This is a genomic window from Lacrimispora brassicae, from assembly GCF_054772055.1.
This window is the reverse complement of sequence record NZ_BRYH01000027.1, coordinates 1-113,553: the sequence shown is the minus strand read 5'-3', so window position 1 is coordinate 113,553 and position 113,553 is coordinate 1. Positions and strand designations below refer to the sequence as shown.

The following is a 113,553-nucleotide window of genomic DNA, read 5'->3' as shown; positions in this document are numbered from 1 at the left end:
AAGCCTTTAAATCTAATTTCAGGTATGTTGTTACTCATCCTTTGTTCCTCCTACGCAAAAATCAGCTTTGTGGCTTCAATTAATTCTCTTGTTTCATCCGTTATGGCAAGTTTATCAAGCAAGCCTAAAAACTCAGTTTCCTTTTGTTTTATTTGTAAATTTAAATCAACCATTTCGTTGCTGAGCTCAATAATATCAATCTGCGGTTCTTCCTCAAAAGTATCCACATAGCGTGGAATATTGAGATTAAATTCATTGCGTTCAATCTCATCATACTCCGCCAAATGCGCATATTTGGGTATGCTTTCACGCTTTTTATAAGCATCTACAATTTTTCGTATATCTTCGTTACGTAAGCTATTTTGATTCTTTTGTTTCTCAAAATCCTTTGAAGCATCTATAAACAGAACATCTCGTGTGCCTCGGTTTTTCTTCAAGATAAGTACAGTAGTAGGAATACTTGTACCATAAAAAATATTGGCAGGAAGCCCTATAACTGCATCAATAGCACCCATTTCGAGTAACGTCTTTCTAATCACGCCTTCTGATGCACCTCTGAATAATACACCATGGGGCAGAACGATTCCCATTGTTCCGTTCTCATTTAAATGATAAAATCCATGAAGCAAAAAGGAAAAATCGGCTTTGGACTTGGGTGCCAGTTTTCCGTATCGCTCAAAGCGAGGATCACTTAAAAATTTGTCATCCGCACTCCAATTTGCCGAATACGGAGGATTCATAACAACGGCATTAAAAAGGTATGGCTCGTCAGATGGCCAATCCTCATCAAGCGTGTCAGCGTTTCTAAGCTGCATCTGTGACTGCTCCACATTGTGCAAAATCAAGTTCATTCGCGCCAAATTATAAGTAGTTGTATTCAATTCCTGCCCGTGATAATGTACCTTCCACGGATTTTTTACAAACTGACGTATATTGAGCATGAGGGAACCCGAGCCCATTGCCGGGTCATAAATATGAAACGGTGTAACTTCTTCCTGCCCTATTGAAACAATTTCGGAGATAATCTTACTTACTGATTGCGGCGTGTAAAATTCTCCTGCCTTTTTTCCTGCTCCTGCAGCAAACTGGCCAATCAAATACTCATAAGCATCTCCTATGACATCTCCATCGTGACCAAAAAGAGAGATTTCATCAAGTACCTTAATTACTTCAGTGATGGTTACATTCCGTTGTTGAGCGTTCGCTCCCAGTTTTGTGGAGGTTAAGTCGATATCATCAAATAATCCCGTAAAATGATCGCCCTGCCGCCCGAGTTCTATAAATGCATTTTGGAGGTCGGAAATTTGAAGTTCATATTCGTCAGCCTTCTTTCGGAGTGTATAGAAAAGATAATCGGGAGCAATAAAATAACCCAACTTTTTAGAAATTATATCTTTGACATCCACTGCATCTTCTTTATACCAGTCCAAAAGTCCGGCGAGCTGGTCTTGTCTGCTCGGATACTCAGAGACCTTGCCATGTTCTTCTTCATAAACAGCGCGCAATTCTTGATCCGATAAATATTTATAGAAAATCAGCCCTAGCAAATAATTTTTATATTCACTGGCATCCATTTTTCCGCGCAATATATCGGCACTTGCCCATAGTTGGTTGTTAAGTTCACTCATAATTGGGGTTCCTCCACTTTCTTAAATTCAACGGCCAAATTCGAAAGTTCTTCTCTTAGGGGAAGTAGTTTATCTTCAATAGTTGCTTTCCAATAAGCCTCTATCGTTCGGCGGCGCTCTCTAAACTTTTTGTGAAACAGCGGTTCAAATTCTTCTCGTGTTATGGAAGATTTGTCAATAATCACATTGATATACGGAACCTCAGCCTTATCGTTACGGTATTCATGAAAACTAACCAACAAGTCATCCTCTGAAACCTTAAGAACAATGGCGGTTTCCGCAATAATCTTACGAATCAGTTTCTTGAAATAAAGCGCAACTTTGTCTACAATCTCCGTTTCGTTCGAAAGTGAGTTCATTATTTGGTCATACGCTTCTTTAACAATTTTGGGTTTATTTTGGATTATCTCATCAAACCTCTGTTTATTATCCTCTTTCTGTATATCTCTGAGAAGTTGAGCTATGTAATAACTGTCAATTTTTTCTTCAAAAGATGCTCGTTGTTCTGAGGAAAATTCTATTTCAAACAATTCTTTGATTTCCTCATCACCCACATTTTGCTCAGCTAGTGTTTCTTTAACTTCAGCCTTCAGATTTTCAATATTTCCTACTTCGTCCGTAATTGTTTGAGTGATATTACATAGCTTATCAAACTCATCCTCATATTCTTCATAGCTTTTTATGGCTTCTTCAAGCTTGCTCAAAGTTTGAAAAGTTTTAATGGCGCTGAGTTGCTTTTTGATATTTTGTGGGTCTTTAGTCAATTCTTTATGAGCTTCCACAAAATTTTTGTAAGCGACCTTGAAGCTTTGTTTAACCTCCGCATACTGCTTGGGCACAAGATTTTCCCAGTCCCTGTCCTCGTTTGAAAATAATTTTATCGCATCTCTGACATTCGCCGCCATTGTTTTTGGTTTGCGAAATGTAACGATCATTCCGATATTTTTGCCAGGATATGTCCGATTTGTGCGTGAAAATGCTTGCAGTAATTTTTGATAACGCAATTCTCTATCCACATAAAGTGTTTGAATAGTAGGTGCGTCAAATCCTGTCAAGAGTCTGTCCACAACAATTACAAAATCCAGCCACTGTCCATCTTTCTGATATTGAGCTTCTTTTCTTGCAAGGCGTTTATTAATATTTTGATTAAATAAATCTATATCTGTATAATTCGTACCAAACATTGCATTGTACTGTTCCATTATTTCAATTATTTCATTGTTTGAATCAATCATTCCTTCTTGGTTTTCAGCAACCGAATAGGTAATTGCCACACGCGGGAAATCAGGATCATTCAGTCGTCTGCGCTCATCCAGAGGATTACCCATGATAAGTGCTCCTGTTTTTTTAAGTACAAGCAGTTTATGGTATATCCGTTTAGCCTGAGCTATGGAATGAGTTGTAAGAATAGCACTCATCGTTGGGATTCCATCTATGACCCTGAATTTTTCCAAAATAGACTGATGACGGAATATTTTTTTTAGCATGGCTTCGATATAGATATCATTCTCATAGTCTGAGGTCTCTAAAAGCGCCTCTTTATCTATAGCGTCGGTGGTAGCGGCTAGTTTTGTCTGTGGATTTTCGTCCGGATATTTTTTGCTGAGTTTACTTAGATACAACCGGGTTTCTTCCTCCTCACTCATAAGTGAATGATACTCTACCTGAAAATCCAACACAGATTTATCGTCCATTGCGTTTTTAGTAGTATAGGCATGAAGAAGTTCACCATATTGATCGAATGTAGTGCGAGCATAAGTGCCATTTTCTTGTTTTTTATTCTCCTCAAAAATCGGGGTACCAGTGAGGCCCATCCAGCTGGATTTTGGAAAAAACTTCTTGATTGCTTTCATTTCCTTATCAGAAACCGCGCGATGACACTCATCTACAATAAACACAATGTGCTCACCCTTAAGTTTTTCAAACTTGTTTATCTCTGCTTCCGCACAATCACGTATTGCGTGACTCAACTTCTGGATTGTTGTAACAATAATGGTATTGCTGTTCTTTTTACTCAAAAAATTATCCACCAGTTCACGGCGATTATTGATACCTACAATAAGCGTGTTATCTTTGGCATCTCCCGTGGAAAGCCCAGTATTGTATTCAGAAGCAAATTTCGAAAACTCATCTTTGGTCTGGCTGTCTAAATCTCTACGGTCAACAATCATCACCGTCCGAGAAACAGAAACTGCTGATTGAGCAAGCAACTTGGTAGCAACAAAACTGGTTATGGTTTTTCCTGAACCGGTGGCATGCCAGACAAAACCACCTTTATGACTATAGGCCTGTTGCATAATTTTCTTTATTGCATGTATCTGATATGGACGCAGCACCATCATAAACTTTTGACTCTTTTTATCATCTACTAAAATAGTAAATCGGCTAATAAGCTCATGAGCCATCGGTATGCTGAGGACCTTACGCGTAAAGTCGTATAAATCCTCTACTGGAGTATTATCCTGCTCCCGCCAGTTAAATAAGAATTTTTTGGCAGAGTCAAATTTGTTGTTTGTACTTGGACGGGCAAAGTATCTTGTGGAAACTTTATTACTGATTATAAAAATCTGCACGGTAGCAAACAAGCCATTAAAAAAACCTGACTGCGCATAACGTTCAATCTGTTTGAACGCCTGCCAGTATCCGTCTTTGGCAACCTCATTTTTTAATTCTATATGTATTATGGGCAATCCGTTTATAAGTAGTGTAACATCTCCACGCGTTGTTCTGCCTTCCGTTACCGGCACAATTTGGCTTACGACCTCATAACTGGATATACCTCCGGCAATATCCTTATTACTAAAAAGCGTAAGCGTAATCTTGCCTTTGGAAATATCTTCTCGTTCAATAGGGATTTGAGCAATACCATTTTCCCCTCTTAACCATACTGCAGCTAAAAAGGGTGTTTGAGTCAATCGCATAAACTCATTTTTTATTTGCTCAAACTCGGTGTCAGTAAGCAACATACCTTCTAATGCCGCAAGATTAATCCTGTTGATATGTCCGCGCAGATTATTCCAAAGAGCAGCTTCCGTTTTTATATCACCACGATACGTCCACTGATTTTCTCTCATAGTTAAAATGTCAATGAATGTCTTTTCTATTTGATTCTCCGGTGTCATGTTTTCCCCTCCAACATATGGTGTAGAGCTACCCTGTCATTTGTCATTATCCAATATGGCCTTTGTATTTAATTGCACTAGTTCAAGCCATTATTCAAGATTTTTGTACACACCATATTCATTGAATATCTTCTTAAGTTTATTCCTTCACTACTCAACGTATCCTAACCTTAAATTTGTCATATACAATTGCATTTTGGCTTTATAAACCATTTCACTTACACTGAAAACTGTTGTCCTAGGTCTTCATCTTGCTCGGATTCCTGTCTCTCAAATTTCATGATCTGCTCCATGCTATAATCCAGGATCTTTGTCTTTCGTTCTGAAATCATCACCATATAAAATTCCTTTTGCACTGGAAGAAGAGTTGGTGTTTCCTCAATAAGTCCCCTAATTTGATCTATATCTATCCGTGCAGAAATTCTTTTCAATGCCTCTGTACAATCCGCATTTTTCAGAGAAGATATGAAATCAAAGTAGGATATTTTCTTTCCGTTTTCCTCTATAGATGAAGCTGGAAAAGTATAGACACGCTTGTTAATCTCATCTTCACTACTCAGAACAGCTTCCATATCATTGGCAGCCAACTGTGGATAGAGGCAGGAGCCACAGTCATAAACAGGAGCAATTTCTACCACCTTAGACTGCTCATTAACAAGAATACCCCAATTTCCATTATGCCTGTCGAAATTGCCAAGCAGTGCATCCGCAATAAACATACCCCAAAAGAAATCCCGAAGCTGATCCGGGGGCAGAAGTGTCTGTTCGTCAATTGCCTGGGGAATAGAAGACAGCTCTTTTCCATATCCGTTTTGTTCGCTGTTGATACAGGTATTTTTTAAGTGAGCAAACTCAAGAAGCCTTTTACCGCCTTCGGTGAAATCCTTGCAAGCTACCACTATCTTTTCTTTTCCTCGCGAATCGGTATAGGTTCCCAACAAGGTTTCCTGTGTTTTAAACCCAAGAGAAGCAAAGATGTGGCAAGCGATATATTCGCTAATGCATCCATTGGTATAGCTCATTGCTTTATTGCGGCTGGGCACCGGAGGAAATTTTAGCATATAACTACTGTCTTCATAGAGTATATTAATTTTGTTCCCGTTTGCCCCGCCGTAGGCTCTGAATTTATTCACTTCACAGGATGTAAAATCAATCATGTATTCCATCCTCCTTTCCAACTAGTCCAAGATATTTTTCACGCAGATAGCCAGCCTGTTCCTCGGTAATTAAGCCAGACCAAAGGTCGGCGTTAATGGCTCCATATAATTCATCTGACAGACAATCAAGATGCAGAACCTGCTCTTTTTCACCTTGCAAATAATCCTTGATCGCCTTTTGAATGCTGCTGGATAATCCAGTTTCTAAATATTTTTTATTATTGGGCTTACCATCCGGTGCGATTTCTGTAGGTTCAGATTCCAGTTCCAGCAGTCCCTCAATGGAAAGACCAAGGGCCTTGGATAACTTGGAAAGCGTTCCTGCTCCGCATCGATCGAGATGTGTTTTTCCCGAATATATGTCTGCGAGAGTCGCCCATGGAATCCCGCTGATTTTTGATAAACGATATCGGGACATATTCATGTCCTGCATAAGCTGTTGTATTGTCATTTTCATCACCTGTTTCCATTATATCGGTGTTCCGATATGATGTCAAGGTACGATAGAACAGCACTGCCAACAATAAAACCCTCAGCTCACTGTCTGAGGATTTTATTGTTGGCAGCACTTTACATACTGGCAGGAACCGCTGGTTCTTCAGCTCCTGCCGTCATTTAATCATCACACAGGACATCCTGCCGTATAACGATGCCCGATTGAAATTGAATTTCTATTTTGCACTCGCTGATAACCCGGATTGTTTGAATCAGTCTGCGGACAAGGTCATCATTAAACTCCCGTTTTAAGTAGTTGATTTTTTTGTGTAGCTACTCATCTCCTGTAAAAGATGTTCATAGGATTCTGCCATGTGTCGTTCTTGAAGCACCTTTGCTTTTTCTTCCTTAGCTCCTTGATTTCATTTGCGATGATGCGGTATTGCGCATCAAATGTATCATCTGCACACTCGGCTTTAGCGCTGTCCTCAATGAGTTTCATCAATTCCTGCTGAAGCCGTTTGATTTGCTCATCATACTCTGTAGGCTCTGCCTGTGCTGAGTAGCTTCCGATGATTCAGATTACATTTTTCTCGGAATGCCTGCACAATTCTCCTTGATCCTCTACCACGTTATTAATTGCGGTCATAATGGATTCATGAAGGCTGTCTTCTTTCAGGGTGGGGAATTTTTGCACCTCTTGGAACCGTGCTTGAGGCGGTTGTCACAGCGCCACACAGCTTTTTTATACCGTACTTGGACCATCCTGTCTGCGGTATGGCTGACCGCATTCTGTGCATACCATGATATCGGATAGCACATATTTGGCACTATACTTTCCCTTGACAGGTGGGACATCCACTTTTTTAGTGGCAAGTAAATCCACGTCTGTGTGCCTTTCCTCCTGTACCCAGTGGTACAACTCCTTTGGGATAATCACTTCATGGTTATCCTCTATTAGAATTTAAAATTAAGATTGTACATTTCTTCCCATAACCTACCGGATGTATGGTAAAAGAAAAACTTGACTTATGTACGAAATCGGATATAATATATTATGTACGAAATCGTACATAAGGCAAGGAGAGGTGAATTATGGACCAGTCAAAATTAAAACAAAATAATTATCTGCTGAGATGTTTATCTGGTGAAGTCAATGCTCTATATCATGAAGCTGCTGTTCGAATGAACATTTCTGACAGTGTACAAAATATTTTGTATGTGCTTTACAATAGTGGTGAGCGGTGCTTACAGAGTGATATTTACAAACAGTCTGGTATCAGTAGGCAGACAATCAATTCTGCAATTCGAAAATTAGAAAATGATGAGATTGTATATCTTGAACAGGGAATAGGGAGAAATACCATTGTATGCCTAACCGAAAAAGGAAAAACATTTGCTGCTGAAAAGTCTCAATTTTTATTTGATATCGAAAACAAAATATTTGATGAGTGGACGGCAAATGAGCAACAGGAATATTTGCGGCTAACAGAAAAATTTCGTGACTCCTTAAAGCGACAATTAGAAACGCTACTGTAGTCACTATCCAACTCTAAGGGAGTACAATTTATGAATCGAGAAAACAAAAGGAAACAATACGAAAAAGGTTACTATAAAACTCATGCTTGCGACGATAGTTTTACTTGTAAACTATGCGGACGACCAGTTATAGCAAATGGCGCAGGCAGTGACCACCGCGTAGATGATGAACCCGGTGATCGTTCATCAGACTGCGGTGGCATTATGGAGCCTGTAGGTGTTTGGGTACGAAAAAATGGAGAATGGGCAATTATCCATCGTTGCAGACAATGCGGATGTTTCCACTCAAATGGCGTTGCAGCAGATGATAACCCAATGAAACTTATGTCTATTGCAATGAAACCATTGACCCAGCCCCCTTTTCCACTGGAACGTATTGAGGAAATGACAGCCCTTATGGGAGGTGATGGGTGCATAGAAAAAAATACTAGACTAAAAGCATAGGAGAATTTATGAAAAAAGAATTTATAAAGTATGTAGTGCCCTCTATGATTGCATATCTGTTTAGCGGAATATATGTTAGCATTGATGGTCTTTTTATCGGTCAATCGGTAGGAGATATTGGCCTTGCCAGTATCAACATGGCATGGCCTCTCACCGCAATTATTTTAGCAATTGGAACTGGTATCGGCATGGGTGGAGCAATAAACCTTTCAAATTATATGGGAGCTACCGAAAAAGAAAAAGCTGATAAAGCACTTGGTAATACAATTACGCTGTTGCTAATTTTTTCGGCAATTCTTACTATCTTTCTTCCACTTTGCGCAAAGCCTATTCTTAAGGTTTTGGGAGCAAATGGGCAGATATTAGAGCTTGCATATGACTATGTTCGGATATTAGGTCTAGGTAGCATTTTACAAGTGCTTGGTGTAGGTATTATGCCTCTATTACGCAATCAAAACAAATCATGGTTGGCAATGGTTTTTATGCTAATGAACTTTGTATTTGATACAGTCCTAAGTGGTGTCTTTGTCATTGTCTTGGGGTACGGTGTTGTCGGTGCGGCATTAGCTACACTGGTCGGTCAAAGTATTGCTTTGATTCCTACACTTTTTATTTTATTTCGAAAAGAGAATCGAGTACCTACAGCAAGCTATTTCTTGGATTCCAAAATTGTACAGAGTATCATCAAAGTAGGTATATCACCATTTGCGCTATATTTACTTGTTCCGCTTACCATAGTTTTAATGAACTGGCAGGCTTTATCTTATGGTGGTACAAGTGCGGTTGCGGCATATGCAGTTATTTCCTATGTACTATCTGTCGGACAACTTCTACTGCAAGGCGTTGGTGATGGCAGTCAGCCACTAATCAGCTTCCATTATGGTGCAAATAATAATATAGCAGTTAAACAAGTAAAAAGATGGACATACTTTACCTCTATTGCTACAGGCGCTGTCATAACGCTAGGTATTATTGCATTCAACAATACTATTCCAGTGTTATTTGGCGTTTCTAAAGAAACAACGGAAATTTTACTCTATGCACTTCCCGTATGTGCCATTTCACTTTTGTTCAATGCGTTTTCAAGGTCAACATCAGCTTACTTTTACGCTATAAAGGAAGTTAGGAACGCCTCGTTCATGGTATATGGTGAAGCATTGATTGTTCTCCCGATATGTGTATTGCTTTTACCGAAGCTGTTAGGCGTAACGGGGGTATGGGTTGCTGTAACAGCATTACAGATTATTCTTTTTTTCATAGCATTGATTCTTTTGAAACGTGTATCAATCAAAACAAGTCCTAATTAAACACATAATAAAATTGGGGGGTTATTATGTTTTATTACGCTTATCTACAAATAAAAAAGTGGGAGTTGAGGGGGATTTCTGCGGTATGCGTAGCTTTTGGGACAAGCACATACGGTATTGTATTAAAAATTGATTACCATATTTGTCTCTAAGATAATACAATGCATAATCTGCTGTATTGTCATTATTATCACCTGCCTCTCCCGATCTACCTATCCAGATAGATTATTTGAACCATGCTTATTGTTTTTTTGCCTTCTTATCAGATTCTACTACAAAGGAATTAACCTTTTACCTCATAAATATAAGCTGTTCAACATAATAGTTTGAAGTTAATTTCTTTTTTTATTATACACTTTTTACATTTCTATAAACCCGTTCCTGCTTGCAGCAGACCATATTGGTACTGCCAACAATAAAATCCTCAGCCCACTGTCTGAGGATTTTATTCTTACCAGCACTTTATATACCGGCAGGAACCGCTGGTCTTTCGGCTCCTGCCGTCATTTAATCATCACATAGGACATCCTGTCGGATAACGATGCCCGATTGAAATTGAATTTCTATTTTGCTCTCACTAATAACCCGGATTGCTTGAAGCAGTCTGCGGACAAGGTCATCGTCGAATTCTCGTTTTAAGTAGCTGATTTTTTTCGTGTAGCCGCTCATCTCCTGCAGACGCTGTTCATAGGATTCTGCCAGATGTCGTTCTTGAAGCACCTTTGCTTTTTTCTTCCTTAGCTCCTTGATTTCATCTGCGATAATGCGGTATTCTTTATCGAATGTATCATCTGCACACTCGGTTTTGGCGCTTTCCTCGATAAGTTTCATCATTCCCTGTTGAAGCTGTTCGATATGCTCATCGTATTCCGTAGGCTCTGCCTGTGCTGAGTAACTTCCGATGATGCGGATTACATTTTCTCGGAATGCCTGCACAAATTCTCCCTGATCCTCTACCACGTTATTAATTGCGGTCATAATGGCTTCATGAAGGCTGTCTTCTTTCAGGGTGGGGGAATGCTTGCACCTCTTGGAACCGTGCTTGAGGCGGTTGTCACAGCGCCACACAGCTTTTTTCATGCCGTACTTAGACCATACCTGCCTGCGGTAGGGTTGACCACATTCTGCGCATACCATGATGTCGGACAGCACGTATTTTGCGCTGTACTTTCCCTTGATGGGAGGTGCATCCACTTTTTTAGATGCAGGTCGGTAGATTGCACCTCTACGTGCCTTTTCCTCCTGTACTCGGTGGTACAACTCCTTTGGGATAATCGCTTCATGATTATCTTCTATGTAGTACTGCGGTACGATACTTTTATTTATCACCTTTTTCTTCGTCAGAAAATCCACTGTATAGGTTTTCTGCATCAGGGCATCACCCATATATTTTTCGTTGCTAAGCATTTTGTCAATGACCGTTGCCTGCCATACAGTCTTTCCGGTAACTGTGAGAATACCATCGGCTTCCAGTATCCTTTTAATTTTATAACTACTGTTTCCCTCTAAAAAAAGGCGAAAAATCCTGCGCACCAGATCTGCTTCCTCTGGTATGATGACAAGATTTCCGTCTTTATTCTTCGTGTAGCCTAAAAACTTGCTATGGTTGACAATCACCTTACCGCTTTCAAATTTTCGAACGATTCCCCAATGGCAGTTCTCGCTGATATTCCGGCTTTCCTCCTGTGCCTGGCTACTTAAGATGGTAACCAGAAGTTCACCGCTGCCCTCCAGCGTATTGATGCCCTCTTTCTCAAAGAAGACCGCGATGTTTTTTTCCTTTAGCTTTCGAATGTTCATCAGTGAATCTACGGTGTTTCGGGCGAAGCGGCTAATGGATTTGGTGATGACCATATCGATTTTACCTGCCATGCAGTCCTCAATCATTGCTTGGAAGTTACTTCTGTTTTTCGTTGAGGTTGCGCTTTTTCCGTCATCCGCATAAATTCCTGCCAGCTTCCAGCTAGGATTATTCTCGATTTTTTCTGTGTAGTAGTTTACCTGTGCTTCGTAGCTGGTTTCCTGCTGTTCCTGCAGGGTGCTGACGCGGCAGTAAGCCGCAACCCGCAGGGCTTTCATTTGTGGACGAATAGTTCTGTCGTATCCTCGTGTTGCAGGGATAATCGAGATGTTCTTCTTTACTGCTTGCATCTATGTTTTCCTCCTACTCGCTAATTTTCTTCGATGTTCTTATCAAGAAGCAGACCGTTAAGCAGTTCAAACCGGAGTCTGCCATCCGGGTTTACTGTGATTTTACGGATTACCTGCTGAAAAAGTCTTTCATCAAAATCCATCTGTTTTTCTTTACCTAAAATAGCGGCCTTTATCTGGTCTGTCCGGTAAGCGCTGTCATCGATAACCGACACCCGATATTGTGCGGCAGCTCTTGTAAAAGCAAGCTCTTTTATTTCGTTTACCTTATACTGACCAGCATTGAGAGTCTCCTTTATTTGTCGGGTCAGCTTTTCTCCGACAGGGCAGGGAGCAGGTGTTTTTATCGGGTGCCTTTGTTCCAGCATAGCTGGTGTCGCTATGATTTGGTTGATGACATCCATAAAAGCATTTTTGATTTGTTCATCATTCAGAAAGATGTTTTGGCAGGATACCCGATTGGACTTGATATAATGCTTGCACTTCCATTTCACATTCTCACTGGGTTGATTGCAGTGTTCCACATATCTCCGGTAAGGCTGTCCGCAGATACCGCAGTACAGTGTTCCGCTGAATTGTGTTTGGTTCCGGAAGCTGTTTGGTTGTACGTGTCTGCCAAGGCTTTTTACTGTTTCCTGTCTACGGCTTTGTACCTGCTCGAAAAGTTCGCTTTTGATTAGCGGCGGATAAAACTCATCTCCAGTGTATTTTCTATTTTCCAATATTTTTCCTACCGAACCGTGGTTCCAAGAGGGCTTGTGACTGGCATTTAAGATTCCTTGTTTCGTTAAGTCCTTTGCAATCTGATAGGTAGAGGTTCCGCCCAAATATGCCTGAAAAACAGCTTTCACTATTTGAGCGGCTTCCGGTACGATATCAGCCTTACCATCTACGATCCGGTATCCAAGAGGCATATGTCGCTGCATCTGCTTACAGCTCCTTTCCGTAGGTTTCTTCAAGCTCCAGTCCGTTCTTCAGTTTGAAGACTAACCGCTGTCCGGGGTAAGCTGTCACCGTTTCAATCATCATTCGGAAGAGCTCCTCGTCATAATCGTCTAGTATGGCAGGGCGGTTTCTGAAAACAGACATCAGATACTCTGTCTGGCTGATTTGCTCATCAAATAATTTTTGCTCCTTGAGAAGCTGCTGTCGGCGGTATGCCTTTTCCAGCTCCGTGTCTATAAGACTTCGTTTCTCTATAAAAACAACAGAGCCAATGTCGCCGCCCGTAAGGACTTTTTGCAACATATGGCTCTGCTGTTTTAATTCCCGTATTTTATTCTCCAGCTCCAGCAATTCCTGTACCTGCTCTGGATCGTCCGGCACCGCTTTTAATATCGCCAGAAGGGGATAAAGGATATCTTCATAGTTACTGGCCAGCTTGTTCCACAGGGTTATGAATGTTTGCTGGATGCAATCTTCCCGAATTGATTTCTGACTGCATTTCGAGATATCCTCAATATGCTGATGACAGCACCATTGTACTTTTTCGTAAGGCTTTCCGATGTATATCTTCTGCCTCCTAAATATGGAGCCGCATTCTCCGCAGATAATCCGACTGCTGAATGCGTATCGATTCTGGTAGACCTCGACATTCTCCACACATTGCTTCTGTCTGCGGTATGCGTATAGCTCTCGAACCGCCTGTTCTTCTTCTCTGCTGATAATGGGTTCATGGTTATCCGTAATCATAACCTGCGGCATCTCACCGCGATTATGCTTCTTGGTAAAGGGTACTCCCTCAGTCGTGTAGGTTTTTTGGAAGAGCAGGTCACCTGCATACACTGGGTTCTGCAATATCTCCTTGACCACACCGTCCTGCCAGCCCTTCGATCCTCGTATAGTAGGAATCCCCGCTTTCCGCAGTTCCCTCGCTATGGCGTAGGAGCCTTTTCCACCAAGGTACTGATCAAAAATCCCACGGACAATTTTGGCTTCTTCCGGCTGGATGATAAGCTCTCCATTCTCATCGTTTATATACCCATAAGCAGGGGAGCTGATGATAAAGGTTCCATTCTGAAAACGATATTGAACGGACCATCTGGAATTGGTCGAGATACTCTCGGCTTCACCCTGTGCTATGGAGCTTAGGATTGTCAGCAGCTGTTCGCTTTTCTCAGACAGGGTGCTAATCCTCTCCTTTTCGAAGTAGATCTCGATGCCTAAACGCTTCAGCTCCCGAATCGCCTTGATACTGTCTACGGTATTTCTGGCGAAGCGGGTGACCGACTTCGTAAGGATCAGGTCGATTTTGCCTAATCTGCAGTCCTGCATCATCTGTCTGAATTGATCCCGTCCTCTGGTTTTCGTACCGCTTCGCGCCTGATCAGCATAAATACCGACACATACCCAGCTGTCCTTTTCCTTAATGAGCCGCTCATAATATTCCACCTGAGACTCAAAGGAGCTGATTTGCTCTGCCGATCCGGTACTGACTCGGCAATAGGCGCATACTCGTTTCACAAGTGGCTTTTCCATGTTTGAAACGGTGCTAACAGACTCAATTTTTATTACCTTTTTTACTGTCTTCTTTTCCATATGCTTCTCCTTTCTCAGAAGATGCTTCTCCTGTTAGCAACACACATTACCACACCTTTTCATAGATAGCTAGTGTTTTTACGCATATACTTCAGCCAACTCCGGAGAAAATGTTTCCCGGTTTAGTGCATCAATTTTTTCATATTCCTCTGGCAGTAAAAAGCCACTACTCACCATAATATCCAGCAATTTTACCGATAACTTATATTGCATTTCTCTTGCTTCCTTTTTGTTTTCCATGACATTTCCTCCTGTTCCTACATATCTGCTCCCTACCTAAAGCATCCGCAGCTCAGCAGCCGTTACTCTCTGATCCTCTTCATATAGAAGTCTTTGAAATTCTTTCTCGCTGGCAACTACCATGGGAGCCGGTGAGCCTTCTCCTTTCTGCAGTGAACACAGCTCCTTTTGTACCTTCTGCAGCAGTTTCTGATTGGGACAATGTCTGATACTGCTTCCAAGGGTACTTAAAATAAGACGGTCTGACAGACTGGTCAGAAGCAGCTGATTCGTACTTTTCTGATGCTCCATAATAAAACTCGCAATATTTTCCGGGGTGTTTTCAAAATAATAGGTTTTGTTTGAACCATTGCTATTGCAGACACAGCCCACCACCAAATCCTTTTCCAGCAAATCGTTTAAAGAATGATTACTCATACAGTTCCTCCTTTTCTTTTTCTTAATTGATGATTTATCTCACAAGGATGCGGCAGAAAAATGGAAATCCGATTCTGCCGCATAGTTTCTAAGATAAAAAATACGCTGTTCACACAGGCTTATAATATATGATCCACTTCAAGTGAAGAAAAGAGGGGATATGCACTCTACATTTCCATTGAAGGCGATTCACACGTATTGCCTTGTTCAGAGTCGGCGGTTTGCGCATTACCCTGCTGCTTCGAAGCTTCCTGTGTCATCTCTTCCTGCTGCCCAGGCTGACAGGCTTCCAGCATTTCCACCACCTTTTCGGGAATATGCTCAAAATCCACATGATGATCCCGCTGGATATATACGGTGTACCAGTAATCGTAGGGAACATAAGTGTCAGCCAGATATTTGGTATCTGCAGGCTTCATTTCATCAAATCCCTGATCAATGATACCCTTTGGCGTTAGAAAAAAGGTACCGCAATGCTCCCCGGAGGATTGCAGGTCAAGCGTCACGATTCCAAGTCCCATATGCCCTGTGTTACGTCCCACTATAACAGCCGGTACATCGACAAACTCATAACCGCCGTAATCCAGATCATCTGTTCCGTAAACTTCTATAAATAAATCGTGCATTTTCTTCAGGGCTTCCTTGGCATACATGTTGTCCCGGGTATTGCAGGAGCGATCCAGCTCCTTAAAATCCAACGTGGGCAGCAGTGCATTCAGCCGTTCTATATAGACTGCCTGTAAATCCGGGTTTTCCATTCTCTAATACACCTCCAATTAGTTTAAAAGGGTTTATAAGACTACAATTCCATTTCCATTGACTCGCTTTGACTGTGGTACTCGTATGTACCGGATTTCTCATTATACTGGTAGCCCATCTCCGACAAATCCATGCCGTGTACCTCCGCTGCCAGCTCAAGAGCCTCCTTTGATCCACCGCGGGGAATATCGCTGAATATTTCCTCTCCGTTTTGGAACTCTTTTTTTCCTGTGTTATGTCCAAAGTCCTCGTCCGCCCACAGATACTCGAAGGTAAGATCAGGATACTGATTGGCAAGCCTACTGATGACAGGCTCTGCACGGCTCCATGCTGTTTGAAACTCGATGTGCGCACCATCAAACTCCCTCGGAGTTGCCAGCTTATCGTAGCCATAGCTATTCCATTTGGTTCCCCAATTGGCAACTGACCACTGATACCATGAGGGGTAACCATAGTTTTTTATATTGTTGCAGCACTGCTTTCCCAGCTTCAGCAGCTGGGGATCGTCTTTGGTCAGTGCTTCATATTTTTTCACTAACGCAGCGACACGGTTTTCATGGTCAGCATCCGGTTTTACCACATTTGCCATTGCAAGCGCAGTACTTTCAGCAGAAAAGTCCTGATAAAGCTTCATCCCACGCTCTGCCCGGCTGCCATATTCCATATCCAAAGAGGGTGGCATAGGAAGCATTTTATTAAAGTCAATACTGCCAAGGCCAATTTCATCATTTTGAACGGCTTCAAACATAGCCTTCATCTGCGCAGGATCACCGGATACCCGCAAAATATTGGTTACATGATTTGGCATTAGCTCATCCCTCCCATCGTCATTCCGCCCATCTGCTGACCCTGCTGTTCCAGCTCATCCTGCGTCTGGATTTTCCAGCTTTTTTCACTGCTCCAAAGGCTGACACAAATCTCACCATCAGGAATTTTAATGTAGCGCTGTTCAAAGCCTTCCCCAAAGCCATCGGATGCCTGCCCACTGATGGTGTCCTTCAGCATCTCAAGCTCGTTGTCAGTCAGCTCACCTTGAATACGGCATTCTGCCACACCCATGAGACTGCCATTTACCTTCTCCACAGTAAACACATAGGATTGTACCTTCTGGTTCAGGGTGTCATTTTTCCATAGTACTGCATGAGCCCCCGCTCCGATTCGTCTGGCCTTCGTTCACGAAGAATAGCAGAAAAGATGCTGTCCTCGTACTCCAGAACCTCACGGTCGCCAAGCTCTATGGGTTCATCGTCCAAGCTTCCGTATTCATCACGCTCATAAAGATTAACTGCCAATGGCATATAAAGCTTGAGTGTATGAAATGGCTGAGGAATAACCGTAAAACTGTCTTCCCCAGGAATTAGCGCCAGGGTACGGCCGTTGTCCCATTTCATGTGTATCCCACAAGCATCGTCAACAAGATCAACCGTGCCCTCCGTACCGGGCGGAACCGGCGCAAAGGGATCGTTCATGCTTTCAAGCCGGATTCGTGTTCCTGGCGGGTATTTCTCCTTCATAAATTTTAAAAGTGACGGATTATAGTTCATAGCTTTATTCCTCCCATCCCCATGCCCTGATCGGGCATGTCATTCTTAGTCATATTCAGCTGCTGTACCCGCAGATCAAAAACAGTCAAGTAATATGTGACGGGTTTGTCCCGAGAATGGAACGCGGCCGAAAGCCTTGGAAATATGGGTTTTGTCATAAGAACACCTCACATAATATTTTTCAATGGCTTGTCTAAAGTCATCTTTCCTTAAATAATTAAAGATACCTTGCTGAATATAGCAAAGTATCTTTAATGAAAGAGGTTACAGAAAATGGATCAGACCAGCCAACTTGAATTGTTAGTTGAAAATGTATTAGCGGTACTCCGGGAACGGGGCAACTCAGAGAACACAGTAATTCGACACGAAAGAGCATACTCACGCTTGATCCAGTATGCTCACAGTAAAGGGCAAACGGTTTATACAGATGCGCTAATTAAAGAATTTTTACATGAGCAAGAGAAGATTTTGTCCACTAAAGGGCCTCGCTTCATGGAGCAGTACGAGATAGCCTTCCATAAGCTGTCGGATGTGGCCTACGGACAGAAAATGCGATTACGGCATTTGCTGACGGTTCCTCTAAAGGCAACACAATTCGACTGGATGCTACCCTTGTTTGAAGAAAAAATCCGCAGGCGGCTCAAGAACCCAGCGGATATCAAAACAAGAGTACAAAATCTCTCCCTGTTCTTTGCATATTTGGAATCGCAAAATATAGTCACCTTAACGGAAGTCAATATAGACCATATTGCATCTGCCTTTGCAAATGCCGAGGATAAACCTCACTTCAGAAGTACAATGCGAGAATTTCTGACCTATGCAGCAGATATGAGATGGATTCCGGTGGATTTAAGCAGCTTTGTGCCAAAGGTTCGCCGACACAAAACGGTTCCAACTGTTTACAGCAAGCCTGAAATCGAGAAGTTTTTGGCCGTAGTTGACCGAACAACAAGGAGCGGAAGACGAAGATATGCCGCATTATTGCTCTGTGCCAGATTAGGGTTACGAAATTCGGATGTGTGTTCATTGGAATTCTCAAGTATTGACCACGCAAAGCAGGTTATTTCAATTGTTCAAAGCAAAACAGGCATTCCTTTAACGCTCCCGCTTTTACCAGATGTGCAGGCTGCTTTAAATGAGTATATCGAAGTGCGTCCCGAGAGCGACCTTCCTCAAATTTTTCTGCGTCATAGGGCACCGCACTTGCCGCTGCGGAACACGACTTTAGACTACGAACTCCGGACACTGCTGAAAGATGCAAACATCAATACGGATGGCAAGAAACGAGGCACACATTCTCTACGATCCAGTTTTGCCAGTGCTCTTCTAAATGAAGGTGTCAGCTACCCTGTCATACAAAAAGCGTTGGGGCACAGTAGTCCGAATGCAACCAAGTACTATACGAAAATAGATTTTACTCAGTTAAGGGATTGTGCGCTTGAAGTCCCACGGCCATCCGGCAACTTCGCAACACTTCTGGGCAAGGGGGTGCGGTCTTGAGAAAGCCTCCTGTTTATACATACGAAAGCATCTTCGCTTCAGAAATTAATAGCTTCCTGAAATACAGAATTGACGGAGGCGGAAAGGGGGTGCAAGAGCCGTATGTTCTCAAAACGCTTGACGATGTTTTGCTCGGCATGGGGTTGAATCAGAAAATTATTGAAGCACAAAGTGTTGACACTTGGATTGCATCCATAAAAGGACAAGAAAGAACAAAGAAAAATTATGTGTCTATTTATCGTATGTTTGCTGAATATCTACATGGATTTGGCTACCCTGCATATGTTCCTCCTTCTCAAAGGGGCAGAAGCCTGTATGTGCCCCATATATTCACCCAGGATGAACTGCGACGTATTTTTGAAGCCAGCGACAACATTGTCAGCCGGAGCCCGCTTACTGACGCACCGCTGTGGTTCCCGGTAATGGTGCGCATGCTATATGGGTGCGGCTTGCGCGTTGGAGAGGCAGTCTCACTGCAAAATAGAGATATCGACTGGGAAGAAAATGTTCTTCTCATTAGAGCCGCAAAGGGAAATAAGGACCGGCTTGTTCCAATGAGTCGATCCCTGGGTTCTGTTTGCCGAGATTATTATACGGTCGCACACACTGACCCAAAACCTGACGATTATTTCTTTCGCAGCCGCAATGGAAACCCGTTTCCAACACTCAGGCCGTATATGTGGATGCGGTATGTACTCGAACAAGCGGGAATTGACCGGCACCAAGGAGTTGCAATCACTCGCGGAGTCTGTGTCCATTGCCTTCGACACACATTTGCTGTTCATACCCTTCAACTGCAGAACGAGAAAAATATAGATCGGTTCTATTCAATACCGATTCTTTCAACCTACATGGGACACACAAATATTTATGGGACCGAGCAATACCTACAGCTTACGCCGGAATACCATGCGGCTCTGCTGAAGCAGTCTGAAGCATATGCGGGAAGTGTGTTTCCGGAGGTGCTGCCATGAAAACGACTGCATTTTCTCAACATCTCGGTACTTACATTGAAGAATATCTGCCCAAAGTGCGAAATTATAGTTCCAATACAATTGCATCTTACCAGGACGCATTCAGACTACTGCTTGAATTCATGGCTGAGCAACGCCATATAAAGCCGTACTTGTTGGACTACAAGCATTTTTCGGACAAAGTGATCCTTGCTTATCTCGCATGGCTCGAAATCGAACGGCATTGCGGTCCTGCTACCTGCAACCAAAGGCTTTCCGCTATTTCGTCCTTTTTCAAATATGCTTCACAGCGCAGCATCCCTGCGCTAAAGATTTGTGCGGCAATTGCGAGCATCCCACCAAAGAAAGCGCCGCACAGCGTGTTCTCATATTTTTCAGTGGAAGAATTGGCGCTTCTGCTTCAAATGCCAAATCCGTTGAAGCCATTGGAACGCAGAGATTTGGTCTTGCTAAGCCTGCTTTATGACAGTGGCGCTCGAGCTCAAGAATTATGCGGAATACGACTTGGAGACATTCGTTTTTCCAAACCCACCAATGTCCTCTTACATGGAAAAGGCGGTAAAAATCGAATTGTCCCGTTGATGGAGAGGCCGGCAAAGCTGCTTCGGCAATATATTTCTGAGAAAGCGCCTGACGCTGCAAATAAAGAGGCTCCATTATTTCAAAACCAGAGAGGCGAAGCCATAACGCCCGCCTGTATCCGGAATGTGATTCATAAATATGTTGCAAAAGGCAAAGCTGCGCGCCCGGATTTATTCCATGAAAGTACTTATTCCCCTCATAGCATGAGGCACAGCAAAGCTGTTCATATGCTGGAGGCTGGCATTGAATTGGTTTATATACGTGACTTCTTGGGGCATGCCTCAATTCAGACGACAGAGATCTATGCCACAGTAAGTCAGGCCATACTTAACAAAACCTTGCGCAGTAGGAAGATACCAGAATTCACCGAGGCTGAACTGAAAAGCATCAAAGGTAATGAATATCCGGATTTTCTTAAAAAGAAAAAGAAATAACGAAAAATTATGTGAGGTGTTCTTATGACAAAATCCCTATTTTCAAGGCTTTTTGCCGCGTTCCACTCTCGGGACAAACCCGTCACATATTATCTGTTATGTGCTTAAGCACATAACAGATACGCCTGATAATCTCCAGGGGCCGGATTACAACGTAAACAGTAACGGTAGTTCTCTGTTTCTGCGATGTATCCATAGTTCTGCTGCCATCCTCCTGTAATCTCTCCGCCATGAGCATTGCAGTACCTCGACATTACTCCCAGACTTTCAAGAGGCCCCTTTTCCCGCAGTTCATCCACGACTGCCTTTAACTCCATTTCAAAAGCGGAACCATGATACTTCTCATAATCACGCGGCCACCAGGTGTGCCAGAACTCATGTCCATTGCCGCCAAAATCAATACGCAGATGCCCCACTGTTCCAAGCATTGTATCCTGCTCCTTGGGAAGCGCATAAAAAAGACCTGCTTCCTCTGCTAATGCAGGACGCAGGGCATATTTGCAGGTCTCCGGTGCAAGGGTGATTGCGTGTTCTTCACAGAAGCCTTCAAGACTCAAACATTCACCAAGAAAATTCAGCTTTCCATTCAGTCTGCGGCGCCCCTCCCTGGGCATGCTAACCGGTTCTGATGTGATTACCGTACCGGCATGATTTACGACAACATGATCCTCCACTATAATGGGCTTTCCGGGATCATAATCAGACCCCCGAAGATCGTAGCAGTGAAAGCCCTCTGGTACCGTACTCCGATCAATCCGGGAATCAGTGAAAAGCGCTGGCTTCCCAAATAATTCGACATGTTCAAATTGTTCTTTTCTGGCGTTTACGCTCATTTGGTTACCTCCAGGCAAATGACATTAAGGGTATCATAGCTCAAGCCCCATCTTTGGCTCATCACGCATTTCGAAGTATTCCTCTACCTCTGCATCTTTCGCAACGGGAATCTCCTGTGGCTCAGCCTCTCCCATCTGTATCGGAATCAGGTGAGGCAGAATCTGTTGCAGGAGCCCCTGATCCGGGCAGCGGTCGATAAATTCGCCAATGGTGTTTAATATTTTTCTGTCTACTGTATCGGTGACAATGATTTCTTTCGCATCCCTATGCTGCATAATAAAGTTGGCAATGTTGGAGGGCGAATTCTCAAACCAATATTCACTTCGACCTCCTTCATAGGTATAGACGTATCCCCTGACTACATTGTTGTTTTCAAACATCTTACCTATTTCTTCGTTAGTCATAACAACTCTCCTTTCGATGGTTTATTTCATGAGCAGCATCCAGAACATCGTATAAATGCCCTAGCTCAGATGCAAAAACGGTTCCGGGGAAAGCGGCGTATCAGATGAAAGTTGGATTTCTCCTTCAAGAGGGGAGCATAGGGTGATCCCCATCTGATTGATCTGTTGAGATAGCTCCAATGTCTGTTCCATATTTCGTCCGATACTAGATAGACTTTTTACCAGCACAATATCCATTCGCCCTTCTGCGGCGGCAGTTTTCAAGACGTTAAGTCCAGGTCTGTCAAGAGTCAAACCGCTTCCAATATCCTGCGATGCACCGGCAACCTCCAAGCCAAGCTGCTCGGCATAGTCCCAGAGTTCCTTTTGCTGTTCCTTTAATGTGCCATGCGTATCCTCCGGTGCATCAATACGGCAATACAGCCATGCTCTTTTTTTCTGTTCCATTATCAAAAACCTCCTTTAAATTTTGATCGATTTCATTTCACAGGAATGCGGCGGGGCAGAGCTGTCCCGCCGCATGGTCTCTAAAATGAGATATTTTGCTTGTTCTTCATTTTGGTTCTACGCTTCTATTTGACACTACTTCCCGAAGCTAGGGCGGCAACAGCAACGGCCTGCTGGTTAAGCGGGCCTCATAGGAATTTCACCTCTCCCAGGATCTCTGCGAGCCGCCCCCATTGCGATGTCTGTGGCTGGGCGGAAGTAGCGTTAGCACTGTCCATTTCATTGCGATACAGCTCACCACAAGCTGTTTTATGACCGGGCGTTCTCGCTCGTCACCTTCGATGCCATCGGTTCGACAGACGGATAAGGCGGTATATATACCACCTTATCCAATCCGCAGGCAGTTTTGGCGCGCCCGTCAAGGTCGCTGCCGCTTTTCACACGGCTGGACAGATCATGTATTGATGCTGCCGGATATGAAATTTTCAAGGAGCAAAAGGGAGAATAGAAAAACCCCCTCACTTACTTCCACGTTGAGTGAGGGGGTTGGACCAAATTATTTTTACTTTTCCATAAGTTTTTTCAGGTGAGCCAGTATTCGTCTTTTACGGTTGTGAATTGTCATACGGGGAATACCGGTTTCTGCTGCCAATTGATGCTCACTTTTGCCTACAAAGAACAATTCCGTTATCAGCTCTTGTTCCTGTGGCGTAAGCAATTTCAGGCTAGAAAGCATTTTTTCAATCAATAAAGCATTTACAGCTGCATCCTCTACGCTTTCTTGATCTGCCGCAAACTGTCGATTTCCTTCTATCAACCGTTCATAGGAGTCCTCCCGGCTTGGGATGTATGTAACGGACTGATTTGTGCCGTCAATCTGGCATCGCTCTACCTTGAGGTCATACTGTTGGTACTCCATCTTTCGGTCACTTTTTTCCAGTACCTCTATCACTTCATTGCTCAAATCGGGGTATTTTTTCCGATAGTTTGTCCTCTTTCTGAATTTAGCCATAGTACTTGTCCTCCATTTCGTGATTTTTCAAATCCAAAAATGAAGAACAAGCGGTGGGGAACGGCAGCGTGGTCTCGAGAAGTCTTTATATCTAGCAAAGAAAGTCCATAGGATGCATTGCTTTGCTTGTCGAATTAATAGTTTTCTTGTCGCAAGAAAAAAGTCAGCACTTTGCCCTTGGCAAAATACTGACTTTTTAAAAAAATTTATATAAAATTGAAAAAATAGCTGGTAATATGTAGGAAGTACGCCGTCTTTAGTCACACCTCCACATGGGAGGGAAATAAGGAATTATCATAGCATGCCCCTTTCGCCATGATAGATGGTGAAAGCCGGTCATTTGATACCCTGGACTATTGGACTAAAAACCGCAAAATATGACAAGAGCCTGCCTTCTTTAGAAGGCAGGCTCTGACGAGGCTTTTAGCAGCTAGGCTATCATAACGCTTGAAAAAGCGTCTTAGACCCTCGGCTTTGCGTCCCCATCTTTAGATGGGTTTGCCTTTTACATTACTTTTCTATTTTTAATGAGAGAAGTACCTTGTTGTAACAAAATGCATATTCACAAAAATCAGACGGGAAATAATCTGAAACTCCAGAATTCTTTTGACATGAATCCAGTTAGAAGTAGTCCCATATGACTTTGCCTACTGACGTTGTTTTTTTATATTATTAGATTTACTGCAAGCCCTGTCACTAGGGCAAAGACCATAACATAAGCAATATATAATATAAAGCGTTTCGCTCCTAGCACGATCTTGAGTGCACCCAAATTTGTAATTTTTGTTGCCGGCCCAGTAATCATAAAGGCCGCTGCACTGCCCATGCTCATGCCATCTAAAAGCCAGCTTTGCAGTAACGGGATTGTCCCGCCGCCGCAGGCGTATAGCGGAACGCCGATCGTTGCTGCCATCAAAACACCAAATCCTTCATTATTACCGAATAGGCGGCCAAAAGCATCTGCCGGAACATAGCGTTGGAATAGAGCGGACAATAAAACACCCAATAAGAAATATCCTGCCGTAGCTTTCAGATTTCTGCCAATATTCTTTAAAAGGCGCAGGAATAAATTCGGGTCGGTGTCATGGCTCTGTCTTTCAGAAAAACCGTCAAATCGAAAGAAGCTTTTATCCTTGTAAAACATAAATACCAGTAAACCGGAAATCGCTCCGCATAGAAAACAGGATACAAAACGAATCACAAGTGCGGTCTTACCCAGTGCAGCACTGTAAATGACCAGTTGCGGATTAAGCAGCACCGAACTCATCATAAACGCTGCCAGCCAGTCCTCCCTCATTCCCTTATTCGCAAAGGATGCGGCAATAGGAATGGTGCCATACATACATAACGGAGAGGCAATCCCCAAAAGACTTGCAGGAATCACCCCCAGCACACCCCACTTCCTCCCGCGCATAGCTTCAAACACACGATGGATTTTATCTTTGGCAAAGACGGAAACCAATGAACCAATGAAAATACCCAATACCCAATACCAGAAGATCTGATCGAGCTGAACGGTAAAATAGTACCAGATGTAAATAAACTCGCGGTTTAAGATATCCACGGCGGGAAATCACCTCTTTTCAATAATATTGTTGTTTATTTATGCGTTCCATCTGTTAGGTTTGAAAACACAGCTCACACTTTTTTGCAATCTCAAAAGCCGAAAAATACCGTTCCTCCAAAGGAATCCACTTTTCTAAAAAGTGTTTGGCACTCTCTTCTCCGTTTCGCATACGGATACGGCGAAGTTGTTCTTCCGGTTCTACCGTGAGAAATAACCGCAAATCGTATTGCTCCCAAAGTATCGGATGGCAGGAGTAGGAGCCTTCAATAATAGTAATTGCATTTGCCTCAACCCGAATCGGCTCTGTCAGTTTTTGTGTATGGCAGTCGTAGGGACGGTACGAAAAGGCATGTCCCAGCCGCAGCGGAAGAAAAATTTCGTCGGCAAACCGTTCATAATCCACATTCCCACCCGGTTGGTTCAGTCGTTCCTGCATCCGCTGCTCCGGGCGCAGGAAAAAATCATCCATATGTATTACATTACAGGACAACAACTCTTGCAAATGCGAGGCAAGAGTTGTTTTTCCTGCTGCACACCTGCCGTCTATGGCAATGACCAAACGGCATCCGGTTTGCTGTAAAGTCGCAATTTTCCACAGAATAATTTCATCCATATCTCCCATATCAACTTGTAGATACTGGGCTTTTTCGCTCCGGCTTTTTAGAAAATGAAACCAGCCTGGTACGGTCGAGCGCCACCATAATAGAGGGAATCAGCACAATCTGCAAGATGATGCCCGGAACAGCATTCAACAACGCACCCGCTATAAACGCCTGCCAGGTAAAACCGCCGCCGGCACCCAGCATCGACGCCATTGCGATACCCCAGATAACACGGCCTGCAATCATCGCCGCGATCATAGAGCGATAAAGAGAGAACATGCATTTCCAGCGGGAATGGCCGTACAAAAAGCCGATGATACAGCCATAAGCCGCCATCTCAAATGCCATAGCAATAGCAACAGGGAACAGAGGCGGCATACCGAATAACACAGAGCGCAGCAACGGAACGATAAAACCGACCGCCAGACCATACTGCCAGCCGCAGATCAGGCCGCACAACAGCACAGGAATGTGCATGGGCAGCAGCATATTTCCAATCTGCGGAATCTCTCCGGTCAGAATAGGTAAAATCAGGCTCATAGCCATAAATATTGCGGACAATGTCATATTTCTGATATTTTTATTTTGCATTTCATTCTCCTCTCTAATTATCCAGGTCCAACAAACGATAGCTTCGGCTGCCAAGCCCGATAGACGCTGCATTTTCCAGTGTATGTAGGCCATTACGGGATTCAATGCGCTGCACAAGGGATTGATTGTCCGGAGCGGCGTAAACCAAGTCAATGCAAGCCTGATCCACGGCCAACGGATCGGAGGAGGCGAGTATGCCGATGTCGTGCATATCCGGCTCGGCAGGGTTCCCATCGCAGTCACAGTCCACAGACAGCCGGTTCATGACGTTGATATAGACGATGCGCTCTCCGCTGCCAAGATAGTCTGATACCGCCTTTCCCGCATCCCCCATTGCTTCGAGGAAAGCGTCCTGGTCTGCACTCCACATGCTTCCGCCATTTCCGGCGGTATGAATATGCGACTTCCCCTCACCAGAGGCAATGCCTATTGAGATATTCTTGATGGCACCGCCAAAACCCGCCATGGCATGGCCTTTGAAATGGGAAAGGACTAAGTAAGAATCGTAATCCGCAAAGTGTGTGCCGACATAATTTTCGGAAATCTGTGTACCGCCTTCCACAGGGAGCGTCATGGAGCCATCCGCGTCTTGAATGTCCACGTCTGCGATAGCAGTAAAACCATGGTCCTTGGCTACCTGCATATGCATGGCAGTATTGGCACGTGAACCGCCGTAGGCGGTATTGCATTCCACAATGGTACCGTCCACCGACTGGACTAAATCCTTAATAAAATTCGGATCAAGATAGTTGGATGCAGGCGGCTCGCCCGTGCTGAGCTTCACGGCCACTTTGCCCGTTGGCGTCCAATTGAGTGCCTGATAAATCTTCAACAACGCCTCGGAAGAAATATCAGAAATATAGTAGACCGTCGGCACGTCCCCGGATTCTGTTCGATAGGATAATTCCGACAGCCGGATTTCCTTGCCGCCGTTGGTGACGAGCATGTCCCCTGTGGAAACTGCGCCGACTTCCACAGAATCTTTGGATACTTCTTCCGCATCGGACTGCGCGGCCGGCTCAGAAGGCTCGGAAACAGTCGTCTCATTTATGCCCGATCCGCTGTCTGCACATCCTGCAAGCGCGAACATCAACAACGCAATGGATAAAATGGCTTCCCATTTTCCTTTCATCATTCGCATCATACGATCATCTCCCCTCATCTGTTGATCTGGTTAACTTAATAGCTCCGTTTTTTCGGTAGTTTTAAATAGTCCTCATCGCTTACCGGTTCCAGCCACTCATTCGTATTGTTTTCGCCAGGCACCTCAATGGCAATGTGCGCAAACCAGCTGTCCTTTGCCGCTCCGTGCCAGTGCTTGACGCCAACTGGAATGTTGACAACGCTTCCGGGCTCCAGTGCCTGCGCTACCTGACCCCACTCCTGATACCAGCCGCGGCCGGAGGTGCAGAGCAGAATCTGCCCTCCGCCTTTATCGGCGTGATGAATGTGCCAGTTATTGCGGCAGCCGGGTTCAAAGGTGACGTTGGCAATTGCCAGGCCCTTGGTGGTGAGCATATTTAAATAACTCTGACCTGTAAAATATTGCGCATAAGCATCGTTTGGTTCTCCTATTGGGAAAATCATATCGAGATTATTTTTGTTCTCCATTTGTTTATCCTCCATAAATGGTTCTTTTCCATTTAGCAATCAATGATTTGCCTCTGCTGCTTTGTTAACACATGCAATCGCATTCAAGCTTCTCGGATAGCCGATATAGGGGAGGCACTGGGAGACCACCTTAATCAAGAATTCCTTGTCGTTTCCAAGTCTCATATTTCCGGCCGCATGGGATGTAAGCTGCGGCTCACATCCTCCCTGCGCAGCCAGAAAGCAGAAGGTAATCATCTCTCTTTGTGCAAGGTCTAATCCTGTTCTCGTGTAGTAATCACCAAAACAGTTGGCCGCCAGCCAGCGATTGATATGCCCGCCTTTCCAGAATCCCTTCATTCCTTCGCCAAAAATATCCATCTGCGCTTGAATACCCTTTTCCAGCCGGTTCTCCAAAGTTGTTGTTGCCTGACCTTCCAGAGGAAGCTTGATGCCGCACTCCAACAATATTTCATTTGTCACTGTTAAAAACGGCAGAATCCTACCAATGCCAAGATAATCAACAGACTGATATACAATTTCCTTCACCATCACAGGAATCAGCCCGGCGTCCAGGGCCATAGGCAGCATGAGCTTGTATTCATCCACTCCCTGGCAGCCAATCAAGGTCGCAAGTATTGCCATGTATCTGGTAATGTCATCGAGCTGTTGGCCTTCTTCGCCAACCACTTCCTCAAATGCAAAATGCTCAAATCTTTCCATAAATTCCGGATCGGTATCATATAAGTTCATTTTTAATCCTCCAATTAATCTTTTTTTGATTTGGCTTTCTTAAATCTTTTGTTTCCCCACAGACCATACATGCTCCTCCTTGGAAGAGGCCACTGTGTTCTGCGCCATGATCCCTACAAGAGCATGGGGAACATAGGGCTCCTCAAGATATAAAAGTTCCTCTTTCGTTAGGTCAAGCTCAACCGCCTTTACTGCACCTTCAATGTGATGTAGCTTTGTTGCGCCTACCACGGGAGAAGTGACCTTGGTCAGCAGCCATGCAAGTGAAATTTCTGTCATGGAAACACCTTTTTTCTCTGACAGTTCCGCAACCCGGCTGATAATCTGTTCATCCGGTTCCTCCATGGCTTCGTATTTAAGTCTTGCATAGCTGTCCTCCATCAGCCGTTTCGAACTTTCTCCTTTATGCTTGGACAGCTTTCCGCCTGCAAGCGCACTGTAAGGAGTCAGTGCAATATTTTCTTCACGGCAATAGGGAACCATTTCCCGCTCTTCCTCCCGGAATATCAGGTTGTAGTGCCCCTGTATGGACACAAACTTTGCAAAACCCTCTTTTTCAGCTAATGCATTGGCCTTGGCTAACTGCCATGCAAAGCAGTTTGAAATGCCGATATAGCGGGCTTTTCCCGCCTTCACCACGTTATTTAGTCCCTCCATGATCTCATACAGGGGAGTCTGATAATCCCACATATGGTAAATGTATAAATCCACATAATCCATACCGAGATTTGCAAGACTCTTGTTCAGCATCCGCTCAATATGCTGCTGACCCGAAATTCCGTCTTTCATTTCCTCCTGCGTACGGGGCAGAAACTTGGTTGCCACAACCACTTCGTCACGTTTTGCAAAATCCCGCAGTGCCCGGCCCAGATACTGCTCACTGGTACCACTCTGATAACCAATCGCCGTATCAAAAAAGTTTACGCCCAGCTCCAGCCCGCGTTTGACAATTTCACGGGAATGTGTCTCATCGATTGTCCATGAGTGCTGACCGCTATTGGGGTCACCAAACCCCATACAACCCATACAGATGCGGGACACGTTCAAATCCGAATTTCCTAATGTTGTGTATTTCATTTTTTTACCTCCAAATAGTCTAAAGTAATGTACTCATTATTTTAAAAGTTCACTGCCGACAAACTCCAGCTGCTCCCGAATGGCAATGTGCTGCGGACAGGCTTGTTCGCACTTGCCGCACTTGATACACTCTGTTGCATGGGCCTTGCCATGTCCGCCTACCAGCCAGTTTTCCTGCTGTTTTGCCGAGGCTTTATTTCCATACAGGGTAAAAGAGTTCATCGCGGTAAACGAACCTGAAATGCCGATGTTCTCCGGGCAGACCTTTGCGCAGTAATCACAGGTCGTACAGGGAATCAGCGGAACCTTTGCCAGTGCTTCCTGTGCCTGAACCAAAGTTTCCTTTTGCGAAGCGGTCAAGCCGGCAAAATCCTTCATATAGGACAGATTGTCATTCATTTGTTCTACACTGCTCATACCGGAAAGAACGGTAATAATCCCATCCAAATCAGCGGCAAAGCGGACTGCCCATGAAGCAGGCGAGGATGCCGGTTCTGCAGCCTTCAGGATATCTTCTACCGTCTTTGGCGGAGTTGCCAGCAGGCCGCCTTTGACCGGTTCCATGATGATTACCGGCTTGCCGTGCTTTCGTGCGATCTCATAGCACCCTCTGGACTGAATCGCAGGATTCTCCCAGTCCGCATAATTAATTTGCAGCTGCACAAACTCCATCTCCGGATGAGCAGTCAAAATGGCGTCCAGCTCCTCCGGGGTAGAATGGAACGAAAAACCCGCATGCTTTACAAGCCCTTCCTGTTTCTTCTCCTGTATCCAATTCCATAAATCAAAGTCATCGAAATAATGGGAACGGGCCTCGCCCAGATTGTGGAGCAGATAATAGTCAAAATATCCGGCTCCCGTCTGCTTCAAAGAGGTATCGAATTGGGATATTGCCTCTTCGCGGGTCTTACACTTTATCCACGCCGCATTTTTCGTGGCAAGCTGATACTTTTCCCTTGGATAGCGTTCCACGAGTGCCTGACGGATGGCGTCCTCACTGCCGGTATAGGCCCATGCGGTATCAAAATAGGTAAAGCCGGCAGCCAGAAACAGATCAACCATTTCCTTTGTCTGTTCTATATCAATTACGCCATCCTGCTGTGGCAGCCGCATGAGCCCAAACCCTAACTTCTTAATATTCTCACCTAAATACGTCATTTTATAGTCTCCTTTCATAGCCTAAATAGATTTACCCAGTTCATAAGCCAGCTTTGGATACTTTGTACTCTCGGTCATTGAAACCGTACCGCAGCCCGTACCCAGCACCATACCGCAATCCTTGAAATTCATGTAGCGGCAGAGCTTCTGGTAATGATCCCGCAGGTACACGACGGCATCCATATCATTGTCCCATGCAGCGGTAACCATAGCGGTCTTCAGTCCTTTTGCAGAAAGCTTCATGGTATAGCTGTAGAATCGGTCAATGACCATTTTTAGCTGTGCGGACATTCCGAAATAATAGACCGGCGTTACCAACACAATCATATCTGCGGACAACAGTGCATTTTGAATCTTAGGCACATCATCCTTTTGCACGCACGGGCCATCCATGCCGCAATGATCACATCCCATGCAGGGGTGAATGTCCATATGTGCCACATCCAATACCTGAACAGTATGTTCCGCGCTTTGTGCCCCACGGATAAATTCTCCCGCCAGCAGATTGGAGGAACCCTTCTTATGGGGACTTCCTTCTAATACGACAATTCTCATATACACCACCCTTTTCGAATAATTGAACAACTATTTCTTTTTCCAATGGTTCCCGAAAGCTGCCTGTTCGCTCTCCACATGGCCTCGGTGTCCATGTACGGCGCAAGCATCAAGTGCTGCTTCCAAGGCTGTGAATTCCTGATCGGTAAGCTTCACATTGGATGCGCCGAGGTTTTCCAAAATCCGCTCCTGATTTTTTGAGCCGGGAATCGGAACCACATTCGGGTATTTATGGAGCATCCATGCAAGAGAAATCTGTGCGTTCGTTGCATTTTTCTGTTTGGAATACTGTGCCAGGATATCAAGGATCGGCTGGTTGGCATCCATATTTTCCTTCGACAGCTGCGGCACCCATTTCCGCACATCGTCACCCTCAAATTTAGTTTCGGGGGTTACCTTGCCGGACAAAAAACCGCTGGCAATGGGAGAAAAGGGAACCACACCAATGTTGTTTTCCAGACAGAAGGGGAAGATATCCTTCTCACAGTCACGCTCCAGCATGGAATACAGATTCTGTACCGCACAAACAGGCGTCACGGCATGTGCCTTTGCCAGTGTGGCTGCAGAAACCTGTGACATTCCCCAGCCTCTGATCAAGCCCTCTTTCATTAAATTACCCATAGCCCCTGCCACTTCTTCCACCGGAACTTCCTCGTTTACCCGATGAAGGTAGTATAAATCCACATAATCCGTCCGCAGATTTTTCATGGACTTCTCAAGGTGCTTGTGTATCGCATCATACAAGGTTACCCTGCTGCCATATTCCTCCGGGCGGATGTGCAGCTTTGTCGCCAGAACAACCTCGTTTCGAAAGGGCTCGATGGCCTTTCCTACGATCTGCTCATTGTGGCCCGGATAGAACATCACGTTCCCATAACCTTCGGCCGTATCAAAAAACGTACAGCCAAAGTCATACGCCTTATGAATTGCCTCGATGCTGTAGGCTTCTTTCGGCACTTCACCATAGCCATGAGAAAAGCCCATACAGCCCATACCAATTTCAGATACCTTAAGATTTCCAATGATTCTTTCTTTCATTTAATTTCAGCTCCTTTCTTTCTTCGTCTTGACAGCACCAATATGATCCAATGCGCGGCTAAACAAACCGCTGTTACGATTCCAATATGCACGATATAGAAAACTACAGGTGTCATCGGTGTGATGCTCTGTGCGCTCAGTACCATGTCGCTCCATAATCCGCTTTGTACAAAGCCGTACGCTCCTGCTAAAAAGAGGATTACTTCCAGCAGCCACAGCACATATTCAAACGATGTCTCTTTAAGCTTTACCTCTAACTTATTAAAAGCTGAATGCAGATGAAGCCCCAGATGGAAGGCCATCAGCATGAAACCCCAGGCAGTAGAAAAATAATGTATTTCGATCCATCCAAAATCCACTGGAATGGTAGAAAAGCTGAACACCATGCCCGAAAGCATGAAAGCGCTTAGCATCATAAACAGCATCGCTGCAAGGAGCAGGATATTAGATGCCGTGAGCAGGATTCTTCGAAAACCATACTCTCCACGAAACAGAGTTCTATACCAATATAGGTTCAGCAGATGATGAATTATAAACAGTACAAACAGCGTGATTCCCAGCAATGCATGCAGAAGCAATCCCCGTCCGGCATGATAGCTCATCAGGTATAAAAACAGAAGGAACATCAAAACATCAACAATTATTTTCCAATATTTTTTCATCACCGGCTACCGTTCGGCTATGCCATTTTCGGCAAGCCACGCTGAAATCTCCGAAGAGGAACTGCTGGAATAATTGAACTCATATCCAAGGCCCACATAAGCACCGGGAACACGCTTGGAAAGGTCTGAAATGCTGTCACCGAACATGGTCCCGCCATGGGAGCTAAAGGGAATCATTGCTTTACCAGTGAAATCGTAGCTCTCCAGGAATGTGACCACCGGCATCGGCAGGGTCGCCCACCAGGTCGGGTATCCGAGAAGAATTACATCATACTCATCCATATTGTCCACACGGGTAGACAGCGGGGGATGAACATTATTGTTCAGATCCTGCTGAGATACCTCATATATGTTGCCGCGGTACGGATTCTCCATGACGATTTCCACTATATCTGCACCTGTCTTCTCCTGAATCATCCGGGCCGCTTCCTCCGTGTTGCCGGAATAAGAGTAATATGCGACCAAAATCCTTGGGTTTTCAGGGATGGAAATGTTCGGGTAATACGTCGTCGTAAGGGTTTCTTTGATCCCCTTAGCATTCCTGCATATGCGAAAACCCAGATTCTGATCCGTATCAATTGGATTGGTAGCGGAGCGGTAGGCACTGCGAAGATGCTTGCCAAAGTCGATATAGCTCCCGCCGCGATTCACACGCAGCAATCCAGAGCCTATTCCTGCGGGATCCATGGTGTTCTGCAGATCGTATTCGCCATAATAGTCAAAACACCATTCTGACACATTGCCATGGGTATTATAAAGCCCAAAGCTGTTGGTGGCCAATTCATCTACCGGAATCGTTTCGCCGCGGTATCTGCTGGTGACTACATCAGGGTTTGTATGATTAACATAGTTCTCCTCAATCAAATACGGATAACTGCCTTCAAAATTTGTTAAGTCGCTATTTACCTGATTTCCAAAGTTGTAAATCGTGCTGGTAGCGGCTCTTGCTGTATATTCCCATTCGGTTTCGGTCAACAGCCTATAGCCATCAGCGTTTCTATCCCAGGTAACGGCATTGCCGTCTACCGTGTAAACAGGCGTCAGGTTCCTGCTTTCACTCAGCTTGTTGCAATACGAAACAGCATCGTACCACGTGACATTTTCCACGGGAAGATTATCGCCACTGAAATGACTGGGATTCACGCCCATGACCGCAAGATAATCGGCCTGTTTGACCTCATAGGGATCGACATAAAAAGCGCTGATTGTTACGTCATGCTGTGCTTCATCCTCATTCCTCTGACGTTCCGTGCCGGGGCTTCCCATTGTGAAGGTTCCGCCAGAAACCAAAATGAGGCTGTCTTCAACAGGCGCCAGCTCATTCTCCGTTTGCACGGTACTACTGCTTTGTGCAGGCGTGTCCGTCTGTCCAGAAGGGGGCTCCTGAACAGGAGTATTGCTTTCTCTTGTCATGAAATGCACACCTGTGCCAATTCCAGCGATCACCACAATACTGATGAGTAAGGTGATCAGCTTCGTTTTTTTCGTTGCTTTCACTTTTCTGCTACCTCCTTAAGCCAATCAAAATATTGTTTCCGTAACACTTTTATCAATTAGGTCTCTTCCTTAATGACTTTAAACTCCTTCCACTTTCCGCTTTTAAAACGTAACCAGAAAATAATTCCTCGTACAATCCAATCCAGACACATAGCCCAGGCTATTCCGATTACACCCATATCCAGCACAATGGCAAAAAAGATAGAGAAGACCAGCCGGATTCCTACTGTTGTAACAATGGACACGACGGTCGTAAATTTTATATCTCCGGTCGCTCTCAAGCCTTTACCCAATGGATCTGCAAACGGAAATGCTGTCGCACTGAAAATATTATGAATCAGCACCAGCCAGATGACCAAATGCTTTGTTTCATTGTTGACTGCGTAACCATTGACCAGTAGAGGTATCAAGGCAAAAACAAAAACATTCCAAACGATTGCAAAAATCAAAGTAATCTTAATCAGCTTCTTAAAATAATACTCTGCCTGTCCTATATCGCCAGAACCCATACACTGTCCAATGACAGTAATAAAGATTGGACCCATGGTCACACAGACCAGCGCCGCCACACTCCAGAAGCTCTGGGCAATCCCATTAGCCGCAATCTGGTAGGTTCCAAACAGGGCAACGACACTGCTGAGCGCCACCTTTACAAACTGAAAAATTCCGCTTTCAAGACCGTTGGGAACCGCAATGCTCAAAATACTTTTTTGTAAACGAGTGTTCCATGCAAAAATCCATTTGACGCCATAACTAATTTCATGGCTGTTCCGAAAGCAGAGTACGGTAATTGCGGCGGCGGAAAATGTTCTGGCAATCAGGGAGGGCCACGCTACGCCGGCTACACCCGCGTTCAGAGCAAAAACACCAATACAGCTTCCAATTGCATTGATAATATTTGATATAATTGAAATGTACATGGTCGTACTGGTTTTTCCAATGCTCCGGTACAGTGCAGCTCCGGCATTGTATATCGCCAGGGCCGGGTAGGAATATGCAGAAATTTGCAGGTAGGTTATGCATGCCTCCATAACCTTTGAATCCACCCTGCCGAACAGCGCCTGCAGCAGCAACCTGTTAAGCAGCAGGACCAGAAGCATCATTTCAAGTGAAAATAAGGTGGATACCGTCAAAAGCTGACTAACGGCCTGCGATGCTTTCTCTTTTTCTTTGCGTCCGAGATACTGACTTATGACTACCGCGCCGCCAGATGCAAGTGCCGTGAATAAGAAGATAAAAATGGTATTAAAGGAATTGACCAACGAAACGCCTGAAACAGCTTCTTCCCCAGCATAGCTGACCACAAAAGTGTCCACGATGCCTACCAGCATGACCAGCATCTGCTCCATGAAAAGCGGCAAAATCATGTCTCTCAGTTGCTTATTAGAAAATGTCATCTCATCCGTTGGATATCCCTTCTTTCTCTGCGAGTATAGTAATCATTCTATTTGCGTCTGTGCAAAGTAGCATACTAAAGGTAAAGCGGGGCACAGATTTTTCCGTGCCCCGCAAGCTCCATGCCGATAACAAAACAGTTCTTCGATGAAACATACTGCCATCTATATTTCAACCGTGTTATAGGCTGCCCTGACCGAGAGGTACCTAGACCTGAGGGGCAAACATTAATTATTTAAGAATGTATTTCAAAAAACCATTAATAAGCCTTTTTAAGAATATCCAATACTTCTTCCTGCGACAGTTTTTTATATCCGCCGCCTAAAACGGTTGACTGGGCAATTAACAGCAGCATATCTTCGGTCGCACCAAGCTCCTTTAGTGTAGTCGGAATACCGAGTTCTTGAATAAAACCAGAAAGCTTTTCAATTCCCGCAAGGGCGGCTTCCTCCGCTGTCATATTGGTGATATCAACCTCCCACACCTTTTTGGCGAAGCGGACAAATTTATCCATTCCGTACTTGTAGATATGTCTGTAATAAGGAACTGAGATCACCGCTAAGCCGACCCCATGTGCGCAATCCGTATAGGCACCCAGCTGGTGTTCAATCATATGAACTTCCCAATCTTGCTCTTTTGACAGGCCCGTAATTGTGTTCAGTCCCATGGTAGCACACCACATAATATTGCTTCTTGCTTCATAGTCCTGCGGATTTTGAAGGGCACTTCTTGCATTGCGGATTAAGGATTTCAAAACACCCTCTATGATATAATCGGTGGTATTGTCGTCATCTCCTGTAAAATATTGCTCCATCAGATGTGACATGATATCAAAAATACCGCTGACCATTTGATATTTAGGAACACTGTATGTGTATTCAGGATTTAAAATGGAAAACTTCGGATTCACATTGGAAGGGTAGACTCTTCCGCCCTTAATCATTTCAGCTTCATTGGTGATGACAGAACCACCGTTCATTTCCGATCCGGTTCCTGCCATTGTCAGTATGCTGCCGACAGGAACGACTTTATTGTCTACGTCCTCAAAATTGATCCAATATCTCTGCCATGGGTCGCCCTCGCAATAAGCCGAAACAGAAATGCCCTTGGCACAGTCGATGACGGAACCTCCGCCGACAGCGAGGATCAAATCAACATTGTTTTCTCTGACAAGCCTTGCCCCTTCCATCATCTGCACATACGTGGGGTTCGATTTAATACCGGGCAGCTCAACCACTTTCTTGCCTACGGCCTGTAAAATCTCAATTACCTTGTCATAAATACCGAGTTTTTTGACCGAGCCCTTTCCATAAATCAGAAGCACGGTGTTGCCGTAGTTGGCAAGTTCACCGTACAGGTTATCGAGTGCTGTTTTACCAAAGTAAATTTTTGTGGGATTATAAAAAGTAAAATCAAATTTCATAGAAGCATTCTCCTCTTTTCGATTAATTGTTTATTAATGGTTCTTATTTTAGATGCTATACTTTATTTTTCTTTTTCCAGACCTTGCAGCCAATCACTGATTGCATTCTCAGATGCGCCATTGCTGAACCGATGGCCGCTCACAATATTAATCTCTGGATACAGCTCCTGTAAATCACTAACACTCGTTTCTATGCCACTGCTGCCGGAAGTACAGAAGGTATACACTGTCTTTCCACTCAGATCATAGCTTTCCAGGAAAGTATTGATAATCCTTGGTGCATTACCCCACCAGATAGGATGACCAAGATAGATCGTATCACAGGTTTCTACAGCATCCAGATTACCAGAAATAGCAGGGCGGGCAGAATCATCGTTCATTTCCTTGTTAGCGCGGCAGCTGTCATCGTTATAATTCAAGTCCTCTTTTGAATACGGTTCCTCTGGAATAATCTCATACAGTGGAGCATCTAAAAGCTGCGCCATTGTCTTTGCAATCCCTGCCGTATTGCCTGTTGCAGAGAAATAGACAACCGCAGTACCTCCTGCAGCTACCTCTGATTCCTCGGATTCTGTTACAGAAGCATTATTTTCCGCTTCTGTACTTTGTGTGCTTTCCACTACATTCGACTGGGTATTCGTTTCAGAACTTGTTGATTCCTTTGAGCCTGTATCAGCCGGTTGACCACATCCGGCCAATGTAATCGCTAAACAGGATGCTAAAAACAGAGCATATATTTTCTTCATTTCAATGTCTCCTATCAAATGGATTTTTTCAGATCAGTGCTTCTGAAAATATTCACTACTCTTCCAACATCGCAAACGTAACGTCCGTATCACCGGTTTCCGCAAAAATCTCAACACCCGAATCAACACGGCCGATCTTCTGCCTGCTGAATTGCTCGCCGTTTTGGGCATACATGATAACAAAGCTCCGGCCCGGCGGCCAGTATATGATATCGCCTACTTCATAGCCGGTGTTCTGCACATCGCTCGTCGGCAGCTCGTCAGGAAATCGATAGCACATTTCCCGGTTGTATAGATCTTGCATGGGCACTGTCATTGGAAGTTTTTCAAGCAGGGCCTGTGTGGTTGTATTATTGTCCAGTGTTGCTGTCAGCTCCTGCTCACCAACAGTGATCTTAAGCTTGATTTCCGCCGATTCCGGGCTGCTCTCCTGGGGCTGCGTGTCACTTTGGGTTGTTTCAGACGAATCGACCGGGGCTGGTTCCTCGGATGATACGCTGGTATCTAATGGCGCCGGGGAACCGCTTCCACTGGAAGAAGCAGGCGGTTCTGACGAGCCTCCTGTATTTTCGTTTGTACAGGCGGTCGCCCCAAAAAGCATGAACAGCCCTAATAATATAAAGGCAAGCTTTCTTTTGTTTTTCTTTGCTTTCTGCACGGGATTATGACCTCCTTTTTGTATTTTAAAGAAAACGGCTCCGAAGATTGCGCTTCAGGGCCGCTTCCATGCAAAAGCAATATTTACACCATGGGATGCTCCCAGGAGCCTCTGGTATCTACGCCAGTCTTGGCGGCCATGCGCTCTAGTTCGTCCATTTCCTCGGTCATCAAGGTGATTCCGGCCGCTTTTGCCGCGTCTTCCACATGAGCGGGCTTTGTCACGCCGATGATGGGTGTTGTTCCCTTGGCAATGGCCCACGCAATAGCAATCTGAGGGATAGAGGCGTTGTATTTCTCACTGATTTTCCGCATGGCGCCAATCAGCGCTTCAATCTGCGGCAACACGGGATTATACGTCATAGCACGCTGGCTGCCCTCCGGAAGCGGGTGCTTGGTATCATATTTACCGCTCAGCGTACCCTGCTCCAGCACCATATAGGCAAAGAAATCCATCTTATTTTCCTTGCAGTATTCCAGGATACCAGCTTTCTCAGAGGAGCGGTAAAGGAGGCTAAAGTGGTTTTGGACTGCAGTAATGTGTACACCCTCTTGGGATAGAATTTCTTCCTCACGCTTAATCTGAGCCAGATTATGGTTGGAAACACCTACGCGCTTTACCTTGCCGCTTTTCACAAGAGGAACCAGATAGGGAGTCCATTTCTCTACATCAGCAGGATTGTGAATCCAATAGATGTCAATAAAATCTGTACCCAAACGTTCCAAACTGGAGCTGCACATTTTTACCACGGGGTCGGCTGATGGATTTGCAACCTGCGGTGTAAATTTTGTGGACAGAATGATATCCTCACGCGGGCAGGTTCTTGCAAACGCGCCTAAAATCCTCTCGGAATCTCCCATTCCATAAACATAGGCCGTATCCCAGAGATAAAGACCGTTTGTCATAGCTGCGTCAAAAACAGGCTTCAGGTCTGCTTCACGCAGATGATTGCCAAAAACCTGATCTCCGCCTGCGGCACCAACGCCCCAAGACCATGTTCCCAAAGCAACGCGCGGCATTTTATTGTTGTTTTCCATATTGATTGCTCCTCACTTTTTTATTATTTGATTTAATGATTCCTTTTCAAAGCTCAAGCGCCTATTCAGGGCCGCGCCAGTTTTCAGGTACTCCTATGTGGACATCTCCTGAAGCTTTTGATTGAGAAAACTAATCTTTCTCATCAATTCCTTCCATCTGGCATGCAGCCTTAGTAGATTTCCAGTTATCACAAAAAAGATGTCCTAATAACATACCTTAATTTTATCCGCTGAACGGTGCAATGTAAAATGCTTAGTTTTAACCGAAAGAAATGCGTTAGAGGCATTTCAGCTATTTCGCACCTGATTTACCGATTCAAGGAACCATAAAATTGATAAGAATGACTCTTCACAAACACATTCCGTCACAAAAAGCATATCTGGAGCTATGATATGTTGATAACGAATAACAGATGTGGTATAATAGCAGTCATAAAGGAGTGAGATTATGGAGCTTCGTGTTCTGAAATATTTTTTAATGGCTGCCAGAGAAGAAAACATTACAAAGGCCGCACAGCTTTTGCATGTGACCCAGCCCACGCTGTCAAGACAGCTCATGCAGCTGGAAGAAGAACTGGGTGTCAAGCTGTTCCATCGGAGCAGCCATAGTATCACACTGACAGAAGACGGTATGCTGCTGAAACGCCGGGCGCAGGAGCTTGTTTCTTTAGCTGACAAAACCAAGCTTGAATTTTCGCAAAAGGAAGCGGAATTGACCGGAGAGATTTCTATTGGCGGAGGGGAAGCACAGAGCATTGATTTTTTCGCCGGCATGCTTGCCTCTTTTCTGGAAAAGCATCCTCTCGTCAGATACAATCTTTACACTGGAAACGCGGATACGATTAAAGATCGGATTGAATCAGGACTGCTGGATATCGGGCTGCTGCTGGAGCCTGTTGATATTCGTAAATATGAGTTTGTCCGTTTTCCGCAGAAAGAGGTATGGGGTGTTTTGGTGCGTAAGGACTCAGATTTGGCTGCGAAAGAAGTCGTAACACCGAAAGACCTGGCGGATAAACCATTAATTACTACACAGCGCATGATTGTTCAAAGTGAAATTGCCAATTGGTTCGGAGATTACCAGGACCAACTTCACTTTGTAGCAAACTATAATCTGCTCTATAATGCAGCGATCATGGTACGAAACAACATTGGCGTCGCAATCTGCCTGAAGCTTGACAGCATATACGAACACCTTTGCTTTGTACCGTTCTCTCCGTCTCTGGAGACCGGTTCCGTTTTGGTCTGGAAAAAAGATCAGGTTTTTTCGCCATCGACCGCTGCTTTTCTTGATTGCGCGAAGAAATACATCAAAGGCATTTCGTGCAATGTAGAATAGGTATTGGACATTATTAAATAATGATATTAGGATATAGATGTTTCCCAAGGAAGCATCTATTTTTTTGCTTAGGGGGTGTATATATGACAAAAGACGAGGTAAGCCGCTGCTATAACATCCCTGTGTCCATTCTACAGGAGTATGAAAGCTGGGGTCTCTGCGACGCAGTCAAAAAAGTCATGGGCGTGTGGCAGTATGATGATATCGATCTGGAACGTCTGAGCCTGATTATGACACTGCATGATATCGGCTTTAGCAGGGACGAGGTAGAAACTTACATGCGGCTTTTATTAGAAGGAAATTCCAGTGAAAACGAGCGGTTGCATATGCTGAATGAAAAACGGAATAACACACTGGACGAAATCCATTTCCGTGAAAAGCAGCTGGAACGTATGGATTATCTCAGGTATGAGATCAAAAAGGCAGATAAAAAGCCATAACAAAGAGCATCCACGACAGCTCACAATCAAATCATAAATTTAACGAAAAGAGGTAGCTAAAATGAAAAAAGATATCGGTTCCGTAACAGCTTTATACCCTACACCGGCGGTTGTTGTCGGTACAATGGTAAATGGGAAACCCACTTGGATGTTAGCTGCGCATATTGGCATTCCCTCACATGACCGGATCATGGTCAGTCTTGCCAAGCCCCATTACACCAATCAGGGCATTAAAGAAACAAAAGCGTTATCCGTTAATTTAGTTGACGAAGCCTGGTTGAAAAAAGCGGATTACGTGGGCAGCGTCAGCGGTTCTAGAACCGATAAATCCCAAGTATTTGACTTCACCATCGGTGAAACCGGTACGCCGATGATCAACGAGGCCAGGCTCACGATGGAATGCACCGTAGAGGATATCTATGAGACGAAGACCTTCGAGAATTTTATTTTGGAGATCAGGCACACCTTTGCGGAAGAAGAAATCCTGAATGAAGATGACAAGATCAATTACGATAAGTTTAAGCCCGTTTTATTTGAAATGCCGGGCTATACCTATCTGAGAACAGGGGAAACCATTGCGAAATGTGCGACACTGGGTAAGAAATAAGGAGAGAAAATGAGCAAAAGCATCGTGATCTACTTCACTTGGTCAGGCCGCACTGGGGAAATGGCTAAAACAATTGCGGCGCTGACAGGTGCGGCCATTCAGGAAGTGCTGCCGGAAATGCCGTACGCGCAGAATTATAACGCAGTGGTGGATCAGGGCAAAAAGGAAATCAGCGCCGGGTTCCATCCACCAATAAAAAAGCTGGATTTAGATCTGAGTCAGTATGATATTATCTTCATTGGAACACCTATCTGGTGGGGTACTATGGCACCGCCAATCACCACATTTTTGAATGAAAATGATCTCGGCGGCAAGACCGTGGCGCCGTTTACCTCTCATGGCGGCGGTGGCAAGGGACACTCGGACAGGGATTTTGCGAAGCTGTGCTCAGGTGCTAAAATCCTGGATATGTACACTGCCTACGAGGGTGGCGGACGTTCCACAGAAAAAGAAATTTCTGCATGGATTAAGAAAAATGGGCTTTGATAAGTAAACGTAAAAAACAATAAATATATCCGTTGGTTGAGGTGAACGATCTACTCAACTAACGGTACATTGAATTTAGGAGGATTAAGAAATGCCGGTTATTACATTAGAAGCATCTAAATTAACAAAAGAACAGAAACAATTGCTTACGAAGGAATTTACGGAATCTGCGTCGCGGATTACCGGAATTCCTCCGGAAGCTTTTTATGTATTTCTCAAGGAAAACGAATTAGAGAACATCGGAGTTGGCGGCAAGCTTTTAAGCGATAAAAGGTGAAAACCCTTTATTGCATCTGCTTTTCAGCTTGATAATTTTTTGGATTATTAGCCATAGGATTCAGTCTTGATATAGGATATTTTCTGAAAGGAAATTTAATATGCTAAATCAATCAGTAATAATATTATTATTTTAAAATTTGTTCAATCAAATAAGCAGTAGACATACTCTAACAAATAGACTTGTCTACTGCTTATCTTTTTATGGGTTCAGCTTGCCGATTTATTAGCGGTTATTCTTTGCTGATCTCAATAGAGCCGGCTAGATTTTGGATATGCTCGCTGCCGGATACTACTTGTCCCAGTTCATACAGCCTGCCACCGGGGGTTGGAGTGAACGGCTTATAGAACATAACCACATTGCCCCATGGCTCATAGTACGCAAGGTTGCCTAGCATACCGCTGGCCTCAGTTGCATTGGTTATGTCCAGTGTTTCCGGGGGATAAAAAATCTTTTCGTTGGTGCTGTAATTCTGCACCTGAATTGTTAGAGGCAACTGCGCATAAAGGTCTTTTGCCGCCTGACTATCGTTCAGCCTAAAAACGATGCTGTTTCCGTTGGATTTGATGGTTATTTGCATATCTTCTTCACCTTTCTCTGGATTTTGACTGTTGACTGTTCTTAATACATCCTCTGCCTTGATCATCGCTGCGGCAATTTGTGCGCGAGTCGCTGTGCTCAATGGCGACAATGTTGATGCGCTTGTCCCTGAAATAACACCCCGGTCCACTGCCCATCTTAGGGCATTTACAGCCCATGGAGCGACGCTTGCACGGTCGGAATAAGATGAAAGCCTGTCTTCTGTATGTGTGACGTCAACACTTAGTACCTTGGCGTAATTGTATAACATTACTGCCATTTCCTGACGTGTGATGCTGCGATCAGGACTGAAGGTTATGTCGGATGTACCTGCCACGATTTTTTGCTCTGCCGCCCAGTTCACAGCTGAAGCATACCAAGCACCGACTTTGACATCACTGAATCTAGAATTGCCCTGATATTGGGCAGCGTCGTACCCCTCAGTAAAATTGGAAAGAATCTGCACAAGCATGGCCCTTGTCATGGGAGCGTCAGGCATAAATCTGTTTTCACCCACCCCTGACATATATCCTTTTTCTACAGCAGAAGTCACCTGATCGTAATACCATGCTCCAGACACCACATCTTCAAAGTGATTAGCAGCAAAGGCGGTTGTAGAAAACAGCATACATAGACAGGTGAAAATAACTGCTGCCGAAAACTTCTTGATCCTCATAGAAACCTCCTTCTATATATGCTCTAGGGAGCTACCTCGATTGTAATGGTTCCCTCCAGCAGCTGAATTTGCTCACTGCCGGATGCGACCTGTCCCAGTTCATATAAACTGCCGTTTGGACTGTAGCTCCCGAAAAACATGACAACATCTGCCCATGGTGAATAATACGCCAACGTGCCTATTTCGCCGCTGGCCTTTGGTGCGTCGCTGACATCCAGCGCTTTTGTTGGATAGAATATTTTTTCATTGTTACTGTAATCCTGCACTTCCAAAGACAAAGGGAGCTGTTCATAAAGCACCTTTGCCGCTGTAGAATCATTCAGCTTGAAAGTGGTCATGTTGGTTCCGTCACTGACTTGAATCATCAATTCCTCTGCAACAGACTCGCCAGGTTCAGAGAGCTCCTCGGAGGGAAGTAATGTCGACGGATCATCTTTATTGTTGGGTGTGGTGCTGTTTGGTGCGGATGGCGTTTCTCCCTGCGATTCATTTCCGTCCGAGACCTTGCTGCAACCAGCCGCCATAACCAAGAGTACAACGAGCAGCAGTGCTCCAAATCGTTTTTTCATTTTCATCCCCCTTTTTATATTTTTAGCGATTCATTCGGAAACACTATACTCTACTTTTCCACTGGATTGGCGAGCCGATAGGGGTGGTATCATAACCAGAAACATTATGCCCCTTTGGCTTTCTTTTACTGACAATGTGTCTTTTTCAGACAATTCCACAAGGGTCTTTTGCTGCAAGCTCCTCATATCGTTGTACCCCTTGCTTTAATCTTTCTACCCCATCCAAAACCCGGCTCTGCTGTGTACCAAGGTTCATACGAAGAAAAGATCTTCCGCTTTCTCCATAAGCCGCCCCTGATGATAAATATAATCCTGTTTCATTTCGAATGATCTCGCACAATCGGTTCGAGTCATAGGTAATCATGTAGCAATTCATCCAGAGAAGATAGGCCGCTTCCGACGATACAACTCGCATCTGAGGAATATTATGGTGAATGTACTCTGTTGCTATGTCTTTGTTGCCTTTTATATAGGCTCTTAAATCGTCTAACCATGTTTCACCCTGGGTAAAGGCAGCGATGGTGGCTTCTATCGCAAAGGCGTTTGGCTCCGCCACCTCATCGGTGTTCAGCCCCCGGTTGACCTTATGCCGAATATGGGGATTGGGAACGACTACGCTGGCGGCCTGCAATCCGGCTAAGTTGAACGCCTTTGAGGGAGCAATACAAGTGATACTGTTTTCTGCACACAAGTCTGATACGGAGGCAAATGGGGTATATGTTATCCCAGGATCGGTGAGATCACAATGGATTTCATCAGAAAGCACCAAAACCCGGTATTTTGCACATAATTCACCTATCCTAGCAAGAGTATCCCTGTCCCATACCTTGCCGATAGGGTTATGGGGATTGCACAAAATCATCAGCGTGGTTTGTGGATCGGCCAGCTTATACTCCAGATCATCAAAATCAATGCTATATTGACCGTCTCTGTAAATCAGCTTGTTTTCCAGCAGGCTCCGTCCGTTATTTCGTATGGAGTTATAAAAGATATTGTAAACCGGAGGCTGAATAAGCACGTTCTCGCCTACATCAGTCATTTTTCTGACGATGGAGGAAATGGCTGGTACTACGCCGGTTGCAAAGAGAATCCAATCTTGTTCGATGGGAAAGCGATGCCGTCTGCTCCACCAACCGCTCACAGCTTGACGGTATTCATCGGGCACAATGGTATAACCGAATATTCCCTTATCCACTTTTGATCGAAGAGCCTCCCGCACAGCGGGAACAGTTTCAAAATCCATGTCGGCTACCCACATGGGCAGCTCACTTTCGCCTGTGTCCCACTTCATGGAAAAGGAATTCCGGCGGTCTGTTACTTTATCAAAGACATACGACACGCTGCACACCTCCCAACGTAATACAGGTGTTTCTCGGATCAATCTGTGGGTCGTCAAAGATAATCTTATCGATTCCCTCCGCGCGGATTTCTCCGCTGATTGGGTTTTTAATGCTATCGATATTCGTAGTGACATCCACCGAGATGCTTTTACAATATTCAAAAGCAAGATTTGTTTTCAGCAAACGGCAATTTTTTAGTGTCAAGCCGTCAATATAACAAAAGCCTTGCAAACTCTCAATAGTACAATTTACAAAGGTTAGGCTGCGGGAGTTCCAACCGATATATTCCCCAGTGATGAAGGAGTCGGAAACGACCACATTTTCGCAGTTCCAGAAGGCATCTTTTGACAGCAGCCTGGCTCCGGTAATTTCAACGTCTTTGCAGCCGTCAAAAGAGTAGTTCCCGGCAAGGCGGAAATTTTTTGCTTTAATATGGGATGAGTTCATGGCGAAGTAGTCGCCCTCAGCACTTACATCGTCCAGAGACACACCATTGCACATCCAAAGTGTCTCACTGGCGTTTGGCATATCAACATGCTCGAGGATAATGTTGGTGGATCGGCGAAAGGTCTTAGGTGCCTCAATCGTAGTATGGCTGATATGGATCTGATCGGTGTACCAGATACCTGCCCGCGCACCGTCTAACAGCATGCTGTCATGGACATTGGCATTTTTGCTATACCACAATGGATATTTCCACCTGAAAACGCTTTGCTCCACTTCAATATCACGGGATTCTTTGAGCGGAGATTCTCCGTCCTCAAAAATAGAATGGTGGATCGCGAGATTTTTACCCCCAAAAAGTGCGCGCTCCCCTGTAAAAATTTGTTCCTTTATTGGTTTCATCGTAATCGTTCCTCCTGTTCTTCAATGTCTGGATGACTTGCTCTCTTATGCAAGCAAACTCGCTTATTTTGATTTATCCTTTATGGAATAAATCAAATAATCCAAACATTCCAACTGCTTTTGACGTTCATGGATTTCGTCCAAGAGTGAACATCTGTGACATGAGAGCAGCCGCAGTCTCTTCTGCTCGTCCTCAAGGTGAAAGAAACTGTCTGCAAAATCCCGGCTGCATCCCGCATCCAACAAATTTCTTAATAATTTTTCGTCCTTGTCATGTTCCGTCATATCTTCACCTTCTTGCTAGTTGTAATTCGTGCATAATAAAATTGGGCAGTAAGTTTGTATATACGGGCATCTATTCGCACGACGCAAAGCGGATTATGAAATTGTGCAGTAGTTGTTTCTCAAACTACAAAAAAATTGCTTTTTGCTGATTCATATTATAGTACAAAAATCAAAACATATAAAATGCTTATATTTAATAATTAATTATGCTTGAAAAGTATGATTTCTGTGATAAGATTGACTATGTAGAGAAGGAGGCAAAAGCATATGGATATTAGAGTGCTTCGTTATTTTTTATCTGTTGCCAGAGAGGAGAATATCTCGAATGCTGCGAAAAGCCTTCATGTAACACAACCAACGCTTTCACGCCAGCTCATGGAGTTGGAATTGGATTTGGGTGTAAAACTGTTTTTGCGCGGTAGCGGAAACCGGACTATCACATTGACAGAGGAAGGAATGCTACTTCGTAAAAGAGCAGAAGAAATATTGGCTTTGATAGAGAAAACAGAATCGGAGCTTGTGGCGCCGGGAGAGAGTATCAGCGGTAACATACACATTGGCAGCGGAGAAACCCACGTTATCAGTCTGCTGTCCAAAGAGATCAAAGGCATCCGAGATGAGCACTCTGGCATACACTTTCATTTTTTCAGCGGAAACGCGGATGATGTAATGGAACGATTGAACAATGGCTTAATTGATTTTGGTATTTTGGCTGAACCCGCCAATATTTCAAAATATGATTCGATTTCTTTACCTGCTACGGATACTTGGGGACTTCTTATGCGGACAGATCATCCTCTAGCTGGAAAGGATTCTATTGAGGCAAGCGATTTATGGGGCGTTCCTTTGATTAGTTCGAGTCAGCAACGAACCAGCAGTATGTTTTCAAAATGGTTGAAAGATGACTATGAAAAACTAAATCTCGTTGCTACCTATACACTTTTGTATAACGCTTCCCTTCTGGTAAAGGACAATATTGGCTGCGCATTGTGCCTGGATAAGATTATCAGTACCGCCGAGGATAGCGGACTCTGCTTTCGTCCGCTGAAACCTAAAATGGAAGCCCGTTGGCATATTGTCTGGAAAAAGTATCAGGTCTTTTCGAAGGCAACTGAAATTTTCTTGAAGAAATTGCAGGAGAAATTTGTGGAATAGCTGGACTTAAAATGGAAAAAACAGCAAATCGCCTCGTATATGCTTTCGATATACCGGGCGATTTTTATGTTTTATAATATGCCTTTTGAGTATAAACGAATATTTAATATAAGTATTTTACATGATAAGACATTCCTCGTATAATAAAAGAATGGAAAATTATATCCTGCACCTGCCAAATACCCACTATGGGAGAGATTATGGAGGAAAGATTATGCCACATGTAGCTATTACGATGATTCCCGGTAGAGGGAGAAAAGAAAAATCTGAACTGGCACAAAAAATTGAAGCATTGTTGATTGCTGAATTAGGAATTGATCCGAAGTTTGTATCGGTTTCGATTGAGGATATTCCTATAGAGAATTGGGATAAATCCATGGAAAAGTTTCCTGATGATATTATGTTCGTACAACCGGGAATGAAAGCAGACTAAGACTGTGATTTGATTAATATTGATAGTGAGAGCGATGCAATAAGTGCGCAAAAAATCACTATATAAGTGATGTATTTATTAAAGGAGGATACAAAGCATGGTAGCAAATATCAAGTTAAATAACGGTGTAGAAATGCCGATGGAGGGATTGGGTGTATTTCAGGTAACTGACCCAGCTATATGTGAGCAGGCTGTGGTGGATGCTATTCAGACAGGCTACCGACTGATAGACACAGCCGCAAGCTACCAAAATGAAGAGGCCGTGAGCAAAGCTATCAATAGGGCAGGGGTTCCCCGGGAGGAGCTATTTATCACCACAAAAGCCTACATTCACCAGATGGGCTATGAAAAAACCAAGGACGCTTTTGAGGAGTCCTTACAAAAGTTAGGTCTTAAATACCTGGACTTATATTTGGTGCATATGCCTCTAGGCGATTATTATGGGTCCTGGCGTGCCATGGAGGAACTCTATAAAGCAGGGAAGATCCGAGCCATTGGTATCAGCAATTTCTTACCGGACCGTTTAATGGATTTGTGTTTCAACGCCGCAGTAATTCCCCAGATTAACCAGATCGAACGTCACCCTCACTATCAACGGGAAGAGGAACTGCAGATTATGAAAGAGTTTGGCATCCAACCGGAAGCTTGGGCTCCCTTTGCGGAAGGCTTGAAAGGAATGTTTACTGAGCCAGTGCTCGTCGAGATTGCTGCTAAGCATGGGAAGACACCAGCCCAGGTGATACTGCGCTGGAACATTCAAGGGAATGTAGTGGTAATTCCAAAATCTGTTCATAAAGAGCGTATGGCCGAAAATCTTGCTATATGGGATTTTGAGCTAGATACAGAGGATATGTTTAAGATCGCTGCCTTAGACAAAAACTGCCCTTCCATGTTAGATACCAGAAAGCCCAGCGAGGTACGCCGAGTCTATGACTATCTTCGTAATCCTGTATTGACCAGTCTATGACGTAAAACTTGGAGATGACTGTAAATACAAATAAACTGAGCCCTGCCTTAACTAGGAAAGGGCTCAGTTTATCGTCAACTGTTTGGCAGTGTAACAATACAGAGTTCATTTCAGCCATATTTTCAAGACAAATAATATAATCAGCCTTTTATCGTATTTACAACCCATTCAGCTGCTGCTTTCAAATCAGCTTCACTGGGATGACCTGTAGGGAATATAAGAGCCTTACCTCTCACTCCAAGCTCCCCAAGAACGGTAATATTTTTACTTTCCAGTAAATCCACGATTTCTGCTGGTATAGTGCGGCTCTGACCGGCTCCACTCGTTGTTACAACAACAGCACGTTTGACTGTTACCGGATTAAGAGAATTGACAAAGTTTTTGAGTTCCTTTTTATTTTTCCCAAAGTAAATACCACCGACAATAACAAGTGTATCGGTTGTATACTGGGAAGGACTTTCCATAATATTATGTGATTTTACTTTGAGTTTTGAACCGATAGCTTCTGCGATTTTTCTTGAATTTCCCGTTGCAGTAGCATAAAAAACAGATGTATTCATTTTTCCCTCCTAAATTCTCAATTTATAGCCATTGAATCAGGTAGATTTTAGGCTGCAATTTCAATCTATCAAATTTATCCAAGATTTTCTACCAACTGTATTCTCATACCATTGGGATCCTTTATAAAGAAATATCTAACATGATCATTCGGTTGAATCGGCTCGCTTTCAATTTCAATGCCCATTTCTTTCACAAGGGCAAGGGTCTGATCGAGAGACTTAACTTCAAATCCCCAGGAGATGTCGTTTCCAGTATTTGTCGCATTACTCCCATCCATGCATATCAATTCTATTTTTGTTTCTCCTCTGCCTAAAAATGCTATTTCCAATGGCCCCGCCTTAAATCTGTTTACAACCTCAAGCTCAATAATATCCGTATAGAATTGAATGGATTCATCCAAATTGTTTACTCTCAAAGTGCTCCAACAAAAATTCATAAAAATACCTCCTTTAAATATAGGGAATTTAACTAATATTAGACGCAAGTTCTGTTTTACTCCTGAATTTGAAACGATATGTTTACTTTTCTTCTGCCAACATTCTTAATACAAAAGCAGAAAATTCATTTGGCTTACGGCCTAATAGCCAAGTTAGAACATTGGGGTTGCCAATAAACCCATATTCATTATAATGCTGGAACATCTTTAACAAGGTATTCGCCCTGTAGTCGTCTGCCCCAAACTTCCTTAGTTGCGCCAAAAACATTTCATCCGTTGGTGTCTCCACTTTAATTTCACGACCAAGATTCCGCTTTAGTGTCTCTGTCATATCGGAAAAAGACAAATTTTCAGGCCCACTGAGCTCATATGTGACCCCTGTGTGACCAGGATTCATGAGGATAATAGAAGCCGCTTCAGCTAGGTCTTCCAGGTCAAGCATACACATTCGGGTTTCCTCTGAAGTAAAAAACTTCTGCCGAAAAAGCCCTTCTTCCTTCAGCACATTCCAAGAATCAAGTATATTTTGCATAAAGACCGCCGGCTGAACAATTGTATAAGGTACTCCTGAATTTATAAGAAATTCCTCTACCATCAGCTTCTTCTGATGATGTGGCATATCCTGAAGCACGGAATGTAGTACGGAATGGTACACAAATTGCTCTACTTTGGCTTCGCGAGCAGCTTCGATGATGATTTTTCCTATTTCAAATTCATTCGGATTTATAGCCGAACAAATATGATATATGGCACTGACACCAGCAAAGGCATCCTTTATTGCCTTTTGGTCCATCATATCTCCTGCCACCGCTTCTGTCGCTCCAACAGACATAATTTCTTCAATCTGTTCTGCTTTGTGCACAAAGGCCCTGACCTGTGCTCCTTTCGACGATAAAGTATGGATAATTGCACGCCCGGGTCTGCCATTTGCTCCTGTAACAAGAATCATAAATTTATTTCTCCTCTCTTTTATTTAATAACTAATCTGCTTTTTTAGTCTTCCCTGAAGTTAAAAAATATAAAAGTCCTGCAAGAATAGGGAAGAAGGTAAAGGTTAAATACATCCAATTGTATCCCAATGCAGATGAGACAATACCGGCAATGATTGAACCAAACCCTATTCCACCATCAAATCCGGTGAAAAATGTTGCATTTGCTGCTCCAAGTCTGTCTTTCGGAGCATAAATAACAGCCAGAGTTTGCAAGCTCGACTGAACCGCACCAAATCCTATGCCATATAAAAGGGCGACAAATAAAAAGATCAACATTGTAGATGCTTGGGACAGGATTACCATAGCTATGGCCAGTAGAATCAAGCCTGGATACATGGTGGCGTTGAATCCCAAACGATCAACTAATCGTCCGAAAATCGGTCTGGTTACCAGCATTGCGGCAGCATATACCAAAAAATACAAACCGATATTTGCGATTCCCTTTTCCAACGCGTATATAGAGAGAAAACTGACTATGGAACCATAAGCAGCCGAAACGAAAAACATAACAATAGCCGGCCGTATAGAAGAATGTTCAAAAATTGCAGCTTTCTTTTTACCTACTTGTTGCCTCTCTACAGTACGGTAACGGAAGAAAAAGGCCAGACAGAAGGCGATTGCTCCAAATCCTGCAGATGTAAACATCAGATTTGATGCATTTCCCCCAGCAAATAAAGCGAGACCAAGTGCCGGTGCCAATGCCATTGCCAGACCTGAGGATAGGCTGAAAAAGCCCATGGATTCACCAAACCGTTCTTTGGGAATAACGTCTGTTGCTACAGTATTGCTTGAGGTACTGGCTGCACCCCAGCCAAATCCATGCAGAAAACGAATTGCAAGAATGACGCCCACATAGGGGAACCACCAATAGGACAGCGTTGCAGCAATAATAAGCCCAATACCAGCAAGCAGTATCACTTTACGTCCCCATTTATCAACAGCTACACCGGAAAGAGGCCGGATAATCAGGGCAGATATTGTAGTAAGACCGGTAATCCAGCCAATGACAGAATCGGCACCGCCTAAAGACTTAACATAAAGTGGAAGCGTGGGCATGAGCATTTGAAATCCCATAAAAATCAACAGGTTAATTATTGTGATGCCAATAAAATCTTTAGTCCATATTTTCGGTTTATTTTCCATGTTTATAATTCCTCTCTTAGTAGCTCAAATAAGCAAGTCTATTCTTCCGCTTTATTTTCCTCTAAAACATTATTTAGAATTTTTTTCAACAATTCTTTCGTTTGTTTAATTTCTAATGGAGAAAGATTTTTTGTCGTTATCTCAACGACCTCCATAAATGTCGCTTGCATCTGAGCAGATATTTCTTTACCTTTATCTGTCAGATACAAACGGTCAAAACGATTATCCTCCGAATCCTTTTCTTTACGTACATAACCGTTGTCAATTAAGTTCTTGACAGCCTTAGCTGTGGTAGATTTACTGATATACAGCCACTCGCTTAAAACTTTTTGTGTTATACCCTCATATCTTGAAATGACATAAAAAAAATCATGCTGTCCACTTCTGATTGAAATGTCCTTTAGCTTATGATTTAATATAATCTGCAAATTCCGGTGGATTGCAGCAGTCAATTTACCTATGCTTTCATTCATGATTATACCTCCGCGCAATTAGTTTCACTTGAAACTAATGTCAGTATAACATTATTCAGTTTCCTTTGCAACTAATATTATTTAGAACTTGTTTTAATAATTTGCAAGACCATACTTCTCCACTATTGTTTATTCTGTCATTAATTTTAAGGGAGATATTCATCATCAGATTTATCATGAAATACACCACGATTAAGATTAAACAAAAAGACAGACCGTTCCCTGAGGAAAGTTCTGTCTTTTGTCTATTATATAATGATTCTTTTATCACTTTGCATGTATCCCGTCAGCTTCAGAAATCAGAATCTTTTTCTTTGTTGCAAAGCACCTCATTCTTACACCAGCATTACCTAATTAAAGTTTTTTCTACTGCATACCCCGTGTGATGCTAACGCTTTCGCGAGAATACAGAGTTTCAACCTGAATCAGCTCAATAGCCAGCTTTACCACCGAAGGAATGGTGGTAATATAGCCCTTTGCTGCCTGCCCCTTTAGAGTAAGAACAAAATCATTTTCATCCCCGTCTCTCAAATATCCAGGTCGTAGGATAGTATAGTTCAAATTGCTTGCTTCTATCACATCCACAGCCTGCCGGTTGGGTATCTGAGCCGGCTCGTTATCTAAATTGTCATCTCCGTCTAGTTCATCAGGAATTTCATTATAAATTCCAACTGCACCCATAAAAATAATGCGCTTAATATTAAACTCTGACATAGCCTTAACTAAATTTTCAGCAATTAGAGGCAATTGCTGACCAGAAATAGCACAAAAAACAACTTCCTGGCCTTTCAATGCTGCGAGAAGATCTTCCATTTTAGCAGCATCTCCATTCATTACTATCGCACGAGAATTGCTCATGTCCGCCTGATCAGCATGGCGGGCAAACAATGTCACACGGCAATCGGTATCTGATAACAGCTTTTTTGCAATTGCGCTACCGGCAGTTCCAGTAGCACCTAGTAATAAAACACTTTTCATAGGGCACCCCTTTCTTACCAAGTCATCGCAAATTCTACTTTCTCTGGATCCTCCGGATTGCCGATGGCAGCTCTCCCTGTATCCAAGGCCCGTAAACGTGTCATCTCGTTGTCAGTCAATTCAAAGTCAAAGATATTTAAGTTCTCCTTCATTCGATCTACATGAACAGTCTTTGGAATCACTGACACACCGCTTTCAATCAGGAACCGCAGCATAATCTGTGCTGGTGTCTTGCCGCGAGAGGTTGCAATGGCGCATACTTCCGGATTAGCTAGTAGCTCTGCCACCCGTCCCTGACCTAACGGCGCGTAAGCTTGATGTGCTACTTTATACTTTTCCATCCATTTGTGTTCCTCTACACGCTGACACAGCACATTTGTTTCAATTTGATTAAGTGCTGGAGCCACGTTATTGAACTTTATAAAATCTATAAGGCGATCAGGTTCAAAGTTCGACACTCCAATGGCACGAATTTTGCCTTCCTCATACAGTGCTTCCAAATCCCTCCATGCAGCATAGGTGTTGCCAAAAGGCCAATGGAGCAGAACCATATCCAGATACTCCACTCCCAGCTTATTCATTGATTCAGATACACTAGCCCGGCAATCTCCGCTCTCATAATTGTGAAACCATACCTTGGTTGTAATGAACAATTCCTCACGAGCTACACCGCAATTTCTAATGCCAGAGCCAACTGCTTCCTCATTACCGTATGCCTGCGCTGTGTCAATCAGACGATACCCCACTTTAACTGCTTCTATAATGCTGCACTCGCATTCAGCGGGATCAGTTACCTGAAATGTACCAAAACCCAGCATCGGCATTTCCACATTGCTATTTAATTTCATCATCTTCATGTTATTACCTCCGATATTTTGTTTTGCATTGTTTTTCTTTTATGCTATAATTAGCTTAACATGTTCGTGTAACTCGAAGTCAAGAGTTTTTTCAATTAATAAAAAAGGAGACCAATTAATGCAGTATACAGTCAAAGAAATCGCAGAACAAATGGGATTGACCGAGCATACACTCCGTTTTTACACAGATCGAGGTCTGCTGCCCTGCAACCGCGACAAAAACAATCGACGTGTGTTTGATGAAGATTCTATCAACTGGTTGGAAGGTATCAAATGTTTGCGTAAATGCGGCGTATCCATTGAGGATATCAAGGCATACTCTGACCTTTGCCTATCTGATACACCTGATGGTCTTCAAAATCGGTATGCATTCATGCTCAAGCAGCGTGAAAACGCTATGGAACGTTTAAAAGAGGCACAGGAACTTGCGGACTATATGATCCATAAAGTTAGGCATTACGAAGATATTTTGTCCGGGAAGATTACAGACGATACTAATCCTGCCAAGCAAAAGCTTAATCCATGTGACTAAAATTGTCTGTATGAATTCTGGATGACTTATTTTAATATGGACACGCAATTGAATGGATAGATGCGTACAAAGACTACTACAATACCGTGGTTACATTCATTAGCTTCTCCTCCAAATGCCTTTAAACAAAACTCTCAGAAAAAGAAGCAATCCTCCAAGCCACTTTTCTGAATCCTCTTTTTCGTGTAGAGGCATAAAGCTTCTCTTGGTGATTATCTATATAACTCCTATGTTCTTTTCTGGAGTTAAAATCTTTTAGAGTGAGGATTTAGCCTTCATGGTTCATCATGGACCATACCACAGTCCATCCAAAAGACAGACCTGCCCCTTAGCGGAACAGTCTATCTTTTTTTACTGCACCCGAGCAATCAAAAAATATAAGTTGCTGCTTTTGCCACCATTTTCCCTCCACCGCTGTTCCCTGCGAAGATAACCTTGTTTTTCCAAGTCGGCAAGAGCACGTTTTACTGTGCTGCGGGACAAGTTCAGTTCTCTGGCAATGGTACCAATCGCTGGATAACATTTTCCATCCTTATCGGCCCTGTCATGCAGATACATATAGACGGATTTTGCCCGGTGCGGCATCTCTGATTTGTACACTGATGTAAAATAAGCCACAAGTTCACCTCCCTGGCTTTTGTTTCTGCTCCATGGGTTCCAAATTGATGGCTGGAACCAGGTTGTGTCCCATTCCTCCCGAAGCGGTAGTCCCAGCTTCCATTTCTTCAAGAACTGATTCAGAGGCGGCATTTCGCCGGATGATTTCTGTCTCCACCTTGCGCCGGTCGGCATATATCACCTTACGGGCGGACTGCTCTGCAATCGCATAGGTTTTTCCAAATGTAATGCCCCATTCTAGAAACAGCTTCAGCCGGGTTCGCATGGGATAGGCTCCGGTTTTGGTCACGATAAACCGGCCCTTCGGCATGGATTTTAGCTCATCCGGCGTCATCAGCGGGCGCTCAATCATCTGCAGGGACTGGCTTGGATCATTCTTGCCCCTGCTAACGGAACCGCTCATGATGGTCTTGTTGCCAAGGGCTTTGGACAATATCTGTGCTGATTCGCTGTTGGGAGCGAATCCACCAAACACTGTGTCCTGGCAGTTATCGATAATAATTGCGGCTCCTTCCTTGCCGTAGTTTTTTTCCAGCTGAGCAAAGCTCTGGATGATGGCAACGATGGACACACGTCGGGAGCGGCTGGCAGAAAACATCATCTCGGCCGACTCAATCTTAGGGATGGTTCCGATCTCATCCAGAAACATCATCACACGGTTCGGAAGCTTGCCACCATGCTCATCGGCTACCGAGAGGATTTCTCGGTAGAGCTGCTGGACAATTAAACTGATGATAAAATATTTCGTGCTGTCTTCCTCTGGCATAACGAGGAAGATGGCACTTTTCTCAGTGCAAAATTTTTCTGCGTCAATAGCGGTATCGAAGCACAGCACCTGCTCCAGCTCAGAGTCCAGAAAAGCGTTGAGCCGGGAAAGTGCCGTGGACAGAACACTCTGCATAGCCTGTTCAGCCGAGTTAAGCGCCGCCCCCGCAAACCATTTGGTCTTATGATCATCTGGAAGGTGCGCCAACAACATCTGAAAGAGCGTCCGACCCTTGATGCCGCTGGGCGCCAGCAGATCCTGTATGAGCTTAAATACCGATACAATATGCCGCTCTTTGGGCTCGCAGTATTCCGCAATTAGCAGGATGACCGAGGTCAGGAGTCCTTCTGCCGCGTCATAGAAAAATGCGTTTTGCCCCGCTGCTGAACTGTCGAAGCCTCCGGAGCTGATGATGGTCTTGGCGGTGATCTTGGCGTACTTCTCGGCTCTGGCCTTGTATGCCAGACTTTCGGGATGCTGGAGATACAAATCCATATAACGGTTTACCAGATGGAGCAGGTTGTTTCCATCCGAGCGGGTAGGGTTACGCAGGTCGATGACCGACACATGGTAGCCATAATGCTCTTTTGCGATTCCCGCATAATTGCGGTAGAGATCACCTTTCGTATCCGTTGTGATAAAGCTCATGCCGGAGGCGCAGGCATATTCCAGATTGGGATAGAGAAAGTTGGCGGTCTTGCCAACGCCTGCCGCGCCGATCATCAGGCAATGGATGTCATCATCATCCACCAGCGCGTAGCCGTTTGGAGCGGTTTTATCAAAGAGTGGTGCTTTCCTCCAGCCCACAATTAGCCCCTGGGCTGTGGGAAGGTTTTCTCCCTGCCTCCATTTTTCCGGCTCATACCGAACTGCAGTATAGGCCATCTGTATTTCCTTTTTGGTTGCCCATCTTGCTGTACCATGTTGACCATCACCCACGGTTTTTGACTTGATGCCGTTTAAGGTATAGTAGTGAGCAAGCAGTGATAAAAAGCCAATCACGCCGAACATAGTCACTCCAGCAGCAAGCAGCGTTACAATTTGCGATGTCTGCACAATCATTCCCCCTTTACATCGTCATGGTAAAATTTACGGTTTGCTCCTGTTGGGGCGCTTGCTCCTGCATTTCCAGCACGATGAACATCTGCGCTTTCACACAGCTGAGCGCCAGTGTTAGGCAGGAACGCATGAAAAGCTTCTGTTCATCTGCCGTGCGGATACTGGGAGTACGGATGCAGCTGGATACATCCCTAACAGCAATCCGGATATCCTCTGCTTTGGAGCGCAGCCAGCCCCTGTCCTCATGAGCCTTGTATTCCGCCTGCATCCACCCGGTCACACGTTCTATGGATACCGGAATTTCCATCTGCCGGCAGGTATTCTGAATGGCAAGCACGGCATGTGCCGCAGTATGAATACACTGCGCTTCCAGTACGTTTCGTTGGAGGCTATCTGAGCGCAGCAGGGGAATCAGCCGTTCACATTCATTCAGCAGGCAGGCATTAGCATCCTGATTCACAGACTGCATTCGACAAACCTCCAGCATTCCTGAACACATCTGTGGCAGAAGCATCAGCTTCGGATGCTCCTGTGCCGAAATGGGATTGTTGCCGTGAAGAGCCTTTAAATCCTCATTCCAGTCCTTAAACTCAGATCTAAGAACGGTAATGTCCATATATGCAGGATCGTAATAATACTTTTCACAGAGAATATCCTTGAGCCTGCCGGTGGCTTCGATCCCTGCCGCATCATGATCCAGACACAGCACGGGATTCTTCAAATGCGGGTGCAGCTCCAGCTGTCGGAGCAGGGCATGTTCCGATACACCGTCCAGCGTCACATAACTGTGCCGCTTCCAATCCTGCTTGTGCAAAGTGATAAAAGACAGCATATCCACCGGAGCCTCGAAGACATAGAGGGTGTCGCTTTCTCCGATCCAGTGGAAGCTATAGCGGGGATCACTGCCCTCCACATTTCCCTTGTAAGGCTCACCCTGGGTATAAGTACCTCGTTTATGGGCATGTCGGGCAACTGCATTTTCATCCAGTCCCACAAACACGGCGTTATGATACTGCTTATCCTCATAGATGAGCTTTTCATGGGCAAAAAGGGACAGAACATCCCGGTCTATGAAGCGTTGCTTGATGAGATAGGCGAAAACCCGGCGCATGTCCGAGTTTTCCTCCGGCAGCGCAAATTCCTTACGGGGCGGAGGGGCGCTTTTCTCTGTCTGGTTCCATTCCACACCGGATTCTCCGCCCAACAGGAAGGAGACCGCATCTGGGAAGCTCATATCGTAGAATTGCTGAACAAAGTCAATGGCTCGGCCGCCCTCCTTACGGGAATGGCGAAACCATTCGTTGCCCCGCACAGTAACACTGTCATAACGCTTCCAGCGATATTCCCGGCCGGAGCGAACCAACTGCTCTCCCTGCCGCTGGAGGAAGTCCACCAGATCCACTGCGTTGGCCCGCTGCTTTTGTTCATCAGTAAAATACACATATGCCATACCGAAGCACCTCCTTTATCGCTTGCGTTTCCCGCAGCGCATGTGCCCGTGGCGGACACAAAAAAACGCCGCCCGTTGATGAACGGACGGCTTCGGATACAATTGTTTTTGCTGTATGGAGGACAGCTGTTTCGTCTGCCCATGAGATTGTTTTCGCATGGAAACCTCCTTCACTTTTTTAGTAGGTTGTGAATTTTTGTTCGTGATCGTCCGGTGCATGGCCCTGGGCGATCTTTTTCTGCCGGAGCCTTCTGCGTAGTTTGCTATCCGTGTGCATACCGGGAGCACCTGGCAGTCTTCTGGCTTCCTCCTGAAATATCCGGCTGGCATGATGTAAGAGCCGGGTGACAGCCAGAAATAAGGAAGGGTCCCGGAACGAATCCAGATGGTCAAGAAAAAACTGTGCATATAAATTGCCCTGTTCCGCAGAAAGGGTGAGCCATCGTACAGCGGCCTCCCGGTCACGGGGGATATCCCGTCCCAGCAGATAAAGTTTACCGAGGGCGTATTGCGCATACTGGTTACCTTGTTCCGCCGAAGCAGTCAGCCAGCGTATAGCAACTTCTATATTCTTAGTAACATCTTCGCCAAGCAGATACAGCTTCCCAAGCTGGTACTGCGCATATTGATTTTCCTGCTCTGCGGCGGCTGTAAGCCAACGAATGGCATCTCCCATGTTTTTTGGAACATCCTCTCCTTTCAGGTACAGCTTACCGAGCTGGTACTGTGCAAATTGGTTGCCTTGCTCCGCTGATTTATGAAACAGCTCCAGCGCCTTGGAAATGTTCTTTGGCACATCCTCACCAGTCAGGTACAGCTTGCCAAGAGCGTACTGCGCAAATTGGTTGCCAAGGTCAGCAGATTTTGTCAGCCACTTTAAAGCGGCATCCATATCCTTGGGTGTGTCATCTCCCAACAGATAGAGCTTTCCCAGAGCATAAGCAGCATAGGAATTATCCTGCTCTGCTGCCAGTGTAAAGAGCTCAATGGCTTTTGATATATCCTTTTCCACATGATTCCCGTCCCGGAAAAGCTTGCCGAGAGCATACTGTGCCAGCGCATTGCCGTTGTCCGCTGATCTTGTAAGCCATAGGATGGCTTTCTCCGCATTAAAATTCCCGCCGTCCGCATCCAGAAAAATTCTTCCCAGCATATATTGTGCGTGGACATTCCCCAGCCGGGCAGACTTTTCAAAATAGCGAAGAGCCTCGTCCACATTTTTTTCTGTTCCGGTGCCGGTGTAAAGCATCTGTCCAAGGCGATATTGCAGCTTGTCATCACGACTTTGCCGTTCCATCTGCCAAAAGCCCTGGAAGGCGGCCTCAAAGTGCTGTTCCGCTTCGTCAGCGTTTGGCGCTGTTCCAACTCCGTCCCGGTACATCTTTGCCAGCTCATAATCCGCATAGGGCATTCCCTGAGCAGCGGAGCGTTGGTACAGGCTGAATGCAGTCTCAAAATCCTGTTCCACACCCTGGCCCCGGTAATATAAACCGCCAAGGGAATATTGGGCGTATTTGTGACGCTTGGAAGCTGCTTGCTGAAACCAGTCTGCCGCTTCTGCGTAGTTCTGCTCCGTGCCAAGTCCCGCTGCATACAGCTTACCGATACGGTATTCTATATAGCGATGTTCCTTTTTGGCTTCAATCGCCAAAAAAGCGGCAAGAGCCTTTCCGTACCAGTCAAAGGCAGTATCTGCATCCATCTCTGTACCCAGACCGTCTGTGTACATTCTTCCCAGATCATGCATGGCAAGGGCATTGCCGTCCTCCGCTTCCAGTAGGAACAGGGCAAGGGCCTGTTCAAAGTCCGGCTCTAAAAGATCACTGCCGTATAGAAAGTCTCGAGCCTGCTTATAGCGGCTGTTCCATGCGATATGTGGTTTTCCGCTGGATGACGCTGTATCCGCACTGTCAGAATGTCCGGCGGTCAATTCGAATTCCTGATCGTTGTCAAGCTCGGACCGATAGTCTTCTGCTTTCCCAATCAATTCCTCGTCTGGCACCGCATCTGGCGTCAATTCCATATCCTCTGGAATAATCGTTTCATCTATGATAGGTTCATCCTCCGGAGGCGGTTCCGCCTGATCCTCCCCCTCAAAGGTGAACTCCTGATTGCCCAGTCGGACTGCTTCCGCAATTACCATATTCTTTATCTGTTTAAACTCCTTTTGCTGAGAAAGAGGGAGTGGTGGCGGAAGCTCATCCCTGTAAGTACGCAGTACCTCATTGCGAAGCTTGTACCATTGGGCGTAAGCCGCTGCCACACGTTCTTCCTTCGCCAGTTCATCCACGAACCTGTTCACCAGTTCCTTGACCGGTGCTTTTAGATAGCCATACTGCTTTTTTCCGGTGGTGTGCCGAAGCCGTTCTGCCAGCTGTGAAAGTAGTTCCTCCAGCACGGGATTGTCACAGGCATCGTTCTGCATTTGTACCAGAAGTACCTGCAGGGCATCCCGGCTCTGCGTGGTCAGCGTATTTCTACGCTCTGTCTGCTCTGCATAAATCTGGAGCAGATCCTGCTGAAAAATTTCCCGCGCCAGACTGCTGCGCATTGTTTCAATGCCCGGCTTTGTTACAAAGCCCTCACGGGGATAGACCGAATACACGATCATATGGCAGTGAGGGTGATGTCCCTCATCGTGATAGGCCGCATACCACCGCAGGTTCTCCGGTTCGATTTTCATCTGCTGAGCAAAGACATTCCGCTGCTTACGCAGCAGTGCCATCCATGCGGCGGCATTGTCGTACCCCAGCCGGGTGGCATCTTCCCGCCGCAAAGATATGATGGGTGTCCAGATGTTTCCGGTATGTGCCGCCACCTCCTGCGCCGTCTGTGACAATACCAGCGGAATATCCTCATCAGAGAACAGGCCATGGGTATCCAGTCGTTCAGCATGAGGGCGGGTAGCGATATAATTGACATAGACTTCCTTGTGTGCCAGCTGGTCAAGATTCTGATCCAGAGCAGCGGAGATAAATTCGGAGGCATTTTCCATGGTAGGCTTCGCCAGATAATCCTCATACTCGAACAGTCCGGTGGAATCCGGAAACCGCTCCAAAATATCCGATACCAACAGCTTTTGCTTTTTCGTGGCAGGACGGTTTCGCATTCGTTCCGGAAGCTTCTCTACACCATCCCGTGTGGCAACATAAGTCACTAGATTTTCCGCATGGGCCGCCGCATTTTTTAAGTAGCGGCATTTAAAGATAATTCGTGGCATGATTAGTCACGCCTTTCCCGCTTCTGGAAGCTCACTACATCCTCAAATGTCACGGAACCCACTGACCGTTTCACGTCCTCCACACATTTGCCGCGGAGCTTGCGCAGAGTGTTTTCATCGTAATCTGCATTGACGGCAAGGATATTCATCATCATGCTCATCTCCACTGCCAGCTTGAAGGTAAGCCGTGCCATGCGGTTTTCCAGACCATCCACCATGCCGGTCATGGCCGAGGTGATGGCGGCAGGAAGGAACCGGACACCTTCCTCTGCTGAGATATAGCCGCAGTAGAATTTAATCGCCTTTTCAATGAATTCACTCTGGCTCTGGCAGTTGTCCCTTTTGTACCAGTCTGCCACCAGCTGTCTGGTTTCCGGATACATCCACAATGGGAATTTCTTTTTTATTTTTTCTTCCTCTGACATAGCAAACCTCCATTTCTATCAAAAAAGAGCTGCAACGCCTGTCGCAACCCCTATGAAAAGCCTTTATTTCCTGCCTTTATCGGTATTCTGTTTTCCTTACAACCCCGGAGACAACTCCTTGGGTGTTTTTACGACCCCGGTGAAAAACCGCTTTTCTCCCCGCATTGCGGGGAGATGTAAGCCGGAGCGGGGCGTTTACGACCCCGCTCCTTTAACCCGCATCGTTTTCGACCCCATGGTTCACCACGACTTTCCTTGTTTCTCCAGCCGTCAAGCTTGTGCGCACACGGCTCCAACAAGGGGCTTACAGACCCTTATGGTGTAACGCTGCCACCCCAGCCGGAAGAACGCGACACAGGGGCACACGGGCGGTAACGTGGCGTATCTACATCTGCTGCGTGTCTGGGCCTGTCAGCGGCTCGGATTCCTCCTGCAGCTGGAGGCTGTAATCCTCCAGCGTCATACCCTCCTGCTTCATGCAGTAGTCTTGCATTTTGCTCAGCAAAAGCTTTTTTTCATGATCATCCAGCCGATAGGCCAGTTCTTCGCAGGAGCCATCCCCACGATTCAAGACAATGTCCAGGGTATCACACACCTGTCCATGAACGGTATCATAGTTGGCGTAGACATTGATCCAGTCATCGTTTTCCGTTGTTTCCACATGGGTTCCGAATATCTCGTCCACGTTGAAGGGGACATTGATATAAAAATTGAGGCGCCCATCCGTTTCCATGATCTCGTCTGAAAAGGAGATATCACCTTCCTCCAGCTTGCGGCAACCTGCCGTGATCAGTGGAGCAGGCTGTGTCAGCTCACACCCTTCGAGATGTTCAAGAAAAATAGGCCAGCGCTTATCCTCTGGAAGATAATTGGCACGGTAGGCGTAATAGGCTGCAGTGCCGGTGTCCTTCATGGAGTAAGCCTTCCAACCATCCATAATATTGACTCCAGAAATCATTTGCCGGTCAAAGTCAATGTCAAACACGCCGGTGATCTGACCGCTATTGTCCATTCGCTTTTTCACGTATTCTTCAAACTGTACGGCGTTGATGGAAACAGAATTCCGGAACAGGGCTGTAAAGCTCTCCGGCTGATATTTTAGCTCACCGCGTTGGTATCTGCGTACCAACAACGCCAACTGCATCAGTTCCAAGCAGTAATCCGATTCGAAGTAATGGCTGTTGCCGTTTTCTGTCACATGGTATACGGAAAACCGTCGCATCTCCTGTGCGCGCTGCTCAGTATCAAGGCATTCTGCATTAATCCGGTTCTCAATTTCAATTCGTTCCTGTTCGGGAACGGTTTGTACATATAGCTCCACCAGCTTTTCCTGCATGACAGCTTTTATGTTAGTGCCGTTTTCATAAAGGATATCCGACAGTGCGGTATATTGGTATTTATTGAGCCAAAGCTCGATTGATTCGTCACCCATTTCAATCCTCCTGTCATTTAGAGTTTAAGATTCATTCCGGGTACCTGCTCTTCGCCCTGCGAGGATTCATAAGAGCCGAATTCACAAATACTCTCAATCCGGGATAGAAAGACCTTTTCGTTTTGATCCTCCTTTCATCCACACACTGATTTTCGCAGCGCGAACCTCAGAGAAAAAAAGAGGCAGCGCTCACACTACGCGCTGTCTTCCACCGCTGCTTCAATTCGTTCCCGCACATCGGAGGGAACATACTTTTCATAAAGCGCGGGAAGCACCGATTCCAGTCCTTCCTGCAGCTCTGCTTCTGTCCGATACTGCCGGAGGGCCTCCAGCCTTTCTGTGCTGTAGCAAACAGAAATTACCACTGTTTTCATAGATAACATCTCCTTTTCATAGAATTCTTGAATAAATAAGTGAGCCAAGTTGGTGCATACCGTTTACACCCATACCGAAAAACTGCGCCAAGTTGGTGCAAGTTATTTTTACCTTAACAGGTATTAGGCAGGGAAGTGGAGCCGTTACAATTCCTCCAATGCATGGATCAGGCTGTCAGGGAGCTCCTCCAGATACACAGAGGGCTCCGGCACATTTGTCGAAGAAGGGACTGTTACCCGGAGCTGATTCAGTTCTTCCCGAACAGCCTGCCGCACCACCTGTTCCAGCTGAACATTTTGCTCTAAGGCGAGAATACTGGACACCACAAATTCTGTGCGCTGGCGGCTGGCCTGCTGCGTGAACAGCCGCTCGGTCTCCCGGTGTCTGGGATCTTCCATATCAAAAGACAGATAGTAACGCTTGCGCATATTCCTAACCCAGAAGGAGCTTGTACCCGTCTGCATTTGCAAACCGGTTCAGCACCGCCACAGTATTGAGTCCATCCCCGCGCAGCCGGGATTCCAGAAGTTCAGCACCGCCGCCCGCAAACACAGTGGGAAGCCGCAGATCAAGCCCCCGTTCTCGGAGTGCATTAAACAGCTCTTTGCAGTAGGCCGATACTTCTTGCTCGACAGTTTCTCCGATCTGCCTGCTGGCGGTATGCTGAATATTGCCCTGGATAGCATCAGTGATTAAGGTGTCTGAAAGCAGGATGCCGCTTCGTTGAAGGGCATCCTGAATGCGGCTGTATAAGGTGATGGTCCCCATCCGAAGGCTGGCACAGCTGGATCTATCCAGTCTGAAATTGTGGACGGTAAGAACATCCACCGTATAACCGCCGATATCAACGAGGGTAATGCTGCGGTATTCCTTCAGCTGAGGATAATAGCGGCACAACGCCGCATGTCCCTGTGCGAACACCTTACAGTCTGCAATACGACACTGGTAAGGTCTGCCCTCGAACACAAAGGAGATATTTTCCCGCAGAAAATACCGGCGGAACGCCTCCTTTTGTGTGCCATAGCTGTCAATGGGAAGCCCCACACCCAGCATAATGTCGGTACTGCTCACACCCAAGCGCTTCATGGCTTCCGCAATGGCCGGCAGGGTAAGAATAAACGTATCCTGCTCTCTGGTTTTATCCTGTTGAAAGCGCAGGCGACGTTCTCCAATCGCGAAATAGCTGCCTTCATAGAACAGCTGCATTTCCGGTGTAATGAATTCCCGGTCGCTGACCGCAAAGCCGGAGGCATAAAGCATCCCCTCCGAGGATTTTGTATTGTAATTTCCGTTGTCTATGCCAAGCTTAATCATGACTAACACCTCCTTGTTCTTTTTCTGTTGTTACATACTCATGTTCATGCTCTGGGTTTCCTGCGGCGAATCCTCCGATGGTTCTTCTTGAGGGGGAGCGTCCATTTGAGACTCTGCAGCAGTCTGCTCCCGCTGGCGGCGGCTTTGGCGTACCGGACGTTCTCTAACCGGGGGAGACCCCTGTGTTTCCTGTGACACGGGCGTCTGCTCCATGCGGCTCTCTACATATTCCCGCACCTGCGCCGGAACTGCCTTTTCATAGGTTTTATCCAGATAATCCTGCAGCTCCTGTTCAATGGTAAGCTCCTTTTTATCCATGAAAAAACGGAGGGCTTCCAGCTTTTCCGTTGGAAAGGACAGCTTCAATTCGGTTGTACTCATGGGTTAATTCCTCCTTCTTTTACAATTTCAGTTCCATGCCTGGAGTATCCTCCGGCTCTCTGACCCAGCGGTCATAATCCTCACAGGGACAATCCCCGGCAAGCATCCGGGCAAATTCAGTCAGGCGCTGAGAGGATACTCCCGCACACTCCGCCTGCATGCCATAAATTCCGTGAAACACTCTAAGCACCTGCGCATTCAGCACATCCTCCCATGCCTGTTTTCCTTCCTCTGTCAAGGTGGCAGAGTCAAGATACACAATGGTGGAAGGGTCCATATCCACCTCGTGATGCACAAGATGGAGGTTTTCAAAGGGTACACGGATCAGCTCCTTTAAGCGCAATGTTTGATCTCCGGCATCCCCTTCACTCAAAGTGTCATTCTCCAGATTTGGGCAGTAATCCAGATAGAAGGTCATGTCGAGACAGTCCTCCAATGATTCAATTTCAGCCATTTCCTGCCGAACCGAGAGAAGGTCACACAGCATCGTGCTGATGTATTCGCTGTCCTTTAGATTCACACCGTACTGCTCTTGTATCTCATCAAAATAAATGGCCCAGAAGACAATGATATGTTCCGTTTTTCTCCATGTACATGGAATCCGTGCTCTCTGAAATGAAGGGAGCGTCCCGAAGCAACCCGGAACGGAAACGGGTGTATTCCGCATCCGGAAGCTCCACTGCCTTTTCAACATAGCGTACTCCTTTCTTTTCTGCCTATGGCAGATAGCTTCTTGGGTTTTGGGCCGTTCCGTTTATCCGCACCTCAAAATGCAGATGGTTCCCGGTACTTCGTCCAGTAGAGCCCACCTTAGCCACAATTTCCCCGGCCTTTACCGTCTGTCCCTGCGTAACGAGCAAGTCCGAGCAATGTCCGTACAGAGTAACCATTCCTCCGCCATGGTCAATGGTCAGATAATATCCGTATCCGGTGCTGCCATAGCTGACCGTCTGTACGGTTCCAGCGGCAGCTGCACGGATCGGAGTCCCCTTAGACGCCCCCAGGTCAAGTCCGGAATGTCCCGACCATGCCCCTGTGATTGGATCTGTTCTTCCGCCAAACTCCGAAGTGACCATGGAGCGCCAGCCGTTTCCCAACGGGGAGTGCAAACCAGAGGAAGATGCCTGAGCCTTGTTTTCAACATAGGGCCTTGCATACAGCACCTGCTTATCTGCATCAAACAAATTCCGGTATACCACCTGTCCTCTTGAAGAGGAGGCATCTACTACCTTGCCATCACCTGCATAGATGCCGACATGGGTAATATTGAGATAACGTCCATTTACCTTATGGCTCCAGAACACTAGATCACCGGGTGCCAGATTGGACTTTGAAATAGAAAGCCCATTGTTCACACAGTATTTACCTTGCTCGGCAGCGGTACCGGGGAGCTTAACTTCCAACTGGCGGTATACCCACTGCACCAGATAGCTGCAGTCCGTATAATCGCCCTGCCCACGACGCTCCTGTGAATAGGGATCTCCCAGACGGGATAGTGCAAGCTGAACAGCCCCAGCTCCAATCTCACCCACAGGCAAATCATACGTCAGACCAGAGAGCTGCTCCGGCAGCCAGTCTGCCCACTGGTCAAATCCATCGCCTTCACCGGGTGCGCCGGTTCCATGCAATGCCCGGTAATAGATTTCTGATGCATTGGCCTGCTTCTCGTAGGAAATATACAGACCAAGCGTTTCTTCCAGTCTTGCATAAATTTCCGGCAGGGAGGTAAGGGGAACCGCTACGGTATAGGTTTCCTTATGTTCCACCTTATCCTCGTCTGTCCAGGTGCGGGTTCGTTCTTCATAACGGACGAAGCAGTCCGAAAATACCTGGTAATCCATCCCACGCAGGGAATCTGCGCCGAAATACAGAGCATAAAAAATGGCCTTGACCTGCGTGGAGTCAAGGCTTCCGTCCTCTATCAGGGGAGTGATTTCGGAGATTGCTGTGTCCAGTTCCGAGAAGCTTTGTCGCATGTCCTCAATGTACTGCCGATAGTCCTCCGGCACCTGACCGGATATAACGCCACCATGAAAAGAAAGTGCAACAGCGGCATTGTTGTGGTTTGCGGTTCCTGACAAAAGACTTGTGATCATGACGATGATCAGAATAAAGGGCGTTAATATGGTAGCGATGAGAACACCCACCGCCTTCCATGTTCGTTTATCAGACGCGGCCGCAATTGCTGCTTTGACTGCAAGTGTGATGGTTGCAGGATCTGCCATGGATAACCTCCTTTCAAACACATATGCCCTCCGGAGAATTCCCGGAGGGCATATGTGTTTTCCTCATTCAATTAATTGATCTTGTTTAATACCGAGCCGGCTGCGAAAGTCTAAATGTTCCTGCTCCAGACGCTTCCATTCACTGTCCGCCTCTTCAAATTTTGCAAGAGCATCTGCCATCTGTGGAGAATCATAGGGTACCTTTTGTTCTACCAGTCTACGCAGCTCGCTTCTGTGCTTTTCCACCGAGTGTCCCAGCAGGTATAACCGCCCTGCCTGCTTGATCAGCTTTGCTTTTTCCTTTGATGTCATTCTCTTATTTCCTCCGTTCTTATATCTTTTAATTAGCTTTAAGAGATATTATAATTCTCTCAAAGCTTATTTTTAAGTGGAATTGGAAACTATAAGCTAATAATAAAAGGAGCTGATAGAGATGGATAACAAATTACAAAAGGGTGTCTTGGGCTCTGCGCTCCGGGCGGCGCGGCTGGATAAGCACTACACCCACGAAGCATTGGCAGAGCTGGTCGGTATTACGCCCACACACTTAAAGCATATTGAGAGTGAACACCGCAAACCTTCCATTGATTTGCTGTATCGTCTGGTTCAGGCATTGAACCTTTCGCTGGATGCACTGTTTTTCCCTGAACGCGAGGATGAAGCCTTCCGTAAAACCGAGAGGCGCATGCGACAATGCAATGAAAGCCAACTGCGCATTCTGTACGCGACTATGGAAGCGATGCAGAAGGAAGAGAAGTAGAACAGGTCGTACCGCAAGGTACGGCTTGTTTTTTTACCACCATCTCTGTCCAAACAAATTGCCCTGTTCCGGCTCGGCTTCCTGCTGTTCCTGTGCCAAACGAATGGACTTTTCCACCGCCTGTTCCAGAAAATCCGAATTAAAACCTGCAGATTGGTAGCCTTCCAGAATCGTGTTGAGATAGTAATCTGACGGCGCACCCAGCTGATGACCGTCATTCATCACATACATCATGGCATTAACAGATCGTCCGCCCAGCTCCACAGGAAACAGCTCCTTGCGGTAAAAATTCGGGTAGCCCTCATAACGGTCAAGTGCAAGCTCATCCTTTGGTCGGATCTTCCACAGAAGCACCGGAACGCTGAACCCCGCAAGAGGCTCCACAGTTGCAACAGCGCTGTTGCGACTGCCGCGAAATAATAGTTCATAGTCCTTGATTTCGCTTACCCCTACCACCTTGGCAGTGGGGCATCGAAAAGACATCTGCGGCAGATTCAGGTTACTGCCATAGGCAATATACAGGGTTTCATTTTTCATATTTGAATACCTCCTTTTACATTGACATAGAAAGGCCGGGGCTTTGCTCATCAACCCCGGCCTGTTCCTGCTCATTTTCAATTGTTTGCTCTAATTGCGGTGATGGTGTATGAGCCGCTTCCTCTAGAGCCTTTTCTTTTTTCTGCCTTAATCGTTCCTTTTGCTGCTGAGCCTGAGCAGGGTCCTTCCACGCAATACAGCCATCCAAATGCTCCAGCAGGTGAAGCCTTGCAGTCTTAAATTCATCCCCGATGAGTCCAAGGCGCAGAAGCCAGGTACGAAAGGTATATTTTTCATTGGTGCTTTGGGTCTTTGTACGGCTGGCACACTTCTGATTCAGGGCCTGTGCGGAAATTGCCATACACAACTGAATGTATGACTTGATCTTACCGGCATGTGTGGTGCTGTTGAATAAACGGAACTCAACCGTACCTTTCTGGAACACACTATGAAGGTTAAGGCAATGATAACGACTATCGTGATAATGCTCATGGCGGCCATCCTCTCCGTCATACCAGATACGGCTGACCTGCTCCAATGATTTGGGCCTACGGCGGTTGAGTTCTTCCAGAAAACGATTGTCCACCGGCTTGCACCAGCGGTGTTGTCTGGCTACGGTTACCTGCAGTGCCTTGTAGATCATATCCTCCTTGGCAGCCATGATGTTGGTGATATTTCGCAGGGTATTGGCATCAAAGGGGGAGGCATCCACATGCACATGAATGCCGCAGCTGGAGTTTGCAATGGCGCCAGCATCTCGCAGCTTGCGGATCAGTTCCTGTACGGTTTCGATATCCTCCCAGCGGCAGATAGGGCTGACCATCTCAGTTTTGTATTCATCCGAAGCTGATATGGTTTGACGCCCGGACTTACGCTGGGGCGTGATGCTGGCATCGCTCATAAACTTCCACTTCCGTCCCTGCGAATCCAAAGCAGAGTAGGTATTATAATAGGTTCCGTCATAGTGGCTGTCGGTCCCGAAGTATTCCGCAGCAACCTTTGCTGCCTGTTCGCGGGTTACGCCGGTCATCTCTATCTCAATGCCGAAGCGCTGCTCTCTCATGTCCATAGACTATCCTCCCTTCGCCCTATGTTTCGGGTGGTCATCAGCGACCTCCGGCTTTTCCGAACAGCTTTGCCTTATGCTCTGGTGCATGAACCATCAGGTTGTACCGCTCATTGCCGCATTTATAAAGACACACACCCTGCTGAGGATAGCGGATCAGCTCATATTCGGATTTCTCCAGCTGGAGCGTATCCATGTAAAACTTGGCATCAATAGAGCCAGCGTTGAACAGGAACTGGTGGGTCGGAATGGAGAATAAGGGCTTGGTCAGCTCACGGATATGCTCTACGTTGAAATCCTCCAGATTCTGTGATGCCAGGATAACGGCGCTTTCTTTTTTTCTGACTCGTTTCATGAAGTTACGGATGTACTCAATGGCGGTGAGATTCGTCAGGAACAGGTATAGCTCGTCGATGCTGGCTGCAGTATTTCCGGTAGTCAAAAGTTCGTTGCTCATGTAGGAAAGCACATTAAACAACAAGGCATTACGCAAATTCTTGCTTGCATTTAGCACACCCTTGACACCGAAGGTAATAAAATCATTGCTGGTGATATTGGTATGGCCGTTAAAAAACTTGGACTCCGCTCCTTTACACATGGAGTGAAGTCCAAGGCAGATTTCTCGAAGAGAATCGGCTGTATAGAGCTGGCGGTGGCTTTCATCGAAGCCCTTATATTCCTTTTCAATGAGATCGTACAGATCAGATAAAATCGGGTAATCTGAATGATTTAAGCGGTCAAAATTGCTGCGGTCCGTGATGCCCCATTTTTCATAGAGCTTCCCCAGCATGATTTCAATGGTGTCGATCTCCCGGTCCGTAAAGTCCTTGTAGGTGCGGAAAAAATCCTTTAGAAAGCTGACATGCTGGCTGAGCTTGCTGGTCTGGCGGAATGCCTGGGGTGCATCCGTATCTTTGGGATCACCAGTTTCATCCCAGCTTTTTGGTTCCAGCACATTGATGATGAACTCGCCGGACATGAGGTCGATAAAACAGCCCCCGAGATTGATGGTCAGATCCTCATACTCCATTTCCGGATCTAACCCGATAATATGCATGCCGGATTCTCGTAGGTTGCACAGGATTAACTTTAGCAGGTAACTCTTACCCTGACCGCTGTTTCCAAGAATGAGAATGTTGGCATTGGTCTTGTCATCGGCGCGGCGGTTGAAGTCCGCCAGAATATTGCTGCCAAACTTATCCCTGCCGAGGTAGAAACCATTGGAGTCTGTTTTCCCGGAGTAATTAAAGGGATACAAATTTGCCACAGAACTGGCAGGCAGCACCCGTTCAAACTGATCCCCAAACACGTTCCATCCAGAGGGCATGACGCAGATAAAACCTTGCTGCTGGCGCAGCATCAGCCGATCCACGTTAAGTTTTGAGCGTACCAACTCTGTCAGGACTTCCGTCTGCAGGAGCTTCAGCTGGTCATAATCATGGGAAGTCAGCTCAATATATACAGCGGCATGGAGCAGAGGCTCCCGGCTCCGATGCATCTGTGCCACAATGGTGGCCACGTCCTGTAGATTTGACTCTGCTGTCACGGTCTGCTGGAGATCCTGCGTACTGGTTCTCTGCATCCGGTTTTTGTTGGCAGCGTTTGTGATGATTTTCTTTTCCTCCACTGGGGTGACATGTCGGGTATAAAGGTGCAGAGTAACGCCATCCTTCTCCCCAAGGTGCCGGAGGATAGCCTGTTCATCGGTTGCAGTAGGATATTCCCGGAGCGCCCAAACACAGCGGTAGGTATTGCCGCAGATGAAATGGTCGGTATTAAACCTGATTACCGAAGGGGTGATCATATCCAGAAATTCTTGTATCCGCACCTCCTCCTGCGGCTGGGCTTTGGGTTTTACTTTTCTTGCCATGGGCTTCTTCCTTTCTGAGTTTGATTATGGGTATTGAAAAAGCCGCCACAATTTGTGACGGCTGGATAAAAACGGTTTATTTATGTTTGAAAACATGGTATTATTGTAATAACACTTTAATTATTTACACATCACATATAATCAAGTGCTGTGTGCCCATTATTTATATATAATGGGCAATTGGATGAAGTGCTGCTGTAGCAGCCAGTTGGCTAATAAGCGACGTTGGATTTGAGCAATTGAGCAGCGGGTAAATAACTTTACATAAATTGGACGCTGAATATTATTTTTGTCGTGAACACGAAAAGCTGCTTTATTTTAATATTTGAGGTGAAAACTGAATGGCTATTATTGGGTTTGGGCATGAAAACTTTGATATAAATGAAAATGACATAATTTTAGAAAACGGTTCGAATTATATCATTATTACAAAAGACGTGGGGTCTGGTTTAGATTCATTCCACCCTACGATATCTAAAACTGATTTTAATGATTTAAGAAAACATGGCATGATTTTTACAAATAACGAACTGATGCGAGCTGCACGTGAAAACGAAAAATCAAACACAGTTACTTATTGGAAGTTCAAAATGGAATTGATAAATCAATATTACGGATAAACCATATATATCTGCGTTTTGGGCTATGATGGGAAGTTAGGTGTTATGAGCAAGATGGGAAGCTATGTACAACCATGGCTTCCCATCTTGTATTTTCTTCATCGGCAAGATTAATGTCATAGAGCACCAAGGTCTTTCAAAAGCCGCACACAGTCCTTTGCTCCTTGTAGATATAGGTACTTTTCCTGAAATCCCCAAATCTCCAAATTGAGTTCAAGGTATTCCTGAAAAATCTGTCTATCTGGTTCATCAAGCTTTGCCAGATATCGCTCTATCGAAGCCCTTAGCTCAGCTTGCCGCAGAATAAGCTGATCGAGGTTCTCATCTTCCTCTCGCTGCCGGCTAAGTGCCCGCTGGGTTAATTCTCCTACAATCATATCCATGATTTCCTCATATTCCATTTTCATCACCTCCCGTGTATTACACAAGACAATAAACGAATACCTCGCACAAGTCTAGATGGAAAACCCAACAAAAACAGACGAGTTTACTCTCCGAAAATAATCCAACGTTCACCGTCAAAGTCCTCGAACTTTTCCGTTGTGACATTTTGCTCAAAATAGACGGCCAGAAGCCGTTTGATGTCCTCCTTGCCGGAACGCTTGGCAATGAAGCCTTGCTCCCGTAACGTTTTCTCGATGCGGCTTAAGTAAGGGAACACCTCGCTGTCCTTTTCATTTTTAAGCCGGATAATGACGAGGAATTCCCTGGCTGTAGCCATCTGCACCTGAATACGGTCAAGATGGATAAGATCCTGCTCCAACAGCTTGCGCACAGCCGTATTGTCTTCTTGTTCCATACGGCTTCGCAAAAACCGCTTATTATCCTCGTAGCTTTCACGGCTGTTCAAGCACAGAAATTCCAGCTCCGCCATGCCCTTGAGAACCGTCATCAGGGCATAAATCCGCGCAGAGATACTTTCCTCAGATAACACGGAGATATTGGTGGGTTTGATCATAAAATACACAAGCCGGTCGCCGCGATAGGTATCCAGGCTGTAATCTGTCACTTCTCTGGTTCCAATGAGCTGACGGGTAACCTTGCGCTGTTTTTCTGTTTTCTTTTCTGTTTTACTCATCTCGGCTGATACCCCCATTCGTAGACCTGCTGCATTGTCAAAAAGAATGCGCAGGCATATTGGATAAAGTCAAGGATACTGGTATCGTCAAACCGTATGGTCAAAAATGCGTAGAGGGCTGTGATGACAATGGGCGGCAGAAATCCCAGCTGCGCCAGCGCAAACACAGAGATTAAAAGCCCCACGCCAATGATGCCGATATCCCGGAGCTGCCAAAGCCACAGCGTGGCTTTCGATTTTAGGTTGTCGGGGTAGATGTACATTCTGATTCCTCCTGTTCCAATTTATATTTGTGTAAAAAATAAGCGATTCCCCGGAGCACATGCACCACACAGGGAATCGCCACACTATTGCCAAGGGCTTTATATCTTGCGCTGTCCGAAGCGCCGGGGATATCCGTCCAGTAATCGGGATACCCCTGGAGTCTTTCGCATTCCAGAGGCGTCAGCCTGCGGATCAGCTTACCGATGCGAATGGGATGCACATTGTTAAGAGAATAGCCTCCATTCGTTTTGGATTGCAGGGTTCCGCTTAAGTCACCGTTTTCCACTCCATTGCGGCAATCCAGTCCGGCCACATCCGCCTCGTATATAAGGTCTGTTGCATCCTTATACTGTCTGGCACTTTGCGTGCTGACTACTTCATTTGGCGCATACTCATCGCTCCGCTGCTGTGAAAAAACGCAATGACGGTCTGTGGATGTCACGGTATAGCTGATGTCCGGCTGAACGCCAAGTCCATTGCCCCCATTGTGATCCTGTCGATCAATGATATTTCCGGCAATACAGTAAGTCGAATCATGTGCCAAAGCTTCACCGGACTCCCCGGCAAGAACAGCTGGCTGGGAAATCAGGGGAACATTGTTTCCACCGGTTCCATACCGGGCAGACATCGTCGGAGCTACCGGGTGAGGTCCGGTATAGCGCGAGTCAATGCCATGGTTCTCAAACAGTTCCGGTTGGGAGTCCAGGATCAATGGCTGATGTCCATGTTCCTGTGCTCGAAGCGTACCGGTCTGGTTTTCGGAGCAGTACATCTGCCCGCCGCCCTGGTCGTTCAGGCAAAGGATGGAGGGCACCATGTTGGTTCCGCTCTCCGCTGCCTTCAGTGTCGAGGAAATTTCCTCACTGTAACCAATCCCTCCCGCAACCGGACCGGCTCCTGCACAGAAGCCAGCTGTCAGCACACAGGGATAGCCCTGTCCGGCCTGCCCGCCACCCGATGTGAGGGATGTGTGCTGCTCCGGGGTCAGGAAGCAGTCGCCGTTTCCCTTGGTAACTACACCTGCCGAAAACACCAGCCCGCCCGGATTCCTTCCACCGCCGCCATCCGCACCGGCCAGCGTTAGCGCGATGCTGTCCTCTGTAAAGATTCGTTCCTGCTGGGTATCCCATGGGGTCAGGCAGTTTGGCTGCTGAACTCCAGATTCCTCTGAAAGCTGCGCCACAAAGGTCTGCTGTTTCATACCGGGTTGAGCTTGGATTGCCCCGGACACATCATTTAAATTCCTAACCTCATCCCTCTGGTTACAGGCAAAGGCGATGGTTCCGCTTTCTGGTGCAGAATGAAATACGGCATGGGAGTGCGATGCCTGGAGGGTAAAAGCGGGATCATCATCGGCTCCTATCCCAAGACCTGTTCCCTCTCCCAAACGCTCATGCCTAGTTGCTATCTGTGTATTGATTGGAATCGTTACAGGTTCACTTTTTTCTTCTGTTATATACCCGTGTCCTCCACCTTCGCCGCCATACAGTGACGGCCACACACCATCGCCTTCATAAATGCGGCGGCTTTGCACATCCCATGGTGTCAGGCATTCTCCGGAGCTTCCTCCATCGGCTCCGGAGCTTCTGACTGGATCTCCAGCGCTCGTTTCAGAACAGGCGGCAGTTCCTTGCCACGTTTCCTCGCCCTGCGCAGAATCCCCAAACAGGCGGTCTTGCTCAAATAATATTTGTGATGCGGTGTGGCCTCCAAAATCTGCGACAAGGTATATACGTTTTCTTCTCTGGGGGGTGCGGGGCCAGTATTGAGCATCGTATACTCGCCAAGCAACGGAGAATTGATCTCCCAATATGGCCCCAGCAGATTTCCATACCCCTCCCGGAGGTCGAGGTATAGATACGGTACTGTCCGCAATTCTGCAGGTTTCCTCAAGTACCGCCCGGAAATCCTCTGACTCAGAGGAGCTGAAGGCTCCGGGGACATTTTCCCAGCACATATACCGAGGTCGAACAGCGTCAGCTGGCCTTCCGTTTGCTTTGTCATAGGCTCTCATCTCCTTGATTACGCGGACCTGCTCCATAAACAGGCCGGAGCGCTCTCCCTGCAAGCCCGCACGCTTCCCCGCGACACTCAGATCCTGGTTATCCCGATATCGGGATAACACTGATAATACCGAAGAAATAGTTATCCCGAAGATTGGGTTATATAGTAGAAAAAAGATAGATAACACCTCGCTTTCTTAAATTTGAATCCCGAAAACTTCGGGATAACGCTAGTGCCCTGTATAATGGAAATTGCCATCCAATTGGCGAAAAAAATCATACAGAGGTGATAAATTTGAAACACATCAACATGAAAGATCTTGTAGAGCAGGTTCTTGATGCGCTCCATCAATCAGGTATGCGAGTAAAACAGATCAAAGACTACAAGTATTGCGGTCTTTACCCTATCTGCCAATACTTTAGTGACAGAGGTTTAACTGCCTACACAAAAAATGTTGCAGATGAGTTCATTCTCCAAATCCGTGCCGAGTACGAGCAGGGGAAAATATCGCGATGGAAATGGACCACGGTACGAAGATCGGCTGAACTACTAGAAAAATACCATACCGAAGGTACTGTGACACTGCCATCGCTTCCAAAATGGGAGGTGCTTTACAATCCACTGCATCAGCCGCCATCCTCACAGCTTCTTTTAGAGGCTGATAATCTGTTGGTGTTGGTTTACCAAACCAAACAGGAGCTGCTGAGATTTGGATATCGGGAAAAAACCATCAGCAACTATGTTTATGATGGGTTTGATGCTATTCTCCGTTACTGCGGGGAGCGTGGTATAACGCAATATGAGAAAGACGCAATTGATAACTTTGTTGCACAGACACGCGCCGGCTACGAAAATCATTCAATATGTCGGTCTGTGTACCAAAATGTCCGTAAGGTGGCCACCCTGTTGGATGAGTACCACAAAACCGGCAAGATTGAATTGAAGCGTGTTCCTGCTTGGGGGCTGCGAAGGCCAGGCGCGTATTATACCGAGTCGCTTAATGCTTTTTGCCGAGAGAACGAACAGACCGGTGCCCTTGCACATAGTACAATCTCTGTCGCCCATAGTGCAATCCACAATTTTCTCTTTGAATTAGAGGATATGGGATATGTGGATTTTGGCGGTATAACGCTTTCGGTTGTAAGCAAGTGTGTGTCGCATAACGCTAAGCGATATGCCGGTGGGATGGGGGCCATGCTGTTTGCGATTCGCTCTTTTTTACGCTTCTTACACCGAAATGGCACAACACAAATCGATCTGAGTATTGCAATGTCAGAAATGGTTGCAAAAAGGCGAGTGATACGCCAGGGGTTTGATACAGTCGAAACTGAAAAAATGCTATGCAGTGCCAGCGTCAATTACTCTACAGGCAAGCGTGACTATGCCATTATGCTAACCGCCATTCAGACGGGCCTGCGTGCTGTGGACATCGTGAACTTGAAACGGCAGGATATCGATTGGAGAAACTATGAAATACGTATTATTCAAAGCAAAACCGGGCACCCGTTAAGCTTGCCATTGGAGTATGAGGCTGGGAACGCGATTGCCGATTACCTGTTGAACGAACGGCCAAAGTGCAATTTACCGTTTATCTTTCTATGTGGCAATCGTCCCTACCGCCCTTTAAAGAATCGCTCAGCCAGTGCCATGATTTCCCGGTATATGCAGCGGACGGGTATCGATAAGTCAGATATTCCCCGGCGCGGCTTCCACAGTTTCCGTCGTTCCTTTGGTGCAGGACTGCTCGAATCTGAAATTTCACTGGATATGCTTAGCGAATTGCTTGGGCATACTCACATGGATTCGGCAAAGCCATACCTTGCGGCAAATGAACTGGGATTAAAAAGTTGTGCCATTGGATTGATTTCTACCGAGAAAGCAGGTGAGGGATGGTGAAGCGTGTTTTTGGTAGTCACTTTGCAAAGTTCATTCAGCAATTCATTGAACAGAAGAATGCCCTGGGTTTTCCGTATGAAGAAAGCATTCGTATACTACATGTGTTTGATAGATTTTGCATGAACAAATTTCCTGATGAAATAGCGTTGACCAAAGAACTTTGCATGGCCTGGGCGATTCGGAAAGAAGCGGAACAAAACAACTCCTTTCGCAATCGCTTAATGCCGGTTCGGGAATTTGCCAGATACTTAAACAGGATTGGAGAAGCAGCCTATGTGCTTCCCCCTGATTTGTCTCAAAAAGGTCCACGCCACATGCCACATATTTACTCTGAGGAAGAGATCGCTGCCTTTTGGCACGTTTTGGATCTAATCCGTCCGAGAGGGGGATTCCCCATCCGTCATCTTGTGATACCAACGATTTTTCGTTTGATCTATTGCTGTGGCTTGCGTCCTATAGAGGCGAGGAAACTCCGTGTAGAAAATGTCGATTTGGACGTCGGAAAGCTCAAGATTATGGAATCCAAGGGGCACAAGGATCGCATTGTTATAATGGCTGACGATATGACAGATCTATTACGGCAATATCATCAACAAGTGAGCCGCATTATGCCGGGGCAGGAACTGTTTTTCCCTAATTCACAGGGACATTTGTATACGAAGAAATGGATTGAGAAGACATTTCGCATCATGTGGGCTAAAACCGGTATTCCAGTATCCACCGAAAAGCCGCCCAGAATTTATGATTTTCGTCACACCTTCGCAACGCATCGCCTGTATATGTGGCTGCGGGAGGGCAAGGATGTTTCCGCTCAACTGCCGTATCTCAGTGCCTACATGGGACATTCACAACTATCTGATACCTATTACTACGTCCATCTGGTCCCGGAACTGTTCACGGCTATGTCCGGATTGGATTTCTCAAAATACGAGAGTTTGCTGCCGGAGGTGGAGATTGATGAATGATTTTTTCAAGGCCGTCAGAGGTTATCTTCTTGAGTATCTGCCTAAACAGCGGTGTTGCAGCGAAAACACCATCAAATCCTACCGAAATGCACTAAACCTGCTTGTTGAATATCTCCGCACTGAAAAGCAACTGACCGTTTCTCACATTGATTTCGGTCTGTTTAACCGCAATTTGATTCTGGAATATCTGGATTGGTTGGAAAATGTGCGCAACTGCGGTGCAACCACACGAAACCAACGGCTTATGGTAATACGGGCTTTCTTCAAGTACGCTGGTGAGTTAGATTGTACACAGGTTGCTTTGCAGCTTGAGGCAAAAGGGATACCCACTAAAAAGACGCCAGGTAGAATAGTAGAATTTCTTTCCGAGGACGCACTACAAACTTTGCTCAGTCAACCTGATGTGAGGAAACGAACGAACCTTCGCAACCGCTTTTTTATGACGCTCATGTATGAAACTGCTGCGCGATGCGATGAATTGTTGAGTATGAAGGTCCGTGACCTGCGGCTGGATGTTCGTCATCCTGTCGTATATCTGACCGGAAAGGGAAACAAAACCCGTTCTGTAGCCTTACTGCCCAAAGCTGTGGAGCATTGTAAACAATATCTGAAAGTGTTTCACGCCGATACCGTCAAGGACGATTTTCTGTTTTTCACTGTTATTCATGGCACAAAACAAGCAATGTCACCCGATAATGCTGCCGCATTTATGAAAAAGTACGGCGAAATGGCACGTAAGATTTGCCCTGAAGTTCCTGAAAGGGTGCATCCTCATCAACTGCGGCATACAAGGGCGATCCATTTATACCGTGATGGTATGCCGCTGGCCGTATTATCTGAATTTCTTGGCCACGTTGATCCAGAAACCACAAAAATCTATGCATATGCCGATGCCGAAATGAAGCGCGCGGCTATGGAAAAAGCTGAACACTTGCGAAAGGGGGTGCCTGTTCCCATACCTATTTGGAAGGACAATGAGGATATGATCCTGGAATTGTCCGGACTTAAATGATTTGTTATCCCGAAGTTTTCACGAAGAAGCGGCCTATTAGGCGGCTTTCTCGTCTGACTTCGGGATAATTATTTCTTCGGTATTATCCTGGCAGGGTGAGCCCCCGCAGATCACATCCACAGGCGTAAGATGAGCACCATCAAGCTTTGTAATGTCGCCTACATGGCACATTTCAGGGAAACGCAGCCGGGTCACTTCGATAGGGAACGGTTCAATTTCGCTGGCCCAGACAGGCGTAAAACCCTGTCCGACGCCTGCCAGCGGAAAGCCGCCTATCCCGTCAAACAGGCTGCCGAGGGTCAGCGGTTCAGTCAATACTGCAGCTTCATGCCAGAGAAAGGCGCTTCCTCCAGCGTGATGTCCATTCCTTTTGCAAAGTAGGCTACATTGGGTGTGCGGGTATTTTCTATCAGCCGCCTGGCTTCAGAGGCTGCTTCCTCATAGGTATCAAAGGTCAGAGGTTCTACGTCCTGTTTTACCCAGGCTTCCGATGCCCCACACACGGAGGCGGCACTCCTGCGCGCCCATATTCCGTATTTCTCCATGGTATGTCCTCCTTGTATTTGTTCTGCGGATATTCGTCTGATCGGAATCCCCAGCCGCTCAGCTTCCGCAATTTCATAGCTCATTCCAGTGCTGATCCATAATTCCTCACAGGCAGCCAATACTCGAAGGCCCATTTGAATGCCGGCTTCTCGTTCTGCCGGTACAGCATCATTTAGCAGTTGGGGGTATAACAGATGCACAGCCATCGGCGCACAGCATTGCGATATAGCATAGCGGCAGGCATCCTGCGCAAACCTCACGTTCCGTTCAATTTCCCCGGCATAGGGGGAACAGATATAGACCAGCTTCATTTTGCTGCCACCGCCTTTACAATCGTCCTCGTAATGTTCATGGCAGTCTGCCCGGCATAGACGGCGCTCATAAAGTTAGCCCTGGTGCTGGTATCTAATCCGAAAGCTCCGGCGATTCGGGGAATTTCTCCCGCCGCCAGCATAAGCCCCAGCCCAAGCAGAGCCTGATCCTTCACTACCATCAATCCAGCTATGAGAATGGTGGCTTGTAAAAAGGCGGTTAGACACAGCCCAATAATCTGCTTGCACCAGCTGGTGAAACCGTCCATGTAGCCGCGGGGAACGGAAAACATATACAAGCTCCCCACAGCGATTTGAATGAGCAGGATACCGCCGCGTTTGAGATTTGCAAAGAACACCTTAATTACGGCGTAGCCCATCAGAATCAGGATAAACAGCATCATAATCGGACTGGTGATCACTCCCAGCCCGCCAAAGACGTTCAAGCTACCAGCGCTTTCTAAATTTCCGGCTGCGGATAGCTCATTGATAATATTACCTGCAAGAGTATCCAAGCCACTTCCGTAGCCAGTGATTCCCGCCGTCAGACTACTCTGCAGTGAAACGGACAGTTTGTAAAGTTCTACCGGAACTGTGGAGAATAACCCCACTGCCATAAATCCCTTGATGGCATTCAGCGCGGCATCCCGGATGCTGCCCCGGCCGGACTGGTATTCGATGGCACATTCAAAAACGGACACCACCAGCCCGGTTCCATACAACGCCCAAGCCAGATAAACAAAAAACAGGACGATGGACTGAACCCAGCTCATTTCGAACAGGTCAGCTCCCATGCCGCCCATTGCGGAAAAGAAATTTCCAAGAAAGCCGATAATTTGACCGTAAATCCAATCAAGAATCTGACCCAGCACGGTATCGGCTACAAAATCCCATATGAACATGGGCATCACCTCCAATAAAAAAAGGCTCTCGCATAAAATACGAAAACCTTTTTTACTGATTTTTATTTAGTTCCTTGAGGAAAACATATCTTTCCTCCAATCAAAAGAACAGGACAACTACCTTTTATAGTGACTGTCCTGCCCTTATATCAATTGTAAAAATTTGAGCCAGTTGCGTCTGCCATTACCTACAGCGAATGCCATCCACCGTTCATCAGCTTATCTCGCCCATAACCGGACCGCTCGTCTGCTCCTTAGACGGGATCAAATCATCCTCCTGAGACATAAGAATTGAATCCATACGACTGATCAGCATGGACATATGCTCCTGCCAGCCGTTCCAGTCTTCTTCCTCAAACCAGCCACCCCATTTTCTATCGGAATTGGCTGCCAGCTCCGCTTCCTCCTTGATGCAGCCAAGTGCGTGAGCAAGATAATTCCGGAGCCATTGAACGGATTCCCCGGTAACGGTAAAGGATTTGACCTTGCTGAATTTGTTTTGGTTTGCCGCCCATTCTCCGTCATAGTCCATATCGCTGATATCTTCATCCTGGAATTTTACAATCATTTCTGCCAATGCCATCGGTCCGGTGTGCGATGCTAAATCTGTGACTTCGGGCACACACCACTCCTTCTGCCTCATTTCTTCGATGATTTTTTCAAGCTCCAGCATTCCATTCTCCGGCAGTTTACTTCTGATGAAATCCACTGTATCCAATCCGGTGTCAGACTCGAAGGCCGTTATTCCCCAGCATCCCATAAGTTAATTTCCTCCTTTTTATTTTATTTCCATAGGCTTACATACCAAGGATCTGCCAGAGTATCCTTGCATAAGGACGGTGAGCGGTTCTTGATTTTCATGATAGCTACCTCTTTTTATTGTTTATAATGAGTAACTTGAAAACCCTGATTTACTGTGGTAAACTTTCTACCCCAGCAGAAAGCTATTCAGCAATGTTTACAAACAAGAGGGTTGCATCGATCGATTTATTATGATAAAATGTTGGTAATTACTCTATCGGAGATAATATTTGCGAAAAGGTAGTGATGAAAAAAGTGCCCTATGGGGTTATTTATATTTGATACTATGGGGGGAAGTAAAGTGCAAAATCCTATCTTTGCGTTAATTACAAGTAGTGCAATCAATATACTTATGCTTCTAATTCTATTATATCTAATTTTAAAGAACACAGTTATGTCTGTTGGAAAAACAAAAGCATATATTGCAGTGATTATTTTAACGGTTATTGTGATAATTGCTGAATTATCTACCAGTGTGCTGGATTTACTTGGAGCGACATTTCGTATTCCAAACATAATTGCTAATATAGTTGGATTCTCACTTTCAACATGTATTCCTGTTCTGCTCGCCATGGTATTTGATGAAAAACTATACGGAAAACTTAAGTGCATTTGCATGCCTATTGCATTGAATTTTGTGCTTCTGATTTCTTCCGCATGGACTGGATGGATTTTTTTTATTTCAATGGATAATCAATATACGAGAGGTCCACTTTTTGGTATTTATATCATAACATACCTATGTGGTTTAGTTGTACTGATGATTTCCAACCACCACCAACTTTTACAATTTCAAGATACCGAACGTGCCTTTTTAATGATGCTGTATGCCATTTTTTTTATTGGAACAACGGTTCAAATTTTATTTCCTTTCATACACTCTACATGGCATTGTATTACCTTGGTTCTTGTTATGTACTATCTATTTCAGCGTGAATTGCAATTTAAATATGATATCGTTGCCGAAGTGTTAAATAGGCAGGCGTTTGATAAAAAGCTAAAAGCCATAAGTGCGACAGACCATTCGGGTATCATTTTATTCGACTTGGATGGATTTAAAAAAATAAATGACACATACGGTCATGCCAAGGGAGACTATTATCTTAAAACAGCGGCCGGTATTATTAAAAACAGTTTTAAGGATATAGGGCAGTGTTATCGTATTGGCGGAGATGAGTTTTGCGTTCTTGCTCAAAATACTAGCGAAGGTGCCATACATGAATGCATTAATCTTATGTTGCAATCTTTAAAAAAAACAAGGGAAGCAGACACTATAATGCCCATTATCTCATATGGATATAGCATTTATAGTAAGGGTGAACAGAGGGACATATTACTATCGTTCCAAGAAGCCGATAAAAAAATGTATACCTGCAAAAAGAACAGACGGATTGAATTCTTATTGTAAGCAAACATCTTAGTATGGCTAAATCAGCCTTGCTAGAACTAATCTCTATTACTACGAAAATATGGGCAACCTCGCCGTTTATGGTGGTTGCCCACTTTTCATTTCACCATCATAATCCAAGAATATTCCAGAGTATCCTTGCATAAGGGTGGTGAACGGACTTTTTTCATAGTATCTGTGTCCTTTCCATTGTTCATATTTGTTTGATTGAAAGTTCCGATTTACTATGGTAAACTCACTTTATATATCTACCGTGTAAAACTTTTGTGAAACGGTAGCGTGGGAAATTAACGCTCGGTGAGCAAGTTTATATAATGTGCGAGGTGGTGCAATAAATGTTTAATGAAATTTGTATCTATGAGGCAAAGATTGAAAAGCAAGAGGAAATTGAGCAACTTATGAAAGAGGTTGCCGCCTTTTATATGGAGCAGGATGGTGTTATTGAAGTTAGATATATCAAACGCACCCACCGCCAAACAGATTTTAATGCCGTTAAAGAAGGGGCATTGCCTGTTCGCCTCACACGCAATGTAGGCAAAGTCACTTATGTTTTACATTGGACTGTTAGAGATGAAGAAACTCACGCAAGGGTGTCAAAGTTAGGGTTAGAGCATTTTTACAAGCGGTGGAACAGATGCTTAACCACTATGCCAAAAATTATTTTGGGTGAAAACATTGTGTAAGGGTATGAGCACACCCTCTGTTAGTGTTTAACTTCACCTACACAATAAAATCTGACTTATCACGAAATTGAGCCGTTGCATCTAACTTGACGCGACGGCTCTTGCTTTGTCTACATGCCAAGAATAGTCCAGGGTATCCTTGCATATGGGTGGTGACAAATTTATTTCTAAATATAAAAAAGCAAAGATTCCGATTTCCAACCAGAATCTTTGCCTTTCATTTAAAACATCAGTACCAATTATTCTCCCATGAATAACTTGATATCATCTTCAACTTGTCCGATACCTGCAATGCCAAACTTTTCAACAAGGACCTTTGCAACGTTCGGAGATAAAAATCCTGGCAAGGTAGGACCAAGATGAATATTCTTCACACCTAAATAAAGTAACGCAAGTAAGACAATTACCGCTTTTTGCTCATACCATGCGATGTTAAATGCAATCGGCAGATCGTTAACGTCCTCAAGCTCAAATATTTCTTTCAGCTTCAATGCGATTACTGCAAGAGAGTAGGAATCATTACATTGGCCAGCATCAAGAACTCTTGGAATACCACCAATATCTCCTAACTCAAGTTTATTATAACGGTACTTGGCACATCCTGCAGTAAGAATAACCGTATCCTTCGGTAGTTTTTCTGCAAACTCAGTGTAATACTCACGAGATTTCATTCTGCCATCACAGCCTGCCATGACGAAAAACTTCTTAATTGCACCTGATTTTACTGCATCAACTACTTTGTCTGCAAGAGCAAAAACTTGGTTGTGAGCAAAACCGCCAACAATATTGCCTGATTCAATTTCTACAGGAGGCTTACACTGCTTTGCCATCGCAATAATTTCAGAAAAATCTTTTTTTCCATTTTCGTCAGCTGTGATGTGAGGACATCCGGGATAGCCTGATGCACCGGAAGTAAAGATTCTTTTTCTGATTTCTTCGCTTCTTGGAGGTACGATGCAGTTTGTAGTAAACAAGATTGGTCCATTAAAGGTTTCGAATTCGGTAACTTGCTGCCACCATGAACCGCCGTAATTTCCTGCAAAATTGTCATACTTCTTGAAGAAAGGATAGTAATGTGCAGGAAGCATTTCACTATGTGTATAAACATCAATACCAGTACCCTTGGTTTGTTCCAGTAGTTGCTCTAAATCAGTGAGATCATGGCCTGAAATCAGAATGGCAGGATTGTTTCTTACCCCAATATTAACACTGGTGATCTCAGGATTTCCATATTTGGAGGTATTGGCATCATCTAACAGCGCCATCGCTTTCACACCAAACTCGCCTGTCTTTAATGTTAATGCCACAAGATCATCTGCAGACAACGAATCATCAAGGGTTGATGCAAGTGCTTCATAAATAAATGCATTGATAGCAAGATCTTCTTTTCCGATATTAAGAGCGTGATGTGTATACGCTGCCATACCTTTCAAACCATAGATAATCATTTCTCTAAGAGAACGAACATCTTCATTTTCGGTTGAAAGAACACCTACTTTAGATGCTTTGTCTAACATAGACGCTCTATCGCTTACTTCAAACTCCGATGCATCACCAAGATTAACACCAGAAATTTGTTTTTTTAGCTCGTTTCTAAATCCAATCATTTTATGAATTTGATTTTCGATTGCACCGTCATCAAAATTAGCATTTGTAATAGTGATAAAAAGGCTTTTTAAGACTTGATGATTTACTTCACTTATGGATTTTACTTCTATATTGCCTTTTACAACAATTTCGGAGATTCCTTTTGTAACATAAATCAGCAAGTCTTGCAATTTTGCAACTTCCTCATTTTTACCACACACACCTCTTACTTCACAACCGGTACCTTTTGCAGTTTCTTGACATTGAAAACAAAACATACTCATAATTATTTCCTCCTTCGTATTATTCCTTTACTGGTTCAAACTCATCTTTACCCACAAAGCAAATTGGGCAAACCCAATTATCAGGGATATCTTCAAACGCAGTGCCAGGGGCTATTCCACTATCTGGATCACCTATTTGTGGGTCATAGATATATCCACATGGGATACATACATATTTTATCATTATTTGCTCCTCCTTTCAATGATTATAAATTTTGTTTCACTATTTCAAAGGTGCCGGTGCTTTTACAACAATTAACTCAAGCACACTTTTGGATAAATTTTTTACATTCATCTTTGTATTTACAGGAATCTTCAAAAGAGTTCCTTTATCATATTGGTGAACTTCTTGATCATTTAGCCCGATAGATAAAGTCCCTCTTACCACTGTCATATAAACGTTGGAATTAGAGAAATGTTCTGGGAGGCCTTCCTCCTTATTAAAGACCATATGAAGATAATGAATATTTTCATCCTGAATTACTCTTTCAATCGCTTTTTCATCTCCGGTTGACATCTCATGAATTTGCTCAATCATTGTATATATCTCCTCTTTTATTATAATAGGTTTTGAATTGTGGGGGTTATTATTCAATAATTCCTTATTGTTAAAATAGCTAATGATTAAATTATACCGCATATACTAAGAAATGTACGTTGCTTTTACAACATTTCTTAATTATTCATTAAAATGAATGGCTCTAACAGGACAAGCTAATATTGTTTGGTTAAGCCTTTCTTTGTCTATTTCAGAGTCATAAGCTTTTATATATGCTTTTTTACCTTGCATACCAAAAACCTCAGGATATTTTTTAGTACACAATGTACAGCCCATGCAAGATCCTCTGTTTAATATAAGTCCACCCGCTTTTTCTTCTTCCTGTACTATATCTTCGTCTTTCACAATCTTTGAAGCAATCCACGAAAATACTACTATAGCAATTACTGTTAACACCCAACGGATTGCCATAAACTTTATTCCCAAAAATTTTGCTTCATTTAGCAGCATTGGAACCTTTATTACTGCCCACGAACTTAAAATTATAACTAAGTTTCGTACAGAAGCTCCCTTTTTGTGGAGCATGACACACATAGGAAATGCTGCATATATCGGTCCCGCAGAAATGCTGCCTAAAACGAACGACAATATGATACCTTTAACTTTGGATTCTTTTCCTAAGTATTTCGTGATTTTTTCTTTTGCAATCCATGTATCCAAAAGCGCCGTAAGAACAAATATCACGGGCATTATCATAAGCATTTCTTTAATGTAATAGGCACTGTTTTTAATTGATGTGACACCCATATCTGGTTTAATTACAAACAGTAGGATATAGGAAGTTGCAATCAATATCAAGAAGATATTATCTTTTGCTTTTTTTAAGATTTTCATACAATCACCCCCATTACCATAGCGATAATTATGGCAAATAAAAAGCTTAATCCATTTCTGGTAGCAGTAAATTTAAGCCCAAATTCACGCTTTTCAAGTGGAAATGTTACGATCCCTACCATTGTAAGTGTAGTTAAAAATGCTACGGAAGGAACAATACTAACCCCAGCGTCAACCAGTGTACCGACAAGCGGAAAAGCAATAAAAGCAGGGATCAGTGTAATTGTTCCAAATGCCGCCGAACCCACCGTTGCTATAAACAATGATTGACTTCCTACAAATTTGGCAATATTCTCTGGTGGTAATATTGTCAGAATTAAACCAATTAAAAAAATAATTGATAATATACTTCCCAACATACCCTTGCCCATACCAAATGCCATTTTAAGGGCTTTCACTGTCTTTGTTTTATCCTTTTTCAAGGAAATCAAAAGGAATATAATCGTTCCTATCCACATTGCCACTGTAAAAATATCCATACGAATCCTCCATTCTTTTTGTGATAACCTAATTATAAAGTAGTTTCTTATTATCAAATAGACACCAATGTTTCTTTTTGATATAATGTTTTTAAATGGAGGGCTTAATTCATGAATATTGACATTTTACGAAACATTTCATTATTCTCAGCTATAAAGGAATCTGATTTAGAAAAACTAATAGCAGGTAATCATATTTATCAAAAGCACTATATGAAAGGTACAACCGTCCATAATGCAAATGAAACTTGCCGTACATTAGATAATGTATTGTCAGGGAGTTTGGTTGCGTATTCTTTATCAATTAACGGCTCAGCAACTACGATGTTTGAATTTAGTCAGGGAAGTGTGATAGGAGCAAATTTATTATTTGGTGAAAACCACAGTTATCCTCTTAATATCTATTGTCTTACAGATTGTCAAATTATCCATATTGACATAAATGCTGTTTTGGAGTTTTTGCATGATTACAATTTTACATTGCACTATATAAAGTCAATCTCACAAAATTCGCAAGGAATAAATCAGAAGATAGCAATGTTTACTCAAAGAACACTTCGAGAAAATATTATGGATTATTTTAAACAGCAAACTATTATACAGAAATCTTCGGTAATTCTTCTTCCAATGAGTAAAAGACAACTGGCAGATTATTTGGGTGTACAAAGACCTTCTCTATTTAGAGAGCTTAAGAAATTAAAAGAGGAAGGTATTATTGAAATTAATAACCGTACAATCACAATAAAAAAATGACATACCTTAGTATGACATAAAGTAGGATTACCAAAGCTGATCTTGACTACTACGAAAGTGTGGGCAACCTTGGCTTGGTTGCCCACTTCCTATTCCAATATCATAATCCAAGTATCGTCCAGATGTACAGAGGGCAGGTCAGTGCAAACACGAGGCAGGCGAACAGAATCGCGGGCGCGGCCCACTCAAATTGCCCGTGTTTGCGGTAATCAAAGTACGCCGTCGCAAGTTTAGCAAAGAAAAAGACCGCCAGAATCAGGTCGATTGCGGGAAATACGACCTTGTTCACTACAGTCTTGATTTGCCCGGAGGCATCGTTCCATGTTCCTTCAATTGCTCCCGCCACATCGCCAGAGCCTGCCGCATACGCTGTCGTACCGAACAGTCCGATAATCAGCAGCATGACACAGAGCATAGACAGGATTCGTTTCATTTTCATAGGGTTACCACCTTTCATTATTGGTTTTGGTGCAGAAAAAAAGCCGTGAAGTTTTCACTCCACAGCCTTGCTGTTTTTCTGCTGTTGTTTGCTATATGGAAAGCCGGGGCTGCTGATTTTGTTCCAACAGTGAAGAAACCTCTATCACCTCCGGATTTGCCTGAAATTTTAAATCACTACGGAAACCGACCTTTAACCGGCTGAATTCCTGTGCTTCCGCCAGCAGCTCGGGAGGACTGCCGTGGGGCATCTCCTGATTCCAGCGAACCCATTCACCATTCTGGTATCGGGGTGTGAGTCTGAGAATCACATAATCCTCCGGCATAAAGGTTGGATACTGCCGGAGGATGCCGTTCACGTCATAATAGGGCTTACCCTCCTGCATAACTGTTCTTTCCATCAATGCCAGAGTATCCTCCAGCGAGGTACAGAACCAGCATTCCCGGTCACCAAACCGGCGTATTCTGTCATCCTGTAGGATGCTGTCCAGCTGCGCTCGATTTGTGTAGTGGTATAAGCTGCCCTCTGGTTTTTCAATGCGTTCATATGCCATATCACACCTCTCAGTCCGGTTTGACAGGCGCAATGTGCCAGTCATCCCAAACGCTTCCCTGGATGTTTACTGAGTCGGTCAGATTCATAGAAAGCATTCCCGAAGGTGTCCAGCAATCTATCAGCCATGTGTAGGGAGTATAGCTTCCATTCGGCATCCATACGGGGGTGAAGTGCGTTCTGCGTTTGTAGGTAGAATACTTATTAGAGGCAAATTCAAACTTGGAGCTATAGCCGGATTGGGTACGCTCTAAAAGCCGCCAGTACGTCTGATACTGGAACTCTGGAAAATAGGTGACTGCATTTTGTGCATCGGTCACTGCAGAGGATTGATTGGTACTGACATTAGCAGTGGTGCTTTGATTAATGCCATAACCGCTTCCCATGGTTTTTCCCGAGGCGGTCGGTACCTTTGAATCGGGAGTGATGCTTATAGATGCGGAAAGACTGGCATGGTATGCGTCCCAATCGAACTCCCACCATCCTTCGTCTTCCCACCAGCCATCCTCATCGTCGTCACCGCTGTGCCAGACCCAATATTCATGCCACCACGGGCGCCAGACACCCCAAGAGGCCGAGGTATTCTGTTCCTTACTCGGCACGGATGGTTTGGTATAGCCGTCGTTCCGGTCATCTGCCACAGGATTGGGCGGATCATTGCCGGATAGATCAACGATTTTAGCTGTAATGGTGCCCTTGCTGGCAGAACCGCTGCCTGATACTGACACATTAATGGTCATGGTCTGTGGTGTGGAGGGTGTCCTCCAGCGCACCCATACCAGTTGGCTGTCTCCCTCTGGGTAGTACACGCCACTGACGGTATAGGTTCTGCCTCCTATGTTAAATCGTACTGTTACCGGATGGTCAGGATCGGACTGTCCACCGCGGACGGTGACTGAGGTGATGACATCGGTATTAACGCGGTACTCATAATCCCATGCAGTCACTTCGGGTTGTTCGTTCGGTTTTTCCTTAAACCTGACAACACCAATTCCGAGAGACGAAATGATATCAACATTAGAGGCCGATGATGATCTTGAGCCTGACCATGCGGGATAACCGAGATCCGATACCTCTAAAAACATTGCTAAGGGCAAGTTTTTGTGGCTAAGCGAAACCATCTTGCTTCGCAGTCCACCACCCAGCTGCTGATCGTAGAGAGCCGCTTCAGTTGCTGTCATTGCCATCTTCATTCCCTGGAAAGTCATGTATGCAATAGGCTCCAACATAAGTTTGTAATTGCCATTTATAAGCACATCATAATCCATACCTGTGACTTGAGCAATATACCGGATAACAAGTTCATCTGTAAAGTAACTTTTAATTTGTTCAATACTTGCCTGTCCGCTGCCTGAACTAATGATACGTGGCAAAGCCTTACCGGGATTACTGTATGTGTATCCACCCATTTTAACCGATAGACTACTACCGCTGTTATACTGTATCTTGCTCACTTTTCCAAAATGAACAAGACTATTTGGCTGCGTTTTATTTGTAAAATCCACGGGAGTGGTGACTGTAATTCTATCTTCTGCTCTGACTACTGTGATACGGACTCCTTCATTCCCAGAATTCCAATAGTTTTCACTGGTGCCACTACCCATTCCACCGCCTCCATGGTCAATGTTTCCTTCTCCTTCGGCGTAGGCGGTAATGGGTGAAAATACAGAAATCAGAATCACCAATATAAGAAAAAAGCTAAGATATCGTTTCATATGATACCTCCTAAAACAGTGAAAGCACCGGAAAATCCGGTGCTTTCACAAGAATTATTTTATACTATAGTGCTAATCCATCTCTCCTACTTTATTTCCAGTAAGCTCGTCATCATCATTGCCTACTTTTGTTCCAACATTCTCACCACTGTTATCTACCCAGCCAAAACCAGGTACCCACATCTGCCCCTTATCATTTATAGTGCCTGCAGCCGGTTCCTGCGGTGTTGTCTTTACCGTGCCCTCCGTCTTATTCTCGGAAGTCTTACTTGGGTTAACAGTAGGATTTTCTTCCTTTGAAGTCGAAACTTCCGTTTTAGGTTCCTCTGTAGGAGCAGGTGGTTTCGTAGGCTCTGCCTGGATGCTCTGCTCGGTACCGGTTGATTTTCCAGTATCCGCGCCCTCTGCCACAGCCGGCGTTTCTGTCGGATCAATTGATGGTACGCTGATCTTCGGCGTTTCCGAAGGCAGCGTGGAAGGGTCAGGAATATCTACACTGGGGGTGACCTCACTGGACACCGCCTGCGTTGGCAGTATCTCCGGTTCGTTGAGAACCTCTGTTTTAAACTGTGAGGCAATTGCTATTACAAGGGCGATGCTCACAACACCGAGTCCTGCAACTGTAAGTCTGCGTTTTGTTTTTTCTGTCAGTTTCATGTAGGATGACCTCCTTTTCGTGAATGGTTGATGGTATGTTTTTCAATGACACACCATACTACATAAGTTTTCGGAAGTCTATGGATAATCCGAAAACAGCTAAAATAAAGGCATATATTTCGCCTGCGTTTTGAGGTTAATCACCATCGGCGGAAGCAGCTTGCCCCCAAACCGTACCGGAACCTCCAATCGGATCACTGCATCAGCCAGAAATCCACGGCTGTTGTTTGGGCTGCCCGGTGCCAGCGGCATATTTTCTAAGTTTACAGATAGTCGTGAGAGTTTGAATTCCAAGCCATCTCCGGCATATTTCACATGATATCCGCCTTCGTAGCGCAGCCCCAATAGCTCGTCCAGATACCCATAGATGTCGCCGTAGTCAAGGCTTTCCTCAAATTCGTCTGCAGATGGCATATACGCTCCGGCGTAGCCCTCACGGACACCGTGATATACATCGTCATAGCTGTCGTTCACGGTGGAAATTACTGCGGATTGAACCGCGTCCCGGACGCCCTGGGCAATGATCGCCAGTCGGATATACTCGGCGGCTCCGCACAGCACCATCAGCAGCACCAACGCTACTGCAATAATTAAGGGAAACGAGGTTCCTTTGTTATCTTTCAGAATAGCATATTTTTTTCCATTTGTCACTTCCAATACACCTCGCTTTTCCCGCTGGCCTGTGCTTTCAGTGTGACAGGGAAACTCCCGAAGCCACCAAATAATCCGAGATCTGTCTGCACGGTTACCGTCACGGTAAATTCCTGATTCAGTTGAATTTTCCCGCTTCTCGACCATGAGATATCGGGATTAAGCCCGGTCTTTTGGGTCAGTACCTGTGCCCGCAGGGTGGTTTCATTTCCCACACGTCCGGCGATTTCCGCTTCCCGGCACAGCTCGGCGGCATAGGTGTCCAGCTTATTCTTTGTAACGAATACAGGCAGGACGCTGACTGCCACCGCGATGACCAGCATCATGCACAGCACCAGCACGGCTACGTCAATATAACCTTCACCGCGTCTGTTTTTCAGAATTTTCTTCAGCACAGGGTCACCCCCTCCATGGGAGTCTGCTCCTGCTCCATATCCATTTCATGAATGTAATCACTGAGCAGATGCCATGCACCATCACTGAAACGGGCATTTACAACCTCCTGTTCCAGCAGCTCTTCTGCAGGAATTTCCACTGCATACTCCGGGCTTCCCGGATGCCCCTTCGTGCTCTGCCCATCCAGCAGAAGTTGTGCCTTTTCCGGTGTCAGATACACATATCCGCCTGGCGTCATCATATCATAGGCAACGCCTTGGTGCTTTTCAATGAACTCCCGAACAGTTACAGGGCGATCCCGGTTGGTGGACGGTTCTGCGCCTTTTGACAATGCATAGAGGTTTTCTGTATCCTGGCTGTCCATTACCGCCCATAGCACATGGGAGAAATCCTCATCATGCACCATCTCCATACCGTTCTCTGCTATCCATCTATCCCGCACGACCTCCAGTGGATTTTCAAAACGCAGAAGCCATGCGGCCTGCTGCTCATCCACACGTCCCATGAGGTGTTCTTTTGTCATCTGAACCGCATAGATTTCCTCCGCTTTACCAATCAGTTCCTCCGGTGAAAGTCCCGACCATTCTGCGGTAAAGGCATTGTAATTCTCCTGCAGGCGGCCAAACAGCAGGACTTGATATTTGTTTTCCAAAGTTACACCTCCAATCTAAAACATTGTTTCAAGTGAATTTAAAATCTCCACGGCGATGATGGCGAGATAGGTAAAAAGAAAGCACATCAGCATAATAAAGGAGAATACTCGGATTTTCGGCGGGATCTTCTGTGCCTGCCCCTTGAGTCTCTGAAGCTCCAGCGCTTTAAAATCATGAGCCAGCATCTGAAAATATACAGCACTGTCATCCCCGCGCAGTACGCCAATGAGACCTCTGACCACATCAGAGAGCATGGGAGAATTAAGCCTTGACTCAAATCGGGTCAGCGCCGCTTCATAGCTGGAGGAGCGCATGTCGGCGGTCAGAACATCCAGCTCATGGGCAAAGGCAGGTCCGGCATTCTTCTTGTAGGTTTCAATCATCGCCAGCACATCCCGGCTGGCCTTTAGGGTCTGCTCAATGGTTGCCACAAATCGGGGGAGCTCACCTTCTACCTGCTCCCGCTTCTCCCGAAGCTGCTCGTCAGCACGTTTCGTTTCCTGAAAATAGGTCAGTACTGCCAGAATCAACAGTACCGGAGCCAGCAGCGGAAGCAGGAACAGGCACGGTAACGCACCAAGTGCAATGGCTCCGGATTTGGTAATGGCATAGGCCGTATACACCTCCGGTGTCATGGAAATGCCGGAAGCCTTCAGGATATTTGCCATCCGGCTGCGCTTGTACTCATCCATCCGGATGTATTTCGAGAGCTTTACGGCACCTGTCATCAGCCACGCTTCCACTGTTTTAGCAGCTTTCTTATTTTCCTTGCCGGCACCCAGCATGGCCTTTCCGGCCCCCATGGCGGGAAGCTTTAGCACATCCGCCAATATCAGAAATAACCCCGCGGCAATTAGGATTCCGGTAAAAAACAACTGTGTCATCATCCCGGTCACCTCCTGTACTCAATGGGCTTGGTTAGCCGTATCACAAATGCCGCAGAAATAAAGATAGCGGCAGCGCAAATTGCCAGAATGATCTGCCCCACCATAGTGTGCATCAGCGTATGATACCAGTCCCGGTTCAGCATGTACATAATGGGGATATTGCCCACCACCAGCATCGCCATGATGATAAATTCCTTGCGGGGCTCTGATACCAGATACTCAAGCTCCGCATTGACAATCCGCATATCGCTGAGCTTTGAGACAATAGGCGTCAGCGTGGTTTTTAGGCTTCTGTCATAACGGCAGGAGCTGATGGCATCCACCCATTCATGAAACACATCGTTCTGGATCTTGGGCTTCATGGCATGGAGTGCCGCTTCCACATCTGGGTCAATGAGCTGGGTTTGTGCCAGAAATTCTGTAAACACGTTTTTTACCGGCGGGTTCAAATACTGTACGCTTTCCTCCACGGCGGTGAGGATGTCCTCATTTCTTAAGTAAGATGTGGTAATGATGGAGAGCGCGGTTTCCAGCTCAGCCGCCACCGCCTTTTTGTAATGGGACGCCGTCAGTCGGATGTACCAGAAGGGCAGAAACATCAGCCCCGCCGCCAGCACTGGCACCAGAAACACATTGTTTAGCAGAATAGCAAAGGCCGCCCCTGCCGCGAAAAGTAACAGCGACACCGCGCACACCATGGAAAAGCGGCTTGCGCGTCCGGTGAGCTTTAAAATCTCCTGCACTTCAATTATCTCCCGGCGTAGAAAACGAGTCTTTTTCCGGTTCGTGCTTTCGTTGATCTGCGCACGAATGCTTTGATCCTTTCGGGTCAGAAACCCGAACAGGCCATCTGTAAATTCCAGAGGGGAAAGGCCGAGGATGAGAAAAGCGCCTGCAATCAAACCGATGCAGGCGATTAAAAGGATTCCTGTCATGCGGCACCTCCCATCGCAAGAATGCGCTTCAAGGTACTTTGCGGCATGCCGTTCTCCAGCAGCCTTCTCTGCAGACTCCCTGAGATGCCCTGTACGATCTCATGGTGTCCTGTAATGATGAATTTACCGTTATCCATACGGTTTTCGGTAATGTGGTACTGGAACAGCGGTCGGAAGTTTCTTGTGCCGTCCGGCAGGATCTCGCATTCCATAATTTCCATCACGCGGCGGGCCTTATTCTCAAGCTGCTTGCAGAACACCACAAGGGGATAGGCTTCTGTCACATACGCCATGAGGGTTTCATCAGACATATCCACCGCGCGTTTGCACAGGGATACCATCCTGCGCCATGTGGCTTCGCAGGAATTGGAATGGATGGTGGTCAACACTGTGATACCGGTTCGAGCGGCTTCCTGGGCCGCGTTTGCCTCAGCGCTTCGCATTTCGCCCACCACTACATAATCCGGGTTAAAGCGCAGGGACATATCCAGCAGACTGGTCTGCGTAATCCGCTGCCTTTCATTTTCACTGTCGCGGGTCAGCGTATGGATGACGCTGTTTACGACTTGCCCATCTTGGCGCCTTACCAATGCAAGCTCGCGGGAGCCGTTCTCAATGGTAAAGATACGCTTTCCATCAGGTATGGTGGTCAGAAGCCAGCCTGCCAGCGTAGTCTTGCCAGAGCTGGTGGCTCCTGCCACACAGGTGGAAACCCCGTACCGCAGGCATTCCGATAAAAAGTCCAGCATTGGCTCGGTAGCTGTCCCACCTCTGGTAAAGTCATCCTTTTGCATGGACTGCGGGTTTACAATACGGATAGATGCGGCAACTCCGACATCTTCATCTACCACCGGTGACTTAAGGACCGCAATACGGATATTCTTGCTTAAATGTCCAAGTGCAGTAGGGCTGGCGTTATCCAACACCATGCCGGATACATGCAGCATACGGCGTACCACATTGATCGCGTGTTCGGGACTTTCAAAGTGTTCCTCCAGCTTTCTCGTGATACCATTGCTGTACTGCACCTCCACGTCATCCCAGGCGTTCACATCAATTTCCTCAATGCCCTCCCCGAAGATGTACTTGGTCAGGAAGGAAAATTCGGCCATTTCAGTATAAAGCGCGTCAGTGAGCTGGTTCTCGGTCATTCCCGCCACTGCTACCCGATTATCCTGCAGGTACTTGGCAATGTAGCGCTTGATCTGCTCCTTTCGTTCACCATTGCTGCCATCTGTAATGAGTCCCGCATATTGGGAGGAAATGTGGGCCTGAACCTCCCGCAGGACTGCGGCAAATTCACGGGTATTTGAGGATGAAAAAAACAGGCTCTGAGAGCCTGCCGCAGTTTGTGTCTTATCTATTTTCATGACCGGAGCAGATACCAGTTGTTGGTCTGCATTTCCAGGCTTCTTTCGGCTCATACACCAAACACCTCCTTTGCTATTTTTTCAATCTCCTTGCGAAAACCCCGGCTGTCCTTGAGGCTCAGCTCCCCAAACAGATTTCCGCACAGAGCGAGATTCTCCAGCTCATAGGAATGAGGAAGCTGAAACACCACATTGCCCAGCACCTGTTCAATATGCTCTCCTGCCTGATTGGAGCGTACATTGGATGCCACCTTATACTGCTTATCTGCATCCCATTTCTGATCCTTCAGCAGGGGCAGCTGGCTGGATAGGTAGCTGATGGATTTTAAGTCGCAGTTTACCAGACGAAGAACGGAGTCCGCCTCCAGAAGAGAAACTGCCGACAGAATGTCGTGAGCAATATAGCTGCCACAGTCGACGATGATGTAGGGTGCGATATCCCGTAGGTGGTCGATCAACTCTGCCGCCAGCTCCTGGCTGTAGGGCGGATAGGTGAAGACATTTTCGCCCTTGAGCATACCGATCATGGTCAGGTTGCCGATTTTCTTATGGGTCACACAGTTCTGTTCAATGAGCAGATCACTTACATGGGTGGCGGCAAGGATACTGCCAAGAGAGCGTTCGCACTCCAAGTCACCAGGTGGGCAGATGCAGGGAAGCATGGGGGCGGTCATATCACACAGCAGCAATGCCACGTTCTTTTTATGTTCGGCAAGGTACTTGGCAAGACGCACACTGACGGTGGTCTTTCCACTGCCGGGGCTGCCCCATACTGCCAGCACCTGAACATCCTGTTTCGGTTCCTCCGGCAGGGTTTCCTTTTTATCTCGGGAGAAAAGGCTTCCCTTCATAAAGTTCAGCATGTTATTCACCTCCTGCTTCAGTGGCAGGAGCCTCCGTTTTAGCAGATGGTTCTGTGCCGGAAGGCTGTGATGCCTGAGTATCGCCCGATGCTGTCAGTATGGGATACAGCTTGGCGATAACCTCATCCTGCAGATCCGTAAACTGAACGGCATTTTCCTTGGAACCTCTGAAAACGAGAGAAAGGTGGAGCTTTCCGTCCGATTCCAGCGCTGCAAGGATTTTTGCTTGTTCGGGCGATACCAGCAGTGTCACCGTAGAGGGAAGCTCCTTTTCATCCTCATCCTCTGAAATCTCTCCGGTGTCTGTGTCATACCCGGTGCTGGCCGTGACGCCGATCACCTCTACATACGTCAGTTCTGGGGGGATGACTGTGGCGCCTTGTTTTTTATAGTCCGGTGCAATGACCGAGACAATATCGCCTGAGATGAGTTTGCCGGAAAGCCCCTGGGCAAAGTTTTTAATACTGACTGAAATGGCCTGCTTGTCACCATTTAAGCTGTACAGATAGGCATTTTCGGCAGCTGGAACGTCAGATAGCTTGTCGGTAAGGATATAATCTCCGGGAAACAAATCCACTTCGGCATATTTGCCGATTACTGAGTCGGTCTGGCGCAGTAAGTTCTCCGGCAGGTTATATCCGCCCACCTCCACCGTTTGCACGATATCCTTTGTGATCTGGTCACCGGCTTTGATCTCCTTTACCACCCGGACAATACTTGTTTTCTGCGATACGCTTTGGTTAAACAGCGGAGTAAGCGCAAAGCAGATGAGTAATGAAAGCGCGATGCAGAGTACCCCCAGCATCGTGCGGTTTTTCAGAAAACTCATAAAGACAATTCCTCCTTCTTTCTATTAAAATTCGGATTAGAATCAAAAAAAGCGGCGGTTTCGGAATCTGCGGATAAGCAGTGCTGTAACTGCAGCAACCGGAACAGCGACACAAGCGACAGTGAATAATGTTTTTTTCATGGGATAGCCCTCCTTCAAAATAAAAAATAGGCTGCAAGACAGCCAATGGATAGAAAAGGCGCGAGAGGGTATGCCCTTGGCACAGTCCTCCCGCGCAGTTTTTGGATTATAAAACACAGCGCATGAAACAGAAGAAGCAGGATAAGTCCTGCCGCTAACGCTGTCATTCCGTTGTAAAAGCCCAGCACCAGACCGGAAGCCGCCATGAGCTTGATATCCCCGCCACCCATGCCGCCCCATAACAGGGCAGCACTGAGCAGGACGAGGCTGGGAATCAGACCAAGCAATTTTTCCGGCGTGAAATCAAGCAGAGCGGTCAGGGCGATGCATAGGCAAAGCATGTCGGGGACGATCCGTTTGCAGATATCCCAAGCGGATACCGCAGTCAGCAGGACAATAAAAAAGCCGCCCTGCAGCAGGAGCGACGGATCAGCCACCATAATTGAACATATCAACGATACGCTGTTTTAATGTAGGTAGGACGGTCTCACCGAACAGTGCATACAATCCGGCCAGCACCAGAGCACCAATGACAACAGCCATAAGGATCTTGATTGCCGTGTCGACGAAATTTTCCCCGTCCTTTCTGCGGAGCAGAGCCTGTGCTTCCAGTGCCTTTGTAGTGAGCTTATTGCTTACCTTGGATACGAATTTTTTCATTGAAATGACCTCCATTTTATTTTATTTGGTTTTAAGTATTGGTGAATGGTTGACATGGTGAGACTACAGCCCCGCCATCTGCATGCCGGGCTGCTGCTCCGGCTGGGATGCCTGTTCCATCAGCTGTCTGCCCTGGGCCTGACTCTGTGTCAGAGCTTGCTGGTAAGCGTCAACTACCGCTTGGTTGAGCTGTTCGCGGAACTCCTTGGTGACCGGGAAGCAGATATCCTTGTACTCGCCATTGCCAGCCTTATAGCTGGGCATGGCAATGAACAGTCCTTTGGTACTGTCCACGATTTTCACGTTGCGGATGGCAAAGCAGTCATTTAGGTTGACTGATGCATACGCCCTGACATTGCCGTCCGGACGAATGGAGCCGATCTTCACGTCGATTTTCATGGGGAGTGGCTGTTCAGCGGCGGTCTGTGCTGCTTTCTGTACAGTTTGTGCTTTACTCATGAGTGATTCCTCCTTCTTCAGATTCTTCTACTTGCAGGGTCTGCTCCCCGGCCTGCAGGAGTGCCTGTCGGTATGCTTCCAGTACCGCTTCATTGATCTGCTCCCGAAGCTCTTTTACGATAGGAAAGCAAGTGTCCCGGTACTCACCGGAGGCACTTCTGCGGCTTGGCATAGCGGCAAACAGGCCAGTGGGTGTTTCGATGACCTTCACGCCCCGGACAACAAAGCAGTCTGCCAGCGTAATGGATGCAAAGGCTCTTACCCTGCCATTCAGGTGAATCGTATTGATACGGGCATCGATTTTGATGGGTGTCGATTGCTGGTTCATGTGTTTTCCTCCTTCATTTTAAGCAATAAAAAACAGCCCGATGGCTGTGTTGTTTGTAGCTACAGATTCATTTGCGGTCCCTGGATTTGTTCCTGATCCGGCGCTTGAAACGAGATTTCCTTGAAGCCGAAGGTATCACAGTAGTGAAAGGTGCTGCCATTTTTGTCATACAGCTCCAGCACATCTGACATAGATAGGCTGTGCCCCTCGTAGCCGGGTGGGTGGTCGACATTGAATTTGGTATAGAGCTCTTCCAGTGCATTGGTATCCACCTCGCCGTCATACACCACCTGGTAGCTGGCGGAGTCTGGTTCCCCGAAGCGTCTTGTAAATTCATCATAGCTGATGAATTTCATCATCACATCCGTTTCAGGTGCAATCTGCCACACACGGCAGCGCTTGAGCAGTGCAGCGTTGCCCTCTGGATCGAGGGTTCCCGCCGCCAGACGCTCGAAGGTGCCGGGTGTCCATTCCACTTCCAGTCCCTTTTTTTCTGTGAGATAGGATTTCAGCTCATCGGTTTGGAACATGGGATCGACCACGGCATTTTCCCCGGAGAGATAGCCTGCCGTGTTTCCGTAGTACAGAATGCGGTTGTTTTTAATCTGAATATTACTCATGAAAAAGTCCTCCTTTCCGGGTGTGGCTAATTACTGAAAGAAAAACTCCACACTGTAGGTAATGTTGGATTTGTTATACATGCAATCATGGTTGGTGTAGTAATAAAACTCCAGCTGACTATAGATGCCGGGGGAAAGGGAACGGCTGAAAGTGATGCCGTTGGTGGTAGTTCCGTAGTCGAGCTGATCCCACTGTCCGGTCAAGGTATTGTATCCGCGCACACGTCCGTAGTCATTGCCGGAATGCCCGGAAACAGGCGGCACGGTGAAGGTGTAATTGGTAATGGTCGCGCCGGAGATGCCCTGCTCCAGAATGACTGATTCGGGGCCTGTCAGGGTCATGCCGCCGCCGCGATTCGGGTCGGCTACAAAGAATACAATCGCTGCCCAGGGAGATTCGGCGCCGGTGGAGTCCACCGCTTTCACTCGCACCACGTTTTTCCCTAGCGGATATGCGGTACTTGTCTGCGCAGGACGGCCTTCCCAAATATAGCTGATTGCATCCCCGTCGGGGTCTGTGCTGGAGGCGGTAATGGTAATGGCAACTCCGGGAGCCACGCTGTTTCCGTTTGGTGTGCGGGCAATCACCGGGGTACTGGGTGCGGAATTACTCACAGTGAAGGTGATATTTGTCCAGTCAGAGTATAGCCCCCATGCATCTTTAGCACGAACCTTTACGGTATGAGCGCCCACGGCATAATAGCTGTCGGTAGTGTTGCCGGAGTATTCCAGAGTGACAGCATCCCCATCCGGGTCGGTAGCCGATGCAGTAATATTCACCCGCAGCTTACCATTTTGAGCCGTGCGGGTAACGGAGGCGCTTCCGGTTGGTTTGTTCGGTGCATTGTTGGTGATGGCGACATTCTGAGCATAACTGAAGATGCGCCCTGTGCTATCTGTGGTGCTGGCAGTCAGAACATAGCTGCCTGTGGCGCTGATGGTAATATTGCCGCCACTGTTTACGAGACTTCCGGTATAGGATGCCGGACTGCCGCCCTTGGTCAGGGACCATACAAGATTTCTACTATCCAGTCCGGTGGCTGCCGGCAGGGATACATTAAAACCGGAGCCGATATGAACGGAGGACGGCACGGTAAACGGGAAGCTGGCAAGAGGCTTGATTGTTCCTGCATTTGAAACAAAAGTAAACTTGCGGCCGTTTGTATCTGTTGCTTCTACAATCATCTTCACGGTGATTGTCTTGTTGGTAGAGGTATGCAGATTTCCACCATTCTTGGTCAGAGCACCTGTTGCATACTCGGTATAAGGTCTGGCGGCTCCGCCATCAATAGAAAGAAGCCATGCCATATCCATTTCCGCAAGCTCCGAGCCCGAAGCGGTAACCGCCATGGAGTCCCCGCTGTAGGTCAATGCAGGAACGCTGATGCTCATGGTCGGGATAGGATAGACAGTAAAATCCCGGCTTTTTTCATAGGTGCGGCCGGCAGGGTCTGTCATGGTCAGAACCAGCTGATAGGTTCCCTTTGCAGAAAAAGTAAGGGAGCCACCTTCTTCTGTCAAGGAACCAGAGGCATAGGAGGCATAAGGCTTGGCTTCGCCTGCGTCCTTGCTGATTGTCCAGTTAGCAGTGAGGTTCTCCAGATCCGTACCGGTGACGCTGACCGCCCCAGCTTCTCCTGCATACCATACCTGAGGTACATTCAACGTAACTGACGGTACAGGATAGACTGTTGTAGCTGCTCTGTAAGAAAATACACGGTCAAGAGCGTCTGTCATGGAAGTGGTCAGGGTGTAGGTTCCGACATCCTTAAAGCGGATTTTCCCGCCGTAAGCATTCAGACTGCCTTCCAGCGTTTCGCTAAGCTCAACCGACTCCCCATCTTTTGTAAGTACCCATTCTACCGGCAGCGTATTGTTATTGCCGCGGGTACGCAGGTCAAGGGTGCGGTCGGTATGGGTGGCATCCGGCAGCTCAAAGGAAAGGGTCAGCACTGGCAGGACTTCAATTTTTCCGCCATCCTCATACAGGAACACACGGCCGGTTTCGTCGGTAATCCGGGCAATGAGTTCATAGCTTCCTGCATGCTTGAATCGGATCGTCCCTCCGCTATTTGTAAGCGTACCGTCAAGATAAGTCGCAAGATCCTGGAATCCGAAGCTGTTCTCCAACAGCCATTCCACCTTTAAGCCATTCAATTCCACAGTTTGGGGAATCACTGACACAATGGAATCTGTATGATCGGTTCCCGGCAGCTGGTAGGTGATACCCGGTACCGGATAGACTTTAATGGGGGCAGTATAGCTGTAGCTTCTGCCTGCAGGGTCCGTAAAGGCGGCTTTCAGCATATATTCGCCCTTTTCCTTGAATCGGACTGTGCTGTCGCTACCAGTTAGAGTTCCTTCCACGTAGTCCGAGAGCGTGACCGCTTCACCATTTCGAGTCAATGACCACTGGATTTCAGCAGTCCCAAGATGTTGGAATGATGCCTGTACCTGAACACTTTTGTCGGTATGAGTGATTTCAGGAAGGTAGAAGCCAACGGAACCTACCGGGTAAATCGTAACAGCTTGCGATGCTTCAAAGGTTCTGCCTGTTTCATCGGTCAGCGTTCCGGTGAGACGGTACACGCCTTTGTCCTTGAAACGAACTTTGCCGCCTTCATCGGTCAGGGAGCCTTCCAGTTCCTCTGCGATTTCAGCCGCCTCTCCATTCTTCATAAGGCTCCAAACCACAGGCATATCATCTGCATTTAGCAGTGTGGTGGAGATTTTAAGCTCTGTATCAGTATGGGCTGCTTCAGGAAGCGCAAAGGTAATCTCTGCAACGGGATAGACTGTTGTACTTTCCGTATGGGTAAAGCTGCGGCCAGTTTCATCGGTCAGGGATGCTGTAAGTGTCTGTTGTCCGGAATTCTTGAACACAAAGGTGCCGCCCTCATTTCCAAGCGCACCATCCAGCATATCGGTAAGAGCTGTTGTTTCACCGTCTTTTTCTGCCGTCCACATGATGTCATGCCCATAAAGAGCTTCCAGCGCATAGGACAGCGTCACCGATTTGTCTGTGTGGGTGGTTTCCGGCAGGGCGAAGGTCAGGTCAATCACCGGGTAGATCGTCACCGTTTTGGATAGCACGGTTTCCTTTCCTCTGACGTTTTTCGCTGTTGCGGTCAGGGTATATTTACCCGGCTCCTTAAACTGGAGTATACCGCCCTCCAGACTGAGCGTGCCGGCATCTGTCAGTTCTTCCGGCTGCTCGGAGCCGTCCACGGCAGTTTTACTCAACGTCCATGTAAAGCTCTGCATGTATTTCCATACCGGCATGACTTTGATTTCAGTATCGGTATGTGCGGTTTCGGGAAGCTCAAAACGCACCTGCGCATCCGGGTAGGAATAGGGGCCTCCGCCGGAACTACCACCGGAGCCGCCGCCGGAGCTTCCTGAATCATCATCGTCATCCGAATTTCCGCCGGGTGTCGGTGTTGGTTTTACAGGATCGGGCGTATTAGGCGCGGGTGTTGGCTTGGGTATTTCCGGTGTGGGGGTAGGTGTTGGAAGAGGTTTCGTTTTATCAATCAGATCCTTAGCCTCACCCTTGGTAACCGGATCGTTCGGCTTCAATTTTCCGTCAGAATTTTCTCCGGTAATGCCATCCTCTTTGCCGATAATGACATAGCCCTTGTCGCCATTCTTGATGTCCTTGTCATCGTCATAGCCGCTGTGTCCCTGGGTATTTTTCGCTTCCTCATCCTTTCCGCTGATACGCACCAGCATCTTGATGATTTCAGCACGGGTGATCGGATCATCGGGATGGAAGCCATCCGGATAGTCAGCAGGGTCAATGATGCCTGCATCAATCAGCGCCTCAATGTACTTTTCCGACCAATGTCCGTCAATATCAGGGAAACTGGCCGGGTCTTTCTCCACGTCCTTTGTGTCCAGCGGGATATCCCGCACCATAATAGTAGCGAACTCACCACGGGTGAGGATCTCATCCTCCGGGATAAACAAATCGGGACGCTGTTCCATAAAAACAAAAATCCCGCCGCCGATCAGCAGCAGGAGGAGAATGAGGATGGCGATTACGCCAACCCTTCCCTTTTTCTTTTCTGCCATGAGAATACCTTCCTTTCAATTTTTTATAAAAGGAGCCAAAGTCTGCAACGCGTTACAGCTTCAGCTCCATGCCGCCATTTTGTTCCTGTTCTTTGCGATGTGCATCCAGTATCTCCTGCGTTGGATAGATGAGTTTACCATCCACCATATCAAAAACGCAGAAATCATCCCGGTCGCAGACCATGATTCGATGCTGATATTCCTTCTGCAGGTCGATGTAGTCCTGCACCTCCTTGGGGCTGCAAAGCCACACACCGGAGGTATAGCGGCCATCCGGCAGAAAGCAATAACCGCTGTACTGAGGCTCATGATTTTTCAAGTCCAGCGCTCCTGCCGGACGAATCTGTGAGAGCTGGAGTCTGGCATGGTCCGTAAGAATTTCAGGCTTTGCAATGCCGAGAATGTCACTGCGGTTCCAGCGTATCTGTTCGCCATCTGCCAGGGATACGGCAAAGACCGCACGTCCACTGGGGTTGGGCTTGCTGCCAAAGCCTCCGGTACAGAAATACAACTGATGCTCCGTACTGCGGAAGGCTTCCGGAAGTGCGTCCGCACTCAGCACCACAACCTTTCCCTCCAGTGAGATATCATATCCGGTCTGCTGGCAATCCTGTGAAGTTAAAAGCTTTTTTTCATCCACCAATTAATTCTCCTTCCTTTGCTTGAGCAACCCGGTCAGATCGGTGATGAGGCTCAACTGTGTGTCATCCGACATACGCTTGATGGCAGCGCGTACATAGGCTTCCACCGCTTCAGGGGACTGGTCGCCCACCTCGATAAGCTCCACCTTCTGAATGCTGACTGCACCCTGACGGACATTCAGCTTTACGATATCGCCGTAGTCCAGTCCGGATGCTGAGCGCATGTCCTTGGGAATCAGCACTCTGCCCTTACTGTCGATAATGCGGTATGTGTTTTTAGCATTCATACAAAGTAACCCTCCTTTCTCATAACCTCCCGAACGGTATCGGGGTGAATACCAAGCTCTTGAAAGAGCCCGGTCAGCTCCTCTGGCAGTTGATTTAAAATATCTGAGGCAAAAATGACAATGGCGCCGTCCCCACAGATGATTTCCAGAGCACTGTCGGCAGGAATTCCCGCATCCTCCAGCAGCTCTGCCGGCAGATTCAGACCGTCCTCGTCATCTGCTTCATCCTCGTCCTCCGGAGCATCCGACAAAGCGCACAATGGTACGGCAACCTCGATGCCGGATTGGGTAAGTAAAAGCAGAGGGGCTGATTCCTCCGCCTGGGATGCAAGAATGACATTGACCTGATCACCAGGTGTCAGCCCTGCGGGAATTGCAGGAAGCGTCAGAAATCCCTGGGTATCGACGACCGCTTTTGTTTTCATAATTTTCATAGAATGTTTCCTCCTTCATTAATACCCCTTGCGGGAGTTGGGTTATTGGTCAAAGAAAAGACCGGTGTCAAAAAGATTGAGCTGTGATGGCATATCCCGCAACCTTTCGCCAGTATCATAGTTGGAAATCAGCACCTCGGCGTACTCACTTCCATTGTCATAGCGCTGCGCCAGATTATTGAGACGGCTGACCGATTCGATCTGGAAGTCTTTATACAGCTCCCTGATGAATTCGCAGTCGTTATAGCTGACCAGAAATTTACCCTTGCAGGCTGTCAGCGTATCCCGCAAACGGTAATGATCCTCCTTTCTGAATTCAACAGCATAATGTCCTTCTGTCTGATAATAGGGAGGATCGCAATAAATGAAAGCATTTTCTCTGTCGTACTGTCGGATGAGGTCTTCAAAGTCCTTGTTCTCTATGACCGTATCCTTTAAACGAACATTGGCCTGCCAGAGCAGGTGAAAGGCTTTCCGGATATCAAAGGGCTGACAGCCGAAGCTGGTGCATCCGCTTCCGTAACTGTATCGAATGAGTTTATAGAAGGCGGCGGCGCGCTTCACATCATTCATGACTGCTTTCTCTGTAAGAATCTGCCGGATATCTTCATGCTCAAGTGGGGAGAGAGATCGCCCGGCAAGCTCTAACTCCTTTGCCAGATACTCACTGGTGAATTCCTGCTTCTCCAAATACCTGCGAAGCACGCCAAACTCATCTCGCCCATTCAGCGGCAGGAAGTTCAGTTCCTGAATCAGTGCAAGTGTTTGCTCCTTAGCACACCGGAACATGTTCGTTAGGTCGTAGTTAAAATCGTTGTACACCTCCATGGCGGTATCAACCGGCCGACCGAACAGCACCCAGCCCCCGCCGCCGAAAACCTCAATATACCGCCCGAACTCTTTGGGCATTCGCTGATAGATTAGTTCCCGCAGTGCTTTTTTTCCGCCTACCCAGCTGATGATGCTGTTCATTTTTTCACCTGCCTTTACTGCGGCGGTTGATGGCATCAACATCCGTTTTCATACAGGTTCCATCCGAACTCCAGCAAATGAAACCGATACGGGGATAAGGACAGCCCTCGCAACGGGAACGCTCGGCTGGCAGCGGCACGCCATAACGTTTTGGGGGACCGGTTGCTCCCGCACCCGGCTTTTCTAATGGATTTGCTTTTTGATTCATGGTTTATGCTCCTTTCGCTGAAAACAAAAAAGGCGCCGCCTTTTTCCAAAGACGACGCCTCATGTTTTCTTATTCTGTTTATCATAGTTGATTCAGGAAAAAGAAAAAGCGCCTTTCAGTTTCAGTTGAAGCCAAAAGGCGCTACATATTAAGTTGCATCCCTTGACCGGGATAGATAATAACGAGACGGGAGGCTTGTAGTTCCACCACTTCACCAGTTTCAATCATTTCACGATGCAGAGCAATCCAACTTAAATCCTCCGCACCAGCAGGTTCGGGAGGACCGTGCCCGTAACGAAAAGATTTGGCGATCACGGCGATGTACTCTGATGCACCACAGTCCTCAAGAAGCTCCGTGTATAGATTGGACCGTTGTATGTCCTCTACCTCCGGAATACCGCTCATAATTCCAGCATCGCGAATTCCTGTATTGGTTTCCAGACCAATGATAGAAAAAATTTTGCTCATGATGAATTTGACCTCCTACATTTTATATTTTCTGTGTCATAAAAAATGGGAACAAAAAAAGGCTAAGTCTGCAGGTCATTAAAGTTGACCTGAAACTTAGCCTCTTAATTTTTAACTGATAATATATTCACTTCTGCAAATCAATATAAAATTTCATTTCATAGTTGTGTAAGCTCTGAACTGTCTTGTAATTTCATCATCTTGTTATGGTCGTATGACACCCTTACGAAGAATATTATCCCGGTTTTTTTTAGCTACCTTCTCTTAACCCAAAACTATCGCATTTTCTTAAAATCATCTATGTCATCTGTGGAAGGGGCAAAAAAACGGGGTCAAAAATCGCATTTTTTGAGCTCTGAAACCAGTCGTTTTTGAGCCAAAAACCACAACATCTTGTGGTCTAACCCTTGGTTTTCTTATCTGAACCACAATACGTCATCATTATCACTGCTTCAACATGATTCGTCGAAGGAAACATATCCACCCCCCATCCCATTTTCGCCTCATACCCCCTTTTTCTAAAATACTCTAAATCCCTGACCAGTGTCTCCGGCCCGCAGGACACATAAATAACCTTTTCCGGCCTCATTTTAGCTATTGAGTCTATAAAACCTTCCGTGCTTCCACTCCTGGGAGGATCCATAAACACCACGTCTGCATGCTCTCCGCTCTCCACCATATTCACCATAAATTCCCCTGCATCATTGCAAAAAAATCTGGTATTCTTAATCTCGTTGATCTTAGCATTCCCCACGGCATCCCGCACTGCTTCCCGGTTCAATTCAACTCCAATAACTTCCTTTGCATATTTACTGGCAACAATCCCTATCGTACCGATGCCGCAATAAGCATCGATCACCCTCTCCTCACCGGTAAGTCCGGCAGCCTTAATAGCCTTATTATAGAGAACCTCAGTCTGCACCGGATTTACCTGATAAAAAGATTTAGAAGAAATACGGAAACGGAAGCCGCAGAGAATATCCTCAATATATCCCTTCCCAAATAACACATGTTCCTTATCTCCCAAGACCATGCTTGTTTCCCGGTCATTTACATTCTGTATAATCGTAGTGATCTCCGGATGCTTTTCCCGAAGCGCTTTTACAAAATTATTCTTAGATGGAAAAATCGGTGATGCAGTTACCAGAACTACCATAACCTCTTCCGTAGCAAATCCCCTTCGTATCAGTACGTGGCGCAATAACCCGTATCCTGTATCCTCATCATAAGTACGTATTTTAAAGGACTTCAGCATACCTCTTATGGTTCCGATAATCTCATCTGCCTTCTGATCCTCAATCATACAGCTTTCCACCGGAACCACGCTGTGGGAATTCGCCTCATATACGCCGGAAATAGGATTGCCCTTTTTGTCATGATCAAACACCGCATGAACCTTATTACGGTAATGATAAGGATTGTCCATTCCAATAATGGGTGCAACGGGACAATAGGGCTTCAGCAATTCTTCCAGATACTTTTGCTTCTGTTCCAGTTGTTTTTTATAAGGCATATCCAAAATTTGACAGCCTCCACACTTTCGAGATACCGGACATTTGGAAGAAGTTTTTCCACCTTCCTTATTATGCACGATGCCGTTTCGTCCACTCTTGCTGCTGTAGTTGCCGTTCCTGTCATCGTTGTTGCCACTTTTACCATCTCTGCTGCCGTTTCTGTCTCCAGTGTTACCGCTTTTTTTTTCCCTGTTGATATTCCTTCCTTCAGTGTTATCGTTTTTACCATCCCTGTTGCCATTCCTGCCTCCAGTGTTGCCACTCTCACCAGCCCTGTTGCTATTCCTGCCTCCGGTGTTGCCGCTCTTACCATACTTGTTGCTATTTCTGTCTCCAGAACTGCTGTTCTTACCATACTTGTTGCTATTTCTGTCTCCAGTGTAGCCACTCTCATCAGCCCTGTTGCTATTCCCGCCTCCGGTGTTGCCGCTCTTACCATACTTGTTGCTATTTCTGTCTCCAAAACTGCCGCTCTTACCATACTTGTTGCTATTTCTGTCTCCAGAACTACTGCTCTTACCATACTTGTTGCTATTTCTGTCTCCAGTGTAGCCACTCTCACCAGCCCTGTTGCCATTCCCGCCTCCGGTGTTGCTGCTCTTACCATACTTGTTGCCATTTCTGTCTCCAGAACTGCCGCTCTTACCATACTTGTTGCTATTTCTGTCTCCAGTGTAGCCACTCTCACCAGCCCTGTTGCTATTCTCGTCTCCGGTATTGCTGCTCTTACCATACTTATTGCTATTTTTATCTCCATAACTGCTGCTCTTACCATACTTATTGCTATTTCTATCTCCATAACTGCTGTTCTTACCATACTTGTTACTATCTCTGTCTCCAGTGCTGCCGCTCCTGCCTCCGGTGTTGCCACTCTTACCATACTTGTTGACATTTCTGTCTCCAGTGCTGCCGCTCTTACCATACTTGTTGCTATTTCTGTCTCCAGTGCTGCCATTCTCACCAGCCCTGCTGCTATTCCCGCCTCCGGTGTTGCCGCTCTTACCATACTTATTGCCATTTCTGTCTCCGCTGGTGACAACCTTACCAGCCCCACTGCTATTCCTGCCTCTAGCGTTGCCACTCTTGCCGTCGCTGATGCCATACCTACCTTCGGTGTTATCATTCCTGCCTCCGGTACTGCCATTCCTGCCGCCAGCGTTGCCACTTTTACCATTGTTAACACCATTCCGGCCGGCGTCATTGCCGCTCTTTCCGCCATTGTATCCGCTCTTGTCACTGCTCCTGCCGGCGTTGCTGCCGCTCCGGCCACCTTCCTTTTTCTTCTGTCCCCCTGTCTTCTCATTATCACTGCCTTTTACCCATCTGTCATCGCGAAATCTTTCTTTTTTCAATCTGTTATCTATCATAAGTGTAATCTACCCTTTCTGTATTTAGTCTCTTTTTATATTTTATATCTTTCTAAACTAAATCTCTTTTTATATTTTATCTCTGCCTATATCTAGTCTCTCCCCAATTCTCCCAATCTAACATCTCCACCCAATAAAATCCGGCCTCTTTCTAAAACCCAAATTATTTCTATCCCTGTTTTACTACAGGTATTCTTTCCTCTCTTTTCTCCACAGCTATTATAATACATCTCCATCTCCAAAACCACCTAAATCCTTCTACATATAAAAAATACTTGTAATATTTCCTCCCCAAGCTATAATAGATCATAAAAAGACAAAAGGAAGTGGAACACATGATTCATACAACCGATAACTTTTACCTGGATAAAACCCTTTATGACAGACGGCCTGTTGACTTGGCTGGACGTCTTCCCAAAGAAATCCGTGCCTATGACCTGCTGGATAAATTAAACATATCCTATCAGCGGGTGGATCACTCCCCACTGCCCACAATAGAAGCTTGCCAAGAGGTAGATGCGCTGTTAAAAATGGATATCTGCAAGAATCTGTTTCTCCGAAATGCTCAGAAAACCGACTTTTATCTCCTCCTGCTGCCAGGCGGAAAAAAATTCCGTACTGCCGCTCTTTCCAGGCAAATCGGCTCTGCCAGGCTTTCTTTTGCAGAGGCAGAATTCATGACTCAATTCCTGGACATTACCCCCGGCTCTGTTTCGGTCCTGGGGCTTATGAATGATAAAGACCGCCGCGTCAGGCTGCTGATCGATAAGGATGTGCTTTCTAACGAATTTTTTGGCTGCCATCCCTGTATCAATACCTCCAGCTTAAAGTTTAAAACCGCGGACCTTCTGTCCAAGATCCTCCCTGCTATTCATTGTGAATATACGCTGGTAGACTTGCCTTCCGGACAAGATTAATCTCTGTGCGCAGTTGACTTCGCCTTATTATGTCGTTGCATCGCCACGCTATATAGTTGCACCGCCATACTATATATTTGCATGTATATACTATACAGCTCCATCGCCCTACCATACAGCTCCACCGCCACACCATACAACATCACCTACACACTATACACCTACACCACCATTTTATAAAGCTGAATAGAGTAGAGAAATAATTGCTAAGAATTATTTCCCTCTCATTGAACCGTACGTACGG

At 45.8% G+C, this 113,553-nt stretch carries 123 protein-coding genes, 5 pseudogenes and 1 riboswitch; of the genes and pseudogenes, 24 read left to right on the top strand and 104 right to left on the bottom strand.

Annotation, left to right across the window (positions count from 1 at the left end):
- Window positions 1–50: 50 nt before the first annotated feature.
- From ACYVD3_RS14515 to ACYVD3_RS14495, 5 genes are all read right to left on the bottom strand, one after another.
- Entirely contained in the window at window positions 51–1,628 is a 1,578-nt protein-coding gene (locus ACYVD3_RS14515) for a type I restriction-modification system subunit M (RefSeq protein ID WP_460643196.1), read from the bottom strand.
- Window positions 1,625–4,750, bottom strand: a complete 3,126-nt coding sequence (locus ACYVD3_RS14510; RefSeq protein WP_460643195.1) for a type I restriction endonuclease subunit R — start codon at window positions 4,748–4,750, stop codon at window positions 1,625–1,627. The genes ACYVD3_RS14515 and ACYVD3_RS14510 overlap by 4 nt, the downstream gene beginning before the upstream one ends.
- A 218-nt stretch (window positions 4,751–4,968) precedes the next feature.
- Complete coding sequence (locus ACYVD3_RS14505) at window positions 4,969–5,907, bottom strand: HipA domain-containing protein (RefSeq protein ID WP_460643194.1); 939 nt, start codon at window positions 5,905–5,907, stop codon at window positions 4,969–4,971.
- Window positions 5,900–6,358: a helix-turn-helix domain-containing protein gene (locus tag ACYVD3_RS14500; protein ID WP_460643193.1), complete on the bottom strand. Its 459-nt coding sequence runs from the start codon at window positions 6,356–6,358 to the stop codon at window positions 5,900–5,902. Before ACYVD3_RS14500 ends, ACYVD3_RS14505 begins: the two co-directional genes overlap by 8 nt.
- Before the next feature lie 321 nt (window positions 6,359–6,679).
- Window positions 6,680–6,844: a hypothetical protein gene (locus tag ACYVD3_RS14495; RefSeq protein ID WP_460643192.1), complete on the bottom strand. Its 165-nt coding sequence runs from the start codon at window positions 6,842–6,844 to the stop codon at window positions 6,680–6,682.
- A 593-nt stretch (window positions 6,845–7,437) separates the two neighbouring features.
- On the opposite strand from ACYVD3_RS14495, the gene ACYVD3_RS14490 reads away from it, so the two are divergent.
- From ACYVD3_RS14490 to ACYVD3_RS14480, 3 genes are read left to right on the top strand one after another with little or no spacing between them, the layout of a single operon-like run.
- On the top strand, window positions 7,438–7,881 hold the full coding sequence (locus ACYVD3_RS14490; RefSeq protein ID WP_460643191.1) for a MarR family winged helix-turn-helix transcriptional regulator: 444 nt from the start codon (window positions 7,438–7,440) through the stop codon (window positions 7,879–7,881).
- 30 nt (window positions 7,882–7,911) lie between these two features.
- Complete coding sequence (locus ACYVD3_RS14485; RefSeq protein ID WP_460643190.1) at window positions 7,912–8,325, top strand: RNHCP domain-containing protein; 414 nt, start codon at window positions 7,912–7,914, stop codon at window positions 8,323–8,325.
- An 8-nt stretch (window positions 8,326–8,333) separates the two neighbouring features.
- Window positions 8,334–9,632 carry an MATE family efflux transporter gene (locus ACYVD3_RS14480; RefSeq protein WP_460643189.1) on the top strand — a complete coding sequence of 433 codons (1,299 nt, stop codon included), beginning with the start codon at window positions 8,334–8,336 and terminating at the stop codon, window positions 9,630–9,632.
- Window positions 9,633–10,139: 507 nt separating this feature from the next.
- On the opposite strand, the gene ACYVD3_RS14475 is transcribed toward ACYVD3_RS14480, so the two are convergent.
- The 9 genes from ACYVD3_RS14475 to ACYVD3_RS14435 form a co-directional block, all read right to left on the bottom strand.
- Window positions 10,140–11,783 (bottom strand): recombinase family protein, encoded by a 1,644-nt coding sequence (locus ACYVD3_RS14475; RefSeq protein ID WP_460643188.1) that lies wholly within the window; start codon window positions 11,781–11,783, stop codon window positions 10,140–10,142.
- A gap of 20 nt (window positions 11,784–11,803) precedes the next feature.
- Window positions 11,804–12,709 carry a recombinase family protein gene (locus tag ACYVD3_RS14470; RefSeq protein ID WP_460643187.1) on the bottom strand — a complete coding sequence of 302 codons (906 nt, stop codon included), beginning with the start codon at window positions 12,707–12,709 and terminating at the stop codon, window positions 11,804–11,806.
- A 4-nt stretch (window positions 12,710–12,713) separates the two neighbouring features.
- Complete coding sequence (locus ACYVD3_RS14465) at window positions 12,714–14,321, bottom strand: recombinase family protein (RefSeq protein ID WP_460643186.1); 1,608 nt, start codon at window positions 14,319–14,321, stop codon at window positions 12,714–12,716.
- A 78-nt stretch (window positions 14,322–14,399) separates the two neighbouring features.
- Window positions 14,400–14,561 carry an SHOCT domain-containing protein gene (locus tag ACYVD3_RS14460; RefSeq protein ID WP_460643185.1) on the bottom strand — a complete coding sequence of 54 codons (162 nt, stop codon included), beginning with the start codon at window positions 14,559–14,561 and terminating at the stop codon, window positions 14,400–14,402.
- Between the two features lie 36 nt (window positions 14,562–14,597).
- The gene (locus ACYVD3_RS14455) at window positions 14,598–14,978 is read right to left on the bottom strand and encodes a hypothetical protein (RefSeq protein ID WP_460643184.1); all 381 of its coding nucleotides are present in this window, start codon (window positions 14,976–14,978) and stop codon (window positions 14,598–14,600) included.
- Between the two features lie 167 nt (window positions 14,979–15,145).
- Window positions 15,146–15,736 (bottom strand): hypothetical protein, encoded by a 591-nt coding sequence (locus ACYVD3_RS14450; protein WP_460643183.1) that lies wholly within the window; start codon window positions 15,734–15,736, stop codon window positions 15,146–15,148.
- 41 nt (window positions 15,737–15,777) lie between these two features.
- Window positions 15,778–16,545 (bottom strand): DUF1281 family ferredoxin-like fold protein, encoded by a 768-nt coding sequence (locus ACYVD3_RS14445; protein ID WP_460643182.1) that lies wholly within the window; start codon window positions 16,543–16,545, stop codon window positions 15,778–15,780.
- Window positions 16,545–16,829: a hypothetical protein gene (locus tag ACYVD3_RS14440; protein WP_460643181.1), complete on the bottom strand. Its 285-nt coding sequence runs from the start codon at window positions 16,827–16,829 to the stop codon at window positions 16,545–16,547. Before ACYVD3_RS14440 ends, ACYVD3_RS14445 begins: the two co-directional genes overlap by 1 nt.
- A 20-nt stretch (window positions 16,830–16,849) precedes the next feature.
- On the bottom strand, window positions 16,850–17,281 hold the full coding sequence (locus ACYVD3_RS14435) for a DUF4314 domain-containing protein (protein WP_460643180.1): 432 nt from the start codon (window positions 17,279–17,281) through the stop codon (window positions 16,850–16,852).
- Between the two features lie 273 nt (window positions 17,282–17,554).
- Here ACYVD3_RS14435 and ACYVD3_RS14430 point away from each other — a divergent pair, with 273 nt between their 5' ends.
- Genes ACYVD3_RS14430 through ACYVD3_RS14420 form a run of 3 tightly spaced genes read left to right on the top strand, consistent with a single transcriptional unit; the run spans window position 17,555 to window position 20,771 of the window.
- On the top strand, window positions 17,555–18,781 hold the full coding sequence (locus ACYVD3_RS14430; RefSeq protein ID WP_460643179.1) for a tyrosine-type recombinase/integrase: 1,227 nt from the start codon (window positions 17,555–17,557) through the stop codon (window positions 18,779–18,781).
- On the top strand, window positions 18,778–19,755 hold the full coding sequence (locus ACYVD3_RS14425; RefSeq protein WP_460643178.1) for a tyrosine-type recombinase/integrase: 978 nt from the start codon (window positions 18,778–18,780) through the stop codon (window positions 19,753–19,755). Before ACYVD3_RS14430 ends, ACYVD3_RS14425 begins: the two co-directional genes overlap by 4 nt.
- Window positions 19,752–20,771 carry a tyrosine-type recombinase/integrase gene (locus ACYVD3_RS14420; RefSeq protein WP_460643177.1) on the top strand — a complete coding sequence of 340 codons (1,020 nt, stop codon included), beginning with the start codon at window positions 19,752–19,754 and terminating at the stop codon, window positions 20,769–20,771. Before ACYVD3_RS14425 ends, ACYVD3_RS14420 begins: the two co-directional genes overlap by 4 nt.
- A 104-nt stretch (window positions 20,772–20,875) precedes the next feature.
- On the opposite strand, the gene ACYVD3_RS14415 is transcribed toward ACYVD3_RS14420, so the two are convergent.
- The 21 genes from ACYVD3_RS14415 to ACYVD3_RS14315 all read right to left on the bottom strand — a co-directional run bounded on the left by ACYVD3_RS14415 (window position 20,876) and on the right by ACYVD3_RS14315 (window position 39,817).
- Window positions 20,876–21,604, bottom strand: a complete 729-nt coding sequence (locus tag ACYVD3_RS14415; protein ID WP_460643176.1) for an LPD28 domain-containing protein — start codon at window positions 21,602–21,604, stop codon at window positions 20,876–20,878.
- Between the two features lie 33 nt (window positions 21,605–21,637).
- Window positions 21,638–22,009 carry a hypothetical protein gene (locus ACYVD3_RS14410; protein ID WP_460643175.1) on the bottom strand — a complete coding sequence of 124 codons (372 nt, stop codon included), beginning with the start codon at window positions 22,007–22,009 and terminating at the stop codon, window positions 21,638–21,640.
- Between the two features lie 60 nt (window positions 22,010–22,069).
- Complete coding sequence (locus ACYVD3_RS14405) at window positions 22,070–22,456, bottom strand: recombinase family protein (protein WP_460643174.1); 387 nt, start codon at window positions 22,454–22,456, stop codon at window positions 22,070–22,072.
- Window positions 22,457–23,018: 562 nt separating this feature from the next.
- Window positions 23,019–23,468 carry a sigma-70 family RNA polymerase sigma factor gene (locus ACYVD3_RS14400; protein WP_460643173.1) on the bottom strand — a complete coding sequence of 150 codons (450 nt, stop codon included), beginning with the start codon at window positions 23,466–23,468 and terminating at the stop codon, window positions 23,019–23,021.
- Between the two features lie 422 nt (window positions 23,469–23,890).
- Window positions 23,891–23,981, bottom strand: a riboswitch (cyclic di-GMP riboswitch).
- Between the two features lie 151 nt (window positions 23,982–24,132).
- The gene (locus ACYVD3_RS14395) at window positions 24,133–25,032 is read right to left on the bottom strand and encodes a permease (RefSeq protein WP_460643172.1); all 900 of its coding nucleotides are present in this window, start codon (window positions 25,030–25,032) and stop codon (window positions 24,133–24,135) included.
- Window positions 25,033–25,087: 55 nt separating this feature from the next.
- Window positions 25,088–25,648, bottom strand: coding sequence for a uridine kinase family protein (locus ACYVD3_RS14390; RefSeq protein WP_460643171.1), 561 nt, complete (start codon window positions 25,646–25,648; stop codon window positions 25,088–25,090).
- Window positions 25,649–25,658: 10 nt separating this feature from the next.
- Complete coding sequence (locus tag ACYVD3_RS14385) at window positions 25,659–26,228, bottom strand: ECF transporter S component (RefSeq protein WP_460643170.1); 570 nt, start codon at window positions 26,226–26,228, stop codon at window positions 25,659–25,661.
- 13 nt (window positions 26,229–26,241) lie between these two features.
- Window positions 26,242–27,372, bottom strand: coding sequence for a DUF362 domain-containing protein (locus tag ACYVD3_RS14380; protein WP_460643169.1), 1,131 nt, complete (start codon window positions 27,370–27,372; stop codon window positions 26,242–26,244).
- Between the two features lie 35 nt (window positions 27,373–27,407).
- On the bottom strand, window positions 27,408–27,839 hold the full coding sequence (locus ACYVD3_RS14375) for a cupin domain-containing protein (RefSeq protein ID WP_460643168.1): 432 nt from the start codon (window positions 27,837–27,839) through the stop codon (window positions 27,408–27,410).
- A 39-nt stretch (window positions 27,840–27,878) separates the two neighbouring features.
- Window positions 27,879–28,571 (bottom strand): carboxymuconolactone decarboxylase family protein, encoded by a 693-nt coding sequence (locus tag ACYVD3_RS14370; protein WP_460643167.1) that lies wholly within the window; start codon window positions 28,569–28,571, stop codon window positions 27,879–27,881.
- A 39-nt stretch (window positions 28,572–28,610) separates the two neighbouring features.
- Complete coding sequence (locus tag ACYVD3_RS14365) at window positions 28,611–29,648, bottom strand: aldo/keto reductase (protein WP_460643166.1); 1,038 nt, start codon at window positions 29,646–29,648, stop codon at window positions 28,611–28,613.
- Window positions 29,649–29,684: 36 nt separating this feature from the next.
- Window positions 29,685–30,806, bottom strand: coding sequence for an aldo/keto reductase (locus ACYVD3_RS14360; RefSeq protein WP_460643165.1), 1,122 nt, complete (start codon window positions 30,804–30,806; stop codon window positions 29,685–29,687).
- A 21-nt stretch (window positions 30,807–30,827) separates the two neighbouring features.
- Window positions 30,828–31,361, bottom strand: coding sequence for a flavodoxin family protein (locus ACYVD3_RS14355; protein ID WP_460643164.1), 534 nt, complete (start codon window positions 31,359–31,361; stop codon window positions 30,828–30,830).
- 30 nt (window positions 31,362–31,391) lie between these two features.
- On the bottom strand, window positions 31,392–32,399 hold the full coding sequence (locus tag ACYVD3_RS14350; protein WP_460643163.1) for an aldo/keto reductase: 1,008 nt from the start codon (window positions 32,397–32,399) through the stop codon (window positions 31,392–31,394).
- Window positions 32,396–33,061 carry a hypothetical protein gene (locus ACYVD3_RS14345; protein WP_460643162.1) on the bottom strand — a complete coding sequence of 222 codons (666 nt, stop codon included), beginning with the start codon at window positions 33,059–33,061 and terminating at the stop codon, window positions 32,396–32,398. Before ACYVD3_RS14345 ends, ACYVD3_RS14350 begins: the two co-directional genes overlap by 4 nt.
- A 6-nt stretch (window positions 33,062–33,067) precedes the next feature.
- On the bottom strand, window positions 33,068–34,558 hold the full coding sequence (locus ACYVD3_RS14340; RefSeq protein ID WP_460643161.1) for a flavodoxin: 1,491 nt from the start codon (window positions 34,556–34,558) through the stop codon (window positions 33,068–33,070).
- A 56-nt stretch (window positions 34,559–34,614) separates the two neighbouring features.
- Window positions 34,615–35,925 (bottom strand): MATE family efflux transporter, encoded by a 1,311-nt coding sequence (locus tag ACYVD3_RS14335; protein WP_460643199.1) that lies wholly within the window; start codon window positions 35,923–35,925, stop codon window positions 34,615–34,617.
- Between the two features lie 287 nt (window positions 35,926–36,212).
- Window positions 36,213–37,376 carry an iron-containing alcohol dehydrogenase gene (locus ACYVD3_RS14330; RefSeq protein WP_460643160.1) on the bottom strand — a complete coding sequence of 388 codons (1,164 nt, stop codon included), beginning with the start codon at window positions 37,374–37,376 and terminating at the stop codon, window positions 36,213–36,215.
- A gap of 62 nt (window positions 37,377–37,438) precedes the next feature.
- Complete coding sequence (locus tag ACYVD3_RS14325; RefSeq protein ID WP_460643159.1) at window positions 37,439–38,122, bottom strand: flavodoxin; 684 nt, start codon at window positions 38,120–38,122, stop codon at window positions 37,439–37,441.
- 55 nt (window positions 38,123–38,177) lie between these two features.
- On the bottom strand, window positions 38,178–38,780 hold the full coding sequence (locus tag ACYVD3_RS14320) for a cyclophilin-like fold protein (RefSeq protein WP_460643158.1): 603 nt from the start codon (window positions 38,778–38,780) through the stop codon (window positions 38,178–38,180).
- Between the two features lie 83 nt (window positions 38,781–38,863).
- On the bottom strand, window positions 38,864–39,817 hold the full coding sequence (locus ACYVD3_RS14315; protein WP_460643157.1) for an aldo/keto reductase: 954 nt from the start codon (window positions 39,815–39,817) through the stop codon (window positions 38,864–38,866).
- A 448-nt stretch (window positions 39,818–40,265) separates the two neighbouring features.
- Here ACYVD3_RS14315 and ACYVD3_RS14310 point away from each other — a divergent pair, with 448 nt between their 5' ends.
- The 5 genes from ACYVD3_RS14310 (at window position 40,266) to dmpI (ending at window position 42,966) form a co-directional block, all read left to right on the top strand.
- The gene (locus ACYVD3_RS14310) at window positions 40,266–41,156 is read left to right on the top strand and encodes a LysR family transcriptional regulator (protein WP_460643156.1); all 891 of its coding nucleotides are present in this window, start codon (window positions 40,266–40,268) and stop codon (window positions 41,154–41,156) included.
- 83 nt (window positions 41,157–41,239) lie between these two features.
- Window positions 41,240–41,596, top strand: a complete 357-nt coding sequence (locus ACYVD3_RS14305; protein WP_460643155.1) for a MerR family transcriptional regulator — start codon at window positions 41,240–41,242, stop codon at window positions 41,594–41,596.
- Window positions 41,597–41,657: 61 nt separating this feature from the next.
- A complete protein-coding gene (locus tag ACYVD3_RS14300) occupies window positions 41,658–42,203 on the top strand; it encodes a flavin reductase family protein (protein ID WP_460643154.1) in 546 nt (181 codons plus the stop codon).
- A gap of 9 nt (window positions 42,204–42,212) precedes the next feature.
- Entirely contained in the window at window positions 42,213–42,689 is a 477-nt protein-coding gene (locus ACYVD3_RS14295) for a flavodoxin (RefSeq protein ID WP_460643153.1), read from the top strand.
- A gap of 91 nt (window positions 42,690–42,780) precedes the next feature.
- On the top strand, window positions 42,781–42,966 hold the full coding sequence (gene dmpI / locus ACYVD3_RS14290; protein WP_460643152.1) for a 4-oxalocrotonate tautomerase DmpI: 186 nt from the start codon (window positions 42,781–42,783) through the stop codon (window positions 42,964–42,966).
- Window positions 42,967–43,198: 232 nt separating this feature from the next.
- On the opposite strand, the gene ACYVD3_RS14285 is transcribed toward dmpI, so the two are convergent.
- The 4 genes from ACYVD3_RS14285 to ACYVD3_RS14270 all read right to left on the bottom strand — a co-directional run bounded on the left by ACYVD3_RS14285 (window position 43,199) and on the right by ACYVD3_RS14270 (window position 46,976).
- Window positions 43,199–44,221, bottom strand: a complete 1,023-nt coding sequence (locus ACYVD3_RS14285; protein ID WP_460643151.1) for a cyclophilin-like fold protein — start codon at window positions 44,219–44,221, stop codon at window positions 43,199–43,201.
- 23 nt (window positions 44,222–44,244) lie between these two features.
- Window positions 44,245–44,790, bottom strand: coding sequence for a cyclophilin-like fold protein (locus tag ACYVD3_RS14280; RefSeq protein ID WP_460643150.1), 546 nt, complete (start codon window positions 44,788–44,790; stop codon window positions 44,245–44,247).
- Between the two features lie 145 nt (window positions 44,791–44,935).
- Window positions 44,936–46,129, bottom strand: coding sequence for a MalY/PatB family protein (locus ACYVD3_RS14275; RefSeq protein WP_460643149.1), 1,194 nt, complete (start codon window positions 46,127–46,129; stop codon window positions 44,936–44,938).
- The gene (locus ACYVD3_RS14270; RefSeq protein ID WP_460643148.1) at window positions 46,113–46,976 is read right to left on the bottom strand and encodes a DUF3737 family protein; all 864 of its coding nucleotides are present in this window, start codon (window positions 46,974–46,976) and stop codon (window positions 46,113–46,115) included. Before ACYVD3_RS14270 ends, ACYVD3_RS14275 begins: the two co-directional genes overlap by 17 nt.
- A 552-nt stretch (window positions 46,977–47,528) precedes the next feature.
- Between ACYVD3_RS14270 and ACYVD3_RS14265 the strand changes: the two genes are divergently transcribed.
- The 3 genes from ACYVD3_RS14265 to ACYVD3_RS14255 all read left to right on the top strand — a co-directional run bounded on the left by ACYVD3_RS14265 (window position 47,529) and on the right by ACYVD3_RS14255 (window position 49,816).
- Complete coding sequence (locus ACYVD3_RS14265; protein ID WP_460643147.1) at window positions 47,529–48,416, top strand: LysR family transcriptional regulator; 888 nt, start codon at window positions 47,529–47,531, stop codon at window positions 48,414–48,416.
- Between the two features lie 214 nt (window positions 48,417–48,630).
- Complete coding sequence (locus ACYVD3_RS14260) at window positions 48,631–48,849, top strand: tautomerase family protein (protein ID WP_460643146.1); 219 nt, start codon at window positions 48,631–48,633, stop codon at window positions 48,847–48,849.
- Between the two features lie 97 nt (window positions 48,850–48,946).
- Window positions 48,947–49,816, top strand: coding sequence for an aldo/keto reductase (locus tag ACYVD3_RS14255; protein ID WP_460643145.1), 870 nt, complete (start codon window positions 48,947–48,949; stop codon window positions 49,814–49,816).
- Window positions 49,817–49,956: 140 nt separating this feature from the next.
- On the opposite strand, the gene ACYVD3_RS14250 is transcribed toward ACYVD3_RS14255, so the two are convergent.
- From ACYVD3_RS14250 to ACYVD3_RS14220, 7 genes are all read right to left on the bottom strand, one after another.
- Entirely contained in the window at window positions 49,957–50,376 is a 420-nt protein-coding gene (locus ACYVD3_RS14250; RefSeq protein ID WP_460643144.1) for a flavodoxin domain-containing protein, read from the bottom strand.
- 74 nt (window positions 50,377–50,450) lie between these two features.
- On the bottom strand, window positions 50,451–50,813 hold the full coding sequence (locus tag ACYVD3_RS14245; RefSeq protein ID WP_460643143.1) for a VOC family protein: 363 nt from the start codon (window positions 50,811–50,813) through the stop codon (window positions 50,451–50,453).
- Window positions 50,814–50,895: 82 nt separating this feature from the next.
- Entirely contained in the window at window positions 50,896–51,762 is an 867-nt protein-coding gene (locus tag ACYVD3_RS14240) for an SDR family oxidoreductase (RefSeq protein WP_460643142.1), read from the bottom strand.
- 31 nt (window positions 51,763–51,793) lie between these two features.
- Window positions 51,794–52,948: an MFS transporter gene (locus tag ACYVD3_RS14235; protein WP_460643141.1), complete on the bottom strand. Its 1,155-nt coding sequence runs from the start codon at window positions 52,946–52,948 to the stop codon at window positions 51,794–51,796.
- Window positions 52,949–52,986: 38 nt separating this feature from the next.
- Window positions 52,987–53,421, bottom strand: a complete 435-nt coding sequence (locus tag ACYVD3_RS14230; RefSeq protein ID WP_460643140.1) for a MarR family winged helix-turn-helix transcriptional regulator — start codon at window positions 53,419–53,421, stop codon at window positions 52,987–52,989.
- Between the two features lie 366 nt (window positions 53,422–53,787).
- Window positions 53,788–54,399: an NAD(P)H-binding protein gene (locus ACYVD3_RS14225; protein ID WP_460643139.1), complete on the bottom strand. Its 612-nt coding sequence runs from the start codon at window positions 54,397–54,399 to the stop codon at window positions 53,788–53,790.
- Between the two features lie 14 nt (window positions 54,400–54,413).
- Window positions 54,414–55,256 carry an aldo/keto reductase gene (locus tag ACYVD3_RS14220; RefSeq protein ID WP_460643138.1) on the bottom strand — a complete coding sequence of 281 codons (843 nt, stop codon included), beginning with the start codon at window positions 55,254–55,256 and terminating at the stop codon, window positions 54,414–54,416.
- Window positions 55,257–55,374: 118 nt separating this feature from the next.
- On the opposite strand from ACYVD3_RS14220, the gene ACYVD3_RS14215 reads away from it, so the two are divergent.
- Complete coding sequence (locus tag ACYVD3_RS14215) at window positions 55,375–55,788, top strand: MerR family transcriptional regulator (protein WP_460643137.1); 414 nt, start codon at window positions 55,375–55,377, stop codon at window positions 55,786–55,788.
- Window positions 55,789–56,139: 351 nt separating this feature from the next.
- Here the strand turns inward: ACYVD3_RS14215 and ACYVD3_RS14210 are convergent, their stop codons facing one another.
- The 14 genes and pseudogenes from ACYVD3_RS14210 to ACYVD3_RS14145 all read right to left on the bottom strand — a co-directional run bounded on the left by ACYVD3_RS14210 (window position 56,140) and on the right by ACYVD3_RS14145 (window position 69,365).
- A complete protein-coding gene (locus tag ACYVD3_RS14210; RefSeq protein ID WP_460643136.1) occupies window positions 56,140–56,406 on the bottom strand; it encodes a helix-turn-helix domain-containing protein in 267 nt (88 codons plus the stop codon).
- 4 nt (window positions 56,407–56,410) lie between these two features.
- Window positions 56,411–58,228 carry a VirD4-like conjugal transfer protein, CD1115 family gene (locus ACYVD3_RS14205; RefSeq protein WP_460643135.1) on the bottom strand — a complete coding sequence of 606 codons (1,818 nt, stop codon included), beginning with the start codon at window positions 58,226–58,228 and terminating at the stop codon, window positions 56,411–56,413.
- 13 nt (window positions 58,229–58,241) lie between these two features.
- Complete coding sequence (locus tag ACYVD3_RS14200) at window positions 58,242–59,681, bottom strand: DUF3991 domain-containing protein (RefSeq protein WP_460643134.1); 1,440 nt, start codon at window positions 59,679–59,681, stop codon at window positions 58,242–58,244.
- Window positions 59,682–59,859: 178 nt separating this feature from the next.
- A complete protein-coding gene (gene mobP3, locus ACYVD3_RS14195) occupies window positions 59,860–62,901 on the bottom strand; it encodes a MobP3 family relaxase (protein WP_460643133.1) in 3,042 nt (1,013 codons plus the stop codon).
- 2 nt (window positions 62,902–62,903) lie between these two features.
- Complete coding sequence (locus tag ACYVD3_RS14190) at window positions 62,904–63,326, bottom strand: hypothetical protein (RefSeq protein WP_024345918.1); 423 nt, start codon at window positions 63,324–63,326, stop codon at window positions 62,904–62,906.
- 385 nt (window positions 63,327–63,711) lie between these two features.
- The gene (locus ACYVD3_RS14185) at window positions 63,712–64,758 is read right to left on the bottom strand and encodes a hypothetical protein (protein ID WP_045093641.1); all 1,047 of its coding nucleotides are present in this window, start codon (window positions 64,756–64,758) and stop codon (window positions 63,712–63,714) included.
- Window positions 64,759–64,952: 194 nt separating this feature from the next.
- Entirely contained in the window at window positions 64,953–65,132 is a 180-nt protein-coding gene (locus ACYVD3_RS14180) for a DUF6103 family protein (RefSeq protein WP_045093642.1), read from the bottom strand.
- A 144-nt stretch (window positions 65,133–65,276) separates the two neighbouring features.
- On the bottom strand, window positions 65,277–65,561 hold the full coding sequence (locus tag ACYVD3_RS14175) for a plasmid segregation centromere-binding protein ParR (RefSeq protein ID WP_242856901.1): 285 nt from the start codon (window positions 65,559–65,561) through the stop codon (window positions 65,277–65,279).
- 4 nt (window positions 65,562–65,565) lie between these two features.
- Window positions 65,566–66,447, bottom strand: a complete 882-nt coding sequence (locus ACYVD3_RS14170) for a ParM/StbA family protein (protein WP_045093644.1) — start codon at window positions 66,445–66,447, stop codon at window positions 65,566–65,568.
- Between the two features lie 30 nt (window positions 66,448–66,477).
- Window positions 66,478–66,828: a DUF6103 family protein gene (locus ACYVD3_RS14165; protein ID WP_024345923.1), complete on the bottom strand. Its 351-nt coding sequence runs from the start codon at window positions 66,826–66,828 to the stop codon at window positions 66,478–66,480.
- A gap of 19 nt (window positions 66,829–66,847) precedes the next feature.
- Window positions 66,848–67,522, bottom strand: a complete 675-nt coding sequence (locus tag ACYVD3_RS14160) for a hypothetical protein (protein WP_052665841.1) — start codon at window positions 67,520–67,522, stop codon at window positions 66,848–66,850.
- 22 nt (window positions 67,523–67,544) lie between these two features.
- Window positions 67,545–67,838: pseudogene (locus tag ACYVD3_RS14155) on the bottom strand (M23 family metallopeptidase); the annotation flags it as partial.
- A gap of 135 nt (window positions 67,839–67,973) precedes the next feature.
- Window positions 67,974–69,053: pseudogene (locus ACYVD3_RS14150) on the bottom strand (C40 family peptidase); the annotation flags it as partial.
- Between the two features lie 63 nt (window positions 69,054–69,116).
- Window positions 69,117–69,365 carry a hypothetical protein gene (locus tag ACYVD3_RS14145; RefSeq protein ID WP_045093646.1) on the bottom strand — a complete coding sequence of 83 codons (249 nt, stop codon included), beginning with the start codon at window positions 69,363–69,365 and terminating at the stop codon, window positions 69,117–69,119.
- A 121-nt stretch (window positions 69,366–69,486) separates the two neighbouring features.
- Here ACYVD3_RS14145 and ACYVD3_RS14140 point away from each other — a divergent pair, with 121 nt between their 5' ends.
- On the top strand, window positions 69,487–69,813 hold the full coding sequence (locus ACYVD3_RS14140) for a helix-turn-helix transcriptional regulator (protein ID WP_045093647.1): 327 nt from the start codon (window positions 69,487–69,489) through the stop codon (window positions 69,811–69,813).
- Window positions 69,814–69,846: 33 nt separating this feature from the next.
- On the opposite strand, the gene ACYVD3_RS14135 is transcribed toward ACYVD3_RS14140, so the two are convergent.
- The 3 genes from ACYVD3_RS14135 to ACYVD3_RS14125 are packed head-to-tail and all read right to left on the bottom strand — an operon-like array spanning window position 69,847 to window position 73,286.
- Window positions 69,847–70,350, bottom strand: a complete 504-nt coding sequence (locus ACYVD3_RS14135; RefSeq protein ID WP_045093648.1) for a gamma-glutamylcyclotransferase family protein — start codon at window positions 70,348–70,350, stop codon at window positions 69,847–69,849.
- A 16-nt stretch (window positions 70,351–70,366) separates the two neighbouring features.
- Window positions 70,367–71,419 carry an amidoligase family protein gene (locus ACYVD3_RS14130; protein WP_045093649.1) on the bottom strand — a complete coding sequence of 351 codons (1,053 nt, stop codon included), beginning with the start codon at window positions 71,417–71,419 and terminating at the stop codon, window positions 70,367–70,369.
- Between the two features lie 37 nt (window positions 71,420–71,456).
- Window positions 71,457–73,286, bottom strand: a complete 1,830-nt coding sequence (locus ACYVD3_RS14125) for a VirB4 family type IV secretion system protein (protein ID WP_045093650.1) — start codon at window positions 73,284–73,286, stop codon at window positions 71,457–71,459.
- A gap of 341 nt (window positions 73,287–73,627) precedes the next feature.
- Here ACYVD3_RS14125 and ACYVD3_RS14120 point away from each other — a divergent pair, with 341 nt between their 5' ends.
- A complete protein-coding gene (locus ACYVD3_RS14120; RefSeq protein ID WP_045093651.1) occupies window positions 73,628–73,906 on the top strand; it encodes a hypothetical protein in 279 nt (92 codons plus the stop codon).
- Between the two features lie 116 nt (window positions 73,907–74,022).
- Here the strand turns inward: ACYVD3_RS14120 and ACYVD3_RS14115 are convergent, their stop codons facing one another.
- The 5 genes and pseudogenes from ACYVD3_RS14115 to ACYVD3_RS14095 all read right to left on the bottom strand — a co-directional run.
- A complete protein-coding gene (locus ACYVD3_RS14115) occupies window positions 74,023–74,307 on the bottom strand; it encodes a hypothetical protein (RefSeq protein ID WP_045093652.1) in 285 nt (94 codons plus the stop codon).
- A gap of 86 nt (window positions 74,308–74,393) precedes the next feature.
- Entirely contained in the window at window positions 74,394–74,984 is a 591-nt protein-coding gene (locus ACYVD3_RS14110; protein ID WP_045093694.1) for a hypothetical protein, read from the bottom strand.
- On the bottom strand, window positions 74,981–75,247 hold the full coding sequence (locus ACYVD3_RS14105) for a hypothetical protein (protein ID WP_045093653.1): 267 nt from the start codon (window positions 75,245–75,247) through the stop codon (window positions 74,981–74,983). Before ACYVD3_RS14105 ends, ACYVD3_RS14110 begins: the two co-directional genes overlap by 4 nt.
- The gene (locus ACYVD3_RS14100; RefSeq protein WP_460643198.1) at window positions 75,223–76,749 is read right to left on the bottom strand and encodes a DNA cytosine methyltransferase; all 1,527 of its coding nucleotides are present in this window, start codon (window positions 76,747–76,749) and stop codon (window positions 75,223–75,225) included. Before ACYVD3_RS14100 ends, ACYVD3_RS14105 begins: the two co-directional genes overlap by 25 nt.
- A 444-nt stretch (window positions 76,750–77,193) precedes the next feature.
- A pseudogene (locus tag ACYVD3_RS14095) lies at window positions 77,194–77,289 on the bottom strand (DNA cytosine methyltransferase); the annotation flags it as partial.
- A gap of 257 nt (window positions 77,290–77,546) precedes the next feature.
- Between ACYVD3_RS14095 and ACYVD3_RS14090 the strand changes: the two are divergent.
- Genes ACYVD3_RS14090 through ACYVD3_RS14080 form a run of 3 tightly spaced genes read left to right on the top strand, consistent with a single transcriptional unit; the run spans window position 77,547 to window position 81,125 of the window.
- Entirely contained in the window at window positions 77,547–79,148 is a 1,602-nt protein-coding gene (locus ACYVD3_RS14090) for a tyrosine-type recombinase/integrase (protein WP_460643132.1), read from the top strand.
- The gene (locus ACYVD3_RS14085) at window positions 79,142–80,113 is read left to right on the top strand and encodes a tyrosine-type recombinase/integrase (protein WP_460643131.1); all 972 of its coding nucleotides are present in this window, start codon (window positions 79,142–79,144) and stop codon (window positions 80,111–80,113) included. Before ACYVD3_RS14090 ends, ACYVD3_RS14085 begins: the two co-directional genes overlap by 7 nt.
- Window positions 80,106–81,125, top strand: a complete 1,020-nt coding sequence (locus ACYVD3_RS14080) for a tyrosine-type recombinase/integrase (RefSeq protein ID WP_460643130.1) — start codon at window positions 80,106–80,108, stop codon at window positions 81,123–81,125. The genes ACYVD3_RS14085 and ACYVD3_RS14080 overlap by 8 nt, the downstream gene beginning before the upstream one ends.
- An 84-nt stretch (window positions 81,126–81,209) precedes the next feature.
- Here the strand turns inward: ACYVD3_RS14080 and ACYVD3_RS14075 are convergent.
- The 4 genes and pseudogenes from ACYVD3_RS14075 to ACYVD3_RS14060 form a co-directional block, all read right to left on the bottom strand.
- A pseudogene (locus ACYVD3_RS14075) lies at window positions 81,210–81,440 on the bottom strand (DNA cytosine methyltransferase); the annotation flags it as partial.
- Window positions 81,437–81,982: a DUF7768 domain-containing protein gene (locus ACYVD3_RS14070; RefSeq protein ID WP_045093655.1), complete on the bottom strand. Its 546-nt coding sequence runs from the start codon at window positions 81,980–81,982 to the stop codon at window positions 81,437–81,439. The gene ACYVD3_RS14070 and the pseudogene ACYVD3_RS14075, both read right to left, overlap by 4 nt.
- Entirely contained in the window at window positions 81,979–82,884 is a 906-nt protein-coding gene (locus ACYVD3_RS14065) for a conjugal transfer protein TrbL family protein (protein ID WP_024345943.1), read from the bottom strand. Before ACYVD3_RS14065 ends, ACYVD3_RS14070 begins: the two co-directional genes overlap by 4 nt.
- A 214-nt stretch (window positions 82,885–83,098) precedes the next feature.
- Window positions 83,099–83,644: a DUF4259 domain-containing protein gene (locus ACYVD3_RS14060; protein ID WP_045093656.1), complete on the bottom strand. Its 546-nt coding sequence runs from the start codon at window positions 83,642–83,644 to the stop codon at window positions 83,099–83,101.
- 303 nt (window positions 83,645–83,947) lie between these two features.
- On the opposite strand from ACYVD3_RS14060, the gene ACYVD3_RS14055 reads away from it, so the two are divergent.
- Window positions 83,948–85,093 (top strand): GGDEF domain-containing protein, encoded by a 1,146-nt coding sequence (locus ACYVD3_RS14055; RefSeq protein WP_045093657.1) that lies wholly within the window; start codon window positions 83,948–83,950, stop codon window positions 85,091–85,093.
- 335 nt (window positions 85,094–85,428) lie between these two features.
- Window positions 85,429–85,776: a hypothetical protein gene (locus ACYVD3_RS14050; protein WP_018213991.1), complete on the top strand. Its 348-nt coding sequence runs from the start codon at window positions 85,429–85,431 to the stop codon at window positions 85,774–85,776.
- Between the two features lie 239 nt (window positions 85,777–86,015).
- Here the strand turns inward: ACYVD3_RS14050 and hcp are convergent, their stop codons facing one another.
- From hcp to ACYVD3_RS14025, 5 genes are all read right to left on the bottom strand, one after another.
- Entirely contained in the window at window positions 86,016–87,647 is a 1,632-nt protein-coding gene (gene hcp / locus ACYVD3_RS14045) for a hydroxylamine reductase (RefSeq protein WP_045093658.1), read from the bottom strand.
- 19 nt (window positions 87,648–87,666) lie between these two features.
- Window positions 87,667–87,831: a rubredoxin gene (rd, locus tag ACYVD3_RS14040; protein WP_082082671.1), complete on the bottom strand. Its 165-nt coding sequence runs from the start codon at window positions 87,829–87,831 to the stop codon at window positions 87,667–87,669.
- 39 nt (window positions 87,832–87,870) lie between these two features.
- On the bottom strand, window positions 87,871–88,185 hold the full coding sequence (locus tag ACYVD3_RS14035; RefSeq protein WP_045093659.1) for a cupin domain-containing protein: 315 nt from the start codon (window positions 88,183–88,185) through the stop codon (window positions 87,871–87,873).
- Window positions 88,186–88,326: 141 nt separating this feature from the next.
- Window positions 88,327–89,040, bottom strand: a complete 714-nt coding sequence (locus tag ACYVD3_RS14030; RefSeq protein ID WP_045093660.1) for a permease — start codon at window positions 89,038–89,040, stop codon at window positions 88,327–88,329.
- Window positions 89,037–89,519 (bottom strand): permease, encoded by a 483-nt coding sequence (locus ACYVD3_RS14025; protein WP_045093661.1) that lies wholly within the window; start codon window positions 89,517–89,519, stop codon window positions 89,037–89,039. Before ACYVD3_RS14025 ends, ACYVD3_RS14030 begins: the two co-directional genes overlap by 4 nt.
- Before the next feature lie 111 nt (window positions 89,520–89,630).
- Here ACYVD3_RS14025 and ACYVD3_RS14020 point away from each other — a divergent pair, with 111 nt between their 5' ends.
- A complete protein-coding gene (locus tag ACYVD3_RS14020; RefSeq protein WP_045093662.1) occupies window positions 89,631–90,272 on the top strand; it encodes a Crp/Fnr family transcriptional regulator in 642 nt (213 codons plus the stop codon).
- 100 nt (window positions 90,273–90,372) lie between these two features.
- Here ACYVD3_RS14020 and ACYVD3_RS14015 read toward each other — a convergent pair whose 3' ends face one another.
- The 27 genes and pseudogenes from ACYVD3_RS14015 to ACYVD3_RS13885 form a co-directional block, all read right to left on the bottom strand.
- On the bottom strand, window positions 90,373–90,711 hold the full coding sequence (locus ACYVD3_RS14015) for a DUF3852 domain-containing protein (RefSeq protein ID WP_045093663.1): 339 nt from the start codon (window positions 90,709–90,711) through the stop codon (window positions 90,373–90,375).
- Window positions 90,712–90,802: 91 nt separating this feature from the next.
- Complete coding sequence (locus ACYVD3_RS14010) at window positions 90,803–91,264, bottom strand: hypothetical protein (protein WP_045093664.1); 462 nt, start codon at window positions 91,262–91,264, stop codon at window positions 90,803–90,805.
- A gap of 10 nt (window positions 91,265–91,274) precedes the next feature.
- On the bottom strand, window positions 91,275–92,978 hold the full coding sequence (locus tag ACYVD3_RS14005) for a hypothetical protein (RefSeq protein ID WP_045093665.1): 1,704 nt from the start codon (window positions 92,976–92,978) through the stop codon (window positions 91,275–91,277).
- 72 nt (window positions 92,979–93,050) lie between these two features.
- Window positions 93,051–93,635, bottom strand: a complete 585-nt coding sequence (locus tag ACYVD3_RS14000; protein ID WP_045093666.1) for a DUF6550 family protein — start codon at window positions 93,633–93,635, stop codon at window positions 93,051–93,053.
- 99 nt (window positions 93,636–93,734) lie between these two features.
- Complete coding sequence (locus ACYVD3_RS13995) at window positions 93,735–94,292, bottom strand: hypothetical protein (protein ID WP_460643129.1); 558 nt, start codon at window positions 94,290–94,292, stop codon at window positions 93,735–93,737.
- A complete protein-coding gene (locus ACYVD3_RS13990) occupies window positions 94,283–94,681 on the bottom strand; it encodes a DUF4320 family protein (RefSeq protein ID WP_460643128.1) in 399 nt (132 codons plus the stop codon). The genes ACYVD3_RS13995 and ACYVD3_RS13990 overlap by 10 nt, the downstream gene beginning before the upstream one ends.
- Entirely contained in the window at window positions 94,675–95,334 is a 660-nt protein-coding gene (locus ACYVD3_RS13985; protein WP_052665842.1) for a hypothetical protein, read from the bottom strand. Before ACYVD3_RS13985 ends, ACYVD3_RS13990 begins: the two co-directional genes overlap by 7 nt.
- 15 nt (window positions 95,335–95,349) lie before the next feature.
- Window positions 95,350–96,222 (bottom strand): hypothetical protein, encoded by an 873-nt coding sequence (locus ACYVD3_RS13980; RefSeq protein WP_045093668.1) that lies wholly within the window; start codon window positions 96,220–96,222, stop codon window positions 95,350–95,352.
- A 5-nt stretch (window positions 96,223–96,227) separates the two neighbouring features.
- Window positions 96,228–97,157 (bottom strand): type II secretion system F family protein, encoded by a 930-nt coding sequence (locus ACYVD3_RS13975; protein ID WP_045093669.1) that lies wholly within the window; start codon window positions 97,155–97,157, stop codon window positions 96,228–96,230.
- Window positions 97,154–98,527 carry an ATPase, T2SS/T4P/T4SS family gene (locus tag ACYVD3_RS13970; protein ID WP_460643197.1) on the bottom strand — a complete coding sequence of 458 codons (1,374 nt, stop codon included), beginning with the start codon at window positions 98,525–98,527 and terminating at the stop codon, window positions 97,154–97,156. The genes ACYVD3_RS13975 and ACYVD3_RS13970 overlap by 4 nt, the downstream gene beginning before the upstream one ends.
- A gap of 50 nt (window positions 98,528–98,577) precedes the next feature.
- A complete protein-coding gene (locus ACYVD3_RS13965; protein ID WP_045092432.1) occupies window positions 98,578–99,390 on the bottom strand; it encodes an AAA family ATPase in 813 nt (270 codons plus the stop codon).
- 1 nt (window position 99,391) lies between these two features.
- On the bottom strand, window positions 99,392–100,219 hold the full coding sequence (gene cpaB / locus ACYVD3_RS13960; RefSeq protein WP_045092431.1) for a Flp pilus assembly protein CpaB: 828 nt from the start codon (window positions 100,217–100,219) through the stop codon (window positions 99,392–99,394).
- Window positions 100,220–100,374: 155 nt separating this feature from the next.
- Window positions 100,375–100,815: an A24 family peptidase gene (locus tag ACYVD3_RS13955; protein WP_460643127.1), complete on the bottom strand. Its 441-nt coding sequence runs from the start codon at window positions 100,813–100,815 to the stop codon at window positions 100,375–100,377.
- Window positions 100,790–101,020 (bottom strand): DUF6133 family protein, encoded by a 231-nt coding sequence (locus ACYVD3_RS13950; protein WP_024345959.1) that lies wholly within the window; start codon window positions 101,018–101,020, stop codon window positions 100,790–100,792. Before ACYVD3_RS13950 ends, ACYVD3_RS13955 begins: the two co-directional genes overlap by 26 nt.
- A 63-nt stretch (window positions 101,021–101,083) precedes the next feature.
- Complete coding sequence (locus ACYVD3_RS13945; protein ID WP_045092429.1) at window positions 101,084–101,479, bottom strand: SpoVG family protein; 396 nt, start codon at window positions 101,477–101,479, stop codon at window positions 101,084–101,086.
- A complete protein-coding gene (locus tag ACYVD3_RS13940; RefSeq protein WP_045092428.1) occupies window positions 101,472–101,807 on the bottom strand; it encodes a SpoVG family protein in 336 nt (111 codons plus the stop codon). The genes ACYVD3_RS13945 and ACYVD3_RS13940 overlap by 8 nt, the downstream gene beginning before the upstream one ends.
- A 59-nt stretch (window positions 101,808–101,866) precedes the next feature.
- Window positions 101,867–102,427: a YodL domain-containing protein gene (locus tag ACYVD3_RS13935; protein WP_045092427.1), complete on the bottom strand. Its 561-nt coding sequence runs from the start codon at window positions 102,425–102,427 to the stop codon at window positions 101,867–101,869.
- A 30-nt stretch (window positions 102,428–102,457) separates the two neighbouring features.
- On the bottom strand, window positions 102,458–106,501 hold the full coding sequence (locus ACYVD3_RS13930) for an S-layer homology domain-containing protein (RefSeq protein WP_460643126.1): 4,044 nt from the start codon (window positions 106,499–106,501) through the stop codon (window positions 102,458–102,460).
- 52 nt (window positions 106,502–106,553) lie between these two features.
- Window positions 106,554–107,141 carry a hypothetical protein gene (locus ACYVD3_RS13925; RefSeq protein ID WP_045092443.1) on the bottom strand — a complete coding sequence of 196 codons (588 nt, stop codon included), beginning with the start codon at window positions 107,139–107,141 and terminating at the stop codon, window positions 106,554–106,556.
- Window positions 107,142–107,144: 3 nt separating this feature from the next.
- Window positions 107,145–107,429, bottom strand: a complete 285-nt coding sequence (locus ACYVD3_RS13920; protein WP_045092425.1) for an AbrB/MazE/SpoVT family DNA-binding domain-containing protein — start codon at window positions 107,427–107,429, stop codon at window positions 107,145–107,147.
- Window positions 107,426–107,863, bottom strand: a complete 438-nt coding sequence (locus ACYVD3_RS13915; RefSeq protein ID WP_045092424.1) for a hypothetical protein — start codon at window positions 107,861–107,863, stop codon at window positions 107,426–107,428. Before ACYVD3_RS13915 ends, ACYVD3_RS13920 begins: the two co-directional genes overlap by 4 nt.
- 42 nt (window positions 107,864–107,905) lie before the next feature.
- On the bottom strand, window positions 107,906–108,835 hold the full coding sequence (locus tag ACYVD3_RS13910; protein ID WP_045092423.1) for a DNA adenine methylase: 930 nt from the start codon (window positions 108,833–108,835) through the stop codon (window positions 107,906–107,908).
- A 4-nt stretch (window positions 108,836–108,839) separates the two neighbouring features.
- Window positions 108,840–109,043, bottom strand: coding sequence for a hypothetical protein (locus ACYVD3_RS13905; RefSeq protein ID WP_045092422.1), 204 nt, complete (start codon window positions 109,041–109,043; stop codon window positions 108,840–108,842).
- Between the two features lie 141 nt (window positions 109,044–109,184).
- Window positions 109,185–109,511 (bottom strand): hypothetical protein, encoded by a 327-nt coding sequence (locus tag ACYVD3_RS13900; RefSeq protein WP_033165225.1) that lies wholly within the window; start codon window positions 109,509–109,511, stop codon window positions 109,185–109,187.
- 400 nt (window positions 109,512–109,911) lie between these two features.
- Window positions 109,912–111,072, bottom strand: a pseudogene (rlmD, locus tag ACYVD3_RS13895) (23S rRNA (uracil(1939)-C(5))-methyltransferase RlmD); the annotation flags it as partial.
- The gene (locus ACYVD3_RS13890) at window positions 110,970–112,328 is read right to left on the bottom strand and encodes a hypothetical protein (protein WP_460643125.1); all 1,359 of its coding nucleotides are present in this window, start codon (window positions 112,326–112,328) and stop codon (window positions 110,970–110,972) included. The gene ACYVD3_RS13890 and the pseudogene rlmD, both read right to left, overlap by 103 nt.
- Before the next feature lie 156 nt (window positions 112,329–112,484).
- Window positions 112,485–112,628: a hypothetical protein gene (locus ACYVD3_RS13885; protein WP_460643124.1), complete on the bottom strand. Its 144-nt coding sequence runs from the start codon at window positions 112,626–112,628 to the stop codon at window positions 112,485–112,487.
- Between the two features lie 99 nt (window positions 112,629–112,727).
- Here ACYVD3_RS13885 and ACYVD3_RS13880 point away from each other — a divergent pair, with 99 nt between their 5' ends.
- Entirely contained in the window at window positions 112,728–113,309 is a 582-nt protein-coding gene (locus tag ACYVD3_RS13880; RefSeq protein ID WP_460643123.1) for a prolyl-tRNA synthetase associated domain-containing protein, read from the top strand.
- Window positions 113,310–113,553: the final 244 nt, after the last annotated feature.

Bases quoted from the DNA above. Each gene is read 5' to 3' on its own strand.
- ACYVD3_RS14270 (WP_460643148.1), bottom strand. From the start codon at position 46,976: ATGAAACCAATAAAGGAACAAATTTTTACAGGGGAGCGCGCACTTTTT.
- ACYVD3_RS14355 (WP_460643164.1), bottom strand. From the start codon at position 31,361: ATGAGAATTGTCGTATTAGAAGGAAGTCCCCATAAGAAGGGTTCCTCC.
- ACYVD3_RS13950 (WP_024345959.1), bottom strand. From the start codon at position 101,020: ATGAAAAAATTCGTATCCAAGGTAAGCAATAAGCTCACTACAAAGGCA.
- ACYVD3_RS14085 (WP_460643131.1), top strand. From the start codon at position 79,142: ATGGTGAAGCGTGTTTTTGGTAGTCACTTTGCAAAGTTCATTCAGCAA.
- ACYVD3_RS13890 (WP_460643125.1), bottom strand. From the start codon at position 112,328: ATGAGAAGACAGGGGGACAGAAGAAAAAGGAAGGTGGCCGGAGCGGCA.
- ACYVD3_RS14165 (WP_024345923.1), bottom strand. From the start codon at position 66,828: ATGAGTACAACCGAATTGAAGCTGTCCTTTCCAACGGAAAAGCTGGAA.
- mobP3 (WP_460643133.1), bottom strand. From the start codon at position 62,901: ATGCCACGAATTATCTTTAAATGCCGCTACTTAAAAAATGCGGCGGCC.
- ACYVD3_RS14415 (WP_460643176.1), bottom strand. From the start codon at position 21,604: ATGAGCGTAAACGCCAGAAAAGAACAATTTGAACATGTCGAATTATTT.
- ACYVD3_RS14485 (WP_460643190.1), top strand. From the start codon at position 7,912: ATGAATCGAGAAAACAAAAGGAAACAATACGAAAAAGGTTACTATAAA.
- ACYVD3_RS13930 (WP_460643126.1), bottom strand. From the start codon at position 106,501: ATGGCAGAAAAGAAAAAGGGAAGGGTTGGCGTAATCGCCATCCTCATT.
- ACYVD3_RS14330 (WP_460643160.1), bottom strand. From the start codon at position 37,376: ATGAAATTTGATTTTACTTTTTATAATCCCACAAAAATTTACTTTGGT.
- hcp (WP_045093658.1), bottom strand. From the start codon at position 87,647: ATGAGTATGTTTTGTTTTCAATGTCAAGAAACTGCAAAAGGTACCGGT.
- ACYVD3_RS14405 (WP_460643174.1), bottom strand. From the start codon at position 22,456: ATGGAACAGAAAAAAAGAGCATGGCTGTATTGCCGTATTGATGCACCG.
- ACYVD3_RS14300 (WP_460643154.1), top strand. From the start codon at position 41,658: ATGAAAAAAGATATCGGTTCCGTAACAGCTTTATACCCTACACCGGCG.
- ACYVD3_RS14215 (WP_460643137.1), top strand. From the start codon at position 55,375: ATGCAGTATACAGTCAAAGAAATCGCAGAACAAATGGGATTGACCGAG.
- ACYVD3_RS14160 (WP_052665841.1), bottom strand. From the start codon at position 67,522: ATGTTGAAAAGGCAGTGGAGCTTCCGGATGCGGAATACACCCGTTTCC.
- ACYVD3_RS14015 (WP_045093663.1), bottom strand. From the start codon at position 90,711: ATGAAAATGAAACGAATCCTGTCTATGCTCTGTGTCATGCTGCTGATT.
- ACYVD3_RS13935 (WP_045092427.1), bottom strand. From the start codon at position 102,427: ATGAGTAATATTCAGATTAAAAACAACCGCATTCTGTACTACGGAAAC.
- ACYVD3_RS14500 (WP_460643193.1), bottom strand. From the start codon at position 6,358: ATGACAATACAACAGCTTATGCAGGACATGAATATGTCCCGATATCGT.
- ACYVD3_RS14265 (WP_460643147.1), top strand. From the start codon at position 47,529: ATGGATATTAGAGTGCTTCGTTATTTTTTATCTGTTGCCAGAGAGGAG.
- ACYVD3_RS14025 (WP_045093661.1), bottom strand. From the start codon at position 89,519: ATGGATATTTTTACAGTGGCAATGTGGATAGGAACGATTATATTCCTT.
- ACYVD3_RS13910 (WP_045092423.1), bottom strand. From the start codon at position 108,835: ATGAACAGCATCATCAGCTGGGTAGGCGGAAAAAAAGCACTGCGGGAA.
- ACYVD3_RS14280 (WP_460643150.1), bottom strand. From the start codon at position 44,790: ATGAAAAAACGATTTGGAGCACTGCTGCTCGTTGTACTCTTGGTTATG.
- ACYVD3_RS13880 (WP_460643123.1), top strand. From the start codon at position 112,728: ATGATTCATACAACCGATAACTTTTACCTGGATAAAACCCTTTATGAC.
- ACYVD3_RS14080 (WP_460643130.1), top strand. From the start codon at position 80,106: ATGAATGATTTTTTCAAGGCCGTCAGAGGTTATCTTCTTGAGTATCTG.
- ACYVD3_RS14335 (WP_460643199.1), bottom strand. From the start codon at position 35,925: ATGATTTTGCCGCTTTTCATGGAGCAGATGCTGGTCATGCTGGTAGGC.
- cpaB (WP_045092431.1), bottom strand. From the start codon at position 100,219: ATGAGTTTTCTGAAAAACCGCACGATGCTGGGGGTACTCTGCATCGCG.
- ACYVD3_RS13980 (WP_045093668.1), bottom strand. From the start codon at position 96,222: ATGATGACACAGTTGTTTTTTACCGGAATCCTAATTGCCGCGGGGTTA.
- ACYVD3_RS14105 (WP_045093653.1), bottom strand. From the start codon at position 75,247: ATGTACATCTACCCCGACAACCTAAAATCGAAAGCCACGCTGTGGCTT.
- ACYVD3_RS14475 (WP_460643188.1), bottom strand. From the start codon at position 11,783: ATGCAAGCAGTAAAGAAGAACATCTCGATTATCCCTGCAACACGAGGA.
- ACYVD3_RS14110 (WP_045093694.1), bottom strand. From the start codon at position 74,984: ATGAGTAAAACAGAAAAGAAAACAGAAAAACAGCGCAAGGTTACCCGT.
- ACYVD3_RS13905 (WP_045092422.1), bottom strand. From the start codon at position 109,043: ATGAATCAAAAAGCAAATCCATTAGAAAAGCCGGGTGCGGGAGCAACC.
- ACYVD3_RS14285 (WP_460643151.1), bottom strand. From the start codon at position 44,221: ATGAGGATCAAGAAGTTTTCGGCAGCAGTTATTTTCACCTGTCTATGT.
- ACYVD3_RS14495 (WP_460643192.1), bottom strand. From the start codon at position 6,844: ATGAAACTCATTGAGGACAGCGCTAAAGCCGAGTGTGCAGATGATACA.
- ACYVD3_RS14255 (WP_460643145.1), top strand. From the start codon at position 48,947: ATGGTAGCAAATATCAAGTTAAATAACGGTGTAGAAATGCCGATGGAG.
- ACYVD3_RS14050 (WP_018213991.1), top strand. From the start codon at position 85,429: ATGTTTAATGAAATTTGTATCTATGAGGCAAAGATTGAAAAGCAAGAG.
- ACYVD3_RS14055 (WP_045093657.1), top strand. From the start codon at position 83,948: ATGGGGTTATTTATATTTGATACTATGGGGGGAAGTAAAGTGCAAAAT.
- ACYVD3_RS14120 (WP_045093651.1), top strand. From the start codon at position 73,628: ATGGCTATTATTGGGTTTGGGCATGAAAACTTTGATATAAATGAAAAT.
- ACYVD3_RS14065 (WP_024345943.1), bottom strand. From the start codon at position 82,884: ATGTTCATATGGGATTTTGTAGCCGATACCGTGCTGGGTCAGATTCTT.
- ACYVD3_RS13900 (WP_033165225.1), bottom strand. From the start codon at position 109,511: ATGAGCAAAATTTTTTCTATCATTGGTCTGGAAACCAATACAGGAATT.
- ACYVD3_RS14360 (WP_460643165.1), bottom strand. From the start codon at position 30,806: ATGACGTATTTAGGTGAGAATATTAAGAAGTTAGGGTTTGGGCTCATG.
- ACYVD3_RS14450 (WP_460643183.1), bottom strand. From the start codon at position 15,736: ATGGAAAACCCGGATTTACAGGCAGTCTATATAGAACGGCTGAATGCA.
- ACYVD3_RS14135 (WP_045093648.1), bottom strand. From the start codon at position 70,350: ATGAAAAATGAAACCCTGTATATTGCCTATGGCAGTAACCTGAATCTG.
- ACYVD3_RS14060 (WP_045093656.1), bottom strand. From the start codon at position 83,644: ATGGGATGCTGGGGAATAACGGCCTTCGAGTCTGACACCGGATTGGAT.
- ACYVD3_RS14430 (WP_460643179.1), top strand. From the start codon at position 17,555: ATGGATCAGACCAGCCAACTTGAATTGTTAGTTGAAAATGTATTAGCG.
- dmpI (WP_460643152.1), top strand. From the start codon at position 42,781: ATGCCGGTTATTACATTAGAAGCATCTAAATTAACAAAAGAACAGAAA.
- ACYVD3_RS14145 (WP_045093646.1), bottom strand. From the start codon at position 69,365: ATGACATCAAAGGAAAAAGCAAAGCTGATCAAGCAGGCAGGGCGGTTA.
- ACYVD3_RS14365 (WP_460643166.1), bottom strand. From the start codon at position 29,648: ATGAAATACACAACATTAGGAAATTCGGATTTGAACGTGTCCCGCATC.
- ACYVD3_RS13970 (WP_460643197.1), bottom strand. From the start codon at position 98,527: ATGAAAATAGATAAGACACAAACTGCGGCAGGCTCTCAGAGCCTGTTT.
- ACYVD3_RS14510 (WP_460643195.1), bottom strand. From the start codon at position 4,750: ATGACACCGGAGAATCAAATAGAAAAGACATTCATTGACATTTTAACT.
- ACYVD3_RS14505 (WP_460643194.1), bottom strand. From the start codon at position 5,907: ATGATTGATTTTACATCCTGTGAAGTGAATAAATTCAGAGCCTACGGC.
- ACYVD3_RS14400 (WP_460643173.1), bottom strand. From the start codon at position 23,468: ATGGCTAAATTCAGAAAGAGGACAAACTATCGGAAAAAATACCCCGAT.
- ACYVD3_RS14010 (WP_045093664.1), bottom strand. From the start codon at position 91,264: ATGGCATATGAACGCATTGAAAAACCAGAGGGCAGCTTATACCACTAC.
- ACYVD3_RS14125 (WP_045093650.1), bottom strand. From the start codon at position 73,286: ATGGCAAGAAAAGTAAAACCCAAAGCCCAGCCGCAGGAGGAGGTGCGG.
- ACYVD3_RS14185 (WP_045093641.1), bottom strand. From the start codon at position 64,758: ATGGGTGACGAATCAATCGAGCTTTGGCTCAATAAATACCAATATACC.
- ACYVD3_RS14490 (WP_460643191.1), top strand. From the start codon at position 7,438: ATGGACCAGTCAAAATTAAAACAAAATAATTATCTGCTGAGATGTTTA.
- ACYVD3_RS14345 (WP_460643162.1), bottom strand. From the start codon at position 33,061: ATGAAAAAATATTGGAAAATAATTGTTGATGTTTTGATGTTCCTTCTG.
- ACYVD3_RS14370 (WP_460643167.1), bottom strand. From the start codon at position 28,571: ATGAACTTATATGATACCGATCCGGAATTTATGGAAAGATTTGAGCAT.
- ACYVD3_RS14515 (WP_460643196.1), bottom strand. From the start codon at position 1,628: ATGAGTGAACTTAACAACCAACTATGGGCAAGTGCCGATATATTGCGC.
- ACYVD3_RS14250 (WP_460643144.1), bottom strand. From the start codon at position 50,376: ATGAATACATCTGTTTTTTATGCTACTGCAACGGGAAATTCAAGAAAA.
- ACYVD3_RS14235 (WP_460643141.1), bottom strand. From the start codon at position 52,948: ATGGAAAATAAACCGAAAATATGGACTAAAGATTTTATTGGCATCACA.
- ACYVD3_RS14455 (WP_460643184.1), bottom strand. From the start codon at position 14,978: ATGAGTAATCATTCTTTAAACGATTTGCTGGAAAAGGATTTGGTGGTG.
- ACYVD3_RS14225 (WP_460643139.1), bottom strand. From the start codon at position 54,399: ATGAAAAGTGTTTTATTACTAGGTGCTACTGGAACTGCCGGTAGCGCA.
- ACYVD3_RS14230 (WP_460643140.1), bottom strand. From the start codon at position 53,421: ATGAATGAAAGCATAGGTAAATTGACTGCTGCAATCCACCGGAATTTG.
- ACYVD3_RS14020 (WP_045093662.1), top strand. From the start codon at position 89,631: ATGAATATTGACATTTTACGAAACATTTCATTATTCTCAGCTATAAAG.
- ACYVD3_RS13885 (WP_460643124.1), bottom strand. From the start codon at position 112,628: ATGGAGATGTATTATAATAGCTGTGGAGAAAAGAGAGGAAAGAATACC.
- ACYVD3_RS14130 (WP_045093649.1), bottom strand. From the start codon at position 71,419: ATGGACATGAGAGAGCAGCGCTTCGGCATTGAGATAGAGATGACCGGC.
- ACYVD3_RS14070 (WP_045093655.1), bottom strand. From the start codon at position 81,982: ATGAAGCTGGTCTATATCTGTTCCCCCTATGCCGGGGAAATTGAACGG.
- ACYVD3_RS14385 (WP_460643170.1), bottom strand. From the start codon at position 26,228: ATGCAAAATAAAAATATCAGAAATATGACATTGTCCGCAATATTTATG.
- ACYVD3_RS14305 (WP_460643155.1), top strand. From the start codon at position 41,240: ATGACAAAAGACGAGGTAAGCCGCTGCTATAACATCCCTGTGTCCATT.
- ACYVD3_RS14390 (WP_460643171.1), bottom strand. From the start codon at position 25,648: ATGGATGAAATTATTCTGTGGAAAATTGCGACTTTACAGCAAACCGGA.
- ACYVD3_RS14005 (WP_045093665.1), bottom strand. From the start codon at position 92,978: ATGAAACGATATCTTAGCTTTTTTCTTATATTGGTGATTCTGATTTCT.
- ACYVD3_RS14190 (WP_024345918.1), bottom strand. From the start codon at position 63,326: ATGTCAGAGGAAGAAAAAATAAAAAAGAAATTCCCATTGTGGATGTAT.
- ACYVD3_RS14465 (WP_460643186.1), bottom strand. From the start codon at position 14,321: ATGGAAAAGAAGACAGTAAAAAAGGTAATAAAAATTGAGTCTGTTAGC.
- ACYVD3_RS14115 (WP_045093652.1), bottom strand. From the start codon at position 74,307: ATGGAATATGAGGAAATCATGGATATGATTGTAGGAGAATTAACCCAG.
- ACYVD3_RS14140 (WP_045093647.1), top strand. From the start codon at position 69,487: ATGGATAACAAATTACAAAAGGGTGTCTTGGGCTCTGCGCTCCGGGCG.
- ACYVD3_RS14000 (WP_045093666.1), bottom strand. From the start codon at position 93,635: ATGAAACTGACAGAAAAAACAAAACGCAGACTTACAGTTGCAGGACTC.
- ACYVD3_RS14375 (WP_460643168.1), bottom strand. From the start codon at position 27,839: ATGGAGAACAAAAATAATCTCGATATGATTTTCCCAATAGGAGAACCA.
- ACYVD3_RS14035 (WP_045093659.1), bottom strand. From the start codon at position 88,185: ATGATTGAGCAAATTCATGAGATGTCAACCGGAGATGAAAAAGCGATT.
- ACYVD3_RS13965 (WP_045092432.1), bottom strand. From the start codon at position 99,390: ATGCTGAACTTTATGAAGGGAAGCCTTTTCTCCCGAGATAAAAAGGAA.
- ACYVD3_RS14220 (WP_460643138.1), bottom strand. From the start codon at position 55,256: ATGAAGATGATGAAATTAAATAGCAATGTGGAAATGCCGATGCTGGGT.
- ACYVD3_RS14295 (WP_460643153.1), top strand. From the start codon at position 42,213: ATGAGCAAAAGCATCGTGATCTACTTCACTTGGTCAGGCCGCACTGGG.
- ACYVD3_RS14325 (WP_460643159.1), bottom strand. From the start codon at position 38,122: ATGAAGAAAATATATGCTCTGTTTTTAGCATCCTGTTTAGCGATTACA.
- ACYVD3_RS14480 (WP_460643189.1), top strand. From the start codon at position 8,334: ATGAAAAAAGAATTTATAAAGTATGTAGTGCCCTCTATGATTGCATAT.
- ACYVD3_RS14315 (WP_460643157.1), bottom strand. From the start codon at position 39,817: ATGGAAAACAACAATAAAATGCCGCGCGTTGCTTTGGGAACATGGTCT.
- ACYVD3_RS14260 (WP_460643146.1), top strand. From the start codon at position 48,631: ATGCCACATGTAGCTATTACGATGATTCCCGGTAGAGGGAGAAAAGAA.
- ACYVD3_RS13920 (WP_045092425.1), bottom strand. From the start codon at position 107,429: ATGAATGCTAAAAACACATACCGCATTATCGACAGTAAGGGCAGAGTG.
- ACYVD3_RS13915 (WP_045092424.1), bottom strand. From the start codon at position 107,863: ATGAAAATTATGAAAACAAAAGCGGTCGTCGATACCCAGGGATTTCTG.
- ACYVD3_RS14170 (WP_045093644.1), bottom strand. From the start codon at position 66,447: ATGATTAAGCTTGGCATAGACAACGGAAATTACAATACAAAATCCTCG.
- ACYVD3_RS14180 (WP_045093642.1), bottom strand. From the start codon at position 65,132: ATGAAAACAGTGGTAATTTCTGTTTGCTACAGCACAGAAAGGCTGGAG.
- ACYVD3_RS14175 (WP_242856901.1), bottom strand. From the start codon at position 65,561: ATGCGCAAGCGTTACTATCTGTCTTTTGATATGGAAGATCCCAGACAC.
- ACYVD3_RS14245 (WP_460643143.1), bottom strand. From the start codon at position 50,813: ATGAATTTTTGTTGGAGCACTTTGAGAGTAAACAATTTGGATGAATCC.
- ACYVD3_RS13940 (WP_045092428.1), bottom strand. From the start codon at position 101,807: ATGAACCAGCAATCGACACCCATCAAAATCGATGCCCGTATCAATACG.
- ACYVD3_RS14030 (WP_045093660.1), bottom strand. From the start codon at position 89,040: ATGAAAATCTTAAAAAAAGCAAAAGATAATATCTTCTTGATATTGATT.
- ACYVD3_RS14470 (WP_460643187.1), bottom strand. From the start codon at position 12,709: ATGCAGCGACATATGCCTCTTGGATACCGGATCGTAGATGGTAAGGCT.
- ACYVD3_RS14350 (WP_460643163.1), bottom strand. From the start codon at position 32,399: ATGAAAGAAAGAATCATTGGAAATCTTAAGGTATCTGAAATTGGTATG.
- ACYVD3_RS14460 (WP_460643185.1), bottom strand. From the start codon at position 14,561: ATGGAAAACAAAAAGGAAGCAAGAGAAATGCAATATAAGTTATCGGTA.
- ACYVD3_RS14445 (WP_460643182.1), bottom strand. From the start codon at position 16,545: ATGCCAAATCATGTAACCAATATTTTGCGGGTATCCGGTGATCCTGCG.
- ACYVD3_RS14435 (WP_460643180.1), bottom strand. From the start codon at position 17,281: ATGAACTATAATCCGTCACTTTTAAAATTTATGAAGGAGAAATACCCG.
- ACYVD3_RS13975 (WP_045093669.1), bottom strand. From the start codon at position 97,157: ATGACAGGAATCCTTTTAATCGCCTGCATCGGTTTGATTGCAGGCGCT.
- ACYVD3_RS14380 (WP_460643169.1), bottom strand. From the start codon at position 27,372: ATGATGCGAATGATGAAAGGAAAATGGGAAGCCATTTTATCCATTGCG.
- ACYVD3_RS14420 (WP_460643177.1), top strand. From the start codon at position 19,752: ATGAAAACGACTGCATTTTCTCAACATCTCGGTACTTACATTGAAGAA.
- ACYVD3_RS14410 (WP_460643175.1), bottom strand. From the start codon at position 22,009: ATGACTAACGAAGAAATAGGTAAGATGTTTGAAAACAACAATGTAGTC.
- rd (WP_082082671.1), bottom strand. From the start codon at position 87,831: ATGATAAAATATGTATGTATCCCATGTGGATATATCTATGACCCACAA.
- ACYVD3_RS13945 (WP_045092429.1), bottom strand. From the start codon at position 101,479: ATGAGTAAAGCACAAACTGTACAGAAAGCAGCACAGACCGCCGCTGAA.
- ACYVD3_RS14200 (WP_460643134.1), bottom strand. From the start codon at position 59,681: ATGGCATATGTGTATTTTACTGATGAACAAAAGCAGCGGGCCAACGCA.
- ACYVD3_RS14240 (WP_460643142.1), bottom strand. From the start codon at position 51,762: ATGATTCTTGTTACAGGAGCAAATGGCAGACCCGGGCGTGCAATTATC.
- ACYVD3_RS14310 (WP_460643156.1), top strand. From the start codon at position 40,266: ATGGAGCTTCGTGTTCTGAAATATTTTTTAATGGCTGCCAGAGAAGAA.